The sequence below is a fragment of the Piscinibacter sp. PDB5-1 genome (assembly GCF_056676035.1).
Window position 1 is genome coordinate 1,130,666 of sequence record NZ_JBWVZL010000002.1, and the last position, 103,466, is coordinate 1,234,131.

Annotated in this window: 96 protein-coding genes, 1 tRNA gene and 2 pseudogenes (1 of these 99 cut by a window edge); 42 read left to right on the forward strand and 57 right to left on the reverse strand. The window is 67.2% G+C overall.

Annotation, left to right across the window (positions count from 1 at the left end; all coding sequences use genetic code 11):
* The 6 genes from AC1KAT_RS12495 to AC1KAT_RS12520 form a co-directional block, all read right to left on the reverse strand.
* Window positions 1–297, reverse strand: partial view of a branched-chain amino acid ABC transporter ATP-binding protein/permease gene (locus tag AC1KAT_RS12495; protein ID WP_480326320.1) — the 5' end (the start) only. Its footprint begins 1,566 nt before the window's first position; only the first 297 of its 1,863 coding nucleotides appear in the window; its start codon is at window positions 295–297; the stop codon falls past the left edge of the window.
* 1 nt (window position 298) lies between these two features.
* Window positions 299–1,333: a branched-chain amino acid ABC transporter permease gene (locus AC1KAT_RS12500; RefSeq protein ID WP_480326322.1), complete on the reverse strand. Its 1,035-nt coding sequence runs from the start codon at window positions 1,331–1,333 to the stop codon at window positions 299–301.
* On the reverse strand, window positions 1,334–1,798 hold the full coding sequence (locus tag AC1KAT_RS12505; RefSeq protein ID WP_480326324.1) for a DUF3237 domain-containing protein: 465 nt from the start codon (window positions 1,796–1,798) through the stop codon (window positions 1,334–1,336).
* Window positions 1,799–1,971: 173 nt separating this feature from the next.
* Complete coding sequence (locus tag AC1KAT_RS12510) at window positions 1,972–3,111, reverse strand: ABC transporter substrate-binding protein (protein ID WP_480326326.1); 1,140 nt, start codon at window positions 3,109–3,111, stop codon at window positions 1,972–1,974.
* Window positions 3,112–3,152: 41 nt separating this feature from the next.
* Window positions 3,153–4,256, reverse strand: a complete 1,104-nt coding sequence (gene hppD, locus AC1KAT_RS12515) for a 4-hydroxyphenylpyruvate dioxygenase (protein WP_480326328.1) — start codon at window positions 4,254–4,256, stop codon at window positions 3,153–3,155.
* Between the two features lie 44 nt (window positions 4,257–4,300).
* Entirely contained in the window at window positions 4,301–5,542 is a 1,242-nt protein-coding gene (locus tag AC1KAT_RS12520) for a flavin-dependent oxidoreductase (RefSeq protein WP_480326330.1), read from the reverse strand.
* A gap of 167 nt (window positions 5,543–5,709) precedes the next feature.
* On the opposite strand from AC1KAT_RS12520, the gene AC1KAT_RS12525 reads away from it, so the two are divergent.
* On the forward strand, window positions 5,710–7,881 hold the full coding sequence (locus AC1KAT_RS12525; protein WP_480326332.1) for a DUF1631 family protein: 2,172 nt from the start codon (window positions 5,710–5,712) through the stop codon (window positions 7,879–7,881).
* Complete coding sequence (locus AC1KAT_RS12530; protein ID WP_480326334.1) at window positions 7,878–10,166, forward strand: patatin-like phospholipase family protein; 2,289 nt, start codon at window positions 7,878–7,880, stop codon at window positions 10,164–10,166. Before AC1KAT_RS12525 ends, AC1KAT_RS12530 begins: the two co-directional genes overlap by 4 nt.
* A gap of 22 nt (window positions 10,167–10,188) precedes the next feature.
* On the opposite strand, the gene AC1KAT_RS12535 is transcribed toward AC1KAT_RS12530, so the two are convergent.
* Together AC1KAT_RS12535 and yihA are read right to left on the reverse strand one after the other, a co-directional pair.
* Window positions 10,189–11,076: an alpha/beta fold hydrolase gene (locus AC1KAT_RS12535; protein WP_480326336.1), complete on the reverse strand. Its 888-nt coding sequence runs from the start codon at window positions 11,074–11,076 to the stop codon at window positions 10,189–10,191.
* A 100-nt stretch (window positions 11,077–11,176) separates the two neighbouring features.
* Entirely contained in the window at window positions 11,177–11,902 is a 726-nt protein-coding gene (yihA, locus tag AC1KAT_RS12540; RefSeq protein WP_480326338.1) for a ribosome biogenesis GTP-binding protein YihA/YsxC, read from the reverse strand.
* 62 nt (window positions 11,903–11,964) lie between these two features.
* Here yihA and AC1KAT_RS12545 point away from each other — a divergent pair, with 62 nt between their 5' ends.
* The 4 genes from AC1KAT_RS12545 to AC1KAT_RS12560 all read left to right on the forward strand — a co-directional run bounded on the left by AC1KAT_RS12545 (window position 11,965) and on the right by AC1KAT_RS12560 (window position 14,834).
* Window positions 11,965–12,591 (forward strand): c-type cytochrome, encoded by a 627-nt coding sequence (locus AC1KAT_RS12545; RefSeq protein ID WP_480326340.1) that lies wholly within the window; start codon window positions 11,965–11,967, stop codon window positions 12,589–12,591.
* 147 nt (window positions 12,592–12,738) lie between these two features.
* Window positions 12,739–13,104, forward strand: a complete 366-nt coding sequence (locus AC1KAT_RS12550; protein WP_480326344.1) for a hypothetical protein — start codon at window positions 12,739–12,741, stop codon at window positions 13,102–13,104.
* Between the two features lie 109 nt (window positions 13,105–13,213).
* Window positions 13,214–14,206, forward strand: coding sequence for a protein-methionine-sulfoxide reductase catalytic subunit MsrP (msrP, locus tag AC1KAT_RS12555; protein WP_480326346.1), 993 nt, complete (start codon window positions 13,214–13,216; stop codon window positions 14,204–14,206).
* A 1-nt stretch (window position 14,207) separates the two neighbouring features.
* Entirely contained in the window at window positions 14,208–14,834 is a 627-nt protein-coding gene (locus tag AC1KAT_RS12560; protein ID WP_480326348.1) for a protein-methionine-sulfoxide reductase heme-binding subunit MsrQ, read from the forward strand.
* Window positions 14,835–14,843: 9 nt separating this feature from the next.
* On the opposite strand, the gene AC1KAT_RS12565 is transcribed toward AC1KAT_RS12560, so the two are convergent.
* Window positions 14,844–15,923, reverse strand: a complete 1,080-nt coding sequence (locus AC1KAT_RS12565; protein WP_480326350.1) for a M14 family metallopeptidase — start codon at window positions 15,921–15,923, stop codon at window positions 14,844–14,846.
* A gap of 5 nt (window positions 15,924–15,928) precedes the next feature.
* Window positions 15,929–17,131, reverse strand: a complete 1,203-nt coding sequence (locus tag AC1KAT_RS12570) for a M20 aminoacylase family protein (protein WP_480326352.1) — start codon at window positions 17,129–17,131, stop codon at window positions 15,929–15,931.
* A 165-nt stretch (window positions 17,132–17,296) separates the two neighbouring features.
* Here AC1KAT_RS12570 and AC1KAT_RS12575 point away from each other — a divergent pair, with 165 nt between their 5' ends.
* The 3 genes from AC1KAT_RS12575 to AC1KAT_RS12585 all read left to right on the forward strand — a co-directional run bounded on the left by AC1KAT_RS12575 (window position 17,297) and on the right by AC1KAT_RS12585 (window position 19,084).
* A complete protein-coding gene (locus AC1KAT_RS12575; RefSeq protein WP_480326354.1) occupies window positions 17,297–18,364 on the forward strand; it encodes an aminopeptidase in 1,068 nt (355 codons plus the stop codon).
* Between the two features lie 41 nt (window positions 18,365–18,405).
* Window positions 18,406–18,738, forward strand: a complete 333-nt coding sequence (locus tag AC1KAT_RS12580; RefSeq protein WP_480326356.1) for a polyhydroxyalkanoic acid system family protein — start codon at window positions 18,406–18,408, stop codon at window positions 18,736–18,738.
* A gap of 91 nt (window positions 18,739–18,829) precedes the next feature.
* Window positions 18,830–19,084: an acyl-CoA-binding protein gene (locus AC1KAT_RS12585; protein WP_480326358.1), complete on the forward strand. Its 255-nt coding sequence runs from the start codon at window positions 18,830–18,832 to the stop codon at window positions 19,082–19,084.
* A gap of 45 nt (window positions 19,085–19,129) precedes the next feature.
* Here AC1KAT_RS12585 and AC1KAT_RS12590 read toward each other — a convergent pair whose 3' ends face one another.
* Together AC1KAT_RS12590 and AC1KAT_RS12595 are read right to left on the reverse strand one after the other, a co-directional pair.
* Entirely contained in the window at window positions 19,130–19,402 is a 273-nt protein-coding gene (locus AC1KAT_RS12590) for a hypothetical protein (protein ID WP_480326360.1), read from the reverse strand.
* Between the two features lie 180 nt (window positions 19,403–19,582).
* Window positions 19,583–20,641 carry an MBL fold metallo-hydrolase gene (locus AC1KAT_RS12595; RefSeq protein WP_480326362.1) on the reverse strand — a complete coding sequence of 353 codons (1,059 nt, stop codon included), beginning with the start codon at window positions 20,639–20,641 and terminating at the stop codon, window positions 19,583–19,585.
* A 97-nt stretch (window positions 20,642–20,738) separates the two neighbouring features.
* On the opposite strand from AC1KAT_RS12595, the gene AC1KAT_RS12600 reads away from it, so the two are divergent.
* The 6 genes from AC1KAT_RS12600 (at window position 20,739) to AC1KAT_RS12625 (ending at window position 28,101) form a co-directional block, all read left to right on the forward strand.
* Window positions 20,739–21,917, forward strand: coding sequence for an isovaleryl-CoA dehydrogenase (locus tag AC1KAT_RS12600; protein ID WP_480326364.1), 1,179 nt, complete (start codon window positions 20,739–20,741; stop codon window positions 21,915–21,917).
* Window positions 21,918–22,113: 196 nt separating this feature from the next.
* On the forward strand, window positions 22,114–23,934 hold the full coding sequence (gene aceK / locus AC1KAT_RS12605) for a bifunctional isocitrate dehydrogenase kinase/phosphatase (protein WP_480326557.1): 1,821 nt from the start codon (window positions 22,114–22,116) through the stop codon (window positions 23,932–23,934).
* 13 nt (window positions 23,935–23,947) lie between these two features.
* A complete protein-coding gene (locus AC1KAT_RS12610) occupies window positions 23,948–24,436 on the forward strand; it encodes a hypothetical protein (protein WP_480326366.1) in 489 nt (162 codons plus the stop codon).
* A gap of 75 nt (window positions 24,437–24,511) precedes the next feature.
* Window positions 24,512–25,702: an acetyl-CoA C-acyltransferase gene (locus AC1KAT_RS12615; RefSeq protein WP_480326368.1), complete on the forward strand. Its 1,191-nt coding sequence runs from the start codon at window positions 24,512–24,514 to the stop codon at window positions 25,700–25,702.
* Between the two features lie 49 nt (window positions 25,703–25,751).
* On the forward strand, window positions 25,752–26,219 hold the full coding sequence (locus AC1KAT_RS12620; protein ID WP_480326370.1) for a MaoC family dehydratase: 468 nt from the start codon (window positions 25,752–25,754) through the stop codon (window positions 26,217–26,219).
* 151 nt (window positions 26,220–26,370) lie between these two features.
* On the forward strand, window positions 26,371–28,101 hold the full coding sequence (locus tag AC1KAT_RS12625; RefSeq protein WP_480326372.1) for a hypothetical protein: 1,731 nt from the start codon (window positions 26,371–26,373) through the stop codon (window positions 28,099–28,101).
* A gap of 17 nt (window positions 28,102–28,118) precedes the next feature.
* Here the strand turns inward: AC1KAT_RS12625 and AC1KAT_RS12630 are convergent, their stop codons facing one another.
* Genes AC1KAT_RS12630 through AC1KAT_RS12640 form a run of 3 tightly spaced genes read right to left on the reverse strand, consistent with a single transcriptional unit; the run spans window position 28,119 to window position 30,506 of the window.
* Window positions 28,119–29,099, reverse strand: coding sequence for a quinone oxidoreductase family protein (locus tag AC1KAT_RS12630; RefSeq protein ID WP_480326374.1), 981 nt, complete (start codon window positions 29,097–29,099; stop codon window positions 28,119–28,121).
* Window positions 29,096–29,947 carry an SDR family NAD(P)-dependent oxidoreductase gene (locus AC1KAT_RS12635; protein ID WP_480326376.1) on the reverse strand — a complete coding sequence of 284 codons (852 nt, stop codon included), beginning with the start codon at window positions 29,945–29,947 and terminating at the stop codon, window positions 29,096–29,098. Before AC1KAT_RS12635 ends, AC1KAT_RS12630 begins: the two co-directional genes overlap by 4 nt.
* 28 nt (window positions 29,948–29,975) lie before the next feature.
* Window positions 29,976–30,506, reverse strand: a complete 531-nt coding sequence (locus tag AC1KAT_RS12640; protein ID WP_480326378.1) for a carboxymuconolactone decarboxylase family protein — start codon at window positions 30,504–30,506, stop codon at window positions 29,976–29,978.
* A 293-nt stretch (window positions 30,507–30,799) separates the two neighbouring features.
* Between AC1KAT_RS12640 and AC1KAT_RS12645 the strand changes: the two genes are divergently transcribed.
* Window positions 30,800–32,290 carry a DUF3237 domain-containing protein gene (locus AC1KAT_RS12645; protein WP_480326380.1) on the forward strand — a complete coding sequence of 497 codons (1,491 nt, stop codon included), beginning with the start codon at window positions 30,800–30,802 and terminating at the stop codon, window positions 32,288–32,290.
* Window positions 32,291–32,369: 79 nt separating this feature from the next.
* On the opposite strand, the gene AC1KAT_RS12650 is transcribed toward AC1KAT_RS12645, so the two are convergent.
* Complete coding sequence (locus tag AC1KAT_RS12650; protein ID WP_480326382.1) at window positions 32,370–32,798, reverse strand: hypothetical protein; 429 nt, start codon at window positions 32,796–32,798, stop codon at window positions 32,370–32,372.
* 141 nt (window positions 32,799–32,939) lie between these two features.
* Here AC1KAT_RS12650 and AC1KAT_RS12655 point away from each other — a divergent pair, with 141 nt between their 5' ends.
* Window positions 32,940–34,283: a PASTA domain-containing protein gene (locus AC1KAT_RS12655; RefSeq protein ID WP_480326384.1), complete on the forward strand. Its 1,344-nt coding sequence runs from the start codon at window positions 32,940–32,942 to the stop codon at window positions 34,281–34,283.
* A gap of 223 nt (window positions 34,284–34,506) precedes the next feature.
* On the opposite strand, the gene AC1KAT_RS12660 is transcribed toward AC1KAT_RS12655, so the two are convergent.
* Together AC1KAT_RS12660 and AC1KAT_RS12665 are read right to left on the reverse strand one after the other, a co-directional pair.
* Window positions 34,507–34,583: transfer RNA gene (locus tag AC1KAT_RS12660), tRNA-Ile, on the reverse strand.
* Between the two features lie 61 nt (window positions 34,584–34,644).
* Window positions 34,645–36,483, reverse strand: a pseudogene (locus tag AC1KAT_RS12665) (carboxyl transferase domain-containing protein); the annotation flags it as partial.
* A 259-nt stretch (window positions 36,484–36,742) separates the two neighbouring features.
* Between AC1KAT_RS12665 and AC1KAT_RS12670 the strand changes: the two are divergent.
* From AC1KAT_RS12670 to AC1KAT_RS12680, 3 genes are all read left to right on the forward strand, one after another.
* Window positions 36,743–38,533, forward strand: a complete 1,791-nt coding sequence (locus tag AC1KAT_RS12670; protein ID WP_480326386.1) for a DUF1800 domain-containing protein — start codon at window positions 36,743–36,745, stop codon at window positions 38,531–38,533.
* Between the two features lie 11 nt (window positions 38,534–38,544).
* The gene (locus AC1KAT_RS12675; RefSeq protein ID WP_480326388.1) at window positions 38,545–39,912 is read left to right on the forward strand and encodes a DUF1501 domain-containing protein; all 1,368 of its coding nucleotides are present in this window, start codon (window positions 38,545–38,547) and stop codon (window positions 39,910–39,912) included.
* 89 nt (window positions 39,913–40,001) lie between these two features.
* Window positions 40,002–41,504, forward strand: coding sequence for an AMP nucleosidase (locus AC1KAT_RS12680; protein ID WP_480326390.1), 1,503 nt, complete (start codon window positions 40,002–40,004; stop codon window positions 41,502–41,504).
* A 26-nt stretch (window positions 41,505–41,530) separates the two neighbouring features.
* Here AC1KAT_RS12680 and AC1KAT_RS12685 read toward each other — a convergent pair whose 3' ends face one another.
* The 4 genes from AC1KAT_RS12685 to purT form a co-directional block, all read right to left on the reverse strand.
* Window positions 41,531–41,989: a hypothetical protein gene (locus AC1KAT_RS12685; RefSeq protein WP_480326392.1), complete on the reverse strand. Its 459-nt coding sequence runs from the start codon at window positions 41,987–41,989 to the stop codon at window positions 41,531–41,533.
* Window positions 41,990–42,115: 126 nt separating this feature from the next.
* Complete coding sequence (locus AC1KAT_RS12690) at window positions 42,116–42,499, reverse strand: DUF2784 domain-containing protein (protein WP_480326394.1); 384 nt, start codon at window positions 42,497–42,499, stop codon at window positions 42,116–42,118.
* On the reverse strand, window positions 42,496–43,941 hold the full coding sequence (locus tag AC1KAT_RS12695) for an amidase (RefSeq protein WP_480326396.1): 1,446 nt from the start codon (window positions 43,939–43,941) through the stop codon (window positions 42,496–42,498). Before AC1KAT_RS12695 ends, AC1KAT_RS12690 begins: the two co-directional genes overlap by 4 nt.
* A 60-nt stretch (window positions 43,942–44,001) precedes the next feature.
* Window positions 44,002–45,204, reverse strand: coding sequence for a formate-dependent phosphoribosylglycinamide formyltransferase (gene purT / locus AC1KAT_RS12700; protein WP_480326398.1), 1,203 nt, complete (start codon window positions 45,202–45,204; stop codon window positions 44,002–44,004).
* 83 nt (window positions 45,205–45,287) lie between these two features.
* Between purT and AC1KAT_RS12705 the strand changes: the two genes are divergently transcribed.
* The 6 genes from AC1KAT_RS12705 (at window position 45,288) to AC1KAT_RS12730 (ending at window position 50,625) form a co-directional block, all read left to right on the forward strand.
* The gene (locus tag AC1KAT_RS12705; protein ID WP_480326400.1) at window positions 45,288–46,070 is read left to right on the forward strand and encodes an ABC transporter ATP-binding protein; all 783 of its coding nucleotides are present in this window, start codon (window positions 45,288–45,290) and stop codon (window positions 46,068–46,070) included.
* Complete coding sequence (locus AC1KAT_RS12710) at window positions 46,067–46,846, forward strand: ABC transporter permease (protein WP_480326402.1); 780 nt, start codon at window positions 46,067–46,069, stop codon at window positions 46,844–46,846. The genes AC1KAT_RS12705 and AC1KAT_RS12710 overlap by 4 nt, the downstream gene beginning before the upstream one ends.
* Window positions 46,847–46,856: 10 nt before the next feature.
* Entirely contained in the window at window positions 46,857–47,864 is a 1,008-nt protein-coding gene (locus tag AC1KAT_RS12715; RefSeq protein ID WP_480326404.1) for an ABC transporter substrate-binding protein, read from the forward strand.
* A 79-nt stretch (window positions 47,865–47,943) separates the two neighbouring features.
* Window positions 47,944–48,801 carry an HDOD domain-containing protein gene (locus tag AC1KAT_RS12720; protein ID WP_480326406.1) on the forward strand — a complete coding sequence of 286 codons (858 nt, stop codon included), beginning with the start codon at window positions 47,944–47,946 and terminating at the stop codon, window positions 48,799–48,801.
* A gap of 19 nt (window positions 48,802–48,820) precedes the next feature.
* Entirely contained in the window at window positions 48,821–49,699 is an 879-nt protein-coding gene (gene phhA, locus AC1KAT_RS12725) for a phenylalanine 4-monooxygenase (RefSeq protein WP_480326408.1), read from the forward strand.
* Between the two features lie 92 nt (window positions 49,700–49,791).
* On the forward strand, window positions 49,792–50,625 hold the full coding sequence (locus AC1KAT_RS12730) for a hypothetical protein (protein ID WP_480326410.1): 834 nt from the start codon (window positions 49,792–49,794) through the stop codon (window positions 50,623–50,625).
* Here AC1KAT_RS12730 and AC1KAT_RS12735 read toward each other — a convergent pair.
* The gene (locus tag AC1KAT_RS12735; protein WP_480326412.1) at window positions 50,532–51,491 is read right to left on the reverse strand and encodes an esterase/lipase family protein; all 960 of its coding nucleotides are present in this window, start codon (window positions 51,489–51,491) and stop codon (window positions 50,532–50,534) included. The genes AC1KAT_RS12730 and AC1KAT_RS12735 overlap by 94 nt on opposite strands.
* Window positions 51,492–51,690: 199 nt before the next feature.
* Between AC1KAT_RS12735 and AC1KAT_RS12740 the strand changes: the two genes are divergently transcribed.
* Window positions 51,691–53,373, forward strand: coding sequence for a long-chain-fatty-acid--CoA ligase (locus AC1KAT_RS12740; RefSeq protein ID WP_480326414.1), 1,683 nt, complete (start codon window positions 51,691–51,693; stop codon window positions 53,371–53,373).
* 18 nt (window positions 53,374–53,391) lie between these two features.
* Here the strand turns inward: AC1KAT_RS12740 and AC1KAT_RS12745 are convergent, their stop codons facing one another.
* Window positions 53,392–54,612 carry an MFS transporter gene (locus AC1KAT_RS12745; RefSeq protein WP_480326415.1) on the reverse strand — a complete coding sequence of 407 codons (1,221 nt, stop codon included), beginning with the start codon at window positions 54,610–54,612 and terminating at the stop codon, window positions 53,392–53,394.
* Between the two features lie 174 nt (window positions 54,613–54,786).
* On the opposite strand from AC1KAT_RS12745, the gene AC1KAT_RS12750 reads away from it, so the two are divergent.
* The 7 genes from AC1KAT_RS12750 to AC1KAT_RS12780 all read left to right on the forward strand — a co-directional run bounded on the left by AC1KAT_RS12750 (window position 54,787) and on the right by AC1KAT_RS12780 (window position 60,404).
* On the forward strand, window positions 54,787–55,086 hold the full coding sequence (locus AC1KAT_RS12750; protein ID WP_480326416.1) for a hypothetical protein: 300 nt from the start codon (window positions 54,787–54,789) through the stop codon (window positions 55,084–55,086).
* Window positions 55,087–55,166: 80 nt separating this feature from the next.
* Entirely contained in the window at window positions 55,167–55,727 is a 561-nt protein-coding gene (locus AC1KAT_RS12755) for a DUF1003 domain-containing protein (RefSeq protein ID WP_480326418.1), read from the forward strand.
* A gap of 253 nt (window positions 55,728–55,980) precedes the next feature.
* Window positions 55,981–56,427: a hypothetical protein gene (locus tag AC1KAT_RS12760; RefSeq protein WP_480326420.1), complete on the forward strand. Its 447-nt coding sequence runs from the start codon at window positions 55,981–55,983 to the stop codon at window positions 56,425–56,427.
* A gap of 179 nt (window positions 56,428–56,606) precedes the next feature.
* The gene (locus AC1KAT_RS12765; RefSeq protein WP_480326422.1) at window positions 56,607–57,908 is read left to right on the forward strand and encodes a glycosyltransferase; all 1,302 of its coding nucleotides are present in this window, start codon (window positions 56,607–56,609) and stop codon (window positions 57,906–57,908) included.
* 115 nt (window positions 57,909–58,023) lie between these two features.
* On the forward strand, window positions 58,024–58,752 hold the full coding sequence (locus AC1KAT_RS12770) for a D-glycero-alpha-D-manno-heptose-1,7-bisphosphate 7-phosphatase (RefSeq protein WP_480326424.1): 729 nt from the start codon (window positions 58,024–58,026) through the stop codon (window positions 58,750–58,752).
* Window positions 58,749–59,954 carry a glycosyltransferase family 9 protein gene (locus tag AC1KAT_RS12775; protein WP_480326426.1) on the forward strand — a complete coding sequence of 402 codons (1,206 nt, stop codon included), beginning with the start codon at window positions 58,749–58,751 and terminating at the stop codon, window positions 59,952–59,954. Before AC1KAT_RS12770 ends, AC1KAT_RS12775 begins: the two co-directional genes overlap by 4 nt.
* A gap of 96 nt (window positions 59,955–60,050) precedes the next feature.
* Complete coding sequence (locus AC1KAT_RS12780; protein ID WP_480326428.1) at window positions 60,051–60,404, forward strand: hypothetical protein; 354 nt, start codon at window positions 60,051–60,053, stop codon at window positions 60,402–60,404.
* Between the two features lie 25 nt (window positions 60,405–60,429).
* Here AC1KAT_RS12780 and AC1KAT_RS12785 read toward each other — a convergent pair whose 3' ends face one another.
* The 6 genes from AC1KAT_RS12785 to AC1KAT_RS12810 form a co-directional block, all read right to left on the reverse strand.
* Complete coding sequence (locus AC1KAT_RS12785; RefSeq protein WP_480326430.1) at window positions 60,430–60,606, reverse strand: hypothetical protein; 177 nt, start codon at window positions 60,604–60,606, stop codon at window positions 60,430–60,432.
* A gap of 120 nt (window positions 60,607–60,726) precedes the next feature.
* Window positions 60,727–62,409, reverse strand: coding sequence for an MFS transporter (locus tag AC1KAT_RS12790; RefSeq protein WP_480326432.1), 1,683 nt, complete (start codon window positions 62,407–62,409; stop codon window positions 60,727–60,729).
* A gap of 122 nt (window positions 62,410–62,531) precedes the next feature.
* The gene (locus AC1KAT_RS12795) at window positions 62,532–62,978 is read right to left on the reverse strand and encodes a hypothetical protein (protein WP_480326434.1); all 447 of its coding nucleotides are present in this window, start codon (window positions 62,976–62,978) and stop codon (window positions 62,532–62,534) included.
* 35 nt (window positions 62,979–63,013) lie between these two features.
* Window positions 63,014–63,226 (reverse strand): DUF1289 domain-containing protein, encoded by a 213-nt coding sequence (locus AC1KAT_RS12800; protein WP_480326436.1) that lies wholly within the window; start codon window positions 63,224–63,226, stop codon window positions 63,014–63,016.
* Window positions 63,227–63,229: 3 nt separating this feature from the next.
* Complete coding sequence (locus AC1KAT_RS12805) at window positions 63,230–63,724, reverse strand: YbaK/EbsC family protein (protein ID WP_480326438.1); 495 nt, start codon at window positions 63,722–63,724, stop codon at window positions 63,230–63,232.
* On the reverse strand, window positions 63,721–64,635 hold the full coding sequence (locus AC1KAT_RS12810) for a hydroxymethylglutaryl-CoA lyase (protein WP_480326440.1): 915 nt from the start codon (window positions 64,633–64,635) through the stop codon (window positions 63,721–63,723). The genes AC1KAT_RS12805 and AC1KAT_RS12810 overlap by 4 nt, the downstream gene beginning before the upstream one ends.
* A gap of 93 nt (window positions 64,636–64,728) precedes the next feature.
* Here AC1KAT_RS12810 and AC1KAT_RS12815 point away from each other — a divergent pair, with 93 nt between their 5' ends.
* Window positions 64,729–65,202 (forward strand): hypothetical protein, encoded by a 474-nt coding sequence (locus AC1KAT_RS12815; RefSeq protein ID WP_480326442.1) that lies wholly within the window; start codon window positions 64,729–64,731, stop codon window positions 65,200–65,202.
* Between the two features lie 90 nt (window positions 65,203–65,292).
* Here the strand turns inward: AC1KAT_RS12815 and AC1KAT_RS12820 are convergent, their stop codons facing one another.
* Complete coding sequence (locus AC1KAT_RS12820; protein ID WP_480326444.1) at window positions 65,293–67,287, reverse strand: acetyl/propionyl/methylcrotonyl-CoA carboxylase subunit alpha; 1,995 nt, start codon at window positions 67,285–67,287, stop codon at window positions 65,293–65,295.
* 89 nt (window positions 67,288–67,376) lie between these two features.
* Here AC1KAT_RS12820 and AC1KAT_RS12825 point away from each other — a divergent pair, with 89 nt between their 5' ends.
* Entirely contained in the window at window positions 67,377–68,039 is a 663-nt protein-coding gene (locus AC1KAT_RS12825; RefSeq protein WP_480326446.1) for a CBS domain-containing protein, read from the forward strand.
* 21 nt (window positions 68,040–68,060) lie between these two features.
* On the opposite strand, the gene AC1KAT_RS12830 is transcribed toward AC1KAT_RS12825, so the two are convergent.
* The 5 genes from AC1KAT_RS12830 to AC1KAT_RS12850 form a co-directional block, all read right to left on the reverse strand.
* Entirely contained in the window at window positions 68,061–69,479 is a 1,419-nt protein-coding gene (locus AC1KAT_RS12830; protein WP_480326448.1) for a DUF2867 domain-containing protein, read from the reverse strand.
* 159 nt (window positions 69,480–69,638) lie between these two features.
* On the reverse strand, window positions 69,639–70,397 hold the full coding sequence (locus AC1KAT_RS12835) for a DUF695 domain-containing protein (protein ID WP_480326450.1): 759 nt from the start codon (window positions 70,395–70,397) through the stop codon (window positions 69,639–69,641).
* Between the two features lie 39 nt (window positions 70,398–70,436).
* Entirely contained in the window at window positions 70,437–71,222 is a 786-nt protein-coding gene (locus AC1KAT_RS12840) for an enoyl-CoA hydratase/isomerase family protein (RefSeq protein WP_480326452.1), read from the reverse strand.
* Window positions 71,223–71,248: 26 nt separating this feature from the next.
* On the reverse strand, window positions 71,249–71,755 hold the full coding sequence (locus tag AC1KAT_RS12845; RefSeq protein ID WP_480326454.1) for a DinB family protein: 507 nt from the start codon (window positions 71,753–71,755) through the stop codon (window positions 71,249–71,251).
* A 10-nt stretch (window positions 71,756–71,765) separates the two neighbouring features.
* Window positions 71,766–73,373 carry a carboxyl transferase domain-containing protein gene (locus AC1KAT_RS12850; protein ID WP_480326456.1) on the reverse strand — a complete coding sequence of 536 codons (1,608 nt, stop codon included), beginning with the start codon at window positions 73,371–73,373 and terminating at the stop codon, window positions 71,766–71,768.
* Between the two features lie 82 nt (window positions 73,374–73,455).
* On the opposite strand from AC1KAT_RS12850, the gene AC1KAT_RS12855 reads away from it, so the two are divergent.
* Window positions 73,456–74,835, forward strand: a complete 1,380-nt coding sequence (locus tag AC1KAT_RS12855; RefSeq protein WP_480326458.1) for a chloride channel protein — start codon at window positions 73,456–73,458, stop codon at window positions 74,833–74,835.
* Between the two features lie 191 nt (window positions 74,836–75,026).
* On the opposite strand, the gene otsB is transcribed toward AC1KAT_RS12855, so the two are convergent.
* Together otsB and AC1KAT_RS12865 are read right to left on the reverse strand one after the other, a co-directional pair.
* Window positions 75,027–75,785, reverse strand: a complete 759-nt coding sequence (gene otsB, locus AC1KAT_RS12860; RefSeq protein ID WP_480326460.1) for a trehalose-phosphatase — start codon at window positions 75,783–75,785, stop codon at window positions 75,027–75,029.
* A 10-nt stretch (window positions 75,786–75,795) separates the two neighbouring features.
* Entirely contained in the window at window positions 75,796–78,030 is a 2,235-nt protein-coding gene (locus tag AC1KAT_RS12865; RefSeq protein ID WP_480326462.1) for an alpha,alpha-trehalose-phosphate synthase (UDP-forming), read from the reverse strand.
* Window positions 78,031–78,187: 157 nt separating this feature from the next.
* Between AC1KAT_RS12865 and AC1KAT_RS12870 the strand changes: the two genes are divergently transcribed.
* From AC1KAT_RS12870 to AC1KAT_RS12880, 3 genes are all read left to right on the forward strand, one after another.
* Window positions 78,188–80,011, forward strand: a complete 1,824-nt coding sequence (locus AC1KAT_RS12870) for a glycoside hydrolase family 15 protein (RefSeq protein ID WP_480326464.1) — start codon at window positions 78,188–78,190, stop codon at window positions 80,009–80,011.
* A 64-nt stretch (window positions 80,012–80,075) separates the two neighbouring features.
* The gene (gene trkA, locus AC1KAT_RS12875) at window positions 80,076–81,476 is read left to right on the forward strand and encodes a Trk system potassium transporter TrkA (protein WP_480326466.1); all 1,401 of its coding nucleotides are present in this window, start codon (window positions 80,076–80,078) and stop codon (window positions 81,474–81,476) included.
* The gene (locus tag AC1KAT_RS12880) at window positions 81,476–82,954 is read left to right on the forward strand and encodes a TrkH family potassium uptake protein (protein ID WP_480326468.1); all 1,479 of its coding nucleotides are present in this window, start codon (window positions 81,476–81,478) and stop codon (window positions 82,952–82,954) included. The genes trkA and AC1KAT_RS12880 overlap by 1 nt, the downstream gene beginning before the upstream one ends.
* Window positions 82,955–82,973: 19 nt before the next feature.
* On the opposite strand, the gene AC1KAT_RS12885 is transcribed toward AC1KAT_RS12880, so the two are convergent.
* The 3 genes from AC1KAT_RS12885 to AC1KAT_RS12895 form a co-directional block, all read right to left on the reverse strand.
* On the reverse strand, window positions 82,974–84,170 hold the full coding sequence (locus AC1KAT_RS12885) for a serine hydrolase domain-containing protein (protein ID WP_480326470.1): 1,197 nt from the start codon (window positions 84,168–84,170) through the stop codon (window positions 82,974–82,976).
* A complete protein-coding gene (locus AC1KAT_RS12890) occupies window positions 84,167–85,318 on the reverse strand; it encodes an alpha/beta hydrolase family protein (protein WP_480326472.1) in 1,152 nt (383 codons plus the stop codon). The genes AC1KAT_RS12885 and AC1KAT_RS12890 overlap by 4 nt, the downstream gene beginning before the upstream one ends.
* Window positions 85,319–85,395: 77 nt before the next feature.
* Window positions 85,396–86,586: an AraC family transcriptional regulator gene (locus AC1KAT_RS12895; RefSeq protein ID WP_480326474.1), complete on the reverse strand. Its 1,191-nt coding sequence runs from the start codon at window positions 86,584–86,586 to the stop codon at window positions 85,396–85,398.
* Window positions 86,587–86,724: 138 nt separating this feature from the next.
* Here AC1KAT_RS12895 and AC1KAT_RS12900 point away from each other — a divergent pair, with 138 nt between their 5' ends.
* Window positions 86,725–86,934, forward strand: coding sequence for a DUF3606 domain-containing protein (locus AC1KAT_RS12900; protein ID WP_480326476.1), 210 nt, complete (start codon window positions 86,725–86,727; stop codon window positions 86,932–86,934).
* Between the two features lie 83 nt (window positions 86,935–87,017).
* Here AC1KAT_RS12900 and sodC read toward each other — a convergent pair whose 3' ends face one another.
* From sodC to AC1KAT_RS12955, 11 genes and pseudogenes are all read right to left on the reverse strand, one after another.
* Window positions 87,018–87,539 (reverse strand): superoxide dismutase [Cu-Zn] SodC, encoded by a 522-nt coding sequence (gene sodC / locus AC1KAT_RS12905; RefSeq protein ID WP_480326478.1) that lies wholly within the window; start codon window positions 87,537–87,539, stop codon window positions 87,018–87,020.
* 46 nt (window positions 87,540–87,585) lie between these two features.
* Window positions 87,586–87,933: a PilZ domain-containing protein gene (locus tag AC1KAT_RS12910; RefSeq protein ID WP_480326480.1), complete on the reverse strand. Its 348-nt coding sequence runs from the start codon at window positions 87,931–87,933 to the stop codon at window positions 87,586–87,588.
* 33 nt (window positions 87,934–87,966) lie between these two features.
* Window positions 87,967–88,395, reverse strand: coding sequence for a hypothetical protein (locus AC1KAT_RS12915; RefSeq protein ID WP_480326482.1), 429 nt, complete (start codon window positions 88,393–88,395; stop codon window positions 87,967–87,969).
* Between the two features lie 785 nt (window positions 88,396–89,180).
* Window positions 89,181–89,654 (reverse strand): AAC(3)-I family aminoglycoside N-acetyltransferase, encoded by a 474-nt coding sequence (locus AC1KAT_RS12920; protein WP_480326484.1) that lies wholly within the window; start codon window positions 89,652–89,654, stop codon window positions 89,181–89,183.
* Between the two features lie 471 nt (window positions 89,655–90,125).
* A complete protein-coding gene (gene bamE, locus AC1KAT_RS12925) occupies window positions 90,126–90,722 on the reverse strand; it encodes an outer membrane protein assembly factor BamE domain-containing protein (RefSeq protein WP_480326486.1) in 597 nt (198 codons plus the stop codon).
* Between the two features lie 1,432 nt (window positions 90,723–92,154).
* Entirely contained in the window at window positions 92,155–92,589 is a 435-nt protein-coding gene (locus tag AC1KAT_RS12930) for a DUF1304 family protein (protein ID WP_480326488.1), read from the reverse strand.
* A 159-nt stretch (window positions 92,590–92,748) separates the two neighbouring features.
* The gene (locus tag AC1KAT_RS12935; RefSeq protein ID WP_480326490.1) at window positions 92,749–93,120 is read right to left on the reverse strand and encodes a hypothetical protein; all 372 of its coding nucleotides are present in this window, start codon (window positions 93,118–93,120) and stop codon (window positions 92,749–92,751) included.
* An 86-nt stretch (window positions 93,121–93,206) separates the two neighbouring features.
* Window positions 93,207–93,827 (reverse strand): lysozyme inhibitor LprI family protein, encoded by a 621-nt coding sequence (locus AC1KAT_RS12940; protein ID WP_480326492.1) that lies wholly within the window; start codon window positions 93,825–93,827, stop codon window positions 93,207–93,209.
* A gap of 50 nt (window positions 93,828–93,877) precedes the next feature.
* A complete protein-coding gene (locus tag AC1KAT_RS12945) occupies window positions 93,878–94,519 on the reverse strand; it encodes a hypothetical protein (protein WP_480326494.1) in 642 nt (213 codons plus the stop codon).
* Window positions 94,520–94,885: 366 nt separating this feature from the next.
* Window positions 94,886–95,182 (reverse strand): annotated as a pseudogene (locus AC1KAT_RS12950) (type II secretion system protein GspG); the annotation flags it as partial.
* A gap of 223 nt (window positions 95,183–95,405) precedes the next feature.
* Window positions 95,406–95,849, reverse strand: coding sequence for a hypothetical protein (locus AC1KAT_RS12955; RefSeq protein ID WP_480326496.1), 444 nt, complete (start codon window positions 95,847–95,849; stop codon window positions 95,406–95,408).
* 784 nt (window positions 95,850–96,633) lie between these two features.
* Between AC1KAT_RS12955 and AC1KAT_RS12960 the strand changes: the two genes are divergently transcribed.
* Entirely contained in the window at window positions 96,634–96,849 is a 216-nt protein-coding gene (locus tag AC1KAT_RS12960) for a hypothetical protein (RefSeq protein WP_480326498.1), read from the forward strand.
* Window positions 96,850–97,709: 860 nt separating this feature from the next.
* Here the strand turns inward: AC1KAT_RS12960 and AC1KAT_RS12965 are convergent.
* The 5 genes from AC1KAT_RS12965 to AC1KAT_RS12985 all read right to left on the reverse strand — a co-directional run bounded on the left by AC1KAT_RS12965 (window position 97,710) and on the right by AC1KAT_RS12985 (window position 102,981).
* Window positions 97,710–98,084, reverse strand: coding sequence for a DUF7674 family protein (locus AC1KAT_RS12965; RefSeq protein ID WP_480326500.1), 375 nt, complete (start codon window positions 98,082–98,084; stop codon window positions 97,710–97,712).
* Between the two features lie 80 nt (window positions 98,085–98,164).
* Complete coding sequence (locus AC1KAT_RS12970; RefSeq protein ID WP_480326502.1) at window positions 98,165–98,809, reverse strand: CPBP family intramembrane glutamic endopeptidase; 645 nt, start codon at window positions 98,807–98,809, stop codon at window positions 98,165–98,167.
* Window positions 98,810–98,952: 143 nt separating this feature from the next.
* Window positions 98,953–99,387 (reverse strand): hypothetical protein, encoded by a 435-nt coding sequence (locus AC1KAT_RS12975; RefSeq protein WP_480326504.1) that lies wholly within the window; start codon window positions 99,385–99,387, stop codon window positions 98,953–98,955.
* Window positions 99,388–100,867: 1,480 nt separating this feature from the next.
* Entirely contained in the window at window positions 100,868–101,272 is a 405-nt protein-coding gene (locus AC1KAT_RS12980; protein ID WP_480326506.1) for a hypothetical protein, read from the reverse strand.
* Between the two features lie 1,196 nt (window positions 101,273–102,468).
* Window positions 102,469–102,981 (reverse strand): hypothetical protein, encoded by a 513-nt coding sequence (locus AC1KAT_RS12985; RefSeq protein WP_480326508.1) that lies wholly within the window; start codon window positions 102,979–102,981, stop codon window positions 102,469–102,471.
* Window positions 102,982–103,466 lie beyond the last annotated feature (485 nt).

The window sequence follows — 103,466 nt, forward strand, 5'->3', positions numbered from 1 at the left end:
CCCCAGCAGCAGCGCGCTCACGCCGGTGAGCGCCAGCGCCGCCGGCAGCGCGAGCCAGGGCGACAGGCCGAGCGTGGTCGTCATGTAGGCCGCCGTGTACGCGCCCATGCCGACGAAGGCCGCCTGGCCGAACGACGTGAGGCCGCCCACGCCGGTGAGCAGCACCAGGCCCATCGCCACCAGGCTCGACAGGCCCACGTACACCAGCAAGGTGATCACGTAGTCGGACACCGGCCACCACGGCAGGCCGGCGAGCAGCAGCGCCGCCACGATCAAGAGGATGCGCACCGGCGTCATGTCAGTGCTCCTCGCCGTGGCCGCTGGTGAGCGAACGCCACAGCAGCACCGGCACGATCAGCCCGAACACGATGACCTCTTTGAAGGCGCTGGCCTCGAACGAGGCGTACGACTCCAGCAAGCCCACCAGCAGCGCGCCAGCGGCGGCGGCCGGGTAGCTGACCAGGCCGCCGAAGATCGCGCCGACGAAGCCCTTCAGGCCGAACAGGAAGCCCGAGTCGAAGAAGACCGTCGCCATCGGCGCGATCAACACGCCACACAGGGCCGCGATCAGGGCCGACAGCGTGAAGGCCGCGCGGCCCGCCTCTTCGGCGCTGATGCCCACGAGCTGCGCGCCGCGCCGGCACACCGCCGCCGCGCGCAGCGCCTTGCCCAGCAGCGAGCGGCTGAAGAAGAGGTACAGCGCCACGATCAGCAGCACGGTGGTGATGAGCACCAGCAGGCTCTGCCCCGACAGCATGTGCGCGCCGAGCGTGAAGCTCGCGTCCCACAGCGCTTGCGCGCGCCAGCCTTCGGCGCCGAAGAGCATCAGGCCCACGCCCAGCAGCACGAAGTGCACGCCGACCGACACGATCAGCAGCACCAGCACCGAGGCCTCGGCCACCGGCCGGTAGGCCAGGCGGTAGAGCATGCCGCCGAAGGGCAGCACCAGCAGCACCGCCAGCAGCGCCTGCAGCAGCAGCGGCAGCGTGTGGCCTTCGAGGCCCGTGAACAGGCCCCACAGCGCGGCCGGCACCCCGAGGTGGCGCAGCCCGCTGCGCACGAGCGACACCCCCGGCAGCCCGCGCAGCACGTCGATGCCGTCGAGCACGAAACACAGCACCCCCAGGATCAGCAGCAGCCAAACCGGCTGCGGCACCTGCCCGGCCTGCAGCGCCACGAGGCTGAGCGAGGCGAAGGCCATCAGCTCGCCCAGCGGGATGAAGATCACGCGCGTGATCGAGAACACCAGCACCAGGCCGAGCGCGAGCAGCACGTAGATGGCGCCGGTGGTGATGCCGTCCTGCGCGAGCATCAGGGCGATGGTGGAATCCATTCAGGTCACGCGAAAGAAGCTCAGTTCGACGCGGTCGGGGTGACGCGCGCCGGTGCCGACGAAGATCGACTCCATCAGCCATTGCAGGCGCTTCGAGGCCGTCTCGAAGCGCGGGGTGGTGCGAAAGTACACGAGCGAGGGGCTCACCGGCTGGCCGGCGTTCAGTTGCGCGATCACGGCCGGCGCGGCCACGCGCAGGCCGGTGTTCTCGACGTACACCTGCTCGCCCTCGTCGGTCTCGACGATGTAGCGCGCATGGATCTGCGTCAGCGTGGCCGAGCTGACGAGCTGGAAGTCGGCCCCGTGCGGCAGCACCTTGCCGCTGAGCTTCAGGCCGTTGATGCGGCCGGCGGTGATCGGCACCAGCCGGCGGCGGCCGAGCGGCGTCTCGCCGATGTCCATCGCCGGGGCGACGTCGATCACGCAATCGGCGATGCGCTCAAGGGTGGGGGTGGGAAGCGACATGACGAGGGGACGCGAGGCACAGGGCCCGTTCGCCCTGAGGCATCGAAGGGCCCGCGCCAAGGGAGCCGGGCTTCGATGCCTCAGCCCGAACGGAGGGCGGAGGACGGGCGGGAACTCACAACAACAGAGCGCCAGTGAGCCGAGCCGCGCGTGCGGCTCGGCTCACGCGACGATCACTTCAACAACTTCCACTGCCCCTTCTCGATCTTCACCAGCGCGAAGCCGCGTTGGTCGAAGCCGAAATGGTCTTTGGCGGAGTAGTTCAGCACGCCGTGCGAGATGACGATGTCGCGTTCGGACTCCATCGCGTCCTTCAGCGCCTGGCGGAACTCGGGCGTGCCGGGCTTGGCCTTCTTCAGCGCGGCCGGCACGATGCGTTGTAGCACCAGGATCGCGTCGTTGGCGTGCGCGCCGAACTGCGTGCGGCTGTCGGCGCCGTACTGCTTTTCGTACTGCGTCACGTAGGTGAGGCCGGCCGCCTTCACCGGATTCGACTTGTCCAACTGCTCGGCCACCAGCACCGGGCCGGCGGTCAGCACCGTGCCTTCGACGTGCTTGCCGCCGATGCGGATCAGGTCTTTCGTGGCCGCGCCGTGCGTCTGGTACACCGGGCCGGCGTAGCCGCGCTCGCGCAGCGTGGTCTGCGGCAGCGCGGCGGCCGAGCCGGCGCCGGCGATGAACACCGCGTCGGGTTTGGCGGCCACGATCTTGATCGCCTGTCCGGTCACGCTGGTGTCGGCGCGGGCGTAGCGCTCGACCGCCACCAGCTCCATACCGAAAGACTCGGCACGCAGGCGCATTTCCTTCAGCCACGTTTCACCGTAGGCGTCGGCGAAGCCGATGAAGGCGACGCGCTTCACGCCGTCGTTGCGCATCTTCTGCACGATGGCCGTGGCCATCAGGCTGACCGGCTGGGCGATGCGGTAGGTCCACTCGCCCTTGCCGGGCGGCAGCTCGATCGGCGAGAAGGCGATCTGCAGCGTCTTGCTCTCGGTCGCCACCTCTGACATGGCGATCGACGGCGCCACGGCCGACGAACCCAGGATCACATCGACCTTCTCTTCGCTCACGAGGCGGCGCATGTTCTTCGTCGCCGTCGTCGGGTCGGAGGCGTCATCGACCACCACCACGCGCAGCTTCTGGCCGGCGATCTCGGTCGGCCAGAAGGCCATGCTGTTCTTCTGCGGGATGCCCAGCGAAGCCGACGGCCCGGTCTGCGCGATGCTCACGCCGATGGTGATGTCGGCGTGCGCGGCCACGCCCAGCGCCGCCAGGGCACAGGCGGCAACGAGTCGCAGGATGGGTGCAGTCATGGAATCTCCTCGTGTGTTTGTGGAACGTGAACGTGATCGACTCAAGTGGCCGCGAGCGTGCCGCGCCGCATCTGGTCGAGCTCGATCGACTCGAACAGGGCTTTGAAATTGCCTTCGCCGAAACCCTCGTTGCCCAGGCGCTGGATGAACTCGAAGAAGATCGGCCCGAACTGGTTTTCGGTGAAGATCTGCAGCAGCAGCGCTTCCTTCGTGCCATCGACGAGGATCTTGCGTTTCTGCAGCTCGGCGACCGACTGCCCGTGGCCCGGGATGCGCTGGTCGATCAGCTCGTAGTAGGTGTCGATGGTGTCGAGCAGGCCGATGCCTTGCGCACGCATCGCGTCCACGGTCTGGAAGAGGTCGGTCGAGCTGAGCGCGATGTGCTGGATGCCTTCGCCGTGGTACGCGTCGAGGTACTCCTGGATCTGCCCGGCCTTCTCTTTGCCTTCTTCGTTGATCGGGATGCGGATCAGCCCGCAGGGCGAGGTCATCGCCTTGCTCTTCACACCCGTGACCTGGCCCTCGATGTCGAAGTAGCGCACCTCGCGGAAGTTGAACAACCGCTCGTAGAACGAGGCCCACTCGGCCATGCGGCCCCGGTGCACGTTGTGCGTCAGGTGGTCGATGACGGCGAGGCCGTGGCCCACCGGGTTTTGCGTCGCCGCTGCGGCACCGGCCAAGGGCGCGAAATCGACGTCGTAGATGCTGATGTCGCCGATGGCGCCTTCACCGGCGCCGTCTTTGCCGCGCCAGCGGTCCACCAGGTAGATCAGCGAATCGCCCACGCCCTTGATGGCCGGGATGTTGAGTTCCATCGGCCCGCTGTGGCTGTCGAAGCCCCAGGCGCCGAGTTCGAGGGCGCGCTGGTAGGCCTGCGCGGCGTCTTGCACCCGAAAGGCAATGGCGCAGACCGAGGGCCCGTGCAGGCGCGCGAAGCGCTGCGCGAACGAGTCGGGCTCGGCGTTGATGATGAAGTTGATCTGCCCCTGCCGGTACAGCGTGACGTTCTTGTGGCGGTGCTTGGCGATGGCGGTGAAGCCCATGCGCTCGAAGGTCGCGCCCATCGCGGCGGGGTCGGGCGCGGCGAATTCGATGAACTCGAACCCGGCGGTGCCCATGGGGTTGTCCCAGGTCTGGAAGGCCATGTGCTGCTCCTTCGTGGGTGAATCGGTGCGGGGCGGCGCGCCGGTCAACGCGGCGCGTTGAGCGACTGCGGATCGAAGCCCGCGAGGCGCTTGTAGCGCGCGGCGATCTCTTCCAGCTCGGCCTGCGGGATCACGTCGTTCACGTGCTGAAAGCCTTGCGGCGCGCGCTCGTGGGCGATCTGCATCACCTGCTCGGGGCCGTTCAGCCGGTTGCGCAGCACGATGCCGGCGGTCTTGGGCAGGCGCTCGGCTTCGTATTCGAGCAAGGCCTGCTGCGGGCCGGTGGCGCCCTTCAGCGCATCGGCCAGGCAACGCGCGTCGAGGATGGCCTGCGCACTGCCGTTGCTGCCGATCGGGTACATCGGGTGCGCGGCGTCGCCCAGCAGCGCGACGCGCCCGCCTTCGGCATCGACCCAGCGGCGCAGCGGGTTCTTGTCCACCATCGGGAATTCGTACACCGCCTTCGCGTCGCGGATGAGCTGCGGGATGTTGACCCAGCCCCAGTTCCAGTCGGCGAACGCATGGTCGAACAGCGCCTTGGGCACCTCGCGGTTCCAGTCGTTGTGCATGGCCTCGGGCGACACGCGCAGCTCGGCGATCCAGTTGATGAGCGAGCGGCCGGTCTTGCGCAGCGGCTCGCTGATCGGGTAGGCGACGAACTTCTGGTCGGGGTGGCCGCTCATGAACATCGCGCGCCCATCGAGGTAGGGCTCGGCCTCGCTGACCGCGCGCCACAGCATGCGGCCCGAGAACTGCAACTCGTCGCCGCCGGGCACCAGTTGCTTGCGCAGGGCGGAGTGGATGCCATCGGCCGCGATCAGCACATCGACGCGGCGCTCGAGCTCGCGGCCGTCGCGCGAGCGCAGGTGCACGGCGACCTGGTCGCCGGCGTTCTCGAAGCGTTCGGCGCGCAGGCCGGTCTGCACGAAGCCCTGCCCGAAGCGTTCGTGGGCCACCTCGGCCAGCAGCATCTGGAACTCGCCGCGGTGGATCGAGAACTGCGGCCACGCATACCCCGCCGCACGGCCGCGCGGCTCGTGCCAGATGCGTTGGCCGAACATGTTGTAGTACGAGAGCGACGAGGTCTCGATGGCGATCTCGGCCAGGCGCGACTCCAGGCCCAGCTCGCACAGTTCGCGGCTCGCGTGCGGCAGCAGGTTGATGCCCACGCCGAGCGGGCGGATCTCGGGAGCGGCCTCCCACACCTCACAGGCGATGCCGCGCTGGTGCAGCATCAACGCCAGCGTGAGTCCGCCAATCCCAGCACCTGCGATGCCGACCTTCATGTGCCTGCCTTCGTTCGAGAAGCCGCATCTTGCGGCAGGTCAAATTGTTATGCCTCATAACAATTATCGACATCAGGGTAAACACGGCCGGCGCCGCACCCAGGCCCACAAGGGGCACGACCCGCGTCACATAATGGCCCGCATCACCCCAACCGGACGCCCGCCGCATGCCGACGAGCCCCCAGTTTCAGCACTTTGTGGATGACGAGCTGGCCCGCGCCACCGACCTCATCACCCGCACCCTCGCCGGCACCGTTGACCAGCTGCGCCAGCCCCGCGACATCGCGCTGCTGAGCGCCAGCGAACGCCAACACCACTTCGACCTGCTTTCGGCGCTGCAACAGCACGCCGGCGTCTTCCAGCGCAGTTTCGTCGATGCGCTGCGCGAGCTGGTGAAAGCCGAAATGCAGGCCGGCGCGGCGTTGTCACCGGGCAGCACCCTCCCCTCGGGCCCAGGCGGCCTGCAGTTGATGGACGAGACCCGCGTCGAGGCCGACATCGAGATCTCGCGCGTCATCCAGGCGATCGAGAACGCCGCCGACTGGGAGCTGCGCGAGCTGCAGACCTTCACGTCCACGCTGCGCGGGCAAGAGCACGTCACCGCCGAATCGAACCCGCTGCGCCCGCAGGCCTACGCCCGCGCGCTGTGGCAGGCGGCCACCGCGGTGCCCGGCGTGCCACCGGTGCAGCAGGCCATCTTGCTGCGCGTGTCGGCCACGGTGCTCGCGGGCCTGCTGAAGCTGGCCTGGGCCGGCGCCAGCACCCGGCTCGAAGACCAGGGCGTGCAGCCCGGCATCTACCGCACGGTGGTCTACGCCGCCAACGCCGTTCGCCCCGCGCCCGACGTGGACGTGACGCGTCCCGGCGCGCTCGACGGCCTGCTCGACAGCATGCCGGCACCAGACCCGGGCGCCGGCGTGATCGTCTCGGGCGCCATCGCCTCGACCCCACCGCGAACGAGCCGCCGCGACCCGGCCCCGGCGCTTGAAGAGGCGCTGCGCCGCGTCGAGGCGCTGCTGCAGCACCTGCCCCCCGCCTCGGCCACCCACCCGGCGCTGACCCCGACGCCGCGCCTGGCCGAGCACCGCGCCGCACTGCTGGCCACGGCCGGCGCGCAGGTGGACCGCCAGATCATCGAGCTGCTGTCGCGCCTATTCGAGACCATCCTCGCCGACCCGATGCTGCTGCCCGGCTTTCGCGCGGTGATCGCGCGGCTGCAGGTGTCGGCGTTGCGCATCGCGCTGCGCGACACGGTGATGCTCAAGTCGCACGAGCACCCGGTGTGGCTGCTGATGGAACGCATCGCCTCGGCCAGCGCCGGCAGTCCGGCCGACGACCCGCGGCTGGTGAACCTGCTGCACTTCTGCGAAGCGCTGGTGGACGACATGCAGCGCGAGCCGCAGCAAGACAGCGCGCTGTACCAGCGCAGCCTGCTGCGGCTGGATGAATTTCTCGCCGCCAGCCTGCGCCGCGCGCAACGCGAGGCCCAAGACGCCATCGACGCGCTGCGCGAGGCCGAGCAGATCGACCAGATGCAGCAGCAGATCTCGGCGCGGCTGGTCGAGCAGATGGTGCCGGTGCGCGCCAGCGCGCCGGTGCGCCGTTTCGTCACCGGGCCCTGGGCACGCGTGATCGCGCAGGCGATGCTGAAGTTCGGCGACAAGTCCGAGACCGCGCTCGGCTACATGAAGGCGGTGGACGAACTGCTGTGGAGCCTGCAACTGCCCGACCACCCGCAGAGCCGGCAGCGGCTGATCGGCATCCTGCCTGGGCTGCTGCAGCGGCTGCGCGAAGGCATGGCGCTGATCGAGTTGCCCGAGGGCGAACGCCAGCAGGTCTTCGACGAGCTGATGGCCGTGCACACCGAGGCGCTGCGCCCCGGCTCGCGCACCGGCGCGGTCACGCCCGAGGCGGCGCTGTCGCCGCAAGACCTGGTGCAGCGCATGCGCGAAGAAGTGATCGCCGCGCCGAATGAAGGCTCGTCGTTCAGCGATTCGTTGATCGACCTGTCGTCGATGGAAACCGTGCCCGCCGAGTGGATGCCCGCCACCGCGCAAAGCCCCGGCGACGACCCGCAGGAGTGGGTCGCCGGCATGGCCCCGGGCCAGCGCTACCGCCTCTTTCTGCATGGCCGCTGGACGCAGGCGATGCTGCTGTGGCGCAGCGACCGGGGGCGCTTCTTCCTGTTCAGCAGCGAGGTGCCGGGCCACACGCATTCGATCACCGCGCGCGCACTCGAACGCCTGCGCGCCGCCAAGCTCGCCCACACCGCCGACCAGCCGCTGCTGATCCAGCGGGCGGTGGACGGCATGTTGCGCGGCCTGTCGAACCCGGCATGAGGCTGCAGGTGCGCGGGCTCGTCCACACCGCGTGGCGCGGCCTGTTGGCGCTGGGCCTCGTTGCCCAGGTCGGCCTCGCCATGGCGCAGGCCTCGCCCACCGCGACGAGCCCACGCGTCGAGGGCGCCCGCCCGCGCGTCGGCCTGGTGCTGTCGGGCGGTGGGGCGCGCGGCCTGGCACACGTGGGCGTGCTGAAGGTGCTCGAACGCGAGCGCATCCCGGTGGACGCCATCGCCGGCACGTCGATGGGCTCGATCATCGGCGGGCTCTACGCGAGCGGGATGCGCGCGCAAGAGATGGAGACCGAGCTGCTGCAGGTGAACTGGAACGCAGTGTTCGCCAACCGCGTCGATCGCCAGCAGCTCGCGCAGCGCCGCAAGGAAGAAGACTTCGAGATTTCGCCGCTGCTCGAAATCGGCCTGCGCGACGGTGAATTCCGCCTGCCGCTGGGCGCCGTGTCGGGGCGCGGCCTCGAATCGCTGCTGCGGCGCTACACGCTGCCGGTGCGGCGCATCAGCGACTTCGACCGGCTGCCGATCCCGTTTCGCGCGGTGGCGACCGACATGGAAAGCGGCCAGCCGGTGGTGCTGCGCTCAGGCGACCTGGCGCTCGCGCTGCGTTCGAGCATGAGCGTGCCGGGCGTGTTCGCGCCGACCGAGCTTGACGGACGCATCCTCGGCGATGGCGGGTTGGTCAACAACACACCCATCGACGTGGCGCGTGCGATGGGTGTCGATGTGGTCATCGTCGTCAACGTGGGCACCCCGCTCGCCGGCCGCGACGCGCTGGGCTCGGTGGCCGGCGTGACCGGGCAGATGATCAACATCCTCACCGAGCAGAACGTGCAGCGCAGCCTGGCCACGTTGAGCGCACGCGACGTGCTGGTGCTGCCACAGCTCGACGGCCTGAGTTCGGGCGACTTCCAGCGCACGCCCGAGTTGATCGCACGCGGCGAACAGGCCGCCCAGGCCGTGGCCGACCGCTGGCCGGCGCTGGCGCTCGACGAAGCGGGCTACGCCGCGTGGCAGCGCCGCCATGCGCGCCAGCCGGTGACGCCCACGTGGCTGCGCCGCGTGCGTTTCGAAGGCCGCACGCTGACCAACCCGAAACGCCTGGTCTCGCAGCTCGAATCGACCGCCGGCCAACCCTTCGACGCGCAACGCGCCGAACGCGACGCGCGCCGCCTGGCCGCGACCGACGACTACCTGCGCGCTGACTATGTGCTGGTCGCCACCGCCGATGGCGACGAGCTGGTCTTCGACCTCGAAGACAAGCCCTGGGGGCCGAACTACATCCGCGTCGGGCTGGAGATGCGCACCGACTTCAGCGGCGACAGCGCCTTCAACATCAAGCTCAGCCACAACCGCCACTGGCTCGACGAACACGGCACCGAGTGGCGCAACCAGTTGCAGATCGGCGAATCGCCACGCCTCTTCAGCGAGATCTACCGCCCGCTCAACTGGACGCTCGGGCTGTGGAACGACTGGTTCGTGGCCGGCCATGCCGAAGTCGATCGACACGACTTCTCGGTCTACAACAACGCCACCGGCGCCCCTCGCGGGCGCTTCACGCGCACGAGCGGCCGCGTCGGCCTGGACCTGGGCGAGCGCTGGGGCGAGTACGGCGCGCTGCGCATCGGCCTGTCGCACCTCGCGTACCACAACGAACCCGAGCTGCTGGGCACCGACTACAGCGGCCCGCGCGCACCCTTCACCACGCGCGAAAGCGGCCTGCGGGTGCGCGGCGTGGTCGATCAACTCGACTTCGCCAACTTTCCGCAACGCGGCTACCGGGCCGAGGTCGAGTTGATGCACGGCCTGCGCCGCGACACGCTCAACGTCGGCGAGCGCGAGCGGTTCACGCGCTTCGAGCTGCAGGGCACGGGCGTGATGAGCCGCCGCGTGCACACGCTGAACTTCCACACGCGGCTGCTGCACGCCGACCAGCGATCACCCAACGGGCTGGGGCGCTACGCGCTGGGCGGCTTCATGCACCTGTCGGGCTACGAGCCGGGGCAGGTCGAAGGCAACTACCTGGTGTTCGGCCGCGCGGCCTACTACCAGCGGCTGGGCTACGTGCCGCCGCTCACGCGCGGGCTCTTCGCCGGGGCCTCGTTCGAGGCGGGCAACGCCTGGCGAGACCGCGGCGACGTGAAGCTGAACGACCTGCGCCTGGGCAGCAGCCTCTTCGTGGGCGCCGACACCGGCATCGGGCCGATGCACCTGGCGATCACGCATGCACCCAAGGGCTCGACCGGGGTCTACCTGGTCATCGGCCGGCCCTGAGAACGGCGCGGCGGCAGCCCCGTCACCGGGCCAGCGCCGCTTCGATCTCGCGAGCCACAAGACCGGGCTGTTCGTGCACGATCCAGTGCGAACCACCCGGCACGCGCGTCACACGGAGCTGCGGCACGTAGGCGTCGAGCCCGTCGAGCAGGCAGGGCAGCAGCGCGTGGTCGGCCTCGGCCCACACGACGTGCGTGGGCACCTTCACCTGCAGCGCCTCGACGGGGTAGTGCAGGTCCATCACGCTCTTGTCGTCGGCCGTGGGCGGACGCAGCGGCGACGCGCGGTAGTAGTTGAGCATGCCCTCCAGTCCCTGCCGCCAGACGGCGCGGTACTGGTCTTTCACCGCCTCGGTCAGCCAGCCGGCCGTGTTGCCGAAGCCGGCCAGCCGGCCCCACAGGTAGGCAAAGTCATCGGCGCTGAGGGTCGCCGCCGCCTCGGGTGCCCGCAGCGCGTTGATGTAGGCACTGGCCGCCTGCTGAGCCGGGTCGCTTTGCAGCGCCTTGAGAAAGGGCCCCGGGTGCGGTGCGTTGACGATCACCAAGCGCTTCAAGGCCTGCGGTCGCGCGATGGCCAGGCCCCAGGCCAAGGCGCCGCCCCAGTCGTGCGCGACCAGCGCTTCGAGCGGGCCGCTGGACTGCTGTGCGATCAACGCCAGCAGGTCGCCGATGACGAGCTTGGCGCGGTAGGCCTCGACGCCTTCAGGCTTGGACGACTCTTCATAGCCACGCAGGTTGGGCGCGATGCAGCGATAGCGAGTGCCGAAATGCGCGAGCAGTTCGTCCCACACGAAGGCGGCCTCGGGAAAGCCGTGCACGAACATCAGCACCGGCGCGTCTTTCGGGCCGCTGGCGCGGCAATGCAGGCGAATGCTGCCGGGCAGTTCGGCGAAGAAGGTCTCAATGTTCATGTCAGCCCCTCGTCCAATGAATACATCGGCCGATCCCCCGAGGGGATGCGGGCCGGCTTGGGAGCGGCCCGGCGCTCGGCCCGCCTCGCCACGTGGCGTCTCATGCCAGACGCTCGGGGTGGCACCAGGCGTGCAGCACCTCGGCCGCATCGCCCACGCCGCTCTTCTTGAGCGCCGAGAAGAGCGCCACGCTCACGTCGGCCTCGTCGGTGGTCATCTCGCCGAGCACGGCCTGGGCCGAAGCCAGCGCGTCGTTGGCCTCGCGGCGGTTGAGCTTGTCCGACTTGGTCAGCAGCACCAGCAGCTTGACCGCGCCCGAGCCGACACGCGGCGCGACAAATTCAAGCAGCTGGCGGTCGAGGTCGGTGAAGCCCAGCCGCGGATCGACCATCAGCACCACGCCGGCGAGGCTGCGGCGCAGCTCCAGGTAGTCGGCCATCACCTTCTGCCAGCGCAGCTTGGCGCCGCGCGCCACCGCCGCGTAGCCGTAGCCGGGCAGGTCGGCAAACAGCGCGTCGGCCGCGAGCTTGGGGCCCAGCTCGAACAGGTTGATGTGCTGCGTGCGGCCGGGTGTCTTCGATGCGAATGCCAGGCGCTTTTGCTGCGTGAGCGTGTTGATGGCCGTGGACTTGCCGGCATTCGAGCGGCCGACGAAGGCGATCTCGGGCAGGTCGGTCGGAGGCAGTTGGTGCAGCTCGCTCGCGGTGGTGAGAAAGCGGGCCGTGTGGGCCCAGCCGAGGGCGATTTTTTGCGGGTCGAGGGGGCTGGCGACGGGGGTCGCGGCGGCTTCGCTGACCGGCGGGCGGGACTTGTTGGGTTCGGTCATGCGCGGCACCTGAAACAGGCATTGTAAAATCGCCGGGTTTTGCACCCGGAAAATCCACGCCCATGAAGTCTCTTGCCCCTTTGCTGTCGAGTCTGATGCTGGCTGCCGCGCTGGCCCCGGCCCACGCCGCGGATCCCCAAGCCGTCGCCAAGCCCGATCTGGCCAAGGGCCAAGCGATCGCGACCAGCGTGTGCGCTGCCTGCCACACCACCGATGGGTCGCGCGGCGCGCCGGCCAACCCGATCATCCAGGGCCAGCACCCTGAGTACATCGTCAAGCAGCTGGGCGAGTTCAAGTCCGGCAAGCGCGCCAGCGCCGTGATGAAGGCTTTCGCCACCGCGCTGAGCGAAGCCGACATGCGCAACGTGGCCGCCTTCTACGGCACCAAGGACGCCAAGCCCGGCTTCGCCAAGAACAAGGCCACCGTGGCCCTGGGCGAGAAGATCTACCGTGGCGGCATTGCCGACCGCAGCATCCCGGCCTGTTCGGGCTGCCACAGCCCGTCGGGCGCCGGCATTCCCGCCCAGTACCCGCGCCTGCGCGGCCAGCACGGCGATTACACCGAAGCGCAGCTGCTCGCCTTCCGCGCCGGCAAGCGCGACAACAGCCCGCAAATGACGGCCATCACCGCGAAGATGAACGACGCCGAGATCAAGGCGGTGGCCGATTACATCGCCGGCATGCGCTGATCGCGAGCGCTGCGCAACCCCAAAAGGCCGGTCACTGACCGGCCTTTTTTGCGCCCGTGCCACGCCGGCGTGGTGTCAGAACTTACATGGCACAAGGCCAAAAGCCAGGGCTATAGTGCGGCCAAGTTCACTCGGGGACCCGTTCGCATGCCCTACATCCGGCGTGGCCCAGACGGCCAGATCGAAAGCCTGCACCGCCACGGTGACCCGGGCATGGAGTTCCTGCCCGACGGCAGCCCCGAGTTGATGGGCTTCCTCGGCCACACCGTCACCACCAGCCCCGCCGAGTTCAGCCGGCTCGATGCCGACTTCGTGCGGGTGATCGAAGACGTGATCGACACGCTGATCGTCAAGAACGTCCTCAACATCACCGACCTGCCCGGCGAGGCCCAGGCCAAGCTCTTCGCACGCAAGAGCTTCCGCGAGCGGGTGTCGCGCAACTCGCTGCGGTTGTTCTCCGAGTCGGCCTTCGGCTCGCTGATCGACGACACGAACTTCGGCGACCTGCGCTGAGCGTGCGCCGGGCCCGAGCCGGCCCGCGGCGAGGAACCGCCGCCCACGCCGGTGCTCCAACCGGTCTTCCCAGGTTTGGCGCGGCCTTCGCGCGCCCGGAGTTCCGTCCATGCACTTCCTGAAAGACCGTGGCTTCGTCCACCCCGTCGCCAGCGAAATCACGCCGCGCAGCGTCTACGAACAACGGCGCGAATTGCTCAAGCACCTGGCGCTGGGCGCCGCGGGCGCGACGATGGCCAGCTGGGCGGCCCGCGACGCACTCGCCCAAGCCGCCCGGCCGGGCAAGCTCGCCGCCCTGCCCGGCACCCGCAGCACGGTGGCCGGCGCGGTCACGATGGAAAAGCTCACCGCCTACGACGACGTCACCAGCTACAACAACTTCTACGAGTTCGGCACCGACAAAGCCGACCCCGGGCGCGCACCCAAGACACTGAAGACGCGGCCCTGGACAGTCGCCGTCGAAGGCGAGGTGAAGAAGCCCAAGGTCTACGACATCGATGAGCTGCTCAAGCTCGCGCCGATGGAAGAGCGCATTTACCGGCTGCGCTGCGTCGAGGGCTGGTCGATGGTGGTGCCGTGGCAGGGCTACTCGCTGGCCGAGTTGATCAAGCGCGTCGAACCCAACGGCAATGCGAAGTACGTCGAGTTCGTGACGCTGGCCGACAAGCGGCAGATGCCAGGGCTGAACTCGGGGGTGCTCGACTGGCCGTACCTCGAAGGCCTGCGCCTGGACGAAGCCCTGCACCCGCTGACGCTCTTGAGCTTCGGCCTGTATGGCGAGGTGCTGCCGCAGCAGAACGGCGCGCCGGTGCGACTGGTCACGCCGTGGAAGTACGGCTTCAAGAGCGGCAAGTCGATCGTGAAGATCCGCTTCACGGCGCAGCAGCCCAAGACCTCGTGGAATCTCTCGGCCCCGCAGGAATACGGCTTCTTCTCGAACGTGAACCCGAAGGTCGATCACCCGCGCTGGAGCCAGGCCACCGAGCGCCGCATCGGCGAAGATGGACTCTTCTCGCGCAAGCGGCCGACGGCGATGTTCAACGGCTACGAAGCGCAGGTCGGCTCGCTCTACGCCGGCATGGACCTGAAGAAGTTCTACTGAGGTGAGCGCCACCACGGCTACCCTGCCGCGCGCGCGTTCGCCCTGGCTGCACCCGGCCGCCAAGGGCTTGTTGTTCGCTGCGGCGCTGCTGCCCTTCGCGTGGCTTGTTTACGGCGCGGTGGCCAACACGCTGGGGGCGAACCCGGCCGAGGCGCTGATCCGATCGACCGGCGACTGGACGCTGCGCTTCCTGTGCGCCACGCTCGCCATCACGCCGCTGCGCCAGTGGACGAACACGCCGGCCCTGGCGCGCTTTCGCCGCATGCTGGGCCTGTTCACCTTCTTCTATGCGCTGCTGCACTTTCTTTGCTACGCATGGCTCGACCAGGGCTTCGTGTTCGACGACATCGTGCGCGACATCGCCAAGCGGCCCTTCATCCTGGTCGGCACCAGCGCCTTGCTGCTGATGACGCCGCTCGCGCTGACCTCGTTCAACCGCGCGATCAAGGCGCTGGGCGCGAAGCGCTGGCAGGGGCTGCACCGGGCGGTCTACGCCATTGCGCTGCTGGCGCTGCTGCACTTCTTCTGGATGCGCGCCGGCAAGAACGACTTCGGCGAGGTGGCGGTGTATGCCGCGATCGTCGCGGTGCTGCTGGGCTGGCGGCTGTGGAAGCTGCGGAAAGCCTGAGGCCCGCCTTCAGCGCGCCAAGCCCGCCACCGCCTGCCGCGCCGCGTCGAGCGCCTGCTCGACGACCTGCCGCTTCCACAGCTCGGTGTCGGTGAAGAAGGCGTCACGCATCTGCTGCTTGATCGCACTCGCCAGGTCGGCCGGCGCTTCGGGGTGGTTTTCGAGCCACTGCTCGGCACGCAGGGCGTCGATCATCGCCAGCACCGGCACGGTGCCGTATTCGAGTGAGATGCCGGTGTACTCGGCCTGCGGGCATTCTTCGTAGGCCACGTTCCACATCTCGCCGGTCAAGAGTGCCGAGGTCGAGCTGCCGTCTTCGGTGGACGTGACCTCGCCCCACCACGCCTTCGCGCGGGCGCGCGTCGCGGCATCGTCGCGCGCCGCGAGGATGCGTTCGCCCACGCCGCTCGGGCCGAGGCCGGTGTGCAGGTCGATCCAGCCGATGCGCGCGGCGTGTTGCGCTTCGTCGCGCAGCACCTGGCGCACGCGCACCTGGCTCCAGGTCGGGTTGACGCCGCCATAGAACAGGCCCTCGGCGTGCGTGTACTGCCCGCACGAAACGGCGGCCTGCAAGGCCGGCAGGCCGCGTTCGGCGATGTAGCGCTCGATGGCCTGCACGTTCTCGGGCGACGGCGGCCACTCGCGCGGCAGCAGCAGGGGCAGCAGTTCGTCATAGCCGGGGTTCACGGGCAGCGGCTGGTGGAAATCGACGAAGTTGCGGTTGAGATCGACGTTCTCGTGCGTGACGCGCCGCCACCACGAGAAGCCATAGGGGTTGAGCGCATGCAGGTACAGCACGGCCACGCCGGCCGCGTGGGCCTGGCGCTGGAAGGCGCGGTCGCCCAGCAGCGCCACCTGCGCGCCCGAGCCGCCGAAGCCTTCGATGCCATGGCAGCCGCTGCTGACGATCAAGAGCGAGGCCGCGTCGCGCGGGCCGTCGCGCACCACGTCGAGCGCCAGCTCTTCGCCGTCGCGTCCGCGCATCGGGTGCACATGCGCGTGCACGTCGAGCCCCGCCGCATCGGCCGCCACCGCGAACTTCGCGCGGGCCTGCGCGTAGGTGTCGCTGAAGCAGGCGGTCGCGTCCATGGCCGTCAGCGCGGTGGCGTGGCGAGCCAGCGCTCGGCCAGCCGCACCCACAGCGTCGCGCCGAGCGGGATCAACTCGTCGTTGAAGTCGTAGCTCGGGTTGTGCAGCATGCACGGGCCCAGGCCGTGCCCACCGACACGGTGCGTGCCGTCGCCGTTGCCGATCAAGAAGTAGCAGCCCGGTTTTTCGAGCAAAAAGTAGCTGAAGTCTTCGGCGCCCATCGTGGGCTCGAACTCGAGCACGTTGTCCGCGCCGACGACTTCGGCCATCACGCCGCGTGCGAACTCGGTCTCGGCCGGGTGGTTGATGGTCGGCGGGTAGTTGCGCACGAACTCGAACTCGCACGTGGCGCCGAAGGCCGCGCAGGTGTGCTCGGCGACGTCTTGCATGCGGCGCTCGATGAGGTCGAGCACGTCGAGCGTGAAGGTGCGCACGGTGCCTTCGATCACGCAGACGTCGGGCACGACGTTGGTGGCCTCGCCGGTGTGGATCATCGTCACCGAGATCACTCCCGCGTCGATGGGCCGCTTGTTGCGCGTGATGATGGTCTGGAAGGCCTGCACCATCTGGCAGGCCACCGGCACCGGGTCGATGCCGTCGTGCGGCATCGCCGCGTGGGAGCCCTTGCCGCGAATGCTGATTTTGAACTCGTTGCTCGACGCGAAGCACGGGCCCGTCTTCAACGCAAACTGCCCGGCCTGCATGCCGGGCCAGTTGTGCGCGCCGAAGATGGCCTCCATCGGAAAGCGCTCGAACAGGCCCTCGCGGATCATCTCGCGCGCCCCGCCGCCCCCCTCTTCGGCCGGCTGGAAGATCAGGTACACGGTGCCCGCGAAATCGCGGTGCTTCGACAAGTGCTTGGCGGCGGCCAGCAGCATCGCGGTGTGGCCGTCGTGGCCGCAAGCGTGCATCTTGCCGGGGTGGCGGCTGGCGTGGGCGAAGGTGTTGTGCTCGGTGATGGGCAGCGCGTCCATGTCGGCGCGCAGGCCGACGGCGCGGGCGCTCTCGCCGGCCGTACCCTGGACGATGCCGACCACGCCCGTCGTGCCCAGCCCACGGTGGATCGGGATGCCCCAGTCGGTGAGCGCCTTCGCCACCACGTCGGCAGTGCGGCGTTCTTCGAAACACAACTCGGGGTGCGCGTGAAGGTCGCGTCGGATCGCCGTGACGGCCGCACTGTCGGCCAGGATGGATTCGATCAGTTGCATGCGCGGGGGCCGGGCGGCGCATCGCCCGGCGACGTGAAAAAGTGCGGCTCAGTTTACCCCTGCGCCCATGACCATTCGGGCCTCGGGCGAGCGCCCGCACGGGCTCGCCGCTACCATGCGCGGCCACATGAACCCCGTCGCATCGTGAAGAAGCGCTGGCTGCTGATGAGCCTTGCAAGCACCCTGGGCGTTGCCGCGCTCGCCCTCACCACGGCCTGCCTCACCTCGGGCTGCGCAAGCGTCGGCTACTACGCGCAGTCGGTCGGCGGCCACCTGGATTTGCTCAACCGTGCGCGGCCAGTCGAGCAGGTGCTTGCCGACGCCGAGACCCCCGAGGCCCTGCGCGAACGCCTGCGCCTGACCCAGCGCCTGCGCGACTACGCGGTGAGCGAACTGAAGCTGCCCGACAACGCCAGCTACCGCCGCTATGCCGACCTGCAACGGCCGGCCGCCGTCTTCAACGTGGTGGCCGCGCCCGAGCTGAGCCTGTCGCTCAAGACCTGGTGCTTCCCGGTGGTCGGCTGCGTCAGCTACCGCGGCTACTTCGAGCGCGCACCGGCCGACCGTCTGGCCGACGACCTGCGCGCGCAAGGCCTCGAAGCCGCGGTGTACGGTGTGCCCGCATATTCGACGCTCGGCAAGCTGCCTGGCACCTACTTTGCCGACCCGCTGCTCAACACCTTCATCGGCTACCCCGAGGGCGAACTGGCGCGGCTGATCTTCCATGAGCTGGCGCACCAGGTCGCCTACGCGCCCGGTGACACGATGTTCAACGAATCGTTCGCCACCGCCGTCGAACGCATCGGCGGGCAACGCTGGCTGGACCGGCACGCCAGCCCCGAGGCCCGCGACGAGTACGCGCGCCACGATCTGCGGCGTCAGCAGTTTCGTGCGCTGACGATGCGCACCCGCGAGGCGATGGACGCCCTGTTCAAGAGCGCCCTGCCCGACGACGCCAAGCGCGCGCGCAAGGCCGAGTTGATGGCCGCGATGCGCGCCGAATACGAGCAGCTCAAGGCCACGCAGTGGAACGGCTTCAAGGGCTACGACCTCTGGATGGCGCGCGCCAACAACGCCTCGCTCGGTGTGCTGGCGGCCTACAACGAACTCGTGCCCCAATTCGAGCGCCTGTACGAGCGCGAGGGCCGTGACTTCGTGCGCTTCTACGCCGAGGTGCGCCGGCTCGCCGCGTTGCCGCGCGAAGAGCGTCGGGCGACACTCGCGCAACCCTGAGAGATCCCGCTTCCCTTCATTCGACGCCGACACCCTCATCCATGGCCGACATCCACATCCGCCGCGAGCACCAGCTCGGGCTTGCCACCGCCCGCGAAGTCGCGGCCGAATGGGCCCGCGAGGCCGAATCCAAGTTCGGCATGGGTGCCACCCATGTGGCCGGCGAATTCAGCGACACCATCGAGTTCAAGCGCAGCGGGGCCGACGGGGCGCTGGTCGTCGCAGGTGACCACTTCGAGCTGAACCTGACGCTGGGCTTCCTGATGCGCGCGTTCGCCCCGGCCATCCAGGCGCAGATCGAAAAAAACCTCGACGCGCTGCTGGCCAGCCGCTCAGGGGCGTCGGCCGCGGGCGACACGCCCGGCCTGGCGTGAATTCGGCGCCGGTACGTTTTAGTACCATGCGCACTTTCGTCGGCCCAACCGGGGTCGATGCCCTGGCCGTCACCCAACGAAAGAGTCCGCCATGTCCGACCTGAACGCCCGCTTCGAGCAAGCCCGTGCCGATTCCAAGAACCTGCCGGAAAAGCCCGACAACATGACGCTGCTGAAGCTGTACGCGCTGTACAAGCAAGGCAGCGAAGGCGACGCGACCGGCGAGCGCCCGGGTTTCAGCAACTTCATCGAGCGCGCCAAATGGGACGCCTGGAACGAGCTGCAAGGCAGCTCGAAAGAGGCCGCCATGCAGGGCTACATCGACCTCATCGAATCGCTGAAGTGAGCCGCAGACGGGGCAGCGACCCCGTCGCGCCATCGCCGCCCGCCGTCACTTGTCCTTGGCGGGCGTGACCTCGACCTTCGGCACTTCGATCGTGCGCTCTTCGGTCTTGACGGTCGGCACGTCGATCTTCTTCTCGGTGGTGGTGACGTTCACGTCGGGCGGCGTGACCTCGTACTTCGGCACCGTCACGTTGCCTTCCTTGGTCTGCTCGAACTTGGGCAGCGTGACATCGCCCTCTTGCGTCTTGTTGACGTCGCAGCCGGTCAGGCCGAGGGCGCCCAGGGCAAGGGCCGAGACGATCAGTGCGGACTTGTTCATGCGTGCTCTCCTGGCAAATCGTGGGTAGGAGGCCGGGGTGGCATGACGCCGCAAGACCCGACCTGGCTGTGAACGATTATTCGAAGGCGCAGCGGCCGCCCGTGTCAGACGACGCCGCCACCCGGCGTCGGCCAGCAGGGCCCGTGAAAGCCCGCCGATGCCCGGCGCGCAGGGCAAAACTCAGGTCGGTGAGAACCGGTAGACGCCGTCCCGCCCCAACTCGCGTTTCAGCGCGCCAGCCAGCCACAGCGTGTGCAGGTGGGCGATCGATTCGCCCATCGCGAAGGTGGTCTGGTGCAGGTCGAGCTTGCGCTTGAACAGCACCATCAGCAGGTCGGCCGCCGTTTGCGGCTCGCGCCGGCACGCGGTCATCACGTCGGCCAGGCGCTCGTCGTGGTGGGCCTTCAGCTGCGCCAGGCGCGCGTGCATGCCGGTGAAGGGCTTGCCGTGCGAAGGCAGCACGAGGGTCGATTCGGGCAGCGGCGCATAACGCTCCAGCGACGCGAGGTACAGCGCGAGCGGGTTGGCCTCGGGCTCCATGTCGATCACGCTGACGTTGGTCGAGATGCGCGGCAGCAGCATGTCGCCCGAGATCAGCACGCCCAGGCGCTCGCTGTACAGCGACATGTGCTCGGGCGCGTGGCCGTAGCCGACCATGCAACGCCAGTCGTGCCCGCCGATGCGCACGAGCTTCTGGTCGAACAGGCGCCGGTAGGTGCTGGGCACCTCGGGCACCATCGACGCGTAGTAGCGCGTGCGGCCGCGGATCTTGTCGAGCGATTCGGGGTCGGTGAGGCCGTGGCTGGCCATGAAGGCCGCCGCCGAATCGCCGCCGACACCGGTGGTGCTGTGGCCGCTGGCCAGGCGTGCGCCGTGGTAGTCGGTCGCGCTGATCCACAGCCGGCACCCCCAGCGCTCGGTGAGCCACGCGGCCAGGCCGATGTGGTCGGGGTGCATGTGGGTGACGATCACGCGCAGCACCGGCAGGCCGCCGAGTTCGTGCGCGAAGACCTCTTCCCAGGCGGCGCGCGTGGCGTCGTTGGTGATGCCGCAATCGACGATGGTCCAGCCCTCGACGCCGTCTTGCTGGTCGCGCAGCAGCCACAGGTTGATGTGGTCGAGCGCGAAGGGCAGCCCCATGCGCACCCAACGCACGCCGGGTGCCACCTCGATCGTGCGGCCAGGCTCGGGCAAGGTGTCGCCGAGGGGGTAGGTGAGTTCGTGTTCGAGTGCGTTCATGCTTGAATGACGGTACAACGGCCCGCGAAGCGATGATGTCGCCGAAGTGTCCCGCGGTGCCGGCCGCGCCGCGACATTCGCCACAGGAGACCCTGCCATGAACCTGCCCGGACTCGACTTCCAGCTCGGCCCCGACATCGACGCGCTGCGCGACGCGGTGCGTGCCTTCGCGCAGGCCGAGATCGCGCCGCGCGCCGCGCAGATCGACCGCGACGATCGCTTCCCGAGAGAGCTGTGGCCCCAGCTCGGCGCGCTCGGCGTACTGGGCATCACGGTGGGCGACGAGTACGGCGGCGCTGGCCTGGGCTACCTGGCCCACATGGTGGCGATGGAAGAGATCAGCCGTGCCAGCGCCAGCATTGGCCTGAGCTACGGCGCGCACAGCAACCTGTGCGTGAACCAGATCAAGCGCAACGGCACCGAGGTGCAACGCCGCAAGTACCTGCCCAAGCTCATCAGCGGCGAACACGTCGGCGCGCTGGCGATGAGCGAGCCCGGCGCCGGCAGCGACGTCATCAGCATGAAGCTGCGCGCCGAAGAGCGCGGCGGCGTCTACGTGCTGAACGGCACCAAGTTCTGGATCACCAACGGGCCCGACGCCGACGTGCTGGTGGTCTACGCCAAGACCGAGCCCGAACTGAACGCCGGCGGGGTGACCGCCTTCCTCGTCGAGAAGGGCATGCGGGGCTTCAGCGTCGCGCAAAAACTCGACAAGCTGGGCATGCGCGGCAGCTCGACCGGCGAGCTGGTGTTCGACAACGTCGAGGTGCCGGCCGAGAACGTGCTCGGCGCGGTGAACGGCGGCGCCAAGGTGCTGATGAGCGGGCTTGACTACGAGCGGGCGGTGCTGGCCGCCGGGCCGATCGGCATCATGCAGGCGGTGATGGACAACGTGGTGCCCTACGTGCACGAGCGCAAGCAGTTCGGGCAGAGCATCGGCGAGTTCCAGCTCATTCAGGGCAAGCTGGCCGACATGTACACCGTGCTGCAAGCGGCACGCGCCTTTTGCTACACGGTGGGCAAGAACCTCGACGCGCTGGGCCCCGCGCACGTGCGCCAGGTGCGCAAAGACTGCGCGAGTGTCATCTTGTGGTGCGCCGAGAAGGCCACGTGGATGGCCGGCGAAGGCATCCAGGTGTTCGGCGGCAACGGCTACATCAACGACTACCCGCTCGGGCGCCTGTGGCGCGACGCCAAGCTCTACGAGATCGGCGCCGGCACCAGCGAAATTCGCCGGATGTTGATCGGGCGCGAACTCTTCGCCGAGACGATGTGACGGGCCCGGGGACAATTCCTGCTTTGGGGGCGGCACGGTGGCCTGGCACGCTTCTGTCTACCGCCAAGACGCCGAGAACGCAAAGAACGCCAAGGAAATGCACGTCTTTCTTTGCGCCCTCGGCGTCCTGGCGGTGAAACCCGGCCCCACCACTCCACAGCATCTCTGACGCTCAAGAAAGACCCCGATGAAACGCATGGCCGTCTTCCCCCAGGCCCTGACCGACCTGCGCGCCTTCGACATCGCGCAGGCCATGCTCGATGGCTTTGACCGGCACTACCAGCTGTTCCGCCAGACCAGCACCGACGCGAAGAAGCGCTTCGAAGAGGCCGACTGGCACGGCCAGCAGCATGCTCAGCGCGACCGCATCGAGTTCTATGACATCCGCGTCGATGAATGCGCCGAGCGGCTGCAAAGCGAGTTCAAGGTCAGCGAGCTGAGCATGGAGGTCTGGCAGCAGGTGAAGCTGCACTACATCGGCCTGCTGACCAACCACCACCAGCCCGAGCTGGCCGAGACCTTCTTCAACTCGGTGACGACCAAGATCCTGCACCGGGCCTACTTCAAGAACGACTTCATCTTCGTGCGGCCCGCGATCTCGACCGAGTACATCGAGAACGACGAACCCGCCGCCACGCCGACCTACCGCGCCTACTACCCGGCGAAGAACGCGCTGCGCGAAACCTTCCTGCGGGTGGTCAACAACTTCCAGCTGCAGCTCGAATTCGAAGACCTCAAGCGCGACGTGGACCACGTGGTCGAGGCCGTCACGCACCAGCTGGGCGACTTCCGCCCGCGGGCGAACTTCCAGTTCCAGGTGCTGTCGTCGCTGTTCTTCCGCAACAAGGGCGCCTACATCGTCGGCAAGATCATCAACGGCTTCAAAGAGATTCCGTTCGCGCTGCCGATCCTGCATGCGCCGAGCGGCCTGCTGGTGATCGACACGGTGCTCTTCGGCGAAGCCGACCTGCAGATGCTGTTCAGCTTCGCGCGGGCCTACTTCCTGGTGAACATGGAGATCCCGTCGGCCTACGTGCAGTTCTTGCGCTCGATGATGCCGCGCAAGCCGCGCACCGAGCTGTACAACACACTGGGCCTGCAAAAGCACGGCAAGAACCTGTTCTACCGCGACTTCCTCGCGCACCTGCGGCACAGCGGCGACCAGTTCCGCATCGCGCCCGGCATCAAGGGCATGGTGATGCTGGTGTTCGACCTGCCCTCGTTCCCCTACGTGTTCAAGGTCATCAAGGACTTCTACCCGCCCGCCAAAGAGACCACGCGCGAGCTGATCAAGAGCAAGTACCTGCTGGTCAAGCAGCACGACCGCGTGGGCCGCATGGCCGACACGCTCGAATTCTCGAACGTGGCCTTCCCGCGCAAGCGCTTCGAAGACGAGCTGATCGCCGAGCTGAAGCACTTCTGCCCGAGCGTGCTCGAAGAAGACGGCAACGACGTGATCATTCGCCACGTCTACATCGAGCGGCGCATGATCCCGCTCAACATCTACCTGCAAGAGGCCACGCCCAAGCAGATCGAGCACGCGGTCATCGAGTACGGCAACGCGATCAAGGACCTGGTCGCCGCGAACATCTTCCCCGGCGACATGCTGTGGAAGAACTTCGGCGTCACGCGCGACGGCAAGGTCGTGTTCTACGACTACGACGAGATCGAGTACCTCACCGACTGCAATTTCCGCAAGGTGCCCACGCCGCGCAACGAAGAAGAAGAGATGTCGGGCGAGGTCTGGTACCACGTGGGGCCGCACGATGTCTTTCCCGAGACCTTCGGGCCCTTCCTCTTGGGCAACGACGCGGTGCGCGAGGTCTTCATGAAGCACCATGGCGACCTGCTCGACCCGGCCTTCTGGCAAGGGCACAAGGACCGCATCCTCGCGGGGCACGTGCACGACGTGTTCCCGTACGAGGCGGGCCGTCGCTTCAAGAACATCCGCCGGGCCCGCGAGGCCGCCGCGAAGCTGGCCGCCACGCAGCAGGCGCAGACCACGCCCGCCAAGTGAACAGGAGCCGACCATGATGGAATGGCTCGAAGCCGCCAGCTATGCCGTCACGGTGATCGGCCTGCCGTTCGCCATCGGCGTCTTTCTGCTCGAACAGCGGCGCGAACGCGAGAACGAAGAAGAAGAGGCCTACCAGCTGCTCTCGGACGCGTACAACGACTTCCTCAAGATCGTGCTGTCCAACGCCGACCTGCAACTGCGCAGCACGCAAGCCCTGCGCGACCCCACGCCCGAGCAGAACGAGCGCATGCTGGTGATCTTCGACATGCTGATCTCGCTGTTCGAACGCGCCTACCTCGTCGCCTACAAGGAAGACATGGCCCCCACCGAGCAGCGCCGCTGGAACTCGTGGGACGACTACATGCGCGAGTGGTGCCGCCGCGACGACTTCTACAACGCCCTGCCGCTGCTGCTGCGCGGCGAAGACCCGGCCTTCCAGGCCTACATCGCTGCGCTGGCGAAAGAGGAGCGTGCCGGCATCCTGCCGGCACGGCACGTCTGAGAGGCTGAGAGTTTTTCGTTCATGCCCGAAATACTCTCAGCCTCTGACCCGGCCCTCGACCTCGGAGTACCGACCATGTCCGAACCCATCGTCATCGTGTCTGCCGCCCGCACGCCCATCGGCGGTTTGCTGGGCGACCTGTCGTCGCTCTCGGCCCACCAGTTGGGCGCCATCGCCATTCGTGCGGCGGTCGAGCGGGCAGGTGTGGCCGGTGAGGCCATCGACGAGGTCTTGATGGGCAACTGCCTGATGGCCGGCCAGGGCCAGGCGCCGGCCCGGCAGGCGGCGCTGGGCGCCGGGCTGCCGCAGACGGCGGGCGCCGTGACGCTGTCGAAGATGTGCGGCTCGGGCATGCGCGCGCTGATGTTCGCGCACGACATGCTCAAGGCCGAGAGCGCCGAGGTGATGGTCGCCGGCGGCATGGAAAGCATGACCAACGCGCCGCACCTGACCTTTGCGCGCAAGGGCCAGCGCTACGGCTCGGCGATGCTCTACGACCACATGGCCATCGACGGGCTCGAAGACGCCTACACACGCACGGCCGCGGGCGGCCAGGCCATGGGGGTGTTCGCCGAACAGTGCGTGGCCAAGTACGGTTTCAGCCGCGACGCGCAAGACGCCTTCGCCATCGCCTCGACCGAACGCAGCCGGCGCGCCAACGAAGACGGCAGCTTCGACTGGGAGATGGCCCCGGTCACGCTGGCCGGCAAGGGCGGCGACACCGTCATCGCCCGCGACGAGCAGCCCTTCAAGGCCAAGCTCGACAAGATCCCGGGCCTGAAGCCCGCGTTCAAGAAAGACGGCACCATCACCGCCGCCAACGCGTCGAGCATTTCAGACGGTGCCGCCGCGCTGGTGCTGATGCGCGAGGGCACGGCCGCGCGCCTGGGCCTGGCGCCGGTGGCACGCATCGTCGGCCATGCGGTGTTTGCGCAGGCGCCCGAGTGGTTCACGACCGCGCCGGTCGGGGCCATCCACAAGCTGCTGGCCAAAACCGGCTGGTCGGCCGGTGACGTAGACCTGTGGGAGGTGAACGAGGCCTTCGCCGCCGTCACGATGGCGGCGATGCACGAATTCAAGCTGCCGCACGAGGTCGTCAACGTGAACGGGGGGGCCTGTGCCTTAGGTCATCCGATCGGCGCGAGCGGTGCGCGTATCGTTGCGACCCTGCTCGGTGCCTTGCGCCGGGACAACAAAAAGAGGGGCGTGGCCGCCTTGTGCATCGGCGGCGGTGAGGCGACGGCGATGGCGATCGAGCGTTTGTGATCGCCCGCCGCTTCGGCCGCACACGCGCCCGGGGCCGGAGGGAATGACCATGGACATGAAGGTGAACGCGTCGAACGACCGGCTGGTGGCGGTCGGCGAGACGATCCGCAGGACGCTGCGCTACTCGCGCGACGACATCGCGCAATTTGCGCGCCTCACACACGACGAGAACCCGTTGCACCGCGACGTAGACGCGGCGCGCCACGCCGGCTTCGACGACATCATCGCGGCCGGGCAGCACACCTCGGCCATCATGTCGGGCCTGGTCGCCACGCACTTCTCGCGCAGCGACGACGGCATCCGGCGCGAGATGCTGTGCCTGAACTTCAACTTCGCCTACAAGCACCCGGTCTTCGCCGACCACGACCTCGAAATCGTGTGGCGCGTCAACGCCGTGCAGCACAACGGCAAGCTCGGCGGCCTGCTCGCGCACCTCGACGGCACAGCGACCATGCTGCCCGCCAAGCCCTCGGTGATCGCGCGCGGCACGATCCTGGTCAAGGCGGTGGACGACTGAGCCACCGGGTGTTGCCCCCCACGCCCTCGGCGTGACGCAGGCAACGGAACGCGCTCGTACCCGCGCCGCGCGGCCATCAAGCCCTTCGGCCCGGCGTCGAAAACCCTGAGCGGGCCACGTGGGTCGTGGCCCCGTCAACCAGGGAGATGCCATGTCCACGTGCGTTCGTCCGTTGTGCCCGCCCCACCCCCTGCCGCGCCGCCCCTTGGCCGCCGCGGTGATCGCCAGCCTCGCGCTGGTCGCGTGCGGGGGCGGGGGCAGCGATGCGCCCGCCGACTCGGCCAGCACCGACGCGGGCATGAGCTTCCCGGCCGGGCTGTCGGTGGGTTCACCCAGCGACCTCAGCAGCGCCACTACCGTGGCCGCGCTCGAGCCCGCCTCGGGCCTGCACCACACGGCCGACTGGGCCCGCGCGACCTGGGCCGCCCTGCAGGCCGGCGACTCGCACATGCTTGCCAAGCTCGCCACCGGCCTGGTGCCCGCCCCGCGCGCGCTGGCCGCACCGGCCGTCGAGCCCGACCTCAAGGCCAGCGCCGCCACCATCGAACGCGTGCTCGCGGCCGACGCGGGCGTGCCGCTGGCCAGCCTGCTCAACTTCGGCACGGTCTTCGGCATCGGCGGCAATGCGCCCTGCTACGGCCCCAACGTCGCCTACAGCAGCCACCAGGACGCGAGCGGCCCCGAGCCCACCGCCGGCACGCTGCCGGGCGGTGACGTCGGCCTGTGGCTGGCCACCGAAGCCAGCGGCCAGCCCTGCGTGGCCGCGCAACTGAACGCGCGCGTGGCCGGCGTCAAGGGCCGTGCCCGCCAAGGGCTGCTGCTGATGGCGGTGATGCGCGCCACGGTGGCACGCAGCAGCACGCTCAGCATGCCGGCCGCCGGCGCGCAGACCGACATCCAAACCGCCCTGCAGACCGCCCTGGCCACGCCCTTCCCCGGCGTGACGGTCGTCGCCGCCACGGTCGCCCTCAACGGCGGCGGCACGCAGTACACCTACCGCCTCGTGCTCAGCCACGGCAGCGGCAGCAGCGCCCGCACCGGCGAGGTGGTGCTGCGGCACACGCCCGGGTCGAGCCGCACCAGCTACACCGGCGTGATGCAGGTTGCCGGCTTCGAGCTGAGCAACGACGCAGCCTTCGGTTGCACCGACCACCTGAGCGGCGGCCTCTACCAGGTGGCGCGCGTGAGCACCATCAAGTACAGCCGCGCGGGCAGCGCGATGCAATTCAGCAGCCGCGACGGCCAGTACTGCGGCCACGCGGCGAGCCCGTCGTCCACGCACTACGCAGCCGACGTGGCGAGCTTCGAGGCCGACGGCGAACTCGACCCCACAGCCAAGATCACCGGCAACACGCGCGGCGGCACGCTCGGCTGGCGCGGCAACTTCACGCGCTTCGCGGGCGAGTTCGACCGCGAGACGGTGGCAGGCAACTTTCTCTCGGCCTGGCAGGCCGGCACTGGCGACAGCCACGCGCGGGCGCTGGCCGTGCGCGCGACCTACAACAGCGCGAGCGAGGTGCGCACGCTCAGCGGCTACTTCGCCTTCACCGGCGAGATCTCGGCCAGCAACGGCGATCTGCTCGGCATGATCTGCAACTGGGCCGGCCCGGGCAACAGCCACACGCCGGGGCTGCGCTTCCAGTCGCAGGCCGCCACTCTGGCCGCGAGCGCCACCCAGTTCACGCTGGGCACGAGCCTCATCACCTACGCACCGACGACGAGCTGCACCTCGACCACCACCGCGTTCGACGTGAACGCCGACAACACGCTCGCCAGCGGCGAAGGCGTGGGCACGGCGGTCGGGCTGGACGTGCCCGGTGGCAGCAACACCGTGCAGCAAGAGGTCGAAGCGCGCGGCTACGCGAAGCCCGCGATGTTCTGACCGGCCGTGGGCGTGGCTCAGGCCGGCGCGCCCACCCGCAGCACCACCTTGCCGAAATGCGCGTTCGCGCGCAGGTGCTGCAGCGCCTGCGCGAAGTCGTCGAGCGCGAACACGCGGTCGATGGGCAGCGTGAGTTCACCGCGCGACAGGGGTTCGCGCAGGTCGGCCAGCAGCCGCGTGTTGAGGTCGCGCACCTCTTGCACCGAGCGCGTGCGAAAGGTGACGCCCACGTAGTGGATGCGCCGCAGCGCGTGCAGGTCGAAGTCGAACTCGCCGCGCATGCCGGCCAGCCGCCCGACGTTGACGACGCGCCCGCCGAGGGCCGTGGCGCGCAGGTTGTCGTTGACCAGCGGGCCGGCCAGCTGGTCGATCAGCACGTTGACGCCGGCGCCCCCGGTGACCGCGAGCACCTGCTCGACCCACTGCGGGTCGCGGCTGTCGAGCGCCAGGTCGCAGCCGAACTCATGCAGCCGCGCGCGGCGCTCGGGGGTGGTCGAACTGCCAATCACGCGCGCCGCGCCGAGCCGCCGCGCGAGCTGCAGGCCCATCAGGCCGACCCCGGTCGAGGCGCCCTGGATCAGCACCGCATCGCCCAGCTTGAGCGCGCCGTTGGTGACCAGCGCGTCGTGCATGGTCTGCAGGGCCACCGGCAGGCCCGCCGCCTGTTCGTAGCTGAGCGAAGCGGGCATCGGCAGCACGCGGCCGCCATCGCACACCGCCTCTTCGGCGAAACCGCCACGGCCCGAGCACATCACGCGGTCGCCGACACGCCAGGCGCGCACCTCGGCGCCAACCTCGGTCACGTCGCCGGCCCATTCGAGCCCGAGCACACCGCCACGCCCACCCGCACCGCCGTGCACGTGGCCTGCGGCCATGGCCAGGTCCACCCGGTTGAGCGCACTGGCGCGCACCCGCACGCGAACCTCGGCCGGGCCCAGCCGGGGCGCTTCGAGGGTGGCGAGGGCGGGCCCCGCCTCACCCAGCACGACGGCCTTCATGCCGCCTGCCGCGCAACGCCGACCGACAGGCCGCCGTCCATCAGCAGCGCGTGGCCGTTGACGTAGCTCGACTCGTGCGAGATCAGGAACAGCGTCGCGTAGGCCACCTCCCAGCCGGTGCCCTGGCGGCCCCAGGGCACCGCCGCCGCGCGGCCGGGCCGGCGTTGTGAGGCCAGCCGGCCGAGGGGCGTGTCGATCAGGCCCGGCAGCACCGCGTTGCAGCGCACGCCCTGCGGCTCGCCGGCCACCGCGAGGCTGCGCGCCAGCGCGACCTGCGCTGCCTTCGAAGCCTCGTAGGCCGGGTTGCGCGCGTTGGCGCGCAGGGCCGCGAGCGACGACACCAGCACGATGGACCCGCCGTTCAGCATCAGCGGCATCGCCGCCTGGCTGGCGAGCATGTGGCTGCGCAGGTTGACGGCGAACTCGAAGTCCCAGGCCTCGGCGCTTTGTTTGGCGAGCGGCAGGCCCTTCGAGATGCCGACGTTGAGCACCAGGCCGTCGAGCCCGCCCAGGCGCTCGGCACAGCGCTGGATCATCGGCGCCACCGCCTCCGCGTCGCTCACGTCGGCCACCTCGGCCAGCGCATCGAAGCCTTCGGTGGCGATCAGGTCGCAGGTCTCTTCGACGCTGGCGCTCGACATGTCCACGCAGGCCACCCGCGCACCCTCGCGTGCGCACAGCATCGCGATGGCGCGGCCGTTGCCGACGGGCGCGTCTTCATCGTCGATGGGGCGTTGCCCCGCACCGACCACGACGATGCGGCGGCCGGTGAGGCGGTGGTGGCGCGGCGCGATGCCCAGGGTTTCGGGGTGGATCTGCCGCGTGGGGTCGAGGTCGTTCGGGTTCATCGCAAAGGTCCGGGTCGGGGGGGCCGCGTCACGCGGCCGGGGGGGCGTCGGCGGGCTCGATGTCCACCTCGAAGTTTTCGAGAAAGCGGCTGACCATCATGTAGAAGCCGATGGTCAGCACCAGTTCGGCCACTTGCCGTTCACCCAAGGCCTCGCGCGCTTCGTCGAACAGCGCATCGGGCGCCTTCACGTGGTGCACCAGCTGGTCGGTGAAGCGCATCACCAGGCGTTCGAGCGGCGTGAAGGCCGGCGCGTCGGGGCCGTGTTCGATGGCCGCGAGCGTGTCCTCGCGCATGCCCAGCGAGCGCGCCAGGCGGCGGTGCTGGTGCACCTCGTAGGCGGCGCCGCTCAGCACCCCCACGCGCACGATGGCGACCTCGCGCAGCAGCGGGTCCAGCTCGCTCTTGCGCAGCAGCGCACCGCCTAGCGCGAGAAACGGTTCGCAGGCCGCGCGCGCGTGCGGCAGCATGCGGTACAGGTTCAGCGGGCGGCGCGTCTTCAGCAGGTCGAGGTAAGACGCGGGCAGCTCGGCCGGTTCGACGTACGGGATTCGGGCCATCGGGCGCCTCCTCGGGCGGCAGGGGGTGGTGGGACCAGCACAGCGCCATGTGCGCTGCGAAACGCGCATCCTAACGAAACGGTGAAACGTTTCATTAGGTGAATGCACGCAGCGAAACGCGATTTGTTCCGCAGGCCATAACGCTCTGCACGTTCATGCCCCGTGCACCGCACGTTCATGAAAGACCCTGGCGCGAGGGCCTTCCTACAGTGCCGCTCGGCCCAGCAGGCAGGCGGTTTCAACGGCCGCGCTGCCCCGGGCCGCACAACGACAACCACGCAGGAGACGCCCCCATGAACCTTTCACCCGCGGCTTGCGCCGCCATGCCCCGCCGTGCCCGTCATTCGATGACGGCCTGCGCCTTCGCCGCCCTGGCCCTCGGCTTCGCGGCCTCGGCCGACGCGGCCGTCATCCTCGACCAGGCCTTCACCAGCAGCAGCCTGGGCGACTTCACCGTCGCGGGCAGCACGTCCACCGGCAGCAGCGGCGTGGTGCTGCGCGGCGGCTCGACGCCGGGCCGGCTCAACTCGCGGGTCATCTCGACCACCAACTACCAGAACCTCAAGCTCACCGTGGCGCGCGCGACCTCGGGCCTGGACACTGGCGAGACACTCACGCTGACGGCGGTGGTCAACGGCCAGACGCGCACGCTCGAAGCGCTGCGCACCGCCTCGGGGAGCACCAGCTTCAACCTCGGCAACGGCGTGACCTCGGTCTCGCTGCAGTTCGCCGTGGCCGCCAGCAGCGTGCTCGAAACCGGCACGGTGAGCCGCGTGACGCTCGAAGGCGACGCCGCCTGCACCAGCGCCGACTGCAACCCCACGCCGACCCCCGGCGCGACCATCGTGCCCGACCCGAGCTGGACCTGCGGCTTCCCGAACGGCATCCCCGACCCGAGCGGCGGCACGCTGGTGTTCAACACCACGCTCACGGCCGGCACGCCGATCAACATCGCCAACACGCCCTACGGCCCGCGCCGTGTCACGCCCACCAGCGGCGGCACGATGTCGGGGGGCTCGCTCAGCGGCAGCGTGCTCGGCAACGCGCTCGACTTCGAACTGCGCCTGCCCAGCGGCGCCATCGAGCTCGAAAGCCGCTACGTGCTGCGCACCAGCAGCGGCACGCTGATCTACATGCGCAACTGCGGCGTGGCCGACGGCAGCGACGTGCGCTTCGTCGCCGACTTCGAAGCCCCCAGCAGCAGTTCGTCGCAAGGGCTCAACAGCGGCACCTACATCGGCACGCGCAAGGTCACGCCGCAAGGCATCCAGCTGTCGGTCTACAACGTGTCGCCCACGCCCAAGCCGGGCGCCCCGGTCGTGCGCGTGCCCGCCGACAGCCAGTTCAAGCAGCAGCCATGGAACTGCACCGGCGCCCCCACCGGCACGGCCACCGGCTCGCAGGTCATGAGCGCCCGCGTGAGCATCGGCTCGTCGCAATCGGTGGGTGCGTCGAAGTACGGCCGCCGCAACATCATCCCGATCACCGGCGGCAGCTTCAGCGGCACGGCCGCCAACGGCAACGTGAACCCGGGCGGCGCCGATTACCAGCTCACGCCCACCGGCGGCAGCATCCAGATCGAAGCCCGCTACACGATCAAGGCCAGCAACGGTGAAAACATCGTCGTGCGCAACTGCGGCGACTACGCCAACTCGGACTACACCAACGTCTACTTCGAAGCCGCCACCAACGGGGCTTACAACGCACTCAACACGGGCACCTACGTCGGCACCATCACCCCGGGGCTGGGGCGCGTGACGATCGACGTGTTCAACAAGCGCTGATTCTTTGGCCGCTTGAGTGACAAAGGCGCCGGGTCTTGCGACCGGCGCTTTTTTTTGCTTGATCAGGAACACTTCAGCATCACAGAAGGATGCAAATCTTCAACGGCACCCCCTGGTAGTCACCCTTCACGAAAACCTCTCGGGTCAGCCGTGATGCCGTGAGGACATCAGCGAGCAATCCCGTGACCGACAACCCGAACTTGAACAACTTCGGGGCGCCGTTGAGCAAGACCTGCTCAAGGAGCGCGTCGAACGCCTTACCCTTGAGGTCGTCCCACAGTGCGCTGGCTTCGTCGTTGACTGGCGGCGCGCAATTCATGACCACGTAATAGCCGTCTCCGATCTGGCTGACGTCCACAGGGGCATCTGGATGTATGTAGGCCGGCACGCCGTACGCGTCAGTGACGCCGGCGATTTCTCCGACGGGTACCGGGATGGCAGCGCCATCGGGCGCCATCACCATTCGCTCGCCACACACCAGCGGCGGTTCAGTCACTTCATCTGACATATCACTCTCCATAGATTCGAATGCGGGAGCGCAGTCTGGCTTTCCACCAACCGACTCGCATCCCCAGAGTTTTGGATGACGCCTGAGGGGTCCATTCCTACGCTGTCCGTCTTGACATGCCAATTCAAGAAGGAGCAATTCATGGCACAAACAGGTCGCATCCCCTTTCGTGGCTCTGCCACTCTGGGGCGTGGAATCAACGTGTTGACTGGTGAGATCATCGGCAAGGCACTGGAAGTACAAACCACCGAGCGCGCCGTCTCCGGCGGCGAAGCGGTCTACGACGTTCAGATCGTCGAATCACACGAGTCGCTGATGGAGAGCCTGGGCCTATCGGTCGAGGCGAGCGGGCGCTATGGGCTCTTCTCAGCCACAGGCAAGTTCGCGCTGTCTGAGAAATCAAGCTTCAACGCGCAGTCGACCTTCGTCGTCGCGAGTTGCCGCGTCATGAACGCTTTCGAGCAGATCGACAAGGTGAAGGTGCTGCCAGATGCTGAACCCGTCCTCGCCGACAAGGCGGCCTTCAAGACTGCCTTCGGAACCGCTTTCGTGCGCGGGCTGCAAACCGGTGGCGAGTTCTTTGCCGTGTTCCAGTGCACATCGACGAGCCAAGAGACCCAGAAGTCCCTAAGCACATCGTTCCAGACCTCTTGCCAGGGCCTGGTCGCGGCAGGTGATTTCAAGGCCAAGTTCGACCAGGCATCGACGTCTTCATCGCACAAGACAATGATCACCGTGCTTACCTACCAGCGTGCCGGTGCCGACGAGCAACTGAGCTACGTTGTCGATGCGCCGGGGATCATCCAGCGCCTGAAGGACTTTCCTACCATTGCACGGGCCAACCCTGCCGGATACGAATTCGAGTACGCCGACTACAACACGCTCGCGCTCCCCCTGGTGAACGAAGAAGAAATCGCCGATCGCGAGATGGCTCTGGCCGACTGCGCCAAGCTGCGACTCAAGTTCATGACGCGACGCAACGACATCGACTTCGCGCGTGAGAACCCGGCCTTCTTCGAAGACCTGCCCCCGAGCGACCAACTCACGACGATGTGGGAGAGCTACTCCCGTGCCGTCGGCGCAGTGCAGTTGCACGCTCAGAAGATTGCCGGTCGCAAGATCGCGCCTGTGGTGTTCGACCCGTCAAGCATCGAACCACCGCTGGATCTACCAGTGGTCAACTTCAAGCGTGTCAATGTTCCTGCCGATCTGCGCATACCAAAGCTGGTCGGTTCCACCGTCGATGCAGCGAAGGCAGAACTCGCACGCATGGGGCTCGTGGCTGACATGAAATGGAGCAGCGTTGCCGAAGGTACGGCGAGCGTCCCGTTGAACATCGTGCTGACGCAAGATCCACCTGAGGGCACGCCGGTTCAACCCAACACCCGGGTCCGATTGACGGCCAACTATGTGCCGAGTGCGCGATTCCGCTGGGCGAGGGTTGATCGCATGCATGCACATACGATCACTGACCTCATCCGATGATCCTCTCGAATTGGCGATCAATGCTCGCCCGGCGTACGGTCTCAGAAGCCGTACGCATTGAAATGGACCAGGCACGAGGTTGCATCGGCAACGCAGACCAACCCAACCGCCCCGCAGACCCGGCAAACTGCGCTTTCCGTCCACCGGGTCGTGACTGGTGACAGTTGGTTGACAGTGGAGCATCCGACCAGGATGCTTGTTCACTCTAAGTATTTGACTTGACTGGTAGGCCGTGTTGGACTTGAACCAACGACCAAAGGATTATGAGTCCTCTGCTCTAACCAACTGAGCTAACGGCCCCCTGAAAAAGCGATGCCGCGTGGGGCGCGGCAGCGGGATTATCGCGGCTCGCGCGCACCACTCACCAGGTGTCGATGAAGCGTGCGGTGGCCTCGCCGACCTTGGCGCCGGCGAGGCCGCGGCCGAGCCAGTGGCGGGTGTCGGCGGGGTCGATGACGGCGTCGATCTCCAAGGCACTGGCCATGTTGATGGCCTTGCCCTTTTCGTATTGCTTGGCGACAAGTTCGTTGAACACGGCCTCGCGTTCGGGGCCTTCGGGCACGGCTTCGAGTTCTTTGCGGTAGCCCAGGCGCACCGCGCCTTCGAGGCCCATGCCGCCGAATTCGCCGCTGGGCCACGCCGCGGTGAAGGCCGGGGCGTGAAAGCCGCCGCCGGCCATGGCCATCGCGCCGAGGCCGTAGCCCTTGCGCACGACGACGGTGAAGAAGGGCACGCGCAGGTTGGCCGCGACGACGAACATGCGGCTCACGTGGCGCACCTGGGCGACGGCTTCGATCTCGGGGCCGACCATGAAGCCGGGCGTATCGACCAGCGACACGAGCGGCAGCCCGTGCGCGTTGCACAGCTGCATGAAGCGTGCGGCCTTGTCGGCGGCATCGGCGTCGATGGCACCGCCCAGGTGGGCCGGGTTGTTGGCGAGGATGCCCACCGGCCGCCCTTCGATGCGCGCGAGCGCGGTGAGGATGCCGTGGCCGAAGCCGCTGCGCAGTTCGAGCAGCGAGTCGCGGTCGGCCACGCCGTCCATCACGCGGCGCATGTCGTAGGCGCGCACGCGGTTCTCGGGCAGCGCATCGCGCAGCACCTGCCCATCGTGAGCCAGCCAGTCTTTCAGCGGGCCCTGGAAGAACGACAGGTAGTGCCGCGCCACGCGCACGGCTTCGGCTTCGTCTTCGACCAGCACGTCGATCACGCCGTTGCGGTGCTGCACGGGGCTGGGGCCGATCTGCTCGGGCGTGTAGACGCCGAGGCCGCCGCCCTCGACCATGGCCGGGCCGCCCATGCCGATGTTGCTGGACTTCGTCGCAATGATCACGTCGCAGCAGCCGAGCAGGGCCGCGTTGCCGGCGAAGCAGCGGCCGGCCGCGATGCCGATCAGCGGCACCTGGCCGCTCAGGCGGCCGAGCGCGGCCCAGGTGTGCAGGTGCAGGCCGGCGATGGACGACGAATCGGTGTCGCCCGGCCGGCCGCCACCGCCTTCGGCGAACAGCACCACGGGCAGCTTCTGCGCGTGGGCCACGCCGAGCATGCGGTCGGTCTTGGCGTGGTTGCGGAAGCCCTGCGTGCCGGCCAGCACGGTGGCGTCGTAGCTCATGACGACGCAGCGCGCTTTCTCTTCGCCGTGGATCAGGCCGTTGACGCTGCCGATGCCGGTGACCATGCCGTCGGCGGGGGTCTTCTCGATCAGCTCTTGCAGCGGGCGGCGGCTGCGCTGCGCGGCGATGGCGAGCGCGCCGTATTCGATGAAGCTGTGCTCGTCGCAGAGGTCGTCGATGTTTTCGCGCGCACTGCGAAGGCCGAGTGCGTGGCGCTTGGCCGTGGCCTCGGGGCGTGCGGCATCGAGCGTGTAGGCGTGGCGCTGAATAACCTCGTCGAGGTCGGCGCGCAGGCGCGGTGCGGCCGCTTCGGCCGGTGCCGCGTCAGGCAGCTCGGGGGCCGGGGCCGCCGCGGCCGGCGCCACGCCCTCGCCCAGCACCAGCAGCAGGTCGTCTTCGGCCACGGGCTCGCCGACGCGGGCGGCGACTTCGAGCACGCGGGCGTCGAAAGGCGCGCGGATCTCGTGCTCCATCTTCATGGCTTCGATGACGAGCAACAACTGGCCGGCCTGCACGGCATCGCCGGTCGCCACTTCGACTTGCACGACGGTGGCAGCCATCGGGGCCTTGATGGGGTCAGGGGTCATGGGATGCGGTCTCCTCGTGGCGCGCGGTGGCTCGATGCGGTAGCTCGGCGTGGTGGGTCGGCACTGTAGCCGCGCCCGCGACCACCCCCGCATGGGCGGAAAGCGCAAGTGTCTGTAAGGCGCGCGCCTCGTGGCCGTAGCAGTTGGTTGCAGCGCGGGTGCGCCGGCCGCCTACAACGCGCCCAGCCGAGTCACACCCGATGCGGAAGGCCGCGCGAGGGGTGGGCTTTCGAAGACCAACAAGACATCCGGGGGACCCATGCCATCACGTCACCGCCCGACGCCACGGGCCGGCCACGCCGCGCGCCTGGCCTCGCTCGCCCTGCTGTTCAGCCTGGTCGCGTGCGGCGGCGGTGAAGACAGCACCACCAGCCCCGCGCCGCCGCCCGCCGCAGGCACCCCGGCGCCGCCACCGGCCGGACCTACGCCACCGCCCCCGAGCAACCCTCCGCCCGCTGCGGGCGATGCGGTGACCAGCGACGCCGAAGCGGCACGCTTTCTCACCCAGGCGACCTACGGTCCGACGATGGCCGACATCGCCCGCTTGCGCAGCCTCGGCTACAGCGGCTGGTTCGGTGAACAACTCGCTGCCACCGAACTCGACACGCACTGGGCCTATGTCGCGCGGCAGGGCCCCTTGGGCTGCACCTTGTGCGAGTCGCAGTACATCAACGCGACGATGGAATCGTTCTGGAAGCAGGCCGTGCAAGGCCGTGGCCAGTTGCGCCAGCGCATGGTGCTGGCGCTGTCGGAAATCTTCGTCGTCAGCGCCGTCAACAGCGCCGTCGATGGCCTGCCGGACGCGCATGCGGCCTACCTCGACATGCTGTCGCGCAACGCGCTGGGCAACTACCGCACGCTGCTTGAAGACGTGACACGGCACCCGACGATGGGTTACTACCTCTCGCACATCCGCAACGAGAAGGAAGACCCCGTCACTGGCCGCACACCCGACGAGAACTACGCCCGCGAGGTGATGCAGCTCTTCAGCATCGGCCTGTGGGAGCTGAACCTCGACGGCACGCGCCGCAAGGACGCACAGGGCCGCGACATCCCAACCTACGGGCTCGACGACGTGATGGGCATGGCGCGCGTTCTCACCGGCCTGAGCTGGGGCGGCCCTGACCGCGCCGACCACCGCTGGTATGGCTGGCCCGACAGCGCGGGCAACGAGTCCACGACGTGGAACCGCTCGATGCAGTTCTACCCACGCTTCCATTCGACGAGCGAGAAGCGCTTCCTGGGCGTCACCATCCCGGCGAGCAGCACGCCCGACGGCGACGCCGACCTGCGCATCGCGCTCGACACGCTGTTCAACCACCCCAACGTGGGCCCCTTCATGGCCACGCAGTTGATCAAGCGCTTCGTGACCAGCAACCCGAGCCCGGCCTATGTGGCGCGGGTGGCGACCGTCTTCAACGGCGGCAACGGACGCGTGCGCGGCGACCTGTTCGCCACCTTGCGTGCGGTGCTGATGGACCCGGAAGCGCGCGACCCCGCGCGCATCGCCGACCCGCAGTGGGGCAAGCTGCGCGAGCCCATCGTGCGCTACGGCAACTTCCTGCGGGCGTTCTCGGTGACGGCACCGAGCGGCGTGTACCGCATCTGGAACCTCGAAGACCCGGTCAACAGCATCGGCCAGAACCCGTTGCGCGCACCGTCGGTGTTCAACTGGTTCCGGCCCGACTACGCACCGCCGGGCGACATCCTCTCGGCCGGGCTCACGGCGCCCGAGTTCCAGATCACGCACGAGACCACGCTCACGGGCTACAACAACTTCCTCGACTGGACGGCCGAGCGCATGACGCCGCGTTTCTCGGACGGCTCGCGCCACTTCCTCACCACCGACTACAGCGCCGAGCTGGCCCTGGCCGGCAACCCTGACGCGCTGCTCGACCGCCTGAACCTCTTGCTGATGGCGGGCCAGATGTCGAGCAGCACGCGCGCGGCCGTGCGCAGCACCATGACCGTGATGCGCAGCGACGACTACCGCGTGGCGGCGGCGATCCGGCTGCTGATGGCCAGCCCCGAATACATCGTGCAGAAATGAGGACCGGCGCCATGACCCACATCCACCACCACGAAGGCCGCCGCCAGTTTCTGCGTCGCAGCGCGGCACTCGGCGCCATGGGCGTCTCGCCCTTCGCACTCAACCTCGCCGCCATCGGTGAGGCGGCCGCGCAAAGCGCGAGTGGCTACCGCGCACTCGTCTGCGTGTTTCTCGCTGGCGGCAACGACAACGCCAACACCGTGGTGCCGCGCAGCAGCACCGAACACGCGGCCTACGCCAGCGCGCGCGGTTCGCTCGCACTGCCGGCGGCCAACCTCTTGCCGATCAACCCGACCGGGTACACCGGCCCGGCGCTGGGGCTGCACCCCTCGCTCACGCGCCTGCGCACCTTGTTCGACCAGCAGCGCTGCGCCGTGGTCGCCAACGTCGGCACGCTGGCCGTGCCACTGCCGCGGGGGCGAGACGACTGGAATCGCGGCGTGCCCACGCTGGCAGTGCCGTACCAGCTGTTCTCTCACTCGGACCAGGCCAACCAATGGCAGACCGGCCTGCCCGATGCGCCCTCGCGCACGGGCTGGATGGGGCGCATGGGCGATCTGATGATGTCCTCGTCGAACCGCGTGTCGATGGCGATGTCGATCGCAGGCAACAACGTCATCCAGGCCGGCGAATCGGTCATCCAGTACCAGTTGACCACGCAGGGCCCGGTGCGCGTGCGCTCGCTCGACAACCTGTACGGCCAGAACACCTCGGCGCTGCGCACGCTCATCACCGACGGCAGCCGCAGCAACCTGATGGAGCGCGAGCTGGCGCGCATCGCCCGGCGCTCGATCGACGCCGAGTCGGTGGTGAGCAGCGCCATCCAGGGCACGGCCGGCATGGCGGCCTTCCCCGGCGGTGGCCTGGGCGCACAGCTGCGCATGGTCGCCCGCATGATCGCGGCGCGCGAAACGCTGGGCCACACGCGGCAGATCTTCTATGTGATGCACGGCGGCTACGACTTCCATGCCACGCTGCTGAACGACCAGGCTGCCAAGCTGGCGGAGGTCGATGCGGCACTGGCGCAGTTCTACCAATCGACAGTGGACCTGGGCGTGGCCAGCAGCGTGACCACCTTCACCGCGTCCGACTTCGGCCGTGCGCTGCAATTCAATGGCGATGGCTCGGACCACGGCTGGGGCGCGCACCACCTCGTGCTGGGCGGCGCGGTGCAGGGCAACCGCGTGTTCGGCCGCTGGCCGACGGTGGCGCTCAACAGCCGCGACGACGCAGGCAATGGCCGGCTGATCCCCACCACCGCGGTGGACGAATACGCCGCCACGCTGGCGAACTGGTTCGGCGTGAGCGCGACCGACCTGCCGCGCGTGCTGCCCAACATCGGCCGGTTCGCATCGCACAACCTGGGCTTCCTGGGCTGAGCCGCGCACGCCCGCGTGCCGGGCCTGGCGGCTGCGGCGCGCAAGCCACGCCACCCTCTCGCCTGCCGCCATGGACGCACAATGCGCCCATGGCCCAACGCACCCTTCTCAACGCCCAATCGTTCACCGACGCTGGCGCTGCGCTCGCCCACGCCGCCACCATCTACAACAGTGGCATCGCCCACCTGCGCGAGAGCCTGCAGCGCTTCGTCGCCGGCGACAGCTTCAGCCAGCACGTGCGCGCGTGCTACCCCTACCTGCGCGTGCACACCGACACCGTGGCCCGCGCCGACTCGCGCCTGGCCTACGGCTTCGTGGCCGGCCCCGGCACCTACGAAACCACGCTGACGCGGCCCGACCTGTTCGGCGACTACTACCTGCAGCAATTCGAGCTGCTGCTGAAGAACCACGGCGTCGCGCTCGAAGTGGGCCTGAGCTCGCAACCGATCCCGGTGCACTTCTCGCTGGCCGACAACGACCACGTCGAGGGCAGCCTGAGCCGCGAACGCCGCCTCTTGCTGCGCGACGTGTTCGACCTGCCCGACCTCGCCGCCATGGACGATGGCATCGCCAACGGCACGCACGAGCCGCCGCGCGGGCCCGACGGCCACCTGCGCCACCCGCTGTCGCTCTTCACCGCGCCGCGGGTGGACTACTCGCTGCACCGCTTGCGCCACTACACCGGCACCGCGCCCGAGCACTTCCAGAACTTCGTGCTGTTCACGAACTACCAGTTCTACATCGACGAGTTCGTGCGCCTGGGCCATGAAGCGATGGCGGACCAGGGCAGCGAGTACACCGCCTTCGTCGAGCCCGGCAACGTGGTCACGCGCCGCACCGGCCTCGCACCGCTGCCGGGCGACGAGATGGGCATGGCGCCGCCGCGCCTGCCGCAGATGCCCGCCTACCACCTGATGCGCGGCGACCGCGCCGGCATCACCATGGTCAACATCGGCGTCGGCCCGGCCAACGCCAAGACCATCACCGACCACATCGCGGTGCTGCGCCCGCATGCGTGGATCATGCTCGGCCACTGCGCCGGGCTGCGCAACACGCAGGCGCTGGGCGACTACGTGCTGGCCCACGGCTACGTCCGCGAAGACCACGTGCTCGACGAAGAGTTGCCGCTGTGGGTGCCCATTCCGCCGCTGGCCGAGGTGCAGGTCGCGCTCGAATCGGCGGTCGAAGAGATCACGCAGCTCAAGGGCTACGAGCTCAAACGCATCATGCGCACCGGCACGGTGGCAAGCACCGACAACCGCAACTGGGAGCTGCTGCCCTCGCACCACGCGGCCACGTCACCCGAGCGGCGTTTCAGCCAGAGCCGGGCGATCGCGCTCGACATGGAATCGGCCACCATCGCCGCCAATGGCTTTCGCTTTCGTGTGCCCTACGGCACCTTGCTGTGCGTGAGCGACAAGCCGCTGCACGGCGAGATCAAGCTGCCCGGCATGGCCAACCACTTCTACCGTGAGCGGGTGGACCAGCACCTGCGCATCGGCATCCGCGCGCTCGAACTGCTGCGCTCGCAAGGGGTCGATCAACTGCACAGCCGCAAGCTGCGCAGCTTCGCCGAGGTGGCCTTTCAGTAAGACCGACCGCGGGCGCGGCCGGCCCCTCAGGGCGCGTAAGGCTGCGTCATTGCGAAGCCGTCCTGCGCACCGGCGTACCCGTCTTGGGTGGCGGCAAAACCGTCTTGCGTGGGGGCGAAGGCGTCTTGGGGCGCGAGGCCTCGCCGCCCCGACGCGGCAACACCGAAGGCTTTCAGGCGGTCGATTTCCATGTAGGCGAAGCGCAGCTGCTCTTCAAGCCGGGCCGTGGCGGCGCGTTGCTCGGCCAGGCCAGCCGACACGCGGCGCTGCACCGAGGCTCGCTCGGTTTCAAGCTCGACCACCAGGCGGGTCGCGTTCGCGCGCAGGCTGCGCGTGCTGTTGGTGTGGTGCTCTTGCGCCGCAGCCATCAGCCGCCGCTCGCGCGCACGGGCATGGCGGTTGATGTAGCTCCAGCTCGCGCCGGCGCCCAGCAACATGCCCGCCACGGTCGCCACCACCGTGATGCCCAGCCACACCATGTTCATGCCCTGCTCCTCGCGCCTGCTAGCGAGATCACTCGCCCGGGAAAACCCTGAGCGTATCGAGATCACCCCTCGAAGTCTCGTGGTTTCTTGAGGGCGGGGTGTGAACAGTTTCTCGGCCGGGCCGGTTTAAGAGGTCCCCAAGCGCCGCCGCCGGTGCCTTTGCACGAGCCACAGGCCGTACAGCACGAGGTTGAGCACCACGACCACCCCGCCGAGCACCAGTTGCAGGTCACGCGTCAGCGCTTCGGGGTAGATCAGCGGGATCAGGTAGTGCTCGACGAAGCCACCGGCATAACCGCCCTCGCCCGCCCGCTCGCGCAGGTGGTTCTCAAGCGGCGTGAGCGGGCAGATGCGGCCCGAGAACTCGACATACGCCGCCCAGGCCATCGCCGGCACGTGCACCCACACGAGGCCCGGCCAGCGCAGCAGCAGGGCCGCGCCCACCACGGCGAAGACGATGAACAGCAGGTGGACCAGCACCAACGCGTCGGCCAGCCACGACCAGATCATGCGGCGGCCCCCCGCGCCAGCCAGTCGGCCGCCAGCGGCTCGTAGGCCAGGCCGGCCCGCAGCACCTGCGCATCGGCCAGCGGTGGGCCGATCAACTGCAGACCCATCGGCCAGCCCTCGGCGCTGAAGCCGACCGGCACGTTGAGCGCCGGCAGCCCGGCCAGCGAGGCGGGCACGGTGACTTCCATCCAGCGGTGGTAGGTGTCGAGCTCGCGGCGGGCGATCTCGCGCGGCATCGCCGCGGGGTCGGTCGGGTCCACGGCAAAGGGCCAGACCTGGGCGCTGGGCAAGGCCAGCAGGTCGAAACGCTCGAACAGCGTCAGCAGGTGACGGTAGAACGCGCTGCGCTGCTGGCTGGCGGCCTGCACCTCGGCACCGGTGAGGGCGGCGCCGCGGGTCAGCTCCCACAGCAAGTCGGGCTTGAGCTGTGCGCGCTGGGCCTCGCTGCCCAGAAACACGCCGAGCGCCCCGTGCAACTGCCAGTGCCGCAAGGTGCACCAGGCCGACCACACGCGTTCGGGCGCGAAGCCCAGCGCCAGCGGCTCGACTTGAGCGCCTTCGGCCGCCAGGCGGGTGAGGCCGGCTTCGCAGGTGGCGAGCACACCAGCGTCCATCGGCAGGTGGCCGCCCAGGTCGCCGAGCCAGCCGATGCGCAGGCCGCGCAGTGGCACGGGTGTCAGCGCAGAGAACTCGCCGCCATCGCCCGGCAGCGACAGCGGCGCCTGGTCGTCGCGCCCGGCCTGCACCGACAGCAGCATCGCCAGGTCGCGCACGGTGCGGCCCATCGGGCCGTCGGTGCTGAGCTGGGCGAAGAACGCATCGCCCGGCGGACCCTTGGGCACGCGGCCATAGCTCGGCCGAAAGCCGAACACATTGGCCCAGGCGGCGGGGTTGCGCAGCGAGCCCATCATGTCGCTGCCGTCGGCCACCGGCTGCAGGCGCAGGGCGAGGCTGACCGCCGAGCCGCCGCTGCTGCCACCAGCGCTGCGGCGCGGGTCGTAGGCATTGCGGGTGACGCCGAACACCGGGTTGGCGGTGTGCGAACCCAGGCCGAACTCGGGCACGTTGGTCTTGCCGATGACGATGCCGCCGGCCGCCTTCATGCGCGCAACCATCGGGCTGTCGCGCTTGGGCAGGTAACGCGCGAGCAGCGGCGAGCCCTGGGTGCTGGGCACGCCGAGGGTTTCGCTCAAATCCTTGATCGCCATCGGGAAGCCGTGCATCCAGCCGCGGCTCGCGCCCCGGGCCAGCTCGGCGTCGCGCTCGCGCGATTGCGCAAGCAGCGCGTCGCGGTCTTGCAGGCTGACGATGGCGTTGAAGCGCGGGTTCAGCGCATCGATGCGATCGAGGTAGGCGCGCATCGCCTCGACGCACGAAACCTCGCGCGCGTGCAGGCTGTCGCTCAGCTCGCAGGCGTCGAGGCGGGTGATGTCAACGGTCATGGCAGACAAGATGTCAGGGGCGAAAGGGCTTCGACAGGCTCAGCCCGAACGGCGCTGATCTCACGGCAGGCGCGGCTTCACCTTCGCAGCCGCTTCTTTGGCGCGCCGACGCGCCACTTCCACGTCGGCATCGAAAGCAAGTGCCACGCCCATGCGGCGCTTGACGAAGCCTTCGGGTTTGCCGAACAGGCGCAGGTCGGTGTTGGGCACGCGCAGGGCCTCGTCCACACCGTCGAACACCAGCCCGACGGCATCGGCACCGCCGTAGATCACCGCGCTGGCACCCGGGCTCTTGAGCGCGGTGTTGACCGGCAGGCCGAGGATGGCGCGGGCGTGCAGCTCGAACTCGTTCTGCCACTGCGTGCTCATCGTCACCATGCCGGTGTCGTGCGGGCGCGGGCTGACCTCGCTGAACCAGACCTGGTCGCCCTTGACGAACAGCTCGACGCCGAACAGCCCCTGGCCGCCCAGGTCGTCGGTCACCGCCTTGGCAATCTCTCGCGAGCGCTGCAGCGCGGCCGGGCTCATCGGGTGCGGCTGCCAGCTCTCGACGTAGTCGCCGCTGACCTGCACGTGGCCGATGGGCTCGCAGAAGTGGGTCTCGATGTCGCCGCTGGCACCCACCGCGCGCACGGTGAGCTGCGTGATTTCGTAGTCGAAGTCGATGAAGCCTTCGACGATGACGCGGCCGTGGCTGACGCGGCCGCCCGCCATCGCGCAGTCCCACGCCGCTTTCACGTCAGCGGGGCCGTCGATCTTGCTCTGGCCCTTGCCCGAGCTGCTCATCACCGGCTTGACGATGCAGGGGTAGCCGATCTTCGAGTCGATGGCGGCCTGCAGCTCTTGCAGCGAATCGCAGAACACGTACGGGCTGGTCGGCAGCGCAAGCGTCTCGGCGGCGAGGCGGCGGATGCCCTCGCGGTCCATCGTCAGGCGCGCCGCGCGGGCGGTGGGGATCACCCGCACCGTGCCGGCGGCTTCGAGCGCTTCGAGCATGGGCGTGGCGATGGCCTCGATCTCGGGCACGACGAGCATCGGCCGCTCGGCCTCGATCAGCGCCTTCAGCTGGTCGGGGTCGCTCATCGTGATGGTGCGGGCGTGGTGCGCGACCTGGTGGCCGGGGGCGTTTTCGTAGCGGTCCACGGCGATGGTTTCGACGCCCAGGCGCTGCAGGGCGATCAGCACTTCTTTGCCGAGTTCGCCGCTGCCGAGCAGCATCACTTTGGTGGCATGGGGGCTGAGCGGGGTGCCGAGGGTGGTCATGGACGAAGCGCTTGGAATGACGACCCGCCGATTGTCGTGCGGCGCGCGGCAGATCGCCCGGCGGCTTGCGGCACACTCGGCCGATGCCCTTCCGCGACCCGGCCCCTGCCCTGCTCTCGCTCACCGACGTGGGCAAGCGTTTCGCCACCGGCACCTGGGCCTTGCAAAGCCTGGACCTGCGCGTCGCGCCGGGCGAGTTCGTCTCGCTGCTGGGCCCCTCGGGCTGCGGCAAGAGCACGGTGCTGCGCCTGGCCGCCGGGCTTGAGAAAGCGAGCCTCGGCCACGTCGATGCGCCCGCCCTGCGCGACCCACGCGCCGTGGACACGGCCTTCGTGTTCCAAGACGCCACGCTGATGCCCTGGGCCGATGTGTTCGACAACGTGTGGCTGCCGCTTCGCCTGGCCGGCATGGGCCGCGAGGCGGCGCGCGAACGGGTGCTGCCCGTGCTCGACCGGCTCGGGCTCGGCGGCTTCCCGTCGGCCCACCCGCACGAGCTGTCGGGTGGCATGCGCATGCGGGTGTCGATCGCGCGGGCGCTGGTCACGCAGCCCCGACTCTTGCTGATGGACGAGCCCTTCGCCGCGCTCGACGAGATCACCCGCCAGCGGCTCAACGCCGACCTGCTGGCGCTGTGGCAGGCGCAGCGCTTCGGCGCGCTCTTCGTCACGCACAGCGTGTTCGAGGCGGTGTTTCTGAGCCAGCGGGTGCTGGTGATGGGCGCGCGCCCCGGGCGCGTGGTGGCCGAGGTGGCGATCGACGCGCCCTATCCGCGCGACGCTTCGTTTCGCACCAGCGCGGCGTATGCGCAGCACTGCCGGGTGCTGTCGGACGCGCTGCAGGCCACGTTGCCCGAGACACGCCCATGAGCGCGGCAGTGCTGGTCCGCGCGGCGCCCGCGCTGGTGCTGCTGGCCCTGCTGGGGGCGTGGGAGGCGACCGTGCGGCTCGCGCAGATCCCGCACTACACGCTGCCCGCGCCCAGCCTCGTGGCACGCACACTCGTCGAGCACTTCGGGTCGCTCGCGGCGAGCTGGTGGTTCACGCTCCAGGTCACCTTCGGTGCGCTGCTGCTCGCCACGGTGGGCGGCGTGGCGGTGGCGGCGGTATTCGCGCTGTCGCGCACGGTCGAGCGCGCGTTCTTCCCGCTCGCGGTGGTGCTGCAGGTGACGCCGGTGGTGGCCGTGGCGCCGCTGATCCTGATCTATGTCGAAAGCACCACCGCCGCGCTGCTGCTGTGCGCGTGGATCGTGGCCTTCTTTCCCATCCTCTCGAACACGGTGGCCGGCCTGCGCGCGGCCAACCCGCAGCTGCGCGAGCTGTTCACGCTGTACCGCGCGAGCCCGTGGCAGCGGCTGCGCTTCCTGCTGCTGCCCTCGGCGCTGCCGTACTTCGTGGCAGGCTTGAAGATCTCGGGCGGCCTGAGCCTGATCGGCGCGGTGACGGCCGAGATGGTCGCCGGTGCGGCGGGCCGCGAAACGGGCCTGGCCTCGCGCATCCTGGAGGCGAGCTTTCGCACCGAGACGCCGAAGATGTTCGCCGCGCTGGCCCTGCTGGTGGCCACGGGCGTGCTGATCTTCTGGGGCTTCAACCTGTTGTCGCGGGCCTTGCTGAAACGCTGGCACGCCGCGGAAATTTCAACCTGACGAGGTGCTCATGCGAACAGCTTTCATCACCGCGCTGGCGCTCGCCACATCGCTGGCGAGCCATGCCCAAGACAAAGTCACCTTCGCCACCAACTGGAAGGCGCAGGCCGCGCACGGCGGCTTCTACCAGGCGCTGGCCGATGGCACGTACAAGAAGTTCGGGCTCGACGTGACCATCTTGCAGGGCGGGCCGCAGGTGAACAACCGCCCGCTGCTGCCGGCCAAGCGCATCACCTTCTTGATGACCGGCAACCTGCTGCACAGCTTCGACAACGTGAAGAACGGCGTGCCCACCGTCGTGGTCGCGGCGATGTTCCAGAAAGACCCGCAGGCGCTGATCGCGCACCCGGGCCAGGGCCACGAATCGTTCGACAAGCTGAAAACCGCACCCACCGCCTTGATCGCCAAGGACGGCCAGTTCACCTGGTGGCAATGGCTCAAGGTGACGCACGGCTTCCAGGACGAGGCGCTCAAGCCCTACAACTACAACCTCGGGCCCTTCCTCGCCAACCCGAAGGCCATCCAGCAGGGCTACTCGGTGGCCGAGCCGATCTACGTCGAGAACCAGGGCAAGTTCAAGCCCGTGGTGCACCTGCTGGCCGACCACGGCTTCAGCACCTACTCGACGCTGATCGAGGCCCACGCCGACACGGTGAAGCAGAACCCCAAGCTCGTGCAGCGTTTCGTCGATGCGTCGGCGATCGGCTGGGTCAACTACCTCTACGGCGACCGCAAGGCGGCGGCAGCCCTGATGAAGCGCGACAACCCCGAGATGAGCGAGGCCGAGATGGAAGCCTCGGTTGCGCTGATGAAGCAGCAGGGCATCGTCGATTCGGGCGAGGCGCTCAAGCTGGGCATCGGCGCGATGAACACCGCGCGCATCGCCGACTTCCATGCCCAGATGCTCAAGGCCGGTCTCTACAAGCCGGGCGAGGTGGACCTGGCCAAGGTGGCCACGCTGCAGTTCGTGAACCAGAAGGTCGGGCTGGACGTCAAGGCACAGCTGGGTGCCAAATGAGGTGTCGGCAGCAGGGGTGAATTCAAGTCCGCCCCCGCACCGGCCGATAACGATTCAAGCTCCGCTCCAGGCACAACCCATGAGCAACGCACACCACCCCGCACCGCCGTTCCAGCCGCTGGACCGCCCGCTGCGTGACGTGTCGGCCTGGGTCGCCTACTACCGCGGGGTGGACATCCCCATCCTCGCCGACACGGCCGACGCGCTCGAAGCGATGCGGGCGAACGAAGACGATGTGGACGCCAACCTCATCGGCGAGATGGTCGCGCGCGACCCGCTGATGACGCTGAAGATCATGGCCTACGTGTCCACGCACCGGCCAGAACGGCTCATCACCGACATCGAAACCGTCACCGGCGCGCTGGTGCTGCTGGGCATTTCGCCCTTCTTCGCCACCTTCGGGCCGCAGCCCACCGTCGAAGACCGCCTGGCCGACCGGCCCGAGGCGCTGGCCGGCCTGCACGAGGTGCTGCGCCGGGCCCACCGCGCGTCGAACTACGCGCTCGCCTTCGCCATCCACCGCATGGACCACGACGCGGCCATCATCCATCAGGCCGCTTTGTTGCACGACTTCGCCGACATGCTGATGTGGAGCCACGCGCCCGCGCTCGCGCTGCAGGTGCGCCAGATGCAGCAGGCCGACCCGACCCTGCGCTCGGCCGTGGCGCAGCAAGAGGTCTACAACGTGCGCCTGATCGAGTTGCAGCAGGCGTTGATGCGTGCGTGGTCGCTGCCAGACCTGGTCATCCGCATCAACGACGACCTGCACGCCGAGCACCCAAGCGTGCGCAGCGTGGTGCTGGCCATCCGCCTCGCGCGGCACACCGCGAACGACTGGGACAACCCCGCCATCCCCGACGACGTGACCGAGATCGCCGAGCTGCTGAACATGTCGCCCGCCGCCACCCTGCCCTTCCTGCAGGGCCTCGAAGAGTGACGTGACCCCAGGGGCCGCGATGCACGACGAACGCAGCATCAACGTCGGCGTCGCCCCCGTCACGTACGGCCAGGGCGAACGCCCGCCGCGCGGCGACTACGCCCACGCCCGCGCCGACTACACCTGCGACCAGGACTGGGCCGCCTACACCACCGAAGACCACGCGCTCTACCACCGCCTGCGGCTGCGCCAGGAAGCGCAGCTGCCCGGCCTGGCCTGCGACGAGTTCATCGCCGCGGTGCCGCAACTGGGTGCGCCCGAGCGCATCCCGCGCTTCGACGAGTTGTCGGCCCGGCTGCAGCGCGCCACCGGCTGGCAGGTGGTGGCCGTGCCGGGGCTGATCCCCGAAGAGGCCTTCTTCGCGCTGCTGGCCGAGCGGCGCTTTCCGGTCACGCGCTGGCTGCGCCGGCCCGATGAGTTCGACTACGTGGTCGAGCCCGATGTCTTTCATGACCTGTTCGGCCACGTGCCGCTGCTGTTCGACCCGGTGTTCGCCGACTACATGCAGGCCTATGGCGCGGGCGGCCTGAAGGCCAGCCGGCTGCAGGCCTGCGAGCACCTGGCGCGGCTGTACTGGTACACGGTCGAGTTCGGGCTGATCGCCACGGCGAAGGGCTTGCGCGCCTATGGGGCGGGCATCCTCTCGTCGGCGGGCGAATTGCCCCACAGCGTGCGCTCGCCCGAGCCGCAGCGCCTCGGCTTCGCGCTCGAACGCATCATGCGCACGCGTTTCCGCATCGACAGCTTCCAGGCCACCTACTTCGTGATCGACAGCTTCCAGCAGCTCTTCGACGCGACCGCACCCGACTTCACGCCGCTGTACGCGCGTGTCGCGCAGGCGGGTGACGTGGACGCCACAGCCCACTTGCCCGACGACCGCATACTCGGGCACCCTTGATGCTTGCCCTCGGGCGACGTCCCCCAAGCGGGTGATGTCGCCCGGGGAGTCTCGACCTTCAATTGAGCACGTGCCCCAGGCCCTGTGCTGCCATGACCGACGCCCTCAACCGCCGCTGCGCCCTTTTTCTGCTCGTCGCGATGACGATGGCGCTCGCCGTCGGCCTCATTGCGCTCGGGCCCATGCCCATTCCCGACCAAGAGCATCAGCACGCCGGCGACCGCAGCGCCTTCGGCCACGCGGTCAACGTGCTGGCCCAACTGCCCATGCTGCTGGTGGCCCTGCTCGGCTGGGTGTCGATGCGCCGCAGCGGTTGGCCGGCCACGCTCACCCGCCCCTGGAAGGGCAGTTTCATTGCCGCCATGGCGATGGCGATCGCCTCGGCGGTCTACCACCTGGCACCCGACCACCCGCGCTTCGTGGTGTCGAACATCGCGGCAGCGGCCGTGTTCATGCTGCTGCTGTCGGGCTTTCTGGCCGAGCGCGTCAGCCCGGCCTTCGGCACACCGCGCGCGCTGGCCGCGGTGCTCGCCGTGGTGGCAGCGGCCGGCCTCTACACCGCGTGGAGCCTCTGGCAGCACGGCGAGGTCGACCTGCGCCCGCTGCTGCTGATGCAGATGCTGCCGACGCTGCTGATCCCGGCCGGGGCGCTGTCGCTCGTCGGCAGCCACACGCGCGGACGCGCCTGGGCGCTGGTGCTGGGCGTGTACCTCGGCTCGCGCGCCTTCGACCTGTTTGACACCGAACTGCTGACCCTCACCGGCTGGATCGGTGGGCACGCGCTGATGCACCTGGGGTTCGCCGCCACGTTGGCCGGGCTGGCGCACGCGGCCTACCGGGCCTGCTGTGCCCCTGCCGTGGTGGCCTCGCCCTTGCCCGTCGAAGGCGACAGCCACTTCAGCACCTCGTTGAACACCTCGGGCTGATCGATCAGGTCCACGTGCGCCGCGCCCGGCACGTGCCGGTTGTCGGCCCCGGGCAGGGTGGCGGTGGTGGCCGGAAACACGACGTTGTCGCAGTGGCTGAAAAAGCAGGTGAATCGCGCAAAGCGCTCGGCCGGTTCACCCGCTTCGAGCGCCAGTCGCCAGTCGCTCGCGCCGCGGCGCATCTCGCGGGCGTTGGGCGTGTGGCCGAAACGCGCGAGCCAGGTGCCCTGGTGCGGTGAGCCGATGGTGATCACGCGGTGCACCCGCGCATCGGCGTCGCTGGCGCGTTGGCCGGCCAGCCAGGCCCGCACCGCGAGCCCGCCCATGCTGTGCGCGACGATCACCGGCGCGAGCCCGGTCGCCTGCTCGACCTGCCGCACGGCCGCCTCGATGGTCGGCGCATAACCACTGATCGAGTGGAAAACCGGCTCCAGGCTCACCGCGGCGTGTGGCACCCCGTGCGCACGCAGCCGCGGGAACCACGGATTCCAGAAGCCCCGGTTGCACAAGAAGCCATGCACGAGCACCAGGCCGCGCACGCCACGGGCCGACGAAGGCAGGTGGTCGGCAAAACGCTGGGCGCGAAAAGGCTGGTCCCAGCAAAAGACGCGTGGCGCGCACCACACCTCGGCCCACCACGCCTGCACCAGTTGGCGGAGCGTCGGGGCTTGCACCGAGTCGCTGCGCTGCACCCAGGCGACGCAGGCGAATTCGGCCGCCAGCACCAGCGCGTGTCCCAGCAGCAGCAACAGCGCCACCGCGACGCCCCAGGCCCACTGCCCTTGGGCGGCCCCGACGCCCACGGCCGCCAGGGCTCCGCCGAGGAGGCAGAAAGTCAGAAATCGCTGGAGCCCGGCGGCAGTCATGGCGCCCGAGGGTAGCAGCGCGCGGTGAACAAGGTGACCGGCGTGAGGCGGCGGTTCAAGATCGTGCCCTGCTCTTCGCACAGGTGTGCAGCGTGGTGTGGATCACGGCCGGAGGCCACTTCGCGTAAGGAGAATTACCGTAGCCGAAGCACAGTCTCTCTCAGACCATGCGCTGTCTTCGTCTGCCTCCACACACGCCATGCAAAAACCCTGGCTCAAAAGCTACCCCACGGGCGTCATCACCGAGATCAACACCTCGCAGTACGCCTCCATCGTCGACCTGCTGGAGGAGTCGTTCAAGAAATACGCGCAGCGCGAAGCCTTCGCCTGCATGGGCAAGGCCATCACCTACCGCCAGCTCGACGAGATGTCGTCGTCGCTGGGCGCATGGCTGCAATCGCTGGGCCTGCAGCGCGGCGCACGTGTTGCGCTGATGATGCCCAACGTGCTGCAGTACCCGGTGGCCATCGCCGCCGTGCTGCGCGCGGGCTTCACGGTCGTCAACGTGAACCCGCTGTACACGCCGCGCGAGTTGGAGCACCAGCTCAAGGACTCGGGCTCCGAAGCCATCATCGTGCTCGAGAACTTCGCCATCACCTTGCAGCAGGTGATCGACCAGACCGACGTGAAGCACGTGCTGCTCGCGTCGATGGGCGACCTGCTCGGCGCGAAGGGCGCGCTGGTCAACTTCGTGGTGCGCAACCTGAAGAAGATGGTGCCGCCCTTCCAGTTGCCGCTCGACAAGGGCCGCACGGTCACGCGCTTCAACAGCGCCTTGTCGAAGGGCAGCAGTCGCAGCCTCAAGCGCCCGCAGATCGGCGCGAACGACGTGGCCTTCCTGCAGTACACGGGCGGCACGACTGGCGTGTCGAAGGGCGCCACGCTGCTCAACCGCAACGTGCTGGCCAACGTGCTGCAGACCGAGGCTTGGTTCCGGCCCACGCTCGACGCGCTGGGCGACAAGCCCATCACCGCCGTGTGTGCGCTGCCGCTGTATCACATCTTCGCGCTGACGGCCTGCTTCCTGCTGGGCTCGCGCGTGGGGGCGATGAACATCCTCATCCCCAACCCGCGCGACATCCCGGGCTTCATCAAGACGCTGCAGAACTACCGCATCAACATGTTCCCGGCGGTGAACACCTTGTTCAACGCGCTGACGCTGCACCCCGACTTCCTGAAGCTCGACTTCTCGGGCCTGAAGATCAGCAACGGCGGCGGCACCTCGGTGCAGCAGGCCACGGCCGAACGCTGGAAGAAGATCACCGGCTGCAACGTGATCGAAGGCTACGGCCTGTCGGAGACCTCGCCGGTCGTGACCGTGAACCGCCTCGACGAACCCAAGTTCACCGGCGCCATCGGCCTGCCGGTGCCCTCGACTGAGATCTCGATCCGCGACGACGACGAGAACGAGGTGCCGATCGGCCAGCCGGGCGAGATCTGCATCCGCGGCCCGCAGGTGATGGCCGGCTACTGGAACCGCCCCGACGAGACCGCCAAGGTCATGACGAAGGACGGCTTCTTCAAGTCGGGCGACATCGGCGTGATGGACGAACGCGGCTACACCACCATCGTCGATCGCAAGAAGGACATGATCCTCGTCTCGGGCTTCAACGTGTACCCGAACGAGATCGAGCAGGTCGTCTCGATGATGCCCGGCGTGGTCGAGTGCGCGGCCGTGGGCGTGCCCGATGCGCACTCAGGCGAGGCGGTGAAGCTCTTCGTCGTGCGCAACAGCAACGCCGTGACCGAAGAGGCCGTGCTGGCCCACTGCCGCGAGAACCTCACCGCCTACAAGCGGCCGAAGGTGATCGAGTTCCGCAAGGACCTGCCGAAGACCAACGTCGGCAAGATCCTGCGCCGCGAGTTGCGCGACGCGAAGTAAGGCGCGGCTCGCAACCCCTCAGGCGGCGGCCGGTGCCTCGTGCACCGTGCCGCCGCGCCGCTTCCAGAGCACCGCCAGCAGCACCGCGCCGGCCAGCCAGCCAAGCACCGGCGCCCAGACCAGCCAGGGCGAGGCCTCGGGCGTCTTCGCCCAGCCGCTGGCCAGGGCGGCCATGCGCGCCAGCGCGGCCAGCGCCAGCACCGACGACACCGCCCCGCTGAACCAGCCCTCGCGGCCGGTGTGCCCGAGCGCCAGCGCCGACACGAAGGCGCCGACCAGCACCCCGCCCCAGGCCGCCCCCGCGACGAGTTGCATCGACACCAGGCCCGCGAGCGTGGGCATGACCTGTGCACTGAGCGCAGCCCCGGCCGCGACCGCGCCGCAGGCCGTCATCACCCTCACCCCGCCAAAGCGCTTGGCGGCCCAGCCGGCCGGCCACATTGCGAGGTTGAAGCCAATCCAGAACACCGGCAGCAGCCAGGGCAGGTCGGTTTGCGTGGCCTGGCGCAGGTAGAGCGGCCCGCTGTTGAGGAACACGTGCACCTGGAAGGCCCCGGCGGCCAGCACGGCCGCCACGACGAAGCCGCTGGCCGGCAGGCGCAGCGGTCGCGAGGCGACGCTTGCCTCTGGCGTTGATGAGGAGCCGGGCGCGGCGCGCAGCAAGGCGCGTTCGGCCGCCACGATGCCCAGCGTCGCGAACGCGAGCGACAGGCTCGACGCCACAAAAGGCACGCGCGGGTCGATGCTGGCGAGCACCATGCCCAGGTAGGGCGCACACGCTGCCGCCACGCCCAGCCCGAGCATCGACCAGGCCACCAGAGCCGCCTGTGTCGGCCTGGCCGCATGCCGGCCGACCAGCGTGAGCGGCGGCGCACGCAGCACCGACGAGGTCACCGACCACAGCACCGTCACCGCGACGAAAAGCGCCACCGAGCCCCGCGGGGCCACGAAGGGCAGAAGCAGGAAGGCCGCGCACGACACCAGCGTCACACCGAGGATCGCCGGCCCGAGGCGCCGCAGTTGGCGCGTGGCGCGGTCGGCCGCGACCCCCATGGCGAAATCGACCATGACGAAGATCAACTGGTCGAGCATCAAGAGCCAGATCACCGCCGTGGCCGGCAACCCGGCCTGCGCCGCCAGCTGGGGCAGGTAGATCACGTAGATCACCCAGGTCAGCGCGAAGAAAAACTGCACGCCGGCAAGAAAAAGCGCCACGCGGCGCGGAACGGTCGAGGGCATGGCAGGCGTGTTCGAGTCAGAAGATGCACACAGCATAGGGCGCGGGCTGCGCGCCGGCCGGGCCCGAGAGGCGCGAACTTTCCCGCATCTGAGGCCCAGCCGGCGGGCCGCGCCCTCAGGTCCGCCGGCCAACGGTCGAAAAGGCAGGAACACCTGCTGACCCGAGATAGCCCCATGAAAGCCCCACGCCCCCCCACCGTTCAAAACCTGTGCGACCGGGACTTGGTGGCCGCGTCGGAAACGCTGTCGAAGATGGCCTTCACGGCCCGAGCGGTGGACGGACTGAGCGCCCCCACGCGCGCCAGCTTCGAAAGCTGGCACTGGGCCGAGCTGGTGGTGCTGGCCGCGGCCAACGGCATTGCGCTCGACCTGATGCGCAACGAGTCGCTGGTGCACGGCGAGCTGTGCCGGCGCGCGCAGCGCGTGCTGCAGCGCTACCGCCTCGCGTCGTCGGCTGGTCCGCGCTCGAACTGAAGTTCTGTCCCCCGCCGACAGCCCGATGCGGCGTGCTCTGACAGCCCGTTGCACGCGGGCTGTTCACACTGCGGCGGGTCATGAAGACCGCCTCGATCGCCCCGAACCACGCGACGCCTGCCTCGCAGGCCTACCGCAACGCGCGTTCGGTCGAAGAGCTGACCGAACGCAACGTGCGCGCCATTGCCGCGCTCGAAGACGAAGCCCAGGCGCAGCGCAGCACGGCCGCGAAGATCGTCGGCCGTGTCACCGCCTTTTGCGGAACCATCGAATTCGCCGCGCTGCACGTGCTGCTGTTCGGCGGGTGGATCGCGCTCAACAGCTGGCCGGGGCTGCGCCCGCTCGACCCGTTTCCCTTCACGTTTCTGACGCTGATGGTGTCGCTGGAGGCGATCTTCCTGTCCACCTTCATCCTCATCACGCAGAACGAGGAAGCGCGCCTGACCGACCGGCGCAACGCGCTCGACCTGCAAATCAACCTGCTGACCGAGCAAGAGAACACGAAGATGCTGCACATCCTGGAACGCATTGCCGAACGGGTGGGCGCCGACGTGAGCGACGACCCGACGATCGCCGTGCTCGAACAGGCCACGCGACCGCAGGTGCTCGCCGAACAGATCGACCGCGTGACGCAGCGATGACGGCGCGGTGTTGCCGCCACGCATCGCCGGCAGCGGCGCGCGACGCGCGCGCCGGGCGTTGTTCACGGCCACCCCCCTCGAATGAATGCAACAAAACCCTGCTGCGCGTCGAACTTCACGAGCCGCGCTAGGGTCCGTTCCCACGGCACGCGCACGGCGGGCAATGATCTCGTCACGATGAGAGACGAGGCTTCTTCCTACATGCGCTGCCCCACCACGTCTTTAGGCTGGTCACCTCGGGAGGCTTGTCGCCATGAATGAGCTGAACCACACCCTGCAGAACATGGGCGGCCTGCAGCTGCTGCTGGCCCTGCTGTTTCTCGGCAGCTACGCGATGCTGCTGGGCGGCTTCCTCGATGGCCGCGCGCAAGGCGTGGCCGCGCTGGTGGCCGCGGCCTCGGCGAGCGTTTTCGTGGTGCGCACCGACCCGTGGGCCCACGGCGTGCTGCTGGTGGTCTTCGTGGTGGTGGGCATGGGCCTGTTCATCGCGATGGCGTGGCTGGTGACGCGCTTGGCGGGGCGTGCGACCGGCATCGAGGCCCACTCTGAACTGCTCGCTGGCTACCCGACCCAGTGGCTGGTCGAAGACGAAGCCGCACTGCAGGCGGAAATGCAGTCCGACCGTGTCGAGCCCTTGCCGCTGGCGGCCGGCCCCTCGCTCGCCCACCTCACCTCGCAACCGGCCGCGCCCGGCGGCTGAACGCCCCTCTCGCGCGCCCGCCATCGTCGGAGCGGCGGCGGCAGGGCTTGCGGCAATTCCTACGATTGAACCGGCAATGACCGCGCAGGCGGTGGGGTTGCATGCCCCTCGCGGCATGCAGGGCCCGGCGGGCACAGCGATTGCCCCTGTTCGCGCAAGTCTCTTTGCCGCGAGCCCCCATGCCCGACCACCTTCGCATTGCGCTCATCAGCGAGCACGCCTCGCCCCTCGCCAGCCTGCGCGGTGCGGACGCGGACGGCCAGGCCGTCTACGTGGCGCAGGTCGCTCGCCAGCTTGCACAGGCCGGCCACCAGGTGGACGTGATCACGCGCCGCGACCACCGCGCCCTGCAGCCGGTGGTGGACGTGTGCCCCCAGCTGCGGGTGATCCATGTCGATGCCGGACCGGCCGAAGCCATGCCCAGGACGCAATTGCTGCAGCACCTGCCGGCCTTCACCCGGGCCACCGAACGGCTGCTGCGCCACAGCGTGCGCTACGACGTCGCGCATGCGAACTTCTTCATGTCGGGCATGGTGGCGCAGCGGCTGCAGCGGGTGCTGTCGCTGCCCTTCGTGATGACGTTTCATGGGCTCGGTCTGGTGCGTCGCCAACACCCCCAGGCGACCGATGCCTTCCCGCCCGCGCGGGTCGAGATCGAACGGGCGCTCGTGCGCAGCGCCGATGCGCTGATCGCGGTGTGTCCGCAGGACCGCGACGACCTGATGAAGCTGTATGGCGCGCGCCCGAGCAAGCTGCTGACCGTGGCCGGTGGCTGCGACCTGGAGGACTTCCACCCCATGAGTCGCCTGCTCGCGCGCCAGCAGCTCGGGCTGGCGGCAGATGAATTCATCGTCCTGCAGCGCGGGGGGCTGGCGCCGCAACAGGGCATCGACACCGTGGTGCAGGCACTGGCACGTTTGCCCGCGCACGTGCCGACACGCCTGGTCGTGGTGGGCAACGAGGCCAACGCGTCGGCGTCGAGCGAAGGCGCTCGCCTGGAGCAGATCGCACACACGAGCGGCCTGACCCGCCGCATCCGCTGGGTCCATGCGAGCCGCCGCGACGAGCTGCGTCGCTGCCATGCGGCCGCCGACGTGTGCGTCGCCACCCCCTCATACGCGCCCTTGGGCCTCGTCGCGCTCGAAGCCATGGCCTGCGGCACCCCGGTGATCGCCAGCGCGGTGGATGGCCTGCGGCACGCGGTGGACGATGGGGTCACCGGCTTCCTGGTGCCGCCCGACGATCTGCAGGCCCTCGCGCAACGACTGGCCACCCTGCACGCAAACCCCTTTCTCGCCGAGTCGATGGGCCGCGCCGGCTTGCGCCGTGTGCGTTCGACGTTCACGTGGGCCCACGTGGCCGGTGAACTGGCGCAGGTGTACCGCGCGGTGCACCGGCGCAGCGCCTTCGAGCCCGCGCCGGCACCGGTGCGGCCCGGCCTGCGCCTGGTGCAGGGCGGCCTGTCGGCGCTCGCTCTGTGACGCGGCCGTGCCCGAGACCATGAAGCGTTTGTGTTTTGACGACGCCGGCCCGCATCGAGGCCGCGTCTTTCGGAGGAAGGAGGACGTGATGCACCCCGCACCCTTGAGCCGGCGAATGAATGACGCCGGTCCCGTCGCACCCCGCGCGCGCGCCGTCTTCATCGACCAGGACGGCACCCTGGTCGAGCACCCACCCCACAACGTGGACCCCGCCAAGCTGCGCTTCACACCGCACGCCGTCGAGGGCCTCGCGCTGCTCGCCCAGGCGGGCTACCGCCTGATCGTTGTCACCAACCAGCCCGGGCTGGCGCTCGGGCAGTTCGACCGCGCGGCGCTCAAGCAGCTGCACGCCGCGCTCGCAGCGCAATTGAAGGCGCAAGGCGTGCAGGTGGACGACTTCTTCGCCTGCCCGCATGCGCCGTCCAGCTCGCTGGGCGGCGTGCCCCGCTGCCTGTGCCGCAAACCGGCGCCCGGCCTGCTGCACCAGGCCGCGGGCACGCACCGCATCGACTTGGCCGACAGCTGGGCGGTGGGCGACCTGCTCGACGACGTCGAAGCCGGTCGGCGTGCCGGCTGCCGCACCACGCTGCTCGATGTGGGCAACGAAACCGCCTGGCGCCTTTCGCCGCTGCGCACGCCCCACCTGCGCGCGGGCAACCTGCTCGACGCCGCGCAGCAGATCCTCGCCCACGATCACCAGCGCGCACTGGCACGCGACCACGCCGTGCCAGCGCCCACCCCACCTCGCCGGCCCTGGGTCGAGCGCACCCGCCAAGCCGCCCAGGCCCTGGCGGCGCGCTGGAACCTGCACGCCGGCCCAGCTTCAGCGGAGTTCATGCAATGAGCCACCTGTCCCCCACCATCGGCCCCGGTCCCCGGGTGCAGCCGCTCGGGCTCGCCGTGCCGGGCCCGCGTGCGCGCGCCTGGCAAGAGGCGCGCAACATCCTCGCGGTGCGGCTCGACAAGCTCGGCGACGTGGTGATGACCTCGCCCGCCTTCACCGCCATCAAGCAGGCTGCGCCGCACGCACGCCTGACCTTGCTGGCCTCGAAGTCGGGCGCCGCGGCACTCGCGCACATCCCGGCGCTCGACGATGCCATCGTCTACGACGCCCCCTGGCGCCATGGCACGCCAGGCCAGGCGCGCAGCGCGCATGTGGACCGCCGGCTCATCGCGCAACTTGCCAAAGGCGAGTTCGACGCCGCGGTGATCTTCACCGCGTGCACGCAAAGCGCGCTGCCCGCAGCCATGCTGTGCCACATGGCGGGCATTCCGCTGCGGCTCGCACACAGCCGCGAGAACCCGCACGATCTGCTGACCGACTGGGTGCCCGACCTCGACGAATGCCAGAGCGGCATGCGACACGAGGTGAAGCGCCAGCTCGACCTGGTGCGTTCGGTCGGCTTTCATGCGCGCGACGAGCGCTTGCAGTTCAAGCACCGCGTGAGCGATGCGCTCGGCATGCGCCGCAAGTTCGAGCAGGCCGGCGGCGACCTGCGCACGCCCTACATCGTGCTGCACCCGGGCGCGACGGCGGCCTCGCGGCGCTACCCGGCCGAGCGCTTCGCGGAAGCGGCCGACGCGCTGGCCGAATCCACCGGCTGCCAGATCGTCTTCACCGGCGGACGCGACGAAGAACAGATGGTGCGCAGCGCGCAGACCGGCATGCGCCACCCCGGCATGTCGCTCGCGGGGCAGTTGACCCTGGGTGAACTGGCGGCCCTGATCGCCGGTGCGCAAGTGCTGGTGTGCAACAACGGCGGCCCGGCCCACATCGCCGCCGCCCAGGGCACGCCGGTGGTCGTGCTGTATGCCTTGACCACACCGCAACACACGCCGTGGAAAGTCAGCGCCCGCGTGCTGAACCATGACGTGCCGTGCCGGCACTGCATCACGGGCCGTTGCCCCGAGGCCCACCCGGCATGCCTCGAGCGCGTCGAGCCGCAAGCTGTCGCACAGGCGGCGCTCGACCTGATGCGGGTGCCCCCCGGGGTGGCCATGGCAGGCCCGCCGCGCATTGCCATGCAGGCGCTGTCGTTGGCTTGAGGGGACCGTCGCGCGTCGTGCCGCGGTAGCGGTGGACGCGGCGCAAGGCACACGCCTTGCCCCATCGGCAAGACCTTCACCTGATGGGAGCCTCCCATGACCACGAAAGACGCGCGCAAGACCAAGCACGAAGCCGAACGCCTGGAAAACAAGGCGAGCACGCCGGCAGAGAAAGTGCCGACCTACCAGGAGCTGCTTGACGAGGCCTTGGACCAGACCTTTCCGGCCAGCGACCCGATCTCACCGACGGCGGCCATGCACGCCGAAAAGCAGATCAAGACCGACAAGGATGCGAAGGATTGGACGCTGCGCCCCGGCGCCGACCCGACGCGCAACTGCGGTGGCGCCGATCACGTGCCCTGCGAGGACGAGGCGGTGACGTCCACGACATCGAAGCCGACCTCTGCGGCCACGCCGGGCAAGAAGCGCAAGGCAGCGCCCGCACTCTGAACGCTCGGGAAGGCGCCCGCCCCGCTCACTGCGCCGAGGCGGCTGCGCTGGCGGGGCTGGCGGCGGTAGGCGAGGAGGCCGGTGCGGCATCGTGCGTCTCGATGCCGTGCTTTTCGCCGCTGAGGTCGATGTCGCCCCCTTGGCTCAACACGAACAAGGCCAGCGCGGCGAAGGCGACGAAGGCCAGAGCGATCTTCCACATGGCAACTCTCCAATCCAGAACTCGAAGAACAAAAAGAACGGGGCCGTGCATCACGCGCCGGCCCCGGGAACCGGGCCCCGCGAGGGGACCCGAAGTCGCAGGTTCACGCCACGGGCGTCATCAGTCTTCGGCGTAGATGTCCACGTCCTTCGTTTCCTTCACGAAGAGCAGGCCCACCACGAAGGTGACGAGCGCGACGATGATCGGGTACCACAGGCCGTTGTAGATGTTGCCGGTCTGCGCCACGATGGCGAAGGCCGTGGTCGGCAGCAGACCGCCGAACCAGCCGTTGCCGATGTGGTACGGCAAGCTCATCGAGGTGTAGCGGATGCGCGTCGGGAACATCTCGACCAGCGCCGCGGCAATCGGCCCGTAGACCATGGTCACGAAGATGACCAGCAGCGTGAGGATGGCAACCATCATCAGCTTGTTCATCTTCGCCGGGTCGGCCTTGGGCGGGTAGCCGGCTTCCTTGGTCGCTGCAGCCACGTCTTTCTTGAACTGTGCGAGCTTGGCCTTGCTGTCGGCGTCGAACGACTGCCGGTCGGGGGTCAGCGTGCCGTTGAAGGCGACCAGTTCCTTGCCTGCGAGCTTGATGCTGGCCACGGTGCCGGCAGGTGCCTCTTCGACGTCGTAGTTGACGGCCGCTTGCGCCAGGGTGCGCTTGGCGATGTCGCACGAGCTGCGGAAGTCGATCTCACGGGCGATCGGGCTGCCCTGGAACGAGCACTGTGCCGGGTCCACACGCACCACCACGGGCGAGGTTTCCTGGGCCTTGGCGAGGTCGGGGTTGGCCGCGACCGTCAGCGCCTTGAAGAGCGGAAAGTACGCCAGCGCGGCGATCAGGCAGCCCGCCAGGATGATCGGCTTGCGACCGATCTTGTCGGACAGCGAACCGAACACGATGAAGAACGGCGTGCCGATCAGCAGCGCGATCGCGATCAGGATGTTGGCCGTGGCCGCATCGACCTTCAGCGCCTGCGTCAGGAAGAACAGCGCATAGAACTGGCCCGTGTACCAAACCACGGCCTGGCCCGCCGTCAGGCCGACCAGCGCGAGGATCACGATCTTCAGGTTCTTCCACTCGCCGAACGATTCGCTCAGCGGGGCCTTCGAGGTCTTGCCTTCTTCCTTCATGCGCTTGAAGGCGGGCGACTCGTTCATGCTCAGGCGAATCCACACCGAGATGCCCAGCAGCAGGATGGACACGAGGAACGGGATGCGCCAGCCCCAATCGACGAACTTCTCTTCACCCATCCACGTGCGGGTGCCGAGGATGACCATCAGCGACAGGAACAGGCCCAGCGTCGCGGTGGTCTGGATCCAGGCCGTGTAGGCGCCGCGTTTGCCGTGCGGGGCGTGCTCGGCCACGTAGGTGGCAGCACCGCCGTACTCACCGCCGAGCGCCAGGCCCTGCAGCAGGCGCAGCACGATCAGGATGACCGGTGCGGCGATGCCGATGGTGGCGTACGAGGGCAGCACCCCGACGATGAAGGTCGACAGACCCATGATCAGGATCGTCACGAGGAAGGTGTACTTGCGGCCGATCATGTCGCCCAGGCGGCCGAACACCAGCGCGCCGAAGGGCCGCACGATGAAGCCGGCCGCGAACGCAAGCAGCGCGAAGATGAAGGCCGAGCCGGCCTCCAGCCCCGAGAAGAACTGCTTGGCGATGATCGCCGCCAGCGAGCCGTAGAGGTAGAAGTCGTACCACTCGAACACGGTGCCGAGGCTGGAGGCGAAGATGACCTTCTTCTCCTCGCCGGTCATGGGCCGGTCTTCGTGATGGATCGCAGTTGCCATTGCAGTCTCCGGTTGATCGATGCCCCGCCGACGGCAAGGGCGGGCGCATCTTCTTTGGAGGCTCTGACGTGAAACTGACGCAAACCGCCCGCCCGCAACGATCGGCCAACTTCCTAGGGTTTTTATGTAGGTCGCAGCGTATCGACAGCGGCCTTCAAGCCATCGAGCCCCAGCCACCATTGCATGTGCACTTGCAGCATGACGCCGTGCTTGGCGAGGTCATGGCCTGAGGCGATCACTTCATGCCGCGCCGCAGCAAGAGCTTGCAACACACCCGGGTCGTCGGGCTGGCGGCGCTGCATCGGCGGCACATGGTCGAGGGCACGGCCTTCGACCTCGCGCAGCAGCAGTTCGCACGGCCATCGCCCCGGGCTCAAGCCTTCGCGTGCGCAGGCCCACGCATGCCGCAACGCGGCCTCGCCATCGCGCAACGCATCGGGCTGCGCGCTCGCCTGCACCGGCAGGTGGTCGCAGGCGATGGACAGGCCTTGCGTCAGTTCGGGCAGGGCATCGAAGGCCACGCGCGCATCGGCATGGGTGCAGTCGAAGAAGAAGCGCAGGTGGTGCATGGCGGGCGGGCTCGGCGTTCAGGATGTTGGTGGCTTCAAGGCTGCATCGGCGACGTGGGGGGCGTGTCACGTGCCACCTGCCGCGCCGGCAACAAGGCCCACACGCGGCGCTTCTGTTCGTCGCTCATCGTGGACCACGCCGCGATCTCATCGAGCGTGCGCTGACAGCCTTCGCACCAGCCGGTGGCGGCGTCGATGCGGCAGACCTTGTTGCAAGGCGAAGGCACGGGCGATGCGTCAGGCGTCACGGCTCACTCTTGCGCCACGTCGAGCACCGACGCCTGCGTGAGCACGGCGAGCTGGTCGGGCGTCATGCGAAAGACGCCGTTCGGATGACCGGCCGCCGCCCAGATTTCATCGAAGCGCCACAGGCTGCGGTCGAGCAGCGTGACCGAGGCCTGCAGGTGCGCCAACGGGGCCACGCCGCCGATCGAGAAGCCAGTGCGCGTCTTCACGAACTCGGCATCGGCGCGGCGCAAGGGGCCGGTGACGGCGGCCACCTTGTGCTCGTCCACGCGCCGGTCGCCGGCGGCGACGACCAGCACGGCCACGTCGTCGCGCTGGCGGCGAAAGACCACGCTCTTGGCGATCTGCCCCACGTCCACGCCCAGGTGATCGGCGGCTTCTTGCGAGGTGCGCACGGCGGCGCTCAACCAGTGCGGCGCGTGCGGGTGGCCGCGCTCGGCCAGTGCTTGCGCCACACGGCGAAAGCCTTCGGGGCGCTCGTCGGCGTTCGCTTCGCTCATGCCGCGGCCTGCGTGCGCTTCGTGAGCAAGGCCCGCCCCGCGCGCGAGGCCGAAGGCCGGCCCAGCACGCCGCCGATGTAGGCCGCAGCATCGAGCAGTCGCGCCATGTCGATGCCCGTGGCGATGCCCATGCCGTCGAGCATGAAGAGCACGTCTTCGGTGGCGACGTTGCCGGTCGCCCCCTTGGCGTAGGGACAACCGCCCAGGCCGGCGATGCTGGTGTCGAAGGTCGCGACGCCCAGTTGCAGGCACGCGAAGATGTTGGCCAGCGCCTGGCCGTAGGTGTCGTGGAAATGCCCGCTCACCTCATGCAGCGGGTAGTGCTTGAGCGCCCGCTCCATCGCGCGCTGCACCTGGAGCGGCGTGCCGACGCCGATGGTGTCGGCCACGCCGCAGTGGTCCACGCCGATGGCGTGCATCAGGCGCACGACGCGCTCGACCTCGTCGGCACTCACCTCGCCCTGGTAGGGGCAACCCAGCGCGCACGAAATGGCACCACGCACCTTGATGCCGTTTGCATGCGCGGCCTCGACCACCGGTCGAAAGCGCTCGATGCTCTCGTCGATGCTGCAGTTGATGTTGCGCTGGCTGAAGGCCTCGCTCGCGGCGGCGAACACCACCACCTCGTCGGGGCGCGTGGGCAGGGCCGACTCCAGGCCGCGCAGGTTGGGCGTGAGCACCGAGTAGCGCACCCCGGGCCGGCGCCCGATGCCGGACATCACCTGTGCGTTGTCGGCCATCTGCGGCACCCACTTGGGGCTGACAAAGCTCGTGGCCTCGATTTCACGCAGGCCCGCGTCTTGCAAAAGACGCACGAGTTCGATCTTGTGTTCGGTGCCGACCGGCTGCGCCTCGTTTTGCAGGCCGTCGCGCGGGCCGACCTCGACGAGCGTCACTTGGGTGGGGAGCATGGTCTTCCTCATGGGGGCAGCCGCGACCCCCCTCCTGGGGGTGGTGACGCGGCAGACGGGTGATGAAGATACCCGAACCGTTTGGAGGCCGCCGTGTCACTCAACCCCACCCACCTGCAGATTGCCGCCCGCATGCAAACGCTCATCGAGGCGTGGCTCGACGAGCCCTTCGACATCGAGCGCATGCTGGCCGATCCGGACGAGTGCCGCGAGGTGCTGTTCGTGTGTCAAGCCTCCAACCAGCCCGAGCTGGTGCAATTGGCCCAGCAGTTCGTGAACGCGGGCCGGCCCATGCCACCCTTGCCGTCGCGTCCCGCGCCGGCCAAAGCGGCGCCGCGGGCGCGCAGCGACAAAGCCTCGCGCGCCGCAGCCGAGCCCCCGCAAGACACCGCCTGGTCGCGTGACACCTCGGGCTTCGGCGTCACCGATGTGCCCTTCCACGACGTGGCACCCGGCCGCGAACCCGGCACACGGCGCCCGAAAGCGGCCGATGCCAGCGACCGAGCCGGCTGGTTTCAGCGCCCCAAGTGGCTGCGCCGCGAGCGCAGCGCTTTGAACGACGCCTGAGCTTCGCGCACTGACGCCGACACGCGGGCGAAAGCTTCACCGGCCTCACCGACCGATCGCTTCACCCGCCGCGCACCACCACCCGGCCTCTCACCCCGCCGTCACACGCAGCAGTTCGCTGCCCTCGCTGACCGCATCGCCCGCCGCATAGAGCAGCGTTTGCACGGTGCCGTCGTACGGGGCGTGCAGCGTGTGCTCCATCTTCATCGCCTCCATCACCGCCACGGCCTGGCCGCGTTTGACCGGCTGGCCCGCTTGCACCAGAAAGGCGATCACCTTGCCCGGCATCGGGGCCGTCAGGCCGCCAGCGGTGGCGTTCGCACCGCCTTGCGGCCAAGCGTCGAGGCGCCGTAGGCTGGCCTGGCCGGCGTCTGCGAAGACGGTGACCCGATCCCCCTGCGCGTAGACCGATGCGGTGAAGCGGTGGCCGCCAAGCGCCAGCTCATGGCGGCCGTGGCCCAGGGCGCGCACGGCCAACGGCGTCGGCGTGCCGCCCATGGCCATCAGCAAGGGGCCGCCGGGTGAGCGTTCGAGTTGCAACGAGAGGGTCTGGCCGGCGTGTTCGATGTCGAAATGTCGGCGCGCCATGCCGTGCACGCGCCAGCCATCGCGGCGCGACCATGGGTCGGCGCCCTGCGTCTGCGCCTCGTCGGCCAGCACGTGCGCGATCAGCGCGGGCACGGATTGTTCGGCGGGCAGCGGCGGCGCGTTGAAAACAGACTCGCGCTCGCGTTCGATCAAGGCCGTGTCGAGGTCGGCCTCGCGGAACGAGCGGCTGGCCGCCGTGCGGCGCAAGAAGGCCACGTTCGTGTGCAGCCCCAGGATGTGCGTCTCGGCGAGTGCCGCATCGAGCCGCGCCAGCGCCTGCGCCCGCGTGTCGCCCCAGACCACGAGCTTGGCGATCATCGAGTCGTAGTGCGGTGTGATGGCATCGCCCTCGCGCACGCCGGCGTCGAGCCGCACCGCGCCGCGCGTGAATGCGGCCGCCTCGGGCGTGCGAAAGACCTGCAGCGTGCCGGTCGCCGGCAAGAACTGCTTGTCGGGGTTTTCAGCGCACAGGCGCGCCTCGATGGCATGGCCGTGGATCGCCAATTCGGACTGCTGCAGGGGCAAGGCTTCGCCCGCGGCGATGCGCAACTGCCACTCGACGAGATCGAGCCCGGTGATGGCCTCGGTGACCGGGTGCTCGACCTGCAGCCGCGTGTTCATCTCCATGAAATAGAAGCGCAAATCGCCATCGTCGGTGGGCTCGGCGATGAACTCGACCGTGCCCGCGCCCACGTAGCCCACCGCCCGCGCGGCGGCCAGTGCGGCCTCGCCCATCGACTGGCGGCGCGCTTCGCTCAGGCCGGGGGCCGGGGCCTCTTCGAGCACTTTCTGGTGGCGACGCTGCACCGAACAATCGCGCTCGAACAGGTGCACCAGGCCGCCGTGCGCATCGCCGAACACCTGCACTTCGATGTGGCGCGGCCGTGTGACGTAGCGCTCAATCAGCACCGCGTCGTCGCCGAAGGCATTCATCGCCTCGCGCTTGCAGGCCGCCAGTGCGTTGGGGAATTCCGCCGGCGCATTCACGATGCGCATGCCCTTGCCGCCCCCGCCCGCGCTGGCCTTGATGAGCACCGGGTAGCCGATGTCGTCGGCCGCGCGCTGCAGCACGGCCGGGTCCTGGTCGGCCTCGTGGTAGCCGGGCACGAGCGGCACGCCGGCCTGCGCCATCAGGCGTTTCGATTCGGCCTTCAGCCCCATCGCGCGGATGGCCGCCGGTGGCGGGCCGATGAACACCAGCCCGGCGTCGAGGCAGGCCTGAGCGAAGTCTTCGTTCTCGCTCAGAAAGCCGTAGCCGGGGTGGATGGCCTGCGCGCCCGTGGCCCGGGCGGCTTCGATGATCGCGTCGCCGCGCAGGTAGCTTTCGCGCGGCGCGGCGGGGCCGATGCGCACGGCCTCGTCGCACATCGCCACATGCCGGGCGCCGGCATCGGCGTCCGAGTAGACGGCCACGGTGCGCACGCCCAGCCGGCGGGCCGTGGCTGCCACGCGGCAGGCGATCTCGCCGCGGTTCGCAATCAGGATCTTCTGGAACAAACAAGTCTCCTTGTCGAGGACCGTTGGGCGGCCAGGGTGGCGCGGCCGGGCCGCATGATCGTAGACTGACCCGAGCCTGGGGAAGAACGATGTTCAACATCTACAGCGTGACGGGCCGCGAGTTCGCCGGCACCCTTGAACAGCTGCGGCAAGCGACCGCCCCGCTGGGGGCCGTGGCCGCCGTTCGGCGCGCACCGCCGGTGGCCGCGGGCCAGGACGCAACACCGACCGTGCTGACCGAGGGCCCGCTGTCGGGCTCGCCCCCGGGGCTGGCTGCGCTGGCAGCCTATGGGGCGGTGTCGCAAGAGCACGAGCGGCACCCGCTCACCCGTGTGGCCGATGTGATGCGCCAGCCCGCGCACACGCTCTCGGCGCGCCTGAGCGTGCGCGAGGCGTGGCACACCTTGATGCGCCACGGCATCGGTCAGGCCCCGGTGGTGGACGACAGCGGCACGTTGATCGGTCTGGCCGGCCGCGCCGAACTCCTGCCCGCCGGCTTCCTGGAAGGCCCCGCCATCGACCCCGTCCGCTGGCGGGCCTTGCTCGAGCAGCCCGTGGCGCAGGTGATGTGGTCACCCATCGTCAGCGCAGAACCCACGACCGACCTGCGCCGCCTGGCGGCCTTGTTGCTCGACACCGGCCTGCCCGGCGTGCCCGTCACCGACAACGCCGGCCATGTGCTCGGCTTCGTGTCGCGCAGCGACCTGCTGCGGGCCATCACCCACGACCCGCCGCTGGATGTTTGGAGTTGAAAGCCTGGCCGGAGTGAGCCTTCAGACGGACCTTTTGACAGCGTCGAAGGCGTATTCGAGCATCGTCGGCGCGATGTAGCGTCGGTGCGGTGCTGAGATAACGGTCATGTAGAAGCGTCCGAACGGGTTCTTGCAGGCCACGCGGTTGGACAGCGAAAACTCGACGTGATCGTCGTCCACAAACTCCACTGCGACGCAGGAGCGGAACACCAGATGTTTGTCGTCTGCTCCTAGGATGACCTGTGCGGCTCGCGGTGTGACGGCCTGACGCAGTACAGGGAAGCGACCCGCGAACACGCCGTGCGTTGGTTCGCCCAGCAGAGACGATACCGGGCAGCCCAGGGGGGAGGTTCGCAGTTTGAGCGGACGAACCAGAAGGTTGCGAAGCGACATCAATCGCGCGACACCCGTGGGGCGGTTGGCCAAAAATCCGTCGAGAAATGCAGCCAACAGCGACTCGGCGGAAGCAGCGCGCAAGCGTCCCAACGAAGCGGCCTGCACAGTCAGCGTGAATCGATCCTCATGATGGACGCGGCGGCCCGTCAGCTCGGCTCGCAGAAGCGAGTGCGCGGGCAGCCCCTGCTGTTCGTAGACCCGTGCAGGACGAACCTCACTGACGTAGCCCGCGCGTTGTCGGCGCTGAGCCCAACTGCCGCAGATGTGCCCCAGAACAGAGCGGTACTGCTTGCAAGCCAACTCCAGCAGGCTGCCGGGCTTGTCGCCTAGAGAAAGCGCGGTTGTGGGCACGCTCTCACGGTTCACGGGTTCGCTGCGCAGCAAATTGACCACGGCATCTGGCAGCAGTTGGGTGAGAGAGGGGATGTCCCCACGGTCGGACAGCACTTGCTGACGCAACTCGTCGCTCAATTGGCCACCCAACTCGTTGGTGTGGCAAGACAAAGCAAAGAAGGCCGGATGACCGGAGCCTTCATCGAGGGGCGCGAACTGATGCCAAGTCTCACCCGAGAAGCGAACAGTGAACAAACAATCAGGCGGAATGTTCACGTAGCGCAGTGCGCGCACGAAGCTGCCGGGGTCGGCCTTCAGTTCGTCCGGTGTGGCTGAGGAAAAGCGCAACTGCGCGCCGCCACTGCCCGACACAGCGGTAAAGATCCGATGCCCTTCATGGCGGTGAAACGGATGGCCGCGGTGACCCACCCCAAACGAATACAGCGCCGTGGCGTCACCCTTGGCGAAGTCGGTACCACCCAGCTTGGCCGAGGGCTCATCCAGTGCATCGACAAACTCGTTGTGCTCGCTTTGGCGGGCAAGCACGTCATAAAAGAGCCTGTTGCCGCTGCCATGGGTGAGCCGGGCCACCAGGCACACCTCCACCGGCACACCGCCAGCCCGGCCTGGGAGAGAAACGAAAGGAAAGGTGCTGGTTTGCCGCGTGAATCGACGTGCGAACGACGCCGACTGAGCCAAGGTGGAATTCATCGCGTAGGCCTGTAGGGCAGAACGACCATTTTGAGGTCCCGGTCAAGCGCCGGTCAACGCGAGCGATCACTCGCGCGCGTGATCTGTCGACAACTTGGTATGACGCGGCTTTGCACGCGCGTGCAGGCGCGTGCAGGCGCGTGCAGGCGCGTGCGAGCTTCAGGCAGGCAGGGTCGGCGGTGTGGCCTCACCCAGCACCGGCGCACCCCAGCCGTCGTAGTCGCCCCCGTGCTCCTTTGCAAGCTCGACCAATGGAAAGACGATGTTGTCGATGTCGGCGAAGCTGGGTACGTCGTCTCGCGAGATTTCAAGCACGACGCCTCCTGTGCCGGCGTCGGGGTGTTCGGCGTCGAGCTGAAATCCCATGCCCAGGGCCGCAGTCAAGAAGGTTTGCGCGTCGGTGGAATTGGCAAAGCGTATGCAGTGATCGACCTTGCGCGCTTGCGTCAGCGAGTCACCATGCCTTTCAAGCGAAATGCACACGCGACGGTTGGCGATGCTGTGGTGGTCGAACTCACCCGGAGCCAAGAAGTCGAAGTAGGTCTTCCACTCGGGGTCGGCACGTTCGTTGATGTCGAATTCATACCCGTCAAAGCCCTTCATGCACGCGGCCACGCGTTCGTCCCAATTGTTGGCTTCGCTCGCGCGGTAGAAGTAGAAGTCTCGCCAACCGTTGGTGGTGCAGCGGCCGACATAGGTCGATTGTTCGCCGCTAAGCGCCGCTGTGAGCTGGTCTTCGATGGCGCACAAGGTGTCGAACTCTTCTCTGCTGGACAAGCCATCGTTGCGTGGAGCCTTCATGCGCACGCCCAAACAAGCCATGATGGGCAGTGTGGGCACAGGCGCCAGAGCGGCTACGCCCAAGTCGACGAACGTCGAGGCAGGCTGATCGTCCACGCGAAGGTAATAGAAGTCCAATCGTCGGTCATTGGCTTGGTGCCTGTGGTCAATGTGAGATCAGACGCGCCAACCCGGCGGGCGCTTGTCGAGAAAGGCCTGCACGCCTTCGCGGCCCTCGTCGCTGGCGCGGATGTCAGCGATGCGCCGGGCGCTGTCGTCGCGCAGCGCGGCGTCGAGGGGCCGGTCGGCGAAGTCTTGCACCAGGCGCTTGCAGGCCCGCACGGCCTGCGGGCCATTGGCGACGATGGCCTGCACCAGCGATTGCACGGTGGCGTCGAGCGCCTCGGCTTTGCAGACCTCGTGCACGAAGCCGAGCCGCTGCGCGGTGGCCGCGTCGAAGCGCTCGGCGGTCACGAAGTAGCGCCGCGCCGCCGCCTCACCCAGCGCGCGGATGACATATGGACCGACCGTGCCCGGCAACAGGCCGAGCCTGGCCTCGCTGAGGCAAAAGCCGGCGGCATCGGCCGCGACCACGACGTCGCACACCGCCGCCAGGCCCACGCCACCGCCGAAGCAATCGCCCTGCACGCGCGCGATCACCGGCACCGGGCATTGGTGGATGGTCCACAGCATGTCGGCCAGCCGCTTCGCGTCGGCGTGGTTCTCGCCCCAGGTGTAGCCGGCCATGCGCCGCATCCAGGCCAGGTCGGCCCCGGCGCAGAAGGCCTTGCCGTGGGCGGCGAGCACGATGACACGCAGCGTGTCGTCGGCCGCGAGGGTGTGAAAAGCGTGCGTGATCTCGGCAATCACGGTCTCGTTGAACGCGTTGCGAACATCGGGGCGGTTGAGCCACACCTCCGCCACATGGGGCGACGGGCGGCGGAGGTCGAGGGTGGTGCTCATGGCGGTCTCGTGTGGGTGGCGCGGCCTCAGCGGGCCTCTTCTTGCAGCAGGTAGACGAGGTCGAGCACAGGCGCCGGCTGCCCCAGCGCCGTGAGGGCGGCGGTCACCTGCCCCCGGTGGTGCGTGGCGTGGTTGAACACATGCGCCAGCGCGCCGGCGAACGGCAGGCTCACACGCGCCCCGCGCATCGTGGTGTAGTCGAGCGCGCCGTCGAAGCGTGCGTCGGGCCAAGCGGCGATGAGCGGCGACCAAGCCTCGGCGCCAGCGATCAGCCGGGCACGCAGCGCGCCGCGGTCGGTTTCGAGCTCGGCATCGAGCGCGACCTGCGGTGACGCACCTTCGGCAAATCGTCGCAGCCACACCTGCTCTTCGGCCACCACCAGGTGGTTGAGCGTGCGGTGGATCGAGCCGAAGAACAGCCCGACATCGCGCCGGTAGTCGGTCTCGACGAGCGCATCGCAGGCCTCGAGCAAGCGCCGCGTGGCCCAGCGGTGGTAGCGCGCGAGCCCCTGGAAGTGCGCCTGGGCATTCACGCGCAGGCCCTCACATGCGAAACACGCCGAAGCGCGTGTCGGGAATCGGCGCGTTCAGGCTCGCGCTGATCGCCAGCGCCAGCACGCGGCGGGTGTCGGCCGGGTCGATCAGGCCGTCGTCCCACAGGCGGGCGGTCGCGTAGTAGGCGTTCGATTGCGCTTCGAATTGCGCCTGGATCGGCGCCTTGTAGACGGCCTCGTCGTCGGCGCTCCAACTCTTGCCTTGCGCTTCGAAGGCGTCGCGGCGCACGGTGGCCAACACGCTCGCGGCCTGCTCGCCGCCCATCACGCCGATGCGTGCGTTGGGCCACATCCACAGGAAGCGCGGGTCGTAGGCGCGGCCGCACATGCCGTAGTTGCCGGCCCCGAAGCTGCCGCCGATGACGACCGTGAACTTGGGCACCTGCGCGTTGGCGACCGCCATCACCATCTTGGCACCGTGTTTGGCGATGCCTTCGTTCTCGGCCTTCTTGCCGACCATGAAGCCGGTGATGTTCTGCAAAAAGACCAGCGGCACCTTGCGCTGGCAGCACAGCTCGATGAAGTGCGCGCCTTTCTGCGCCGACTCGGAAAACAGCACGCCGTTGTTGGCGACGAGGCCCACCGGCTGGCCCTCGATGTGCGCGAAGCCGGTCACCAGCGTGGCGCCGAAGCGCGGCTTGAACTCGTCGAACTCGCTGCCATCGACGATGCGGGCGATGACCTCGCGCACGTCGTAGGGCTTGCGCGTGTCGGTCGGGATCACCCCGTGCAATTCACGCGCATCGAACAGCGGCTCGCGCGCCGGCACGCAGGCCAGCGGGTTCGCCTTGCGCCAGTTGAGCCGCGCCACCGCCGCGCGGGCCAGCAGCAGCGCGTGCGCGTCGTTGTCGGCCAAGTGGTCGGCCACGCCCGACAGCCGCGTGTGCACGTCGCCGCCGCCCAGCGCTTCGGCGCTCACCACCTCGCCGGTGGCGGCCTTCACGAGCGGCGGGCCCGCGAGAAAGATGGTGCCCTGCTCTTTGACGATGATGGTCTCGTCGCTCATCGCGGGCACGTAGGCGCCCCCGGCCGTGCACGAGCCCATCACCACCGCGATCTGCGCGATGCCCTCGGCGCTCATGCGCGCCTGGTTGAAGAAGATGCGTCCGAAGTGGTCGCGGTCGGGGAAGACCTCGTCCTGGTTCGGCAGGTTGGCGCCGCCGCTGTCCACCAGGTAGACGCAGGGCAGGCGGTTGGCCTGTGCGATCTCTTGCGCGCGCAGATGCTTCTTGACGCTCAAGGGGTAGTAGGTGCCGCCCTTCACGGTGGCGTCGTTGCAGACCACCATGCACTCGACGCCCGAGATCCGGCCGATGCCGGCGATGAGCCCGGCGCCCGGCGCTTCGTCGTTGTAGAGGCCCAAAGCGGCCAGCGGCGCAATTTCGAGGAAGGGCGTGTCGGGGTCCAGCAGGCGTTCGACGCGTTCGCGCGGCAAGAGCTTGCCGCGTGCGAGGTGCTTGGTGCGCGCCGCGATGCCACCGCCCAGCGCGGCCTGGGCCAGCTTGTCGGCCAGGTCGTCGAGCCGTGCCCGCATCGCGGCCTGGTTGGCCTTGAAGTCTTCGGACCGGGGGTTGAGCTGCGAGCTGAGGGCAGGCATGGCACATTCGTTGAAAGCCGACGCGGCATGATAGTTGCGACGCTTCGCCGAGCCATCGCTTCACCCCTTCTTGGCCCGCCCGATGAAGCCCGACCCCGACCTTGCCCACGCGCTGCGCAGCGAACTCACCGACTGGCGGCCCTGGGCCACCCGCGCCGTGGTGCTGGCCTATGCGGTGGCGGCCGGGCTGGCGGTGGTGGCCTTCACCTGGTTGACCGAGCAGGCCTTCCACCTGTTCAAGCAGCTCAGCGGCCCGCTGGGCTATGGCCTGCTGCTGTGGATGCCGGCGCTGACCGCGCTGATCGTCTGGCTGACGCGGCGCTTCGCGCCGGGGGCGGCGGGCTCGGGCATCCCGCAGGTGATGGCGGCGCTCGACACGGCGGTCGCTGCCGACCAGCGCAGCCTGTACGTGTCGCTCAAGCTCACGCTGGCCAAGCTGCTGCTCACGCCGCTGGGCCTGCTGGCCGGCCTGTCGCTGGGCCGCGAAGGCCCGAGCGTGCAGATCGCCGCCGGCGTGCTGCACAACGCACGGCACTGGCTGCCGCAACGCAGCACGGTGTCCGACCACGGGCTGCTGACGGCGGGCGGCGCGGCCGGCATCGCCGCGGCCTTCAACACGCCGCTGGGTGGCGTCATGTTCGCCATCGAAGAGCTGTCGCGCAAACCCGAGCAGCGCAACAGCGGGCTCTTGATGGCGGCCATCGTGCTGGCGGGGTTGATGGCGGTGTCGGTGTACGGCAATGCCACGTACTTCGGCGTGATCCGCGTGCCCGATCTCGATTTCTCGCTGCTCGCGCCGGGCCTGCTGGTCGCGCTGCTGACCGGCGCGCTGGGCGGTCTGTTCGCACGGCTCTTGATCGCCTCGGCGCGGCCGGGCTTCGACCGGCTGGGCCGCCTGCGCCGCGAACGGCCGGTGGCCTTTGCAGCGGCCTGCGGCTTCATGGTCGCGGTGATCGGCCTGGCCACCGGCGGGGCCACGCTGGGCAGCGGCTACGAGCAGACGCGCGGGCTGCTCGCGGGCGAGGCGAGCCAGGCCGGCCTGTACCCCGGGCTCAAGCTCGTGGCCACCTGGTTCACCAGTTGGAGCGGCGTGCCGGCCGGCGTCTTCGCGCCCTCGCTGGCCATCGGCGCGGGCCTGGGCCAGGACATGGCGGTGCTCTTCGGCCAGGCCGACCCGCACGCGCTCATCGCGCTGGGCATGGCGGGCTTTCTCGCGGCCGTCACGCAGGCGCCGCTCACGGCCTTCATCATCGTGATGGAGATGGTCGCCGGCCACGCGATGGTGCTGAGCCTGATGGCCTGCGCACTGATCGCCAGCCTGGTCTCGCGCATGGTGAGCCCGCCGCTGTACAGCGCACTGGCACAACTGCAGTTGCTGCGGCTGCCACCGGTCGAGGCGCCCTTGGAGGCCCCCACCGAACCCGGTCCGGACAAAAAAACAGAGCCTCCGGAGAGGCTCTGAAAAGTGCTTGCTTCTGTCGTCCGCTTCCCTGGTTGGGAGAAGAAGGACGGATTCATTCTGCGCCCCTGCGCGCAGCCCGTGGGGTGTTTTTTCCCCCTAGGGCGAAGCCTTGGCGTGACCTGCAGCACGTTGCATCGGCCGATCTGCAGGTACCCACAGATACCAATGCGGTGGCGTGCGGCCGGGCGGGCTTAGCCCGCGTCGAGCAAGGCGTTCATGCGCTGCAGCAAGGCCCCCACCTGCACATGGTCGTCCAGGAAGAAGCGGGCGCGCGAGGGCGGGCCGTCGCGGCCGATGCGCACGGTGAGCCAGTGGCCGTCGGCGCGTTCGAAGACCGGCTCGTCGTTCAGGTCGTCGCCCAGGAACACCGCCGCCGCTGCGCCTGACCGAACAAGCAGCGCCAGCACCGCGTCGGCTTTGTCGGGTGCGTCGTCGGGGGCGAGGTTGAGCACGAACTTGCCGTGAAAGACGCTGAGCCCCGCGCCCATCTCGGGAAGCAGCGATTCGAGCAACGCGAGCGCCGCCACCGGGTCGGGCGCCAGGCGGTAGTGCAAGGCCAGCGAGTACTGCTTGTCTTCGACCGTGACGCCCGCCGCCTGCAGGGCCGCCGCATGTCGCGCCAGCAGGTTGCGGCATGCGGCCAGGCGGTGCAGCGAGCCGCTGCCCAGCAGCCCAGCCGGGTCTTCAGCGCCGTGGTTGCCCACCACGTAGGCCGGCTCGAAGCCCAGGCGCGTGCGCACGTCGCCGACCGCTCGGCCGGTGATCACGGCCACCGGCAGGCGCTGCGCCAGCACGGCCAGCGAGGCAGCGATGCCCACCGGCACCTGCGCGTCGTGGGGCCGGTCCACGATGGGGGCCAAGGTGCCGTCGAAATCGAAGGCCAGCAGCGGCCGCAAGGCCATCACGTCGCGCAGCGCGCGTTCGCCTTCGGGGGATTCGAGATGCTGCATCGGGCGGTGCTCAGTCACCACTGTGGTTTTGCACGCGGGCTTCGATGCGCTCGCGCAGGCGCAGCCGGGCCGCGTCGGCCAGCATGCGGCCGGCCCAGCGGAAGACGTTGAACTCGCGCACCGTGGCGCGCAGGCTGGCCATGCGCTCGCGCTGTTCGGCCTCGGGCATGGTGATGGCGCGGTGCAGCGCGTCGGCCGTTTCTTCCACGTGGTACGGGTTGACCAGCAGCGACTCGGTCATCTCGCGCGCGGCCCCGGCGAAGCGGCTCAGCACCAGTACGCCGTGCTCGTCGTCGCGCATGGCCACGAACTCTTTGCAGACGAGGTTCATGCCGTCGTGCAGGCTGGTCACCACGCACACGTCGCAGGCGCGGTACAGCTCGGCCAGCTGGTCGTGGTCGTGGTGCTCGGCCAACAGGTGCACCGGGGTGTAGCCGGGCTTGCCGAAGCGTTCGTTGATGCGCTCGGTGACGCGGTGGATGCGCTCCTGGAAGCTGCGGTACTCGTCGAGCGCCGAGCGCGTGGGCGCGGCCACCTGCACGAAGCTGAAGTGGCCCACGCACTCGGGATGCTTTTCGAGCATGCGCTCGACCGCGTGCAGGCGCTCAAGAATGCCCTTGGTGTAGTCGAAGCGGTCCACGCCGAGGCCGAGCTTGTGGTCGCGGGGCAGGCCCAGGCGCTCGAACACGGCAGCGCGCGCCTCGTTGGCCGGCTTGAGCCGGGCGAGCAACTCGTCGCTGGGCCATTCGATCGAGATCGGGTAGCTCTCGATCAGCGTGTCTTTCTCATGGAAGGACACGATCGAGTGCTCGTGCTCGATGCGCGCTTCGAGGAAGCGATCGACCGTCTCGATGAAGTTCTTGCAGTGAAAGCGCGTGTGGAAACCGAGGATGGTGCTGCCCAACATGCCGTGCAGCAGCTCGCGCCGCCACGGGCAGATGCCGAACGACTCGGGGTTGGGCCAAGGGATGTGCCAGAAAGTGATGATGGTCGCGCGCGGCAGCTTCTCGCGCACCATCGCCGGCAGCAGCGCGAAGTGGTAGTCCTGCACCAGCACGATGGGGTCTTCGCTGCGCGCCTCGGCAACCACGGCGTCGGCGAAACGCTGGTTGATCATCTTGTAGGCCTGCCAGTCGGACTCGCGGAACACCGGCCGCACATGCGCCACGTGGCACAGCGGCCACAGGCCCTCGTTGGCGAAGCCGAAGTAGTAGCCCTCTTCTTCTTCCTTCGTCATCCACACGCGGCGCAGCGCGTATTCGTTGCGGCCCGGTGGCACGCTGACGCGGTCTTTCGCATCGACCACCTCGCGGTCGCCGCTGCCGCTGCCGTGGGCGATCCAGGTGCCCGAGCAGGCGCGCATCACCGGTTCGACGGCCGTGACGAGGCCACTGGCGGGGCGCTTGACGATGACGCCTTGCTCGGTCTTTTCGTGGATGTAGGGTTCGCGGTTCGACACCACGATCACCTGGTCGCCGCGCAGCCGCGTCTGCAGCAGCGCGCGCAGGCGGGCCGGGTCCCACTCCGCCTCGGGGCCCTGCGAGCGGCGGTACTCGTCTTCGAGGTCGCGCAGCCGCGCACGCACGTCGGCCGCAAACGGCGCCAGCTCGGGCGGGGGCGACTCGAACGGGCGCAACACGCCTTCGCCGCGCAAGATGGCGCGCATGCCCGACACCCAGCCACGCCAGCTGAGCTGCGCCACCACCACGGTGATCAGCGTCATGGTCGCGCCCAGGCCGGCGATGAGGATGATCAGGTAGCGCTGCGTGTCCTGGCTGCGGCGCTCGATGAAGCTCATGTCCTGCAGCAAGACCACGTCGGCAAGATGGCCGCTTTCGGTGTCCACCGGGTAGAGGCCCACGTGCGTCGCGCCCCCGCCGAACTGCATCTGCGGGTCGGCCTGGCGCGCCACCTCGCGCGCCTGCTCGCAGGTCAGCCCCTTCGGAAAGCCGTAGGTTCGCTGCACCAGTTGCCCGTTGGGCAGGCACAGGCCCAGGCCCACCAGGCGTTCGTCTTGAATGACGCGGTTGAACAGGGCCTGCAGCCGCGTGCCGCCCCCCTCGTCGAGCGCGTCGCGGATCGAGTCCGACAAGGTGCTGGCCACCAGCGTGCCGCGCTGGCTCAGGTCGCGCGCGAACCAGCGCAAGGTGAACGAGTCCACCACCGGCAAAACGAAGTAGGCCGCCGCGACCAACGTGAGCAGCAACGGCACCAGAAAGCGAAGCTGAAGACGCAGCGTCCTCATGCGTTCGTGGGGCGCGCGACAGGGCGCACGCGATTCTGCAAAGGCTTGGGCATGCGGCCCACTGTAGCCAGCTTGGCAAACACCGCGTTTGCCAATGGCAATTCTTCGGTGGCATCCTCGCCCGGCTCGCCCAACAAAAAAACCGCAAGGAGCCGCGATGAACGACCCCGTGCCCCAAGGCACCTCGCCCCGCCACTCGCTCGACCTGGGGATGATCGGCAACTGCAGTATCAGCGGGCTCATCGACCGGTATGCACGCCTCGTGTGGTGCTGCATGCCGCGCTTCGACGGCGACCCCGTCTTCCACTCGCTGCTCGATGCGCACGAAGGCAAGCCCGGGGCCGACGGCAGCTTTGCCATCGAGCTCGAAGGCTGCGTGCGCAGCGAGCAGAGCTACGAGCACGGCACCGCCATCTTGCGCACCCGGCTTTTCGACGCCGAAGGCCAGGGCATCGAGGTGGTCGATTTCGCGCCGCGCTTCTTCATGCGCGACCGCACCTTCCGGCCCGCGCAGATCATCCGCCGCGTGCGTCCGCTGGTGGGCCATCCGCGCATCCGCCTCGTGGTGCGGCCGCGCTCGCAGTGGGGCCGCACGGTGCCCGTCACCGCGCGCGGCAGCAACCACCTGAGCTTTGTCGCGCCCGACCTCACGCTGCGCCTGACCACCAACGCGCCGCTGACCTATGTGGTCGGTGAGACCTGGTTCTCGCTGCACCAGCCCACGAGCTTCATCTTCGGCCCCGACGAAACGCTGTCGGGCGGCATCGAAGAAACCGCGCGCGACTTCGAAGAGCAGACCTCGCTGTACTGGCGCACCTGGACACGCCGGCTCGCACTGCCGCTCGAATGGCAAGAGGCGGTCATCCGCGCGGCCATCACCTTGAAGCTGTGCCAGTACGAAGAGACCGGCGCCATCGTCGCGGCGATGACCACGAGCATCCCCGAGGCCCCGCACAGCCAGCGCAACTGGGACTACCGCTACTGCTGGCTGCGTGACGCCTTCTTCGTGGTGCGCGCCCTGAACAGCCTGTCCGAAGTGGGCACGATGGAGGACTACCTGCGCTGGCTGCACGACGTGGTGCGCAGCGCCGCCGGCGGGCACATCCAGCCGCTCTACGGCATCGGCCTCGAAAGCCATCTCACCGAGGGCTTTGTCGAGCACCTGGCCGGCTACCGCGGCATGGGCCCGGTGCGCGTGGGCAACCAGGCGTATGAGCACCACCAGCACGACGTGTACGGCAACATCATCCTCGGCGCGGCGCAGTCCTTCCACGACCACCGGCTGTTCCGACGTGCCGACGCGACCGACTTCGCCTTGCTCGAAGGCGTGGGCGAACGCGCCTGGCAGCTGCACGACCAGCCCGACGCCGGCATGTGGGAGCTGCGCACCCGCGCCCGCGTGCACACCTCGTCGTCGCTGATGTGCTGGGCCGCCTGCGATCGGTTGGCCAAGATCGCCGCCACCTTGTCACTGACCCGTCCGGCCGCGCACTGGGCCGAACGCGCGCAGATCATCCGCAGCAAGATCCTCGAGGCCTCGTGGAACGAGAAGCGCCAGGCCTTCGCCGAGAGCTTCGGCGGCAGCGACCTCGACGCGAGCATCCTGCTGATGGCCGAGGTGGGTTTCATCGACCCACGCGACCCGCGCTTCGTGAGCACCGTGTCGGCGATGGAGTCCTCGCTGTGCGACGGCCCCTACATGCGCCGCTACGAGGCCGCCGACGACTTCGGCCGCCCCGAGGTGGCCTTCAACGTGTGCTCGTTCTGGCGGCTCGATGCGCTGGCGCGCATCGGCCGGGTGCAGCAGGCGCGTGAAATCTTCGAAGCCCTGCTCGCCAGCCGCAACCACCTGGGCCTGCTGTCCGAGGACTACCACCACGGCGACAAGGAGCTGTGGGGCAACTTCCCGCAGACCTACTCGATGGTCGGCGTGATCAACGGCGCGATGCGTTTGTCACGGCCCTGGGACGCGGTGGTGTGAGGCGCGCCGCGCCGCCGGTGATCGACCGGGGCCCGGCGGCGCCAGCCCGGCGAATAATCGCCGCATGAACATCCTCATCATCGGCGCCGGCCGAGTCGGCGAGAGCGTCGCCGAGAGCCTGGTGTCCGAGCACAACGACATCACCGTCGTGGACACCGACCGCCAGCGCCTGTCCTCCCTGCAAGACCGTTACGACCTGCGCGGCGTGTATGGCAACGGCACGCTGCCTTCGGTGCTGCGCGAGGCCGGCATCGCCGACTGCGACATGCTGATCGCCTGCGCGCATGCCGACGAGTCGAACCTCGTGGCCTGCAAGATCGCGCACGACATGTTCCAGGTGCCGACCACCATCGCGCGGCTGCGTTCGTCCGAGTTCGAGGGCGACCCGGCGATGCTGCGCAAGGACGGGGGCTTCGCGGTCGATGAGGTGATCTGCCCCGAGGCGTCGATCACGCGCTACGTGCGCAAGCTGGTCGAGTACCCCGAAGCCCTGCAGGTGCTCGAATTCGCCCAGGGCCTGGTCAGCTTGACCGCCGTGCGGGCGGTGGCCGGCGGGCCGCTGGTGAAGCACCGGCTCGAAGAGATCCCGAAGCTCGTGCCGGGCACCGACATGCGCATCGTGGCGATCTACCGGGGCGACCAGCGCGTGCCGCTGGACGGCCACACGCAGATCGAGCCCGACGACGAGGTGTTCGTGCTGGCGGCCACGCAGAACATCCGCGCGGTGCTGGGCGCGCTGCGCCAGCGCGAACGCAGCGCCAAGCGTTTGATGATCACCGGCGGCGGCAAGGTCGGCTCGCGCCTCGCGCAAGAGCTGAGCGACACGCACCAGATCAAGCTGATCGAGACCAGCCGCGCTCGCTGCGACGAGCTGGCCACGCAGCTGCCGTCGAGCGTGCTGGTGCTGCACGGCGACTCGACCGACGAAGACCTGCTCGAAGACGAGAACGTGGCCGACATGGACATGTTCATCGCGCTCACCAGCGACGACGAAGACAACATCATGTCGTGCCTGCTGGCCAAGCGGCTGGGCGCCAAGCGCGTGCTGGCGCTGATCAACCGGCGAGCCTACGCCGACCTGGTGCAGGGCACGCAGATCGACATCGCGGTGTCGCCCTCGCACACGGTGATCGGCGAGTTGCTGGCGCACATCCGGCGCGGCGACGTGCAGGCCGTGCACAGCCTGCGGCGCGGCGCGGCCGAAGCGCTCGAAGCGGTCGCGCGCGGCGAGAAACGCAGCTCGCGGGTGGTGGGCCGGCGCATCGACGAACTCGCACTGCCGAAGGGGGCCGAGATCGGCGCCATCGTGCGCGGCATCGAGGGCGACAACCCGCAGCCGCAGGTGCTGATGCCGCACCACGACACGGTGATCGAGGCCAACGACCACGTGGTCGTGTTCATTCCGCGCAAGCGCATGGTGCGCGACGTCGAGAAGCTGTTCCAGGTCGGCGCGACCTTCTTCTGATGCGCCGGCTTCGTCACAACAACTTCCCGGTGCTGTCGGTGCTGGGGGCCATCGTCGCGGTGTTCAGCTTCGCGTTCGCGGTGCCGGCCGGCGTGGCCGGGTGGTCGAACGACGGCAGCCTGCCGGCTTTCGCGCGGCCCTTCGGCATCACGCTGGTGAGCGGCCTGGTGCTGTGGGCCGCCACGCGCGGCGACCGCCGCGAGCTGCAGCCGCGCGACGGCATGCTGCTGGTCACGCTGACGTGGACGGTGCTGCCGCTCTTTGCCGCCCTGCCCTTCCTCGAACACTTCGCCAGCTCGGCGCGGCCGCTCACCTTCACCGACGCGTACTTCGAGGCCGTGTCGGCGCTCACAACCACCGGCTCGTCGGTGCTGTCGAACCTGGACGGCCTGCCAGCGTCGATCAACGTGTGGCGCACCTTCTTGCAGTGGGTGGGCGGCATGGGCATCCTGATCCTCGCGGTGGCGGTGCTGCCGCTGCTGGGCGTGGGCGCCGCGCAGCTGTTCAAGGCCGAATCGGCCGGCCCCTTGAAAGACACCAAGCTCACGCCGCGCATCACGCAGACGGCCAAGGGCCTGTGGGGCGTGTATGTGTCGCTGTCGCTGGCCTGCGTGGCGGCTTACTGGCTCGCGGGCATGGAGCCGCTCGACGCGTGGATGCACATGTTCGCCACCGTCAGCCTGGGCGGCCTGTCGTCGCACGACGCGAGTTTCGGCTTCTTCAATTCGCCGCTGCTCGAAGCGATCTGCATCGTCTTCATGCTGGTCGCGAGCTGCAACTTCGCGCTGTACTTCGTGGCGGTGCGCAAGCGGTCGCTGAAGGGCCTGCTGGGCGACCCCGAATCGCGTGCGACGCTGGCAGTGATGATCGGCAGCGCGCTGTTCATCGCCGGCCTGCTGGCCATGCGCGGCATCTACGAGCCGCTGACCGCGCTGCGCCACGCGATGTTCAACGTGATCTCGATCGCTTCGACCACGGGCTTCGTGACGGTGGACTACGCGCAGTGGCCGGTCTTTCCGCCGGTGCTGATGCTGCTGCTGTCGGGCGTGGCGACAAGCGCGGGCTCGACCGGCTGCGGCATCAAGATGATCCGGCTGCTGATCCTGGTGAAGCAGGCGCGGCGCGAGCTGACGCGCATGGTGCACCCGCGTGCGGTGCAGCCGCTGACGATCGGCGGCGCCATCGTCGATGGGCCGGTGATCTTCTCGGTGCTGGGCTTCATGCTGATGTACGGCGTGACGCTGATCGGGCTGACGCTGTTGCTGTTGCTGAGCGACCTCGACCTCGTGACCGCCGCGACGGCCGTGTTCGCCTCGGTCAACTGCATGGGCCCGGGCCTGGGCAACGTCGGCCCGGCCGGCAACTACGCGCACCTCAGCGACTACCAGACCTGGGTGCTGTCGCTCGCCATGCTGCTGGGCCGGCTGGAGATGCTGTCGATGATGGCGCTCTTCACGGTGCGCTTCTGGCGCAAATGATCGCCGCGGCGCGTGGCGCTCATTCGCGCACCGACGCCACCACCTGCTGCACCAGCCGTGCGGTGGCGTCGATGACCTCGCGCGAGTCGTAGGCGCCGGCGGTGATGACGACAGTCACGTCGAGTTCGGGCAAGACCACGAGCCGCTGCCCACCGTGGCCAAAGGCGCCTGCCCACCGGGTGGGGCGGCCGCGCCAGTCGAGCTGACCCACGCGCCACTGGTAGCCGTAGTGCACGGGTTCGCCGCTGGGCAGGCGGGCGCCGGTGGCGATGCGCGGCTTCAGCGACTCGGCGATCCAGTCTTCGGCCACCAGCTGGCGGCCCTGCCAGCGGCCGGCATCGAGCACCAGGCGGCCGATCTTGGCCAGGTCGCGGGGCCGCATGCGGGCGCCGTTGAAGGGCATGGGCCGGCCGCGCAGGTCGGTGGCCCATTCGACGTCGGTGATGCCCATCGGCTCGAACAGGCCCACCCGCGCCAACTCGGTGAAGGGCTGGCCGCTGGCACGTGCCACCGCTTCGGCGATGGCCCAGGTGCCGCCGCCGTTGTAGTTCCAATGGGTGCCGGGCGCGTGGTGGGTCAAGGCGCGGCCCAGCACGCAGCGAGGCAGGTCGGCGGTCCAGAACAGGCCGTGTTCGTCGTTCGGGAAGGTGCCCTCTTCCCAGGCCAGCCCGCTGGTCATCGTCAACAGGTGTTCGAGCGTGACCGCCTCACGCGTGGGTGTGCGCAGGTCGGCCAGCTCGGGGAAGGCATCGAGCGCAGGCCGGTGGATGTCAAACGCCGTGCCCTGCTGGTGCAGCACACCGACCAGCAGGCCGGTGAGGCTTTTGCTGATGGAGCGCACGTCGTGCCGCGTGGTCGGGCCGAAGTCGGTGTCGCCGGGCCAGGGGTTGAACAGGCCCCACAGCGTGGTGATGGGCCGGTCGGGCCGGCGGCGGTACAGCTCGGCGACGAGTTGGCCCCGCCGCTCGATGACAAGGCCATGAAAGTTCGTCTCGGCGTTGGCAAAGGCATGCACCACCGCACACAGCGCCTGCGGATCGAAACCGGCGTCGGCAGGTGGCGTGCGTGCCCAGCCGTCGCCGACCAACACCGGCACGCCACACAGCGGCGTGGGCATGGGCTCGGCCTGCGCGTGCAGGCAGAGGGCGGCGAGGCCGAAGGCGAGCAGCCGCCCGCCCTGAACTGCGAGACGATGCGGGGCGCGGCGCATGCTCATTCGCCCTGGCCGGCGGCCGCGGGCACGGCCCCGAGGTGCCGGTCGAAGAAGCGCGCGGCATCGGCCGCCACGCTGCGGTGGATGGCGTTGCGGTCGAGCCCTTCGGCCTCGCGGCAGATCGCACCGGCCATCCAGCGGCCCAACCAGTGGCAGCTCGAGAGGAAGCTGTAATGCCCCACGCCCGGCAGCACCTGCAACTGCGCCCCCAGGATCGCCTGCGCCACCGGTTGCGCGTGCCGCTCGGCGGGCGTCTGCTCGTCGTGGGTGCCGACGACCACCTGCACCGGCCGGCGTATCGCGCGCAAGCTAGCTTCGGTGTAGACAGGCCCGACAGCCGGCGCCAGCACGAAGGCGGCGCGGATGCGCGGGTCGTCGTAGGCATCGCCCGAGCGCGCCAGCGCCTGCTGCACGCGCGGGTGGCTCCCCATCAGGCGGCTCAACTCGCCCACCGACGCGCCGGCCTCGGGCGGCAGCTTGCAGGCCGTGTCGTCGGGCCGGGCGGCGCAGAAGCGCTGCCACTGCGCGAAGTCGAGCCGCGCGCCCACGCTGGCCAGCGCCGTGTAGCCGCCGATCGAGAACCCCGCCACGCCGATGCGGGCCGGGTCGATGCGCGGGCCGAAGCGCGCATCGGCCAGCAAGCGGTCCATCAGCACCGACAGGTCGCGGGGGCGGTCCCACCAGACGACGAAGCCTTCGGGGTGTTTCTCGGGCTCGGCCCCGGTGTTGCCGTGGTGGTTGACCGCCGCCACCACGTAGCCCTGTCGGGCCAGCGCCTCGCCCAGCCACGCGATGCTGGCCGCGCCACCGCCCGTGCCATGCGACAGCAGCACCAGCGGCCAGCGGGCCGGCGCCTCGGCCCAGCGCGCATCGACCGCGCCAACGCCGGCGTTGAAGGGCCCCAGGCGCCACGGTGTTTCGCAAGCGCCGGCCTCGGCCGGGTACCAGACCGTCGTGTTCAGGGGACGCGGGCCGAGGCCTGGCCAGTCGAGCCGGGCCGGGTCGCTGTAAGGGATGTGGCTGCGGCCGACGCCAAAGGGTCGCGCGGGGGTGTCGGCGTGGGCGCCGCCGGCCACCAGGGTTGACAGGGCGACCGGCAACGCGGCCGCACACAGGGTGGCCCAGAGCCGGGCCAGGGGTTTCGACAGCATGGCGAACCTCGTTCGAGTGACAAGGCCGCCAGCGTGCCGCCCGGCACCGGGCGCGGCCCGCCGATTTCGAACTTCGGCTAGCCGATCGTCGAAGGCGCGGGCTTCGGCGCCTCGGCCGGGGGGGCGGGGGCGACCGGCGGGGGTGCGCCCATCCGCGATTGCCGGCGGTAGTCGCTCGGTGTCAGGCCGGTCGCGGCCTTGAACGCACGGTTGAAGGGGCCGAGCGACGAGAAGCCGGCGTCCATCGCGAGGGTGAGGATGGGCACCGCGTCGAAGGCGCTGTCGGCCAGCGCGCGGCGGGCGTCCTCGACCCGGTAGGTGTTCAGGAAGGCGTTGAAGTTGCGGTGGCCCAGGCCCTGGTTGATGACACGCCGCAGCTTGTGTTCGGCCAGGCCCATGCGCTGCGCGAGCGTGCCGATGGTGAGGTTTTCTTCGCGGTAGACCAATTCGACCTGCATCAACTCATTCAGGGCCGAGACGAGCGCCGGGTCGGGCCGGACCTCGACGGGGTCCGCCGCCTCGCCCGGCACGGGCGCCTCGGGGGCGGCGGGCGCGCCATCGGACAGCGCACCGGCGGGAACGACCGGTGCCGCCTCGAAGGCCGCGAACAGCCGCTGCCCCGGCAGGTGCAGCAAGCGCCAGGCGATGAACACATTCAAGGCCAGCAGCAGGGCGGCGTTGAACAGGCTCGCGAAGGCCGCACGCACATCGCCGCCCATTGCCGTCGCCATCCCTTGCATCAAGACGATGTGGCCGCCCACGCCGGCCGCGATGAAGAGCCGCACGCGGCGGCGCTCTTCGACCAGGTCACCACGCCAGTGCACCAGAGCTTGCACGACCGCCAGCACGGCCAGCGCCACGGTGGCCAGGCTGAGCGAGCTGCCGATGGCCTGGGCGACGTCCTGCCCCATGGGGCGGGCGAGCAGGCAGTTCAAGGCGCCCAGCAGCGCCATCACCCCCCACGCCAACGCGTGCCAGCGCCGCAGCGTGAAGCCGTCGTCCAGCAGAGAACGGGTGAAGAGCCAGAACACGAAGGTGTTGGCGGTGGCCAGCCCGGTGATCGGTGCCTGCCACGCGGCCACCGGGTTCGCAAGGCCCGGCGCGGTGCTCAGCGCGAACGCCGCCGCCCCCACGCCGAAAGCCGCGCCCAGGCGTCCGGCAACCCGCGTGCGGTGCTCGCGCCACAGCAGCGCTGCCATCAGCAAAGGCAGCCCGATGGCGCCGCCACGCAGCAGCCAGTTGAGCATCAACGAGAGGTCGGCAGTCACAGAATCGGTGGAAAAACGCGGTGGAACGGCATTTTGACCACCGATTGACGCCCGTCAGCCCGAGGCCCTCAAGTCGGCGCAGGCCAAACCGATAAGTTCCCCATCTGCTCGAACCCACACCTCTGGGGCCGCCTCACCATGCAAACCGACACCGCGATCTCGCGCGACCGGCGCAAACACCTCGAAGTTGACATCTGCGACCCGCTGGAGGTCGCGCGCTGGGCCTGGCTGCTTGATGTCGCCGAAGCGCAGATCTGCCACGCCGTGGCGATGGTCGGCCCAAATGGCGAGGCGGTGGCCGAATACCTCGAGATGTTCTGCCGCTACACGGCCGACGTGCCGAGCTGATCACCCCTCGAAGACTCGCCCGGCATGCGGCCTGGCCGGCCCCTCGGCACGGCCCAGTCACACAGCCGGGCGAGGCAACGCCATCAGCCGTCGATCACCCCGCAGGCCACACGCGCACCGCCGCCGCCCAACGGCAAGGGATGGTCGGCATGGTTGTCGCCGCCCGCGTGAATCATCAACGAGCGACGCCGGACATCGGCCAGCTTCAAACGAGGCGCATGCACGGGGTTCACGGCCGTACCGTCCGCCGCCACATACAGCGGCGGCAGGTCACCCAGGTGACCTTCGCCCCACGGCTCCCCATGCTGCTTGGTCCCCTTCGGGTCCAGGTGTCCACCCGCCGCCAAGGCGGGCACCAACGCGCCATCCTTCTCGGCCGCCGCGCACGACGGCTTCTCATGAACGTGAAAGCCATGCAGGCCGGGCGGCAGCCCCTTCAACGCCGGATAGAACGCCAGCCCATACGGCGTCTCGACAATTCGCACACTGCCCACCCCAGCGCCCATCCCCGTCTTCTCTGCCATGTTCACGGGAACCGTGACCTCGGCGCCAACAGCCGCACCGACCAACAAGCACGCAGTGACAGCGAACAATGCATTTTTCATGTGAGTCCTCCTTGATGTGAAACCTCATTACCGGTGAAGGTAACGTTCATGGAACGAATCCTTTCAGCGCAGCGGTGGCGAACGAACTCAGCGGCTTGAACTGAAGCCCCAGACGAAACCCTCCGTCCTTCCCCGCCAACGTGCAGTTTGCGACTGTGGCCGATGCCTCGAGGACGGAGCTTCCGGTCGGGTTGGCAGGGAGACTCATTCGGAGGGTCACGTCCGTTCCCACTGTCAGGTTCAGGTCGCAGACGACACCAGCGCCTCCTTCTCCAATGTCGAGCGTGCGCGCGGGAATGAGCCGCCCATCCGACAGGCCGAGCACCGCCGACGTTCGAATCGTATGCCGGTCGCTACCGCGCCGGTCATTGATCACAGTCTTGGGCAGATTCACGATCTCAGTGGCCTGACGTTTGACAGGAGCGGTTTACCTCGTCCCGCCGTACTGCGCAACAACAGCCTCGACTGACGGGTTCGACGTGCCCATCCCGTTGATGAACACTGCGGGAATTTCACCTTTGAGAACTTTGAGGGTTCTGTTGAGGCGCTCTCGCTCCTCTTTGCTCGGGCTCACCGATTCCAACGAAAAGTGATCCGACCGCTGCACAGGAACACCGAGGCGCTCCAGCTTCTCGGCGAGACTGTTTGCGCGCCGGGCCGCTTCGGAGGGGCAGTTCTTCGGCGCAAAAACAAGAACAACATTTCGCTTCGACCCGGGGGGCATGGCCACTGAAACAAAGCCGTTCGATTCGCTCTGCGTCCCCTCGGCTTCGAAGCGCGCATCGGTGTACTTGCTCCACTGGTGATACCCAGCACCAAGAGCTGCGAGCAATAGAAGAACCTTCAGTAAGTTCACATTTCTCCTCGGTGGAACAAAGGCCTCATGTTTGACATGAAGTGTGACCGGCCGGCACAGCCGGCTCGGCATCCCTCGATGGAAGGGTTAGGCATCTTCCAGCCCACTTCGTCAACGCAGAAGCCCGCGCTTTGGTTTCCTCAACAATGCACAAATTCGCGTACGCAGCTTTCCACGCCGGCACTCCACCTTCGATAGGCCCTCCAGGTCCGACGCTCGGCGGCAACAACGTCACGCATGTAAGCAGGATCACCCGACGCCTTCACACGCGCATCCTCCTCCCTGCGCTCAAGAGCGGCGAGGTCTCGTTCGGCGAGTCGTAAACGCACGGACGCACACACATTGACGCCGTTCTAAGGCCTGACCGGAGAGAACCCTTCCCAGTTGCGCGTTTGATGCCTTCGTAGAGCTCGCCGCAGCATATCGGCAACCATCAACCTGCTCGGCGGCGATCGATACGCCAGAACCAAATCAGAAAGGTACTTCCTTGCTTGCTCGGGCGGACATGCGGGCCCTATTGACACCTCATCATCCGAAGCAAGCGCCGCAATCACTTCTGCGATGACCTGCTCACAATATGCGGCCTCTCCAAACTTCTTCTGAAGTGCCCTACCGGCCTCCAACGCATCAAGCCTGTATCGCTCTCGACAGATGTACAAGAGGCCCACCACTCGCGATTTTGCGCACTCCGCGTTGCCGATCAACTGCCAATCCACAGTGATGCCTAACGTTTGACATGAGAGGCCCGACCCGGCTTGCCGGGGTGGGCCCTCCCGATGGAATGGTTAGGCGCCGCCATCGCTAGGGAATATGTCGAAGTGAAGGACATCCTCTCGGACTCCGAGCTTCGTGTAGAGACTGATTGCCGGATCGTCGCCGTGATCTGCCTGAACGAAGATGACGTACGCACCTAGGGCTTTTGCCAGTTTCTTGAGCTCTTGAATCATTGCTGTCGCAATGCCTTGGCGGCGATGGCTTTCTAGTACAGCCAGATCGTAGATGTATATCTCTGAACGAGCCTGCTCAAACTTGGGAAGCACATATGCCGCAAGACCGCCGATCACCTTTGCTTCAGAAAGCGCTGCCACAGCGATGAACGTCCGGCTTGAGAGCAATTCCTTGAGATAGGTGTCCGTTGGTTGCTTCCGGGTGTACGTCGACTTGTCTTCGAAGGCCTCGCCAAATACGGCAAGCATTTCCCGCATTGCCTGAATGTCGGAGCTGCCAATGGCTCGAACGCGATAAGTCTCTGATTTCATTTCCGAAGCGCTCAGCGGCGCCTAACGTTTTGACATTCGCCAGATGAATAGTTAGACGTTTTCTGCAAAGTTCGATGTTCTCAATCCAGAGAAATGTCGATGTATCGCTTCATTTTTTGGAAGCTTGATTCACTACGCTACGGCGTGTACTGCGTGGTGAGGATATACATCTCAAACACAAACGCTGCGAGAGCCAAGAGCATCGGAAGCATTGACAGCGTCTCTTCCATGTTCGTTGGCGTCGGGTTTCTAACTTGGTTGGCCCGATGACTCCTGAGACCCAGGTAGAACGCGATTGGCGGCAGAACAAATATCGGGAGCACGAGCCACAGTGTGACTACTGACAGAAGGGTCAAGCAGATTGATGCGGCAGCCACGAAGAAGCCTCTCGTTTGGACGTCTAGCGTTTGACATGAGGGGTGGCCAGACGGCGTAACCGGCTGGCCATCCCCTCGATGGAACAGCTAGGTGTCACTTTTCCCCGTTCGAGACGTACTCGACATCACTGACTAAGCCAGCTGCGTCAAACGAAACGATCAAGGTCTTGCTGTAGAACTTCATGTTGAACGCGTTGCCTTTGGCGTGCGAGTAGCTGTAGATGTACGCCGTCTCGCCCGGCTTCTTGATGAATGGGTAGATGCCTCGGCCGTTGGGAGTGCCGAGGAGGTTTACCACCTCAGCCTTTGTCGTCCTGCCTTTTGCAATGCTCGAGACCTTGCTCTCATCAAAGTCGGTCGCGTCGTTTGGGAACGAACTGACGAATTCGTCTGCCACCAACAAGTCGTTGTGCGTCAGGAAGACCATTGCTCGGGCGGGAATAACGCCTGGGTACTTTCCGGTGCCGGCTCCTTCGGCATACGCATAGCGAGCCGACTTCAACTTCTGCTCGTTACGCAGGACTTCACCCGACTGCGGCGCAGGACCGCCCATCGCTTGGGAAATCTGAGCAGATGTTGATCGACCAAGCTCAAGTGCGCCCGGGTCCGGCCGCTTGAAGTTTGTGCCGGCACAGCCGGACAGGATCGCAATGGCGATACTGGCGAGAGCAATACGAAAGGTCGATGTCATTTGGTTTGTGTGGTTGTCGCAGCACGGAAGTTCTGCGCAGGATGTGCTGCCTGACCCTGCGCCAAGTGATTCTCTCCAGAAACTGGCGTAGGTAAGTGGGGTGACACCTAACGTTTGACATGAGCGGTGACGAAAAGGCGCAGCCTTTGCGGCATCCGCTCGATGGAAGGGTTAGGCGGCGCTTCCACACCGACCTCGATGTTGCCCTTGAGCGGCTGGTCATTGCAAACGGCACGACCATTAGTGACCTATGCGAAGGCGAAGAAATACAAAGAACGCGAACCAAATAAGCTCCAGGTAGCAAATGAAATTAACTACTTGCAGGGTGTGAACTCGACTGCTACCGCGAAATACCTTTACGGCCAAAATGACGAGTATTGGTGGCGGCACTAGTGAAGCAAAGAATAGCGGGACACCCACTTGGGGTTTTACTGGCGAGCTCTCGATGTTGAGGAAGCCAAAGCTCGTAAGGCCTGCTAAGGCCAAACCAGGGAGAACACCAATCAGTGCCTCACTGCTTGGTGCATCTTTCGGCGCTGCGAAGAAATAGACGATGCTGACCCAGACAGACGCAACGGGAGCCAGAAAAAGGAAGAACAGTGCACCGTCCACTGGTTTGCGACGCCTAACGTTTGACATGAGCGGTTCGCCGAAGGCGAATCCGCTCGATGGAGGGGTTAGACCTCTGTGGACGAAGCCACAGAGGAATGCTCGCAGACGAGCCGAAGTTTGAGCTAGCGCGGCCGACCAACCGATAGGCCCGATGACCCACGTTACGTGCGCTGGCCGCCAACGGACGGACAGCCCGCGCCAACCGCTGCGACCTGCTCAGCGAAACCACCGCCAGTGGATGCGCGCACGATGCGCGTGACAGCCAGGGTTGAACCAAACGAGCAGTCGTTTGATGAAGCACCGTTTGCATAACTCGCACTGCTTTCGGAGGCACGCCGCCTGGACCAACACTGAGGTCTAACGTTTGACATGAGCGGCTCGCCGAAGGCGAGTCCGCTCGATGGAATGGTTGGGCGTCATTCTTGGCCAACCTCGCTGCTCTCGAACAGCGGCCTTTCCCTGCTTCGAACCGGCACCGAACTCGACCAAGCGTTCACGCCGGGAAGCGGCCTCAACCGAACTGACTGCCAGGCGCAGCACTGCGGCGCGGAGCGCCCTTCAAAACCTGACTGCCTCGCTGACACCACAACGCGCCAACCGCAGAAACCGGCGCTCGGGTGAAGAGCCAGTCGCCGCCGCGAAGCGCCTCGGTCTCGCCTCGCACACCAAGATCTTTCGCCCGCCTCGGCACTCGGTTTCGGTTCTACTGCTCTCGCCTCAACTCGCCGGCCGCCAGAAGCTAACTTTCACTGACGTCCAACGTTTGACATGAGGGGTGAACGACCGGCGCAGCCGGTTGGGCATCCCCTCGATGGAATGGTTAGGCGGCTGCGCTCGCCACAGCACAGGTTGACGAGGGGCGGAACATCACGGCGAGAGCAATCGCAGCCGGGAGTGCCTGCAGCAATGCACCGATGTAGGCGATGCTTGTGAACGCGAGCACGAGGCCGGCGCCCACTGCCGATGCGCACATGTAGCCAGCAAGTGCTCGACCTGCCTCTGCCTTCCCTCGGCGAACCAGGATGAGCCCGACCACGCCTGCCACGGCGAGGAACAAGTTGTAGAAGCCCTGGTTCACGAAAACCGGCTTCAGAACCAGCGCCTGTTCATGCAGGGCAAGCGGCACTGCGATTTGGAACCGCGAGAGCGCAAACTCATAAACGCCAGGACGCATCCAGAGGAATGCCTCCCCCATGAAGGCCATCGTGTGAAAGGCGATGACGAACCAAACCAGTGCCTTGGCAAGCCGACTCATTGGATTTCCCGTTAGGTGTCGAAGGAGCTGTGATCGTAGGTGATGGATCAAGCCGTAGCAGCCCTGGTATTCGCTACCGATGTGTACCGAGACGCCTAACGTTTGACATGAGCGGTGGCCGGCCGGCGCAGCCGGTTGGACATCCGCTCGATGGAATGGTTAGACCTCATTTTTACTGGCAAGTACTGCCTCTTCCCATGCCAGCAAGTTTGGGTACTCGCCAAGCTGTGGCGATTTCTTATGAAGCGCGTAGCGACGCTGTACTTGTTGGACTACGGCAGTGGCGTGTCGGTCAACCTCGGACTTCATGAACGCGAACTGAGAGGAAGCCTTTTGTGCTGGGCACGAGCCAGACAACCCTCTTTCAATTGACTCCAGCGACATGAACGAGCCACAGAGCGTGTAGCTGCGCACTGTGTTTACCTCTTCCGGGGTCATTTCGCGCTCCCACGACGCAACCATGCCCAGCTCGATGGCAGCTGCGTAAGCTCGGTGAGCACTGACAAGCCGGTCCAGTTCAGGTGTGCGCATGAGGTCTAACGTTTGACATGAGGGGTGGCTTGGCGGCGCAGCCGGCAAGACATCCCCTCGATGGAATGGTTAGGTATCTTGCCAGCCTACTTCCTCAACACGGCAGCGCGCGCTTTTGTTTCCTCAACAATGCATAAGTTCGCGTACGCAGCTTTCCACGCTGGCATTCCACCTTCGTATGCGCCTTGAAGAGCGCACTTCGCATTTCGATAGGCCCTCCAGGTCCGACGCTCGGCGGCAAGAACGTCGCGTAGGTAAGCCGGATCATCCGAATCCTTCACACGCGCATCCTCCTCCTTGCGCTCAAGAGCGGTGAGGTCTCGTTCGGCGAGTCGTAAGCGCACAGACGCACACGCATTGACGCCGATTGCAGCTCCCGTCGCGTGCTCTCCCTCGTCACAGAGATCAGAGATTCTTTGCTCATACCGAGAGCCTAGACACTTCGTGTCGCCGCACCGATCTCGTTCGCGAATCCAAGCCTTCTGAGCGGCACGCAAAGCTGCGCTGTCTTCGCGCCTAAGCTCGAACTGATAGACCAGCGAGAGAACATCGTCGAGGCTTGATAGTTCATCGTTTGCACAGATCATTCGCTCTACCGGAGTAGACGCCATCTTGCAGTCGAACCCCGCGGCCTGAGCGGCGGCGTTCAGCGAGAGAAACAAGGCCAGTCGAGCGGCAAACATCATTAGATGCCTAACGTTTGACATGAGCGGTGGCCGACCGGCGCAGCCGGTTGGGCATCCCCTGGATGGAATGGTTAGAGCTCATGCGCGGACTCTGGGCGCCAAACAATGGATCGGCTCGGTGGTGTTTCTTCTTCATCCTCATACGCAGAGAAGTTGAACTCCGAATTGCCGTTCCATGACCCAACCTCGTGGACAAATGAGAAGCGGTTTAGCTCTGGAAGTGGGGACTGCATGGGATCTGAGAAGTCAATAAATACAAGTTCATACGGGCACGCCCAGTAGCAGCCTTCCACGGCCAAGATTCTTCCGTCTGGTGATGGGTGGACTGCTGCCCAGCAAAAGCCCATTCCCTTCAGCGCCTCAGGCGGAAAGGTGAACGAGTTGACCCTGCTGCTCAGATCAATGACGTTGTAGCCTTGGTAGTCCTCTCCGCACAGAAGATACTCATCTTGATCTTGCACTACCCATGAATACCAGAACGCCCCGTAGTTCCTCTTGATGTCGGCAATGACTTCTGATGATCCTGAAGTCTTTACTATCCCGCGGCTGTAGTTCCACGAGCCGTCATTGCCTTCGTATGCTGAGACCTCTAGAGTAAAGCGACCGGAGGGCGAGGTATGAATTGAAGCAGAACCTCCCACAGGAGAGAGCTGCATGAAGCGCTCTTCTGTGTGTTCTCGCCACTCTGCGTAGGTAGTGGGTTCGTTCTTCATGAGCTCTAACGTTTGACATGAGCGGCCCGCCGGAGGCGGGTCCGCTCGATGGAGTGGTTAGATCTCTGAGGCCGAAGGCACGCCCCGAACTGCCGAAGCCGCGGACCCACGTTGCCGCACTGACCCAACCCCGACTGCTGCCGCTCAGCCCTTGACACTTGCCCGCTCGCAGCGCCGCTGGCGGCAACACCATCAGAGCTGCGCAGACGCTGAGCGCCAGCAAAACACTCCGAGCCACGGGTCAGAAGGACAGCCATTTCAGTTGCTTCTCGAAGGCGCATGCGCACGGGCCGAACTGAGATCTAACGTTTGACATGAGCGGGGACGAGACGGCGCAGCCGACTCGGCATCCGCTCGATGGAATGGTTAGGCGGCATGGCGTTGATTCCTAGAACGCCTTGCGCACACCACAAGAGCCACGATTAGCGCAAAGACGCTGACGAGGGCAAGGCCAGCAGAGATTGCGGCAATGAACTCCAAGATCGTCCACGGGCAGTTGACCCCATAGTCTTCACACCGATACTCCTTTTCCCAGGTAGTGATGTCGTCCCCTTGGCCACCCTCGTCCTCGCCGTTCAGCCCAGTTGAGTAGAGCGCGTAGCTGGATGTGTCATCCAGTCGCCTGAAAACGTAGGGGTTCATCCATGGGTCGTTGGGCACAAGTTCGACTAGAGGCGGATCTGTCTTTGATGTATATCCCGTTAATGCTTATCGGCTGGGCAGCCACGGGATGCGAGATCAGCAGAGCTATGGCAGCAAGCACTACGCGCACAATTTCCTCCTTGGGCTAGCAGAGCCCGCGACGCCTAACGTTTGACATGAGCGGTGGCTTGACGGCGCAGCCGGCAAGACATCCGCTCGATGGCAGGGTTAGGCGTCATTTTTCTCACAGCCCTTCGTCCCAGAGCGACGCATCGTGTATGAAGAAGGAGACAAGTTCCCCTTCATTCAGAACGAGATCAGTGAGGTCGGCTGCATCCAAGGCGATGTGTACATCACCAGCCCTGACGAAGGCAAACGGGCTTTCGCTCTGCGAATGCGCCGACACCACTTGCCCTCGGACCTGAAAACACCCGAACTCCGGAAGGGGTGCGAACACGTGATCGCAAGGCTCCCCCGGCAGAATGAGCACAAGAGAGCTCACTCGTTCTTGATTGACTTCAACGTCACATACTTGCCCGACCAAGCCGAATGAGTTGCCGGAGTAAGGAACAAACCACGCTCCGCCTCGCAATGCACCAGCGGAGAACACGATGCGATAGGCAGGCGTAGGAATAAATCCAATGAGGCGGACTTCATCGCTGATCAGACTTTCAATGACTACGCGCATGGTCTGCCTGACGCCTAACGTTTGACATGAGGGGTGACAAGACGGCGCAGCCGGCTTGGCATCCCCTCGATGGAAGGGGTAGGCGGCATTTTTTCGCAACCCTGGAGTTCCCAGCCTATGCACCACGAACCCTGCGACAGCAGCGAGCAGCGCCGGCAACGCCAAGAGACCATCGGTGCTCCGGAATACTTGCCTGTACCCGCGGGGAAGAATGCGACGTAAAGAGCAAACCATGGAGCAAGGGCTGCTGTGCCGCAGGCCACTGACATCGACAGCCATGTTTCTCGCTTGAAGCGCCGCAGAAGCCAGAGTGTTGGGAGTACGAAGAAGAACAGGGTTGCGTAGGACGCTGGCAAGAGGGAAACCAATACGAAGATGGCTTCGCTACCAGCATAAAACGACACACCGCCGGCGAGCGTCAGCGAAACAACCAGCGGAGCAAGGCCTGCCGCGACCACCTGGCGGCGCTCCGTGGGGGACCCCTGTTGATCTGACACGTGACGCCTAACGTTTGACATGAGCGGGGACGAGACGGCGCAGCCGGATCGGCATCCGCTCGATGGAATGGTTAGGCGTCGACACGTCGGAGAAACTTTGGTCTCTTAATCGCAGCCTCTGCTGAGGCCCTCCGATTGAACGGCCAAACCTCGATGTCGCCAGCCTCTTGGTACTGCAACCAGCGCTGGTTCTTGCGGCGTTCCCACCAACCGAACGTCAGAACGTTCATTGGCCAATTGACAACGCCGGTTCGCTTGTACTCGGGCCAAAGATACTCCTGGTCCGAGTGGAGAAAGACAACCCACCTAGCGATCTCTCGCCGAGTTTGACGGTCAATGGCGTTTCTCCCCTCGGCCTTGTGCTGGTAGTTGTCGTCGTAGAGGCACCACGCCGCTTCTTTGACCGCAACGGCACCTCTATCACGCCAATCAACTTCTACAGCGTCAAGATCATCGTTGGTTATTCTTCGAGCGGCGTACCGCCGCAGCGCCAAGGCCAATGAATCACGAGAGGAACGATGGATCATTTGCGACGCCTAACGTTTGACATGAGCGGGAGCAACCGGCTTGCCGGTTGATCTCCGCTCGATGGAATGGTTAGACAGCGACCGGCTCGCTTGACCGCAACAATCGGCGCCGCGCAGACCGATTGAACGGCCTTTTCCTTTCGCTGCCTCGGCTGCCAAGTTTCCCCCAAGCGCGACTGCCGGCAAAGCGCGCGGTGAACCCGCTCAGTCGGTGCGCTGGCCGCCAACGGACGGACAGCCCACGAAGAACTCGGCACGCTACTTCTCGCATGGCACTGCCTTCAATCGGCCGATGTCTAACGTTTGACATGAGGGGTGGCTTGACGGCGTAGCCGGCAAGACATCCCCTCGATGGAAGGGTTAGACAGCGACCGGCTCAGAAGACCCACGAGCTCTCGCGAAGCACATTGCTTCTTTGACGCGACGTCTTCCTCTTCCTTCTTTCGCTGCCCTGGCTGCGCAGTTTCGCTGACGTGACGCTCGTTGCAAAGCACTTGGTGCCACAGCTCAGTCGGCGCGCTGGCCGCCAGCGGACGGACAGCCCGCGAAGAACTTGGCATGGCACCCAGAAGCCGGCAAGCACCTCGAACGTGCCGGGCATAGGCCGCAGGCCGATGCCTCACCGAACCCAACCTCTTCGGCTCAGCGGTCTGACGCTGGGCCAGCGATGGACGCAAGTTGCAACCACGCAGAACCGACCCACTGGCTCGATGAACTTCAATGCGCCGCCGAAGCCAAGAACCAATGGGCACAGCTCTCACTCGGCCGATGTCTAACGTTTGACATGAGGGGTGACCAGACGGCGTCGCCGGCTGGGCATCCCCTCGATGGAATGGTTAGGGCTCACGGCGATGAAAGGCCACATAGAGTTTCTTCAGTTCAGGCTGCATGCCGAGCCAGTACTGTTGGGCTTCTTCTGTGGGGACTTCCCAGAACAGGTTTTCAATAAACGACACGTCAACGCACTCCCTGACTTCCGCGGCCCCGACGGAAACCGCTCGGGCAAGAAACTGGAAGAGGGGTTGATACGCCTTGAACGGTACGCCGCGGCTCATGTCCCTGTTAACGGCCTTGGCCAAACTCTCAAACCATAGAGATGCGTACTCCGGGGCGACCTCGAACGTCAGCCGTCTGTGCTCGAAGTCGGCTTTCACAGCAGCTTCTGGGAAGCGCTCCCTGCATTCACGGTAGAGATCGACAACCGATTGCACCTGTGAGCCCTAACGTTTGACATGAGCGGTGACAAGACAGCGAAGCTGGCTTGGCATCCGCTCGATGAAATGGTTAGGTCTCACCATACGAATGGCACGATGTCGGCCAGCACGTGCGCGAACACCGGAGTGAAGAGCGAGCCTGTCTTGGCGTAGTAAATGCTCAGCACAAGACCAAACCCGACTACGGAAAGAGCCCCGACTGGACCCTGGTAAAGGTGGTACACAAGCCGGATAAGTAATGGCACCCCAATGGCGATAGAGAGACCGAAGCCTCGCAAACCTCTCATCAGGAAGCCCAGCAGAAACACCTCTTCATAGGTGCCGTTGACCATAGCGAGCCGGATGAGGACCGGCAAGGAAACAGAAGCTTCCTGCATCAACCGGTCGATCGGCTGCTCCTGTCCAGCGAACGGCGCGACAAAAACCCAGCTGGCCAACCAGCCGGTGAGAAGCAAAGGTATCGCGAGCGTGGCCGCCTTGAGTGAAGGCTGCGGGTAAAACGAAGATACCGAGTACTTGCGGGCGCGCAGCAGACCAAGAGCGACGCATGCGCAGATCACCTCCATGATCACCATGCCGATCAGCGAGCCGTCACTGAATGATCCAGCCTGCGCATTGACACCAATCGACTGCAGGGACGACCAGATCGCCCAGCCGAAGCAGATCGCAACGACGGCAATGGCCTCGCCCGGGCTTGTCGTGGTTCGAATTGCCGAATGCATCTGTGAGACCTAACGTTTGACATGAGGGGTGCCCGACCGGCGCAGCCGGTTGGGCATCCCCTCGATGGAATGGTTAGGCCTTACCTTGCCGACAGATGAACCGATTGACAGGAAAGAACCTCCGAATAGCAGACTTCGGTCCGTCATTTGCATGCCAGCACCTCAACATTTTTGACAGGTTGACGTGCCAGTCCAGCTGAGGTGGGGATGAGTTCGCTGATCGTCACGAGGCAGGAGCCGCCGGCCACGGAGTGGTTGATTTCGTATTCCTTCCCGGCGACCGGAGTGAACTGCAGGTTCTGATTGCAGGATTCGGAACGTAGTACTCCGCCGGAGCTGCTCGCCGATAGGTACGCCATCATCTGAAATGCAAACGGCTTACCTGCGGCCACAAGCCGTTCAACACGTTTCGGTTGAACCTCAGTGACACCGCCGAGCATTCCCAACTGACCTCTTTCAGATTCGGCAAAAGATCTTGAGACCCACCTGACCAATAGTGCCGATTGCGGCCCCCCGGGGGGGATGCAAGCGCCGGCTGTCCAGACACCCAAACCCACGAAGTACCAGTCATCAGACATTTGAATCCGCACCTTTGCGGTCTCGCCTGCTGTGGGCTGGACGTACATCGTGTGGCATGCCGAGAGTGAAAACAAGCACGCGATCGCCAAGCTTCTACGAAGCTTCAAGAAAATCCTCCAAGGCCTAACGTTTGACATGAGCGATGGCGCAAGGGCGCAGCCCTTGCGACATCCGCTCGATGGAATGGTTAGGCGTCCGGCTGCACGCAGGAGCCACGTTCGTGTTGCTGCTGAGAACGATCCCCATCATCTGGCGCCGCCTCGCTGTCGAATGACCGACTCCGCAACTTGTTTCGGCATAGCCACAACCTCTGCATCGCCTGTGATCGCTTGGACCTCCGCCGGCGACAACGCCTTGCCTTTGACCTCAGCAGCTCGGCCGAGAAGCGCCAACAGGGGTGGGATGTAGACGAGCACCAAGTTATCTGGGTTCGCCTTTGCGACTTGCACAGAGTAGGGGCCTATGTCACCCACCTTGAGTGGTTCAACTGCCATTGCTGGTCCCACACAAGAAGCGAGCCATACCAGAAGAGTGCCTGCGAGCTGTCTCATTGGACGCCTAACGTTTGACATGAGCGGGAGCAACCGGCTTGCCGGTTGATCTCCGCTCGATGGAAGGGTTAGGCCTCATGCCAAAGAACGCCGCGATTGCCCTCTGCCTTCGGATTGTGCCGGCCATCAACTGCGATCTTCTTGTGCATCCGCTCCCCCGCCCAGTAGCGGTCAGATGACAGCCCGCCGAACTTATTCCGATAGAACGCAACAGCCTCGACGCGCTTCCTTCTGATTCGTGCTCTAACCGTTCCCCTCGACCGCTCTTCCCATTCGGCCAGGCCATGCATTAAGAGTCGAAGTTCAGCCTTTGACAGCGCGTGCCAATAGGCGCGACACCGTTTAAGGGGGTTGTAGATCTGTATCGCACTTGGCGCACTTCGCCGGTAGGACTTGCGTCGATTCATTCGCATGCGCCAGCCTGTGAGGCCTAACGTTTGACTTGAGCGGCTTGCCGAAGGCAAGTCCGCTCGAAGGAATGGTTGGGCGTCGGCGGCCCCCAACGGCCACCGCTCTGGGCAGCAGCCACCGCGGCCCTTTGCCACCGCCCGCTCGCCTGACACCGATGCCTCGCGATTGACCTCAATCGCCTCTCCCCGCGATAGCGGCGGCCTCAACCTTCTGACTTCCTGCGCTGCCACCAGCGGCACGCTGTTGGATCAACACCGCGCGAACAACCACTTCGGACTCCGCTGACGCCCAACGTTTGACATGAGCAGGAGCAACCGGCTTGCCGGTTGATCTCCGCTCGATGGAAGGGTTAGGCGCCACGCAGAGCTGCTTTTACTTTGGCTACGAGGCTCGTTGGGCCTCCTAGCGAAATGCCCATGTAGGTTTCAAGAACCGCCTCTACGGAACCCTCTGAGAGCGCGATCGAGTAGACGAGAATTTCTTGAGAGCCTGCTACGGCGTATGACTTTTCCGTTATCTAACCTCCCTCGCCGAATACGAAAGCTTTGAGTCGGTCAGGTAGCTCGTTGGTTTGATCCGCGGCCACCACTGAGGTAACTTCCGACGCGGGCGTATCGGAAGCGGCCTTGTATTCGAATTGGCCGTCTTGGATCTTGAAGTCTTCTATGCGCCCGGTCGTTCCGTTGGAGTGTCTTACGACGAGACCTAACAGATTGATCTGTTCCAGAAGCTCCCAGCGCAGTTCACTGCCCCCGTCGTCTGCGCCGAGGGCGTCCTCCGCCAGCCGGAAGAGTGGTGCGACCTTCTTAAAGAGTGGGAGCGGCGAAAAGGCACCGTAAGTCCATGGCATGTCATAGCCCGCTTCCTCCAGCATGCCAATTGCATCTTCGCCGAGCAAAAGGGTTGACTTGCGTGACTTCATATTTCGGTGCCGACCGGGCTTGAATTTCGTGACGCCTAACGTTTGACATGAGGGGTGACCAGACGGCGCAGCCGGCTGGGCATCCCCTCGATGGAATGGTTGGGCGTCATCAGCTACTCAAGCAGACAACTTGCCCATGAAGGATGGGGGAGTGCATCAACGTCGGTAGTACCCGAGTAAGGGAGCTTCTTAGACGCGCTCAATTTGCCATCGGACAACTGACGACGCTCTATGTGAACAGGTAAGCCACGCCTCGGATCACCTACTTGTCGGAACACGACGTACTTCTCATCCTTGGTGAAGCACCAGGAATTAACTTCCTCTTGCACACCCTCGAACTTGTAAATCTGGCCAGATTCCTTCATCACCACGAGCGTAATTCCTGGAGTATGGGATGCGGGCGGCCGATAGAAGCCGACCACCCAGCCAACGTAGCGCCTCGATTCGGACACTTGAGGGTTCGCGTAGCTGGTTTGGCCGTTGAGCTTCGGGGCCTCCCTACTCTTTCCGTCTGTTCGGCTGATGTACAGATTCCCGTCCGTTCCTCCTGTGGTTAGGACGAACTCTTGCGCAAGAGAGACACCGCACGCTAAAGCGAGCGTGGACGCGGCCAGATGTTGCCTCATGACGCCCAACGTTTGACATGAGGGGTGACCAGACGGCGCAGCCGGCTGGGCATCCCCTCGATGGAATGGTTAGCTGTCACCCCTAGCACTCGTACGGTTCTATGTAGAGGTACTTTGGCGCTGCCGGCCTGCAACCGGCGAGACATGTCAAACGCGTGCCCGCATGTTGACCTGGGCACTGCGGATTTGTGTCCTTCGTAGGCGCATACACGGCGCCCGCGAGGATGGTTCTTCCACCCTTCCGGCACCGTATACCACCGTCATCCTGAATGGAGCATTCCTGCGAGAACCGAACCGACGTGACAGCCTTCGACACGCCCTCATCGTCAAACTTGGAAATGCCCAACATCAGCTGCGAGTGCTCGCACGCGTTGTCCGATATCTCAACCGAGTGCGTGGCCGATTGCCCCGAGTACGAAATCGAGCAGCCAGCGACTGCTGCATCGCTGACGGCGGTTCCGACGAGGAGAGGTAGGGCGGCAAGTGCGGTTCGCATGAATTGACAGCTAACGTTTGACATGAGCGGGGGCCGACCGGCGCAGCCGGTTGGTCATTCGCTCGATGGAATGGTTAGGCCGCATCATCCGCTCCTCTCGATAGTCTGACTTCGCTGCTGCGGATGTAGCGAACATCACTCTGGGACGCGAGGTCTCCAGCTTCAACCAGAGCTATGACACGCTGAACCAAATAGCCCAAGGGAACATCTTCGAGTTCGGGGGACTTCAACGCGTACCCCACGACACCAGCAACTTTTCTCCAAGTGGAAGCGCACTCGGATAAGAGAGCGCCATCGATGAGTGAAATTTCATCGACCGTGAGCTTGGCGACGACAGCAATCTCTTCGTCATCTAGCTTTGTGTCGGGTTCGCCACGAGGCTGAGGGGGCTGAATCTCAGGGTACTGAATGACGGCAGGAGCTCGTACGCCAGACAGGACCGCACCGATTGATCTCGATAGCGCGTGCATGAGCTCAAGTCGCTCTGCGGAATCTGAAATCTGGGCGATCGCTACTTCTGCCTCGGTGAGATTGGCCAAGGCGCGCTCACAGGCGGCGAATATGTCTTCAGCGGTCTTTCGATCCATGGATATGTTGCTTGTGCGGCCTAACGTTTGACATGAGCGGTTCGCCGAAGGCGAATCCGCTCGATGGAGGGGTTAGGCCTCTGTGGACGAAGCCACCGAGGAATGCTCGCAGACAAGCCGAACTGTGAGCCAGCACGGCTGACAAACCGACGGGCCCGATAACCCACGTTATGTGCGCTGGCCGCTAACGGACGGACAGCCCGCGCCAGCAGCTGCGACCTGCCCAGCGAAGCCACCGCCAGTGGATGCGCGCACGGCGCGCGTGACCGCCGGGTTTGGCCGGAACGCGCAGTCGTTTGATGAGGCACCGTTTGCATAACTCGCACTGCTTTCGAAGGCACGCTGCCTGACCCGATACTGAGGTCTAACGTTTGACATGAGCGGGGGCAAGACGGCGCAGCCGGCTTGGCATCCGCTCGATGGAAGGGTTAGGCCGCACTGCGGTACAGCGCCCAGACATGACAGTCCGCATGATGCTCATGTGG

Bases quoted from the DNA above. Each gene is read 5' to 3' on its own strand.
- AC1KAT_RS12685 (WP_480326392.1), bottom strand. From the start codon at position 41,989: ATGAACATGGTGTGGCTGGGCATCACGGTGGTGGCGACCGTGGCGGGC.
- bamE (WP_480326486.1), bottom strand. From the start codon at position 90,722: ATGACATCGACCTTTCGTATTGCTCTCGCCAGTATCGCCATTGCGATC.
- AC1KAT_RS12565 (WP_480326350.1), bottom strand. From the start codon at position 15,923: ATGGACGCGACCGCCTGCTTCAGCGACACCTACGCGCAGGCCCGCGCG.
- phhA (WP_480326408.1), top strand. From the start codon at position 48,821: ATGCACGACGAACGCAGCATCAACGTCGGCGTCGCCCCCGTCACGTAC.
- AC1KAT_RS12600 (WP_480326364.1), top strand. From the start codon at position 20,739: ATGAACCTGCCCGGACTCGACTTCCAGCTCGGCCCCGACATCGACGCG.
- AC1KAT_RS12775 (WP_480326426.1), top strand. From the start codon at position 58,749: ATGAGCCACCTGTCCCCCACCATCGGCCCCGGTCCCCGGGTGCAGCCG.
- AC1KAT_RS12730 (WP_480326410.1), top strand. From the start codon at position 49,792: ATGACCGACGCCCTCAACCGCCGCTGCGCCCTTTTTCTGCTCGTCGCG.
- AC1KAT_RS12530 (WP_480326334.1), top strand. From the start codon at position 7,878: ATGAGGCTGCAGGTGCGCGGGCTCGTCCACACCGCGTGGCGCGGCCTG.
- AC1KAT_RS12595 (WP_480326362.1), bottom strand. From the start codon at position 20,641: ATGAACGCACTCGAACACGAACTCACCTACCCCCTCGGCGACACCTTG.
- AC1KAT_RS12900 (WP_480326476.1), top strand. From the start codon at position 86,725: ATGCAAACCGACACCGCGATCTCGCGCGACCGGCGCAAACACCTCGAA.
- AC1KAT_RS12805 (WP_480326438.1), bottom strand. From the start codon at position 63,724: ATGAGCGAAGCGAACGCCGACGAGCGCCCCGAAGGCTTTCGCCGTGTG.
- AC1KAT_RS12770 (WP_480326424.1), top strand. From the start codon at position 58,024: ATGAATGACGCCGGTCCCGTCGCACCCCGCGCGCGCGCCGTCTTCATC.
- AC1KAT_RS12940 (WP_480326492.1), bottom strand. From the start codon at position 93,827: ATGTCAAACGTTAGGCATCTAATGATGTTTGCCGCTCGACTGGCCTTG.
- AC1KAT_RS12705 (WP_480326400.1), top strand. From the start codon at position 45,288: ATGCCCTTCCGCGACCCGGCCCCTGCCCTGCTCTCGCTCACCGACGTG.
- AC1KAT_RS12615 (WP_480326368.1), top strand. From the start codon at position 24,512: ATGTCCGAACCCATCGTCATCGTGTCTGCCGCCCGCACGCCCATCGGC.
- AC1KAT_RS12765 (WP_480326422.1), top strand. From the start codon at position 56,607: ATGCCCGACCACCTTCGCATTGCGCTCATCAGCGAGCACGCCTCGCCC.
- AC1KAT_RS12885 (WP_480326470.1), bottom strand. From the start codon at position 84,170: ATGAGCATGCGCCGCGCCCCGCATCGTCTCGCAGTTCAGGGCGGGCGG.
- AC1KAT_RS12695 (WP_480326396.1), bottom strand. From the start codon at position 43,941: ATGACCGTTGACATCACCCGCCTCGACGCCTGCGAGCTGAGCGACAGC.
- AC1KAT_RS12930 (WP_480326488.1), bottom strand. From the start codon at position 92,589: ATGAGTCGGCTTGCCAAGGCACTGGTTTGGTTCGTCATCGCCTTTCAC.
- AC1KAT_RS12640 (WP_480326378.1), bottom strand. From the start codon at position 30,506: ATGGCCCGAATCCCGTACGTCGAACCGGCCGAGCTGCCCGCGTCTTAC.
- AC1KAT_RS12505 (WP_480326324.1), bottom strand. From the start codon at position 1,798: ATGTCGCTTCCCACCCCCACCCTTGAGCGCATCGCCGATTGCGTGATC.
- AC1KAT_RS12975 (WP_480326504.1), bottom strand. From the start codon at position 99,387: ATGTCTGATGACTGGTACTTCGTGGGTTTGGGTGTCTGGACAGCCGGC.
- AC1KAT_RS12570 (WP_480326352.1), bottom strand. From the start codon at position 17,131: ATGCAACTGATCGAATCCATCCTGGCCGACAGTGCGGCCGTCACGGCG.
- AC1KAT_RS12945 (WP_480326494.1), bottom strand. From the start codon at position 94,519: ATGAAGAACGAACCCACTACCTACGCAGAGTGGCGAGAACACACAGAA.
- AC1KAT_RS12735 (WP_480326412.1), bottom strand. From the start codon at position 51,491: ATGACTGCCGCCGGGCTCCAGCGATTTCTGACTTTCTGCCTCCTCGGC.
- AC1KAT_RS12535 (WP_480326336.1), bottom strand. From the start codon at position 11,076: ATGAACATTGAGACCTTCTTCGCCGAACTGCCCGGCAGCATTCGCCTG.
- AC1KAT_RS12680 (WP_480326390.1), top strand. From the start codon at position 40,002: ATGGCCCAACGCACCCTTCTCAACGCCCAATCGTTCACCGACGCTGGC.
- AC1KAT_RS12610 (WP_480326366.1), top strand. From the start codon at position 23,948: ATGATGGAATGGCTCGAAGCCGCCAGCTATGCCGTCACGGTGATCGGC.
- AC1KAT_RS12890 (WP_480326472.1), bottom strand. From the start codon at position 85,318: ATGCTGTCGAAACCCCTGGCCCGGCTCTGGGCCACCCTGTGTGCGGCC.
- AC1KAT_RS12720 (WP_480326406.1), top strand. From the start codon at position 47,944: ATGAGCAACGCACACCACCCCGCACCGCCGTTCCAGCCGCTGGACCGC.
- AC1KAT_RS12840 (WP_480326452.1), bottom strand. From the start codon at position 71,222: ATGAGCACCACCCTCGACCTCCGCCGCCCGTCGCCCCATGTGGCGGAG.
- AC1KAT_RS12865 (WP_480326462.1), bottom strand. From the start codon at position 78,030: ATGAGGACGCTGCGTCTTCAGCTTCGCTTTCTGGTGCCGTTGCTGCTC.
- otsB (WP_480326460.1), bottom strand. From the start codon at position 75,785: ATGCAGCATCTCGAATCCCCCGAAGGCGAACGCGCGCTGCGCGACGTG.
- AC1KAT_RS12655 (WP_480326384.1), top strand. From the start codon at position 32,940: ATGGCACAAACAGGTCGCATCCCCTTTCGTGGCTCTGCCACTCTGGGG.
- AC1KAT_RS12755 (WP_480326418.1), top strand. From the start codon at position 55,167: ATGAAGACCGCCTCGATCGCCCCGAACCACGCGACGCCTGCCTCGCAG.
- AC1KAT_RS12970 (WP_480326502.1), bottom strand. From the start codon at position 98,809: ATGCATTCGGCAATTCGAACCACGACAAGCCCGGGCGAGGCCATTGCC.
- AC1KAT_RS12520 (WP_480326330.1), bottom strand. From the start codon at position 5,542: ATGAAGGTCGGCATCGCAGGTGCTGGGATTGGCGGACTCACGCTGGCG.
- AC1KAT_RS12670 (WP_480326386.1), top strand. From the start codon at position 36,743: ATGCCATCACGTCACCGCCCGACGCCACGGGCCGGCCACGCCGCGCGC.
- AC1KAT_RS12825 (WP_480326446.1), top strand. From the start codon at position 67,377: ATGTTCAACATCTACAGCGTGACGGGCCGCGAGTTCGCCGGCACCCTT.
- AC1KAT_RS12785 (WP_480326430.1), bottom strand. From the start codon at position 60,606: ATGTGGAAGATCGCTCTGGCCTTCGTCGCCTTCGCCGCGCTGGCCTTG.
- AC1KAT_RS12650 (WP_480326382.1), bottom strand. From the start codon at position 32,798: ATGTCAGATGAAGTGACTGAACCGCCGCTGGTGTGTGGCGAGCGAATG.
- AC1KAT_RS12870 (WP_480326464.1), top strand. From the start codon at position 78,188: ATGAACGACCCCGTGCCCCAAGGCACCTCGCCCCGCCACTCGCTCGAC.
- AC1KAT_RS12750 (WP_480326416.1), top strand. From the start codon at position 54,787: ATGAAAGCCCCACGCCCCCCCACCGTTCAAAACCTGTGCGACCGGGAC.
- AC1KAT_RS12745 (WP_480326415.1), bottom strand. From the start codon at position 54,612: ATGCCCTCGACCGTTCCGCGCCGCGTGGCGCTTTTTCTTGCCGGCGTG.
- AC1KAT_RS12855 (WP_480326458.1), top strand. From the start codon at position 73,456: ATGAAGCCCGACCCCGACCTTGCCCACGCGCTGCGCAGCGAACTCACC.
- AC1KAT_RS12525 (WP_480326332.1), top strand. From the start codon at position 5,710: ATGCCGACGAGCCCCCAGTTTCAGCACTTTGTGGATGACGAGCTGGCC.
- AC1KAT_RS12675 (WP_480326388.1), top strand. From the start codon at position 38,545: ATGACCCACATCCACCACCACGAAGGCCGCCGCCAGTTTCTGCGTCGC.
- AC1KAT_RS12810 (WP_480326440.1), bottom strand. From the start codon at position 64,635: ATGCTCCCCACCCAAGTGACGCTCGTCGAGGTCGGCCCGCGCGACGGC.
- AC1KAT_RS12585 (WP_480326358.1), top strand. From the start codon at position 18,830: ATGTCCGACCTGAACGCCCGCTTCGAGCAAGCCCGTGCCGATTCCAAG.
- AC1KAT_RS12780 (WP_480326428.1), top strand. From the start codon at position 60,051: ATGACCACGAAAGACGCGCGCAAGACCAAGCACGAAGCCGAACGCCTG.
- AC1KAT_RS12760 (WP_480326420.1), top strand. From the start codon at position 55,981: ATGAATGAGCTGAACCACACCCTGCAGAACATGGGCGGCCTGCAGCTG.
- AC1KAT_RS12920 (WP_480326484.1), bottom strand. From the start codon at position 89,654: ATGAAATCAGAGACTTATCGCGTTCGAGCCATTGGCAGCTCCGACATT.
- AC1KAT_RS12740 (WP_480326414.1), top strand. From the start codon at position 51,691: ATGCAAAAACCCTGGCTCAAAAGCTACCCCACGGGCGTCATCACCGAG.
- trkA (WP_480326466.1), top strand. From the start codon at position 80,076: ATGAACATCCTCATCATCGGCGCCGGCCGAGTCGGCGAGAGCGTCGCC.
- AC1KAT_RS12850 (WP_480326456.1), bottom strand. From the start codon at position 73,373: ATGCCTGCCCTCAGCTCGCAGCTCAACCCCCGGTCCGAAGACTTCAAG.
- msrP (WP_480326346.1), top strand. From the start codon at position 13,214: ATGCACTTCCTGAAAGACCGTGGCTTCGTCCACCCCGTCGCCAGCGAA.
- AC1KAT_RS12645 (WP_480326380.1), top strand. From the start codon at position 30,800: ATGAACCTTTCACCCGCGGCTTGCGCCGCCATGCCCCGCCGTGCCCGT.
- AC1KAT_RS12575 (WP_480326354.1), top strand. From the start codon at position 17,297: ATGAGCCTTGCAAGCACCCTGGGCGTTGCCGCGCTCGCCCTCACCACG.
- AC1KAT_RS12790 (WP_480326432.1), bottom strand. From the start codon at position 62,409: ATGGCAACTGCGATCCATCACGAAGACCGGCCCATGACCGGCGAGGAG.
- AC1KAT_RS12620 (WP_480326370.1), top strand. From the start codon at position 25,752: ATGGACATGAAGGTGAACGCGTCGAACGACCGGCTGGTGGCGGTCGGC.
- purT (WP_480326398.1), bottom strand. From the start codon at position 45,204: ATGACCACCCTCGGCACCCCGCTCAGCCCCCATGCCACCAAAGTGATG.
- AC1KAT_RS12715 (WP_480326404.1), top strand. From the start codon at position 46,857: ATGCGAACAGCTTTCATCACCGCGCTGGCGCTCGCCACATCGCTGGCG.
- AC1KAT_RS12545 (WP_480326340.1), top strand. From the start codon at position 11,965: ATGAAGTCTCTTGCCCCTTTGCTGTCGAGTCTGATGCTGGCTGCCGCG.
- AC1KAT_RS12690 (WP_480326394.1), bottom strand. From the start codon at position 42,499: ATGATCTGGTCGTGGCTGGCCGACGCGTTGGTGCTGGTCCACCTGCTG.
- AC1KAT_RS12635 (WP_480326376.1), bottom strand. From the start codon at position 29,947: ATGAACCCGAACGACCTCGACCCCACGCGGCAGATCCACCCCGAAACC.
- AC1KAT_RS12500 (WP_480326322.1), bottom strand. From the start codon at position 1,333: ATGGATTCCACCATCGCCCTGATGCTCGCGCAGGACGGCATCACCACC.
- AC1KAT_RS12710 (WP_480326402.1), top strand. From the start codon at position 46,067: ATGAGCGCGGCAGTGCTGGTCCGCGCGGCGCCCGCGCTGGTGCTGCTG.
- AC1KAT_RS12795 (WP_480326434.1), bottom strand. From the start codon at position 62,978: ATGCACCACCTGCGCTTCTTCTTCGACTGCACCCATGCCGATGCGCGC.
- AC1KAT_RS12880 (WP_480326468.1), top strand. From the start codon at position 81,476: ATGCGCCGGCTTCGTCACAACAACTTCCCGGTGCTGTCGGTGCTGGGG.
- AC1KAT_RS12590 (WP_480326360.1), bottom strand. From the start codon at position 19,402: ATGAACAAGTCCGCACTGATCGTCTCGGCCCTTGCCCTGGGCGCCCTC.
- sodC (WP_480326478.1), bottom strand. From the start codon at position 87,539: ATGAAAAATGCATTGTTCGCTGTCACTGCGTGCTTGTTGGTCGGTGCG.
- AC1KAT_RS12980 (WP_480326506.1), bottom strand. From the start codon at position 101,272: ATGAAGTCACGCAAGTCAACCCTTTTGCTCGGCGAAGATGCAATTGGC.
- AC1KAT_RS12550 (WP_480326344.1), top strand. From the start codon at position 12,739: ATGCCCTACATCCGGCGTGGCCCAGACGGCCAGATCGAAAGCCTGCAC.
- AC1KAT_RS12985 (WP_480326508.1), bottom strand. From the start codon at position 102,981: ATGGATCGAAAGACCGCTGAAGACATATTCGCCGCCTGTGAGCGCGCC.
- AC1KAT_RS12625 (WP_480326372.1), top strand. From the start codon at position 26,371: ATGTCCACGTGCGTTCGTCCGTTGTGCCCGCCCCACCCCCTGCCGCGC.
- AC1KAT_RS12935 (WP_480326490.1), bottom strand. From the start codon at position 93,120: ATGCGCACACCTGAACTGGACCGGCTTGTCAGTGCTCACCGAGCTTAC.
- AC1KAT_RS12830 (WP_480326448.1), bottom strand. From the start codon at position 69,479: ATGAATTCCACCTTGGCTCAGTCGGCGTCGTTCGCACGTCGATTCACG.
- AC1KAT_RS12955 (WP_480326496.1), bottom strand. From the start codon at position 95,849: ATGCGCGTAGTCATTGAAAGTCTGATCAGCGATGAAGTCCGCCTCATT.
- AC1KAT_RS12580 (WP_480326356.1), top strand. From the start codon at position 18,406: ATGGCCGACATCCACATCCGCCGCGAGCACCAGCTCGGGCTTGCCACC.
- AC1KAT_RS12510 (WP_480326326.1), bottom strand. From the start codon at position 3,111: ATGACTGCACCCATCCTGCGACTCGTTGCCGCCTGTGCCCTGGCGGCG.
- aceK (WP_480326557.1), top strand. From the start codon at position 22,114: ATGGCCGTCTTCCCCCAGGCCCTGACCGACCTGCGCGCCTTCGACATC.
- yihA (WP_480326338.1), bottom strand. From the start codon at position 11,902: ATGACCGAACCCAACAAGTCCCGCCCGCCGGTCAGCGAAGCCGCCGCG.
- hppD (WP_480326328.1), bottom strand. From the start codon at position 4,256: ATGGCCTTCCAGACCTGGGACAACCCCATGGGCACCGCCGGGTTCGAG.
- AC1KAT_RS12630 (WP_480326374.1), bottom strand. From the start codon at position 29,099: ATGAAGGCCGTCGTGCTGGGTGAGGCGGGGCCCGCCCTCGCCACCCTC.